General features: G+C 38.4%; 106 protein-coding genes and 2 pseudogenes (1 of these 108 running past the window's edge). 73 read left to right on the top strand and 35 right to left on the bottom strand.

What is annotated here, in order from left to right; all coding sequences use genetic code 11:
* The 8 genes from nirB to RM539_RS08835 all read left to right on the top strand — a co-directional run.
* Window positions 1-2417: the 3' portion of a nitrite reductase large subunit NirB gene (gene nirB / locus RM539_RS08870; protein WP_311503037.1), read on the top strand. The gene continues 94 nt to the left of window position 1, outside the view; the window shows 2417 of its 2511 coding nt (coding positions 95-2511); its start codon lies beyond the left edge, outside the window; the stop codon is at window positions 2415-2417.
* A gap of 22 nt (window positions 2418-2439) precedes the next feature.
* Window positions 2440-2817, top strand: a complete 378-nt coding sequence (gene nirD / locus RM539_RS08865; RefSeq protein WP_311503036.1) for a nitrite reductase small subunit NirD — start codon at window positions 2440-2442, stop codon at window positions 2815-2817.
* A gap of 12 nt (window positions 2818-2829) precedes the next feature.
* Complete coding sequence (locus RM539_RS08860; protein WP_311503035.1) at window positions 2830-3411, top strand: DUF4202 domain-containing protein; 582 nt, start codon at window positions 2830-2832, stop codon at window positions 3409-3411.
* A 10-nt stretch (window positions 3412-3421) separates the two neighbouring features.
* Window positions 3422-5224, top strand: a complete 1803-nt coding sequence (locus RM539_RS08855; RefSeq protein WP_311503034.1) for a sensor histidine kinase — start codon at window positions 3422-3424, stop codon at window positions 5222-5224.
* Window positions 5225-5273: 49 nt separating this feature from the next.
* Window positions 5274-5930, top strand: coding sequence for a response regulator (locus RM539_RS08850; RefSeq protein WP_311503033.1), 657 nt, complete (start codon window positions 5274-5276; stop codon window positions 5928-5930).
* A 177-nt stretch (window positions 5931-6107) separates the two neighbouring features.
* Window positions 6108-7529 carry an MFS transporter gene (locus RM539_RS08845; protein WP_311503032.1) on the top strand — a complete coding sequence of 474 codons (1422 nt, stop codon included), beginning with the start codon at window positions 6108-6110 and terminating at the stop codon, window positions 7527-7529.
* Between the two features lie 126 nt (window positions 7530-7655).
* Window positions 7656-11177, top strand: coding sequence for a molybdopterin-dependent oxidoreductase (locus RM539_RS08840; RefSeq protein ID WP_311503031.1), 3522 nt, complete (start codon window positions 7656-7658; stop codon window positions 11175-11177).
* Window positions 11174-12616 carry a rubredoxin gene (locus RM539_RS08835; protein WP_311503030.1) on the top strand — a complete coding sequence of 481 codons (1443 nt, stop codon included), beginning with the start codon at window positions 11174-11176 and terminating at the stop codon, window positions 12614-12616. The genes RM539_RS08840 and RM539_RS08835 overlap by 4 nt, the downstream gene beginning before the upstream one ends.
* Before the next feature lie 19 nt (window positions 12617-12635).
* Here the strand turns inward: RM539_RS08835 and RM539_RS08830 are convergent, their stop codons facing one another.
* The 7 genes from RM539_RS08830 to cobA all read right to left on the bottom strand — a co-directional run bounded on the left by RM539_RS08830 (window position 12636) and on the right by cobA (window position 18366).
* Window positions 12636-13793 (bottom strand): Lnb N-terminal periplasmic domain-containing protein, encoded by a 1158-nt coding sequence (locus tag RM539_RS08830; RefSeq protein WP_311503029.1) that lies wholly within the window; start codon window positions 13791-13793, stop codon window positions 12636-12638.
* A 121-nt stretch (window positions 13794-13914) separates the two neighbouring features.
* A complete protein-coding gene (gene moaA, locus RM539_RS08825; protein WP_311503028.1) occupies window positions 13915-14922 on the bottom strand; it encodes a GTP 3',8-cyclase MoaA in 1008 nt (335 codons plus the stop codon).
* Window positions 14915-15829 carry a bifunctional molybdenum cofactor biosynthesis protein MoaC/MoaB gene (gene moaCB, locus RM539_RS08820; RefSeq protein ID WP_311503027.1) on the bottom strand — a complete coding sequence of 305 codons (915 nt, stop codon included), beginning with the start codon at window positions 15827-15829 and terminating at the stop codon, window positions 14915-14917. The genes moaA and moaCB overlap by 8 nt, the downstream gene beginning before the upstream one ends.
* Window positions 15830-16270 (bottom strand): molybdenum cofactor biosynthesis protein MoaE, encoded by a 441-nt coding sequence (locus RM539_RS08815; protein WP_311503026.1) that lies wholly within the window; start codon window positions 16268-16270, stop codon window positions 15830-15832.
* Window positions 16242-17345 (bottom strand): ThiF family adenylyltransferase, encoded by a 1104-nt coding sequence (locus RM539_RS08810; RefSeq protein ID WP_311503025.1) that lies wholly within the window; start codon window positions 17343-17345, stop codon window positions 16242-16244. Before RM539_RS08810 ends, RM539_RS08815 begins: the two co-directional genes overlap by 29 nt.
* Window positions 17305-17541: a MoaD/ThiS family protein gene (locus tag RM539_RS08805; RefSeq protein WP_311503024.1), complete on the bottom strand. Its 237-nt coding sequence runs from the start codon at window positions 17539-17541 to the stop codon at window positions 17305-17307. The genes RM539_RS08810 and RM539_RS08805 overlap by 41 nt, the downstream gene beginning before the upstream one ends.
* A 24-nt stretch (window positions 17542-17565) precedes the next feature.
* On the bottom strand, window positions 17566-18366 hold the full coding sequence (cobA, locus tag RM539_RS08800) for a uroporphyrinogen-III C-methyltransferase (RefSeq protein WP_311503023.1): 801 nt from the start codon (window positions 18364-18366) through the stop codon (window positions 17566-17568).
* 225 nt (window positions 18367-18591) lie between these two features.
* On the opposite strand from cobA, the gene RM539_RS08795 reads away from it, so the two are divergent.
* Entirely contained in the window at window positions 18592-19863 is a 1272-nt protein-coding gene (locus tag RM539_RS08795; protein ID WP_311503022.1) for an alginate export family protein, read from the top strand.
* 163 nt (window positions 19864-20026) lie between these two features.
* Here RM539_RS08795 and RM539_RS08790 read toward each other — a convergent pair whose 3' ends face one another.
* Together RM539_RS08790 and RM539_RS08785 are read right to left on the bottom strand one after the other, a co-directional pair.
* Entirely contained in the window at window positions 20027-21064 is a 1038-nt protein-coding gene (locus RM539_RS08790; RefSeq protein WP_311503021.1) for a patatin-like phospholipase family protein, read from the bottom strand.
* Window positions 21065-21267: 203 nt separating this feature from the next.
* Entirely contained in the window at window positions 21268-21837 is a 570-nt protein-coding gene (locus RM539_RS08785) for a hypothetical protein (protein WP_311503020.1), read from the bottom strand.
* A 466-nt stretch (window positions 21838-22303) separates the two neighbouring features.
* Here RM539_RS08785 and RM539_RS08780 point away from each other — a divergent pair, with 466 nt between their 5' ends.
* From RM539_RS08780 to RM539_RS08765, 4 genes are all read left to right on the top strand, one after another.
* Window positions 22304-23074, top strand: coding sequence for a sterol desaturase family protein (locus RM539_RS08780; protein WP_311503019.1), 771 nt, complete (start codon window positions 22304-22306; stop codon window positions 23072-23074).
* Window positions 23075-23581: 507 nt separating this feature from the next.
* The gene (locus tag RM539_RS08775; protein ID WP_311503018.1) at window positions 23582-23740 is read left to right on the top strand and encodes a hypothetical protein; all 159 of its coding nucleotides are present in this window, start codon (window positions 23582-23584) and stop codon (window positions 23738-23740) included.
* Window positions 23741-24066: 326 nt separating this feature from the next.
* Window positions 24067-24426: an SPW repeat domain-containing protein gene (locus RM539_RS08770; protein ID WP_311503017.1), complete on the top strand. Its 360-nt coding sequence runs from the start codon at window positions 24067-24069 to the stop codon at window positions 24424-24426.
* A 113-nt stretch (window positions 24427-24539) separates the two neighbouring features.
* Window positions 24540-25412: a manganese catalase family protein gene (locus tag RM539_RS08765; protein WP_311503016.1), complete on the top strand. Its 873-nt coding sequence runs from the start codon at window positions 24540-24542 to the stop codon at window positions 25410-25412.
* Window positions 25413-25498: 86 nt separating this feature from the next.
* On the opposite strand, the gene RM539_RS08760 is transcribed toward RM539_RS08765, so the two are convergent.
* Window positions 25499-26308 carry an SDR family NAD(P)-dependent oxidoreductase gene (locus RM539_RS08760; protein ID WP_311503015.1) on the bottom strand — a complete coding sequence of 270 codons (810 nt, stop codon included), beginning with the start codon at window positions 26306-26308 and terminating at the stop codon, window positions 25499-25501.
* A gap of 314 nt (window positions 26309-26622) precedes the next feature.
* On the opposite strand from RM539_RS08760, the gene RM539_RS08755 reads away from it, so the two are divergent.
* Window positions 26623-26850 carry a hypothetical protein gene (locus RM539_RS08755; RefSeq protein ID WP_311503014.1) on the top strand — a complete coding sequence of 76 codons (228 nt, stop codon included), beginning with the start codon at window positions 26623-26625 and terminating at the stop codon, window positions 26848-26850.
* Window positions 26851-26950: 100 nt separating this feature from the next.
* On the opposite strand, the gene RM539_RS08750 is transcribed toward RM539_RS08755, so the two are convergent.
* From RM539_RS08750 to RM539_RS08740, 3 genes are all read right to left on the bottom strand, one after another.
* A complete protein-coding gene (locus RM539_RS08750; protein ID WP_311503013.1) occupies window positions 26951-30325 on the bottom strand; it encodes a PAS domain-containing protein in 3375 nt (1124 codons plus the stop codon).
* A gap of 350 nt (window positions 30326-30675) precedes the next feature.
* A complete protein-coding gene (locus tag RM539_RS08745; protein WP_311503012.1) occupies window positions 30676-31653 on the bottom strand; it encodes an NAD-dependent epimerase/dehydratase family protein in 978 nt (325 codons plus the stop codon).
* Complete coding sequence (locus RM539_RS08740) at window positions 31650-32450, bottom strand: SDR family NAD(P)-dependent oxidoreductase (RefSeq protein ID WP_311503011.1); 801 nt, start codon at window positions 32448-32450, stop codon at window positions 31650-31652. Before RM539_RS08740 ends, RM539_RS08745 begins: the two co-directional genes overlap by 4 nt.
* A 404-nt stretch (window positions 32451-32854) precedes the next feature.
* On the opposite strand from RM539_RS08740, the gene serA reads away from it, so the two are divergent.
* Both serA and trhA read left to right on the top strand, forming a co-directional pair.
* Window positions 32855-34747 (top strand): phosphoglycerate dehydrogenase, encoded by a 1893-nt coding sequence (serA, locus tag RM539_RS08735; RefSeq protein WP_311503010.1) that lies wholly within the window; start codon window positions 32855-32857, stop codon window positions 34745-34747.
* Window positions 34748-34852: 105 nt separating this feature from the next.
* Complete coding sequence (gene trhA / locus RM539_RS08730; RefSeq protein ID WP_311503009.1) at window positions 34853-35509, top strand: PAQR family membrane homeostasis protein TrhA; 657 nt, start codon at window positions 34853-34855, stop codon at window positions 35507-35509.
* Window positions 35510-35690: 181 nt separating this feature from the next.
* On the opposite strand, the gene RM539_RS08725 is transcribed toward trhA, so the two are convergent.
* Together RM539_RS08725 and RM539_RS08720 are read right to left on the bottom strand one after the other, a co-directional pair.
* Complete coding sequence (locus RM539_RS08725; protein WP_311503008.1) at window positions 35691-38720, bottom strand: AAA family ATPase; 3030 nt, start codon at window positions 38718-38720, stop codon at window positions 35691-35693.
* Window positions 38721-38722: 2 nt separating this feature from the next.
* The gene (locus tag RM539_RS08720; protein WP_311503007.1) at window positions 38723-39937 is read right to left on the bottom strand and encodes an exonuclease SbcCD subunit D C-terminal domain-containing protein; all 1215 of its coding nucleotides are present in this window, start codon (window positions 39935-39937) and stop codon (window positions 38723-38725) included.
* Between the two features lie 193 nt (window positions 39938-40130).
* Between RM539_RS08720 and RM539_RS08715 the strand changes: the two genes are divergently transcribed.
* From RM539_RS08715 to RM539_RS08635, 17 genes are all read left to right on the top strand, one after another.
* Window positions 40131-40613: a YciE/YciF ferroxidase family protein gene (locus tag RM539_RS08715; RefSeq protein WP_311503006.1), complete on the top strand. Its 483-nt coding sequence runs from the start codon at window positions 40131-40133 to the stop codon at window positions 40611-40613.
* A gap of 730 nt (window positions 40614-41343) precedes the next feature.
* Window positions 41344-41727 (top strand): hypothetical protein, encoded by a 384-nt coding sequence (locus tag RM539_RS08710; protein WP_311503005.1) that lies wholly within the window; start codon window positions 41344-41346, stop codon window positions 41725-41727.
* A gap of 84 nt (window positions 41728-41811) precedes the next feature.
* Complete coding sequence (locus RM539_RS08705) at window positions 41812-43317, top strand: FAD-dependent oxidoreductase (RefSeq protein WP_311503004.1); 1506 nt, start codon at window positions 41812-41814, stop codon at window positions 43315-43317.
* A gap of 7 nt (window positions 43318-43324) precedes the next feature.
* Window positions 43325-44206: an MBL fold metallo-hydrolase gene (locus RM539_RS08700; RefSeq protein WP_311503003.1), complete on the top strand. Its 882-nt coding sequence runs from the start codon at window positions 43325-43327 to the stop codon at window positions 44204-44206.
* A 349-nt stretch (window positions 44207-44555) separates the two neighbouring features.
* Window positions 44556-45263, top strand: a complete 708-nt coding sequence (locus tag RM539_RS08695) for an SDR family oxidoreductase (protein ID WP_311503002.1) — start codon at window positions 44556-44558, stop codon at window positions 45261-45263.
* A 17-nt stretch (window positions 45264-45280) separates the two neighbouring features.
* A complete protein-coding gene (locus tag RM539_RS08690; protein WP_311503001.1) occupies window positions 45281-46393 on the top strand; it encodes an SDR family NAD(P)-dependent oxidoreductase in 1113 nt (370 codons plus the stop codon).
* Window positions 46394-46405: 12 nt separating this feature from the next.
* Window positions 46406-48433, top strand: a complete 2028-nt coding sequence (locus tag RM539_RS08685) for a GDP-mannose 4,6-dehydratase (RefSeq protein ID WP_311503000.1) — start codon at window positions 46406-46408, stop codon at window positions 48431-48433.
* Window positions 48430-49446, top strand: coding sequence for an MDR/zinc-dependent alcohol dehydrogenase-like family protein (locus tag RM539_RS08680; RefSeq protein ID WP_311502999.1), 1017 nt, complete (start codon window positions 48430-48432; stop codon window positions 49444-49446). The genes RM539_RS08685 and RM539_RS08680 overlap by 4 nt, the downstream gene beginning before the upstream one ends.
* Before the next feature lie 33 nt (window positions 49447-49479).
* Window positions 49480-50502, top strand: coding sequence for a Gfo/Idh/MocA family protein (locus RM539_RS08675; RefSeq protein WP_311502998.1), 1023 nt, complete (start codon window positions 49480-49482; stop codon window positions 50500-50502).
* 16 nt (window positions 50503-50518) lie between these two features.
* Complete coding sequence (locus RM539_RS08670; RefSeq protein WP_311502997.1) at window positions 50519-51613, top strand: glycosyltransferase family 4 protein; 1095 nt, start codon at window positions 50519-50521, stop codon at window positions 51611-51613.
* Entirely contained in the window at window positions 51610-52740 is a 1131-nt protein-coding gene (locus tag RM539_RS08665; protein ID WP_311502996.1) for a CgeB family protein, read from the top strand. The genes RM539_RS08670 and RM539_RS08665 overlap by 4 nt, the downstream gene beginning before the upstream one ends.
* Window positions 52727-53833 carry a CgeB family protein gene (locus tag RM539_RS08660; RefSeq protein ID WP_311502995.1) on the top strand — a complete coding sequence of 369 codons (1107 nt, stop codon included), beginning with the start codon at window positions 52727-52729 and terminating at the stop codon, window positions 53831-53833. Before RM539_RS08665 ends, RM539_RS08660 begins: the two co-directional genes overlap by 14 nt.
* Before the next feature lie 19 nt (window positions 53834-53852).
* A complete protein-coding gene (locus RM539_RS08655; protein WP_311502994.1) occupies window positions 53853-54926 on the top strand; it encodes a CgeB family protein in 1074 nt (357 codons plus the stop codon).
* A 12-nt stretch (window positions 54927-54938) separates the two neighbouring features.
* A complete protein-coding gene (locus tag RM539_RS08650; protein ID WP_311502993.1) occupies window positions 54939-55733 on the top strand; it encodes a TIGR04290 family methyltransferase in 795 nt (264 codons plus the stop codon).
* A 16-nt stretch (window positions 55734-55749) separates the two neighbouring features.
* Complete coding sequence (locus tag RM539_RS08645; protein ID WP_311502992.1) at window positions 55750-56034, top strand: hypothetical protein; 285 nt, start codon at window positions 55750-55752, stop codon at window positions 56032-56034.
* Between the two features lie 26 nt (window positions 56035-56060).
* Complete coding sequence (locus tag RM539_RS08640; RefSeq protein ID WP_311502991.1) at window positions 56061-57047, top strand: UDP-glucuronic acid decarboxylase family protein; 987 nt, start codon at window positions 56061-56063, stop codon at window positions 57045-57047.
* Complete coding sequence (locus RM539_RS08635; RefSeq protein WP_311502990.1) at window positions 56992-57459, top strand: hypothetical protein; 468 nt, start codon at window positions 56992-56994, stop codon at window positions 57457-57459. The genes RM539_RS08640 and RM539_RS08635 overlap by 56 nt, the downstream gene beginning before the upstream one ends.
* Window positions 57460-57465: 6 nt before the next feature.
* On the opposite strand, the gene RM539_RS08630 is transcribed toward RM539_RS08635, so the two are convergent.
* On the bottom strand, window positions 57466-58005 hold the full coding sequence (locus tag RM539_RS08630) for a DUF1697 domain-containing protein (RefSeq protein WP_311502989.1): 540 nt from the start codon (window positions 58003-58005) through the stop codon (window positions 57466-57468).
* Between the two features lie 178 nt (window positions 58006-58183).
* Between RM539_RS08630 and RM539_RS08625 the strand changes: the two genes are divergently transcribed.
* A complete protein-coding gene (locus RM539_RS08625; RefSeq protein WP_311502988.1) occupies window positions 58184-58570 on the top strand; it encodes a DUF4383 domain-containing protein in 387 nt (128 codons plus the stop codon).
* Between the two features lies 1 nt (window position 58571).
* On the opposite strand, the gene RM539_RS08620 is transcribed toward RM539_RS08625, so the two are convergent.
* Complete coding sequence (locus RM539_RS08620) at window positions 58572-59762, bottom strand: MFS transporter (protein WP_311502987.1); 1191 nt, start codon at window positions 59760-59762, stop codon at window positions 58572-58574.
* 249 nt (window positions 59763-60011) lie between these two features.
* Between RM539_RS08620 and RM539_RS08615 the strand changes: the two genes are divergently transcribed.
* From RM539_RS08615 to RM539_RS08595, 5 genes are all read left to right on the top strand, one after another.
* Window positions 60012-60413, top strand: a complete 402-nt coding sequence (locus RM539_RS08615) for a Dabb family protein (RefSeq protein ID WP_311502986.1) — start codon at window positions 60012-60014, stop codon at window positions 60411-60413.
* Window positions 60414-60762: 349 nt separating this feature from the next.
* Complete coding sequence (locus RM539_RS08610) at window positions 60763-62064, top strand: cytochrome ubiquinol oxidase subunit I (protein ID WP_311502985.1); 1302 nt, start codon at window positions 60763-60765, stop codon at window positions 62062-62064.
* Window positions 62065-62066: 2 nt separating this feature from the next.
* Window positions 62067-63107 (top strand): cytochrome d ubiquinol oxidase subunit II, encoded by a 1041-nt coding sequence (locus RM539_RS08605; RefSeq protein WP_311502984.1) that lies wholly within the window; start codon window positions 62067-62069, stop codon window positions 63105-63107.
* A 20-nt stretch (window positions 63108-63127) separates the two neighbouring features.
* Complete coding sequence (locus tag RM539_RS08600) at window positions 63128-63916, top strand: MBL fold metallo-hydrolase (protein ID WP_311502983.1); 789 nt, start codon at window positions 63128-63130, stop codon at window positions 63914-63916.
* Entirely contained in the window at window positions 63894-64046 is a 153-nt protein-coding gene (locus tag RM539_RS08595) for a hypothetical protein (protein WP_311502982.1), read from the top strand. The genes RM539_RS08600 and RM539_RS08595 overlap by 23 nt, the downstream gene beginning before the upstream one ends.
* A gap of 8 nt (window positions 64047-64054) precedes the next feature.
* Here RM539_RS08595 and RM539_RS08590 read toward each other — a convergent pair whose 3' ends face one another.
* Window positions 64055-65632 (bottom strand): M1 family metallopeptidase, encoded by a 1578-nt coding sequence (locus RM539_RS08590; RefSeq protein WP_311502981.1) that lies wholly within the window; start codon window positions 65630-65632, stop codon window positions 64055-64057.
* 407 nt (window positions 65633-66039) lie between these two features.
* On the opposite strand from RM539_RS08590, the gene RM539_RS08585 reads away from it, so the two are divergent.
* The 11 genes from RM539_RS08585 to RM539_RS08535 all read left to right on the top strand — a co-directional run bounded on the left by RM539_RS08585 (window position 66040) and on the right by RM539_RS08535 (window position 76665).
* The gene (locus RM539_RS08585) at window positions 66040-66417 is read left to right on the top strand and encodes a hypothetical protein (protein WP_311502980.1); all 378 of its coding nucleotides are present in this window, start codon (window positions 66040-66042) and stop codon (window positions 66415-66417) included.
* 180 nt (window positions 66418-66597) lie between these two features.
* Window positions 66598-67011 (top strand): hypothetical protein, encoded by a 414-nt coding sequence (locus RM539_RS08580; RefSeq protein WP_311502979.1) that lies wholly within the window; start codon window positions 66598-66600, stop codon window positions 67009-67011.
* Between the two features lie 100 nt (window positions 67012-67111).
* Window positions 67112-68011 (top strand): sterol desaturase family protein, encoded by a 900-nt coding sequence (locus tag RM539_RS08575; protein ID WP_311502978.1) that lies wholly within the window; start codon window positions 67112-67114, stop codon window positions 68009-68011.
* Between the two features lie 12 nt (window positions 68012-68023).
* A complete protein-coding gene (locus RM539_RS08570) occupies window positions 68024-69361 on the top strand; it encodes an MBL fold metallo-hydrolase (RefSeq protein ID WP_311502977.1) in 1338 nt (445 codons plus the stop codon).
* 284 nt (window positions 69362-69645) lie between these two features.
* Window positions 69646-70131 (top strand): acyl-CoA carboxylase biotin carboxyl carrier protein subunit, encoded by a 486-nt coding sequence (locus RM539_RS08565; RefSeq protein WP_311502976.1) that lies wholly within the window; start codon window positions 69646-69648, stop codon window positions 70129-70131.
* Window positions 70132-70298: 167 nt separating this feature from the next.
* A complete protein-coding gene (gene accC, locus RM539_RS08560; protein ID WP_311502975.1) occupies window positions 70299-71738 on the top strand; it encodes an acetyl-CoA carboxylase biotin carboxylase subunit in 1440 nt (479 codons plus the stop codon).
* 45 nt (window positions 71739-71783) lie between these two features.
* A complete protein-coding gene (locus RM539_RS08555; protein WP_311502974.1) occupies window positions 71784-73325 on the top strand; it encodes an acyl-CoA carboxylase subunit beta in 1542 nt (513 codons plus the stop codon).
* Between the two features lie 399 nt (window positions 73326-73724).
* On the top strand, window positions 73725-74798 hold the full coding sequence (locus tag RM539_RS08550) for an NAD-dependent epimerase/dehydratase family protein (RefSeq protein WP_311502973.1): 1074 nt from the start codon (window positions 73725-73727) through the stop codon (window positions 74796-74798).
* Window position 74799: 1 nt separating this feature from the next.
* Window positions 74800-75363, top strand: coding sequence for a vitamin K epoxide reductase family protein (locus RM539_RS08545; RefSeq protein WP_311502972.1), 564 nt, complete (start codon window positions 74800-74802; stop codon window positions 75361-75363).
* A 1-nt stretch (window position 75364) separates the two neighbouring features.
* On the top strand, window positions 75365-75727 hold the full coding sequence (locus RM539_RS08540) for an SPW repeat domain-containing protein (RefSeq protein WP_311502971.1): 363 nt from the start codon (window positions 75365-75367) through the stop codon (window positions 75725-75727).
* 32 nt (window positions 75728-75759) lie between these two features.
* Window positions 75760-76665, top strand: a complete 906-nt coding sequence (locus RM539_RS08535; RefSeq protein WP_311502970.1) for an NAD(P)-dependent oxidoreductase — start codon at window positions 75760-75762, stop codon at window positions 76663-76665.
* On the opposite strand, the gene RM539_RS08530 is transcribed toward RM539_RS08535, so the two are convergent.
* A complete protein-coding gene (locus tag RM539_RS08530) occupies window positions 76640-77272 on the bottom strand; it encodes a trimeric intracellular cation channel family protein (RefSeq protein WP_311503156.1) in 633 nt (210 codons plus the stop codon). The genes RM539_RS08535 and RM539_RS08530 overlap by 26 nt on opposite strands.
* A 178-nt stretch (window positions 77273-77450) precedes the next feature.
* Between RM539_RS08530 and trxB the strand changes: the two genes are divergently transcribed.
* Window positions 77451-78446 carry a thioredoxin-disulfide reductase gene (trxB, locus tag RM539_RS08525; protein WP_311502969.1) on the top strand — a complete coding sequence of 332 codons (996 nt, stop codon included), beginning with the start codon at window positions 77451-77453 and terminating at the stop codon, window positions 78444-78446.
* Between the two features lie 150 nt (window positions 78447-78596).
* Here the strand turns inward: trxB and RM539_RS08520 are convergent, their stop codons facing one another.
* Window positions 78597-80090 (bottom strand): GFO_1087 family putative carboxy terminal peptidase, encoded by a 1494-nt coding sequence (locus RM539_RS08520; RefSeq protein ID WP_311502968.1) that lies wholly within the window; start codon window positions 80088-80090, stop codon window positions 78597-78599.
* A 149-nt stretch (window positions 80091-80239) separates the two neighbouring features.
* Between RM539_RS08520 and RM539_RS08515 the strand changes: the two genes are divergently transcribed.
* Window positions 80240-81121, top strand: coding sequence for a sulfotransferase domain-containing protein (locus RM539_RS08515; protein WP_311502967.1), 882 nt, complete (start codon window positions 80240-80242; stop codon window positions 81119-81121).
* 2 nt (window positions 81122-81123) lie between these two features.
* Here RM539_RS08515 and RM539_RS08510 read toward each other — a convergent pair whose 3' ends face one another.
* The gene (locus tag RM539_RS08510; RefSeq protein ID WP_311502966.1) at window positions 81124-81585 is read right to left on the bottom strand and encodes a DinB family protein; all 462 of its coding nucleotides are present in this window, start codon (window positions 81583-81585) and stop codon (window positions 81124-81126) included.
* 232 nt (window positions 81586-81817) lie between these two features.
* Between RM539_RS08510 and RM539_RS08505 the strand changes: the two genes are divergently transcribed.
* The 3 genes from RM539_RS08505 (at window position 81818) to RM539_RS08495 (ending at window position 85114) form a co-directional block, all read left to right on the top strand.
* Window positions 81818-82684 (top strand): hypothetical protein, encoded by an 867-nt coding sequence (locus RM539_RS08505; protein WP_311502965.1) that lies wholly within the window; start codon window positions 81818-81820, stop codon window positions 82682-82684.
* A gap of 224 nt (window positions 82685-82908) precedes the next feature.
* On the top strand, window positions 82909-83247 hold the full coding sequence (locus RM539_RS08500) for a hypothetical protein (protein WP_311502964.1): 339 nt from the start codon (window positions 82909-82911) through the stop codon (window positions 83245-83247).
* Window positions 83248-83536: 289 nt separating this feature from the next.
* Complete coding sequence (locus tag RM539_RS08495; RefSeq protein WP_311502963.1) at window positions 83537-85114, top strand: NADP-dependent glyceraldehyde-3-phosphate dehydrogenase; 1578 nt, start codon at window positions 83537-83539, stop codon at window positions 85112-85114.
* Window positions 85115-85180: 66 nt separating this feature from the next.
* On the opposite strand, the gene RM539_RS08490 is transcribed toward RM539_RS08495, so the two are convergent.
* Window positions 85181-85855, bottom strand: coding sequence for a M15 family metallopeptidase (locus RM539_RS08490; RefSeq protein WP_311502962.1), 675 nt, complete (start codon window positions 85853-85855; stop codon window positions 85181-85183).
* A gap of 296 nt (window positions 85856-86151) precedes the next feature.
* On the opposite strand from RM539_RS08490, the gene RM539_RS08485 reads away from it, so the two are divergent.
* The 3 genes from RM539_RS08485 to RM539_RS08475 all read left to right on the top strand — a co-directional run bounded on the left by RM539_RS08485 (window position 86152) and on the right by RM539_RS08475 (window position 88733).
* Entirely contained in the window at window positions 86152-86706 is a 555-nt protein-coding gene (locus RM539_RS08485; protein WP_311502961.1) for a hypothetical protein, read from the top strand.
* Window positions 86707-86864: 158 nt separating this feature from the next.
* Window positions 86865-87629 (top strand): LytR/AlgR family response regulator transcription factor, encoded by a 765-nt coding sequence (locus RM539_RS08480; RefSeq protein ID WP_311502960.1) that lies wholly within the window; start codon window positions 86865-86867, stop codon window positions 87627-87629.
* Window positions 87630-88733 (top strand): sensor histidine kinase, encoded by a 1104-nt coding sequence (locus tag RM539_RS08475; RefSeq protein ID WP_311502959.1) that lies wholly within the window; start codon window positions 87630-87632, stop codon window positions 88731-88733.
* Window positions 88734-88789: 56 nt separating this feature from the next.
* On the opposite strand, the gene RM539_RS08470 is transcribed toward RM539_RS08475, so the two are convergent.
* Entirely contained in the window at window positions 88790-89872 is a 1083-nt protein-coding gene (locus tag RM539_RS08470; protein WP_311502958.1) for a Gfo/Idh/MocA family protein, read from the bottom strand.
* 255 nt (window positions 89873-90127) lie between these two features.
* Here RM539_RS08470 and RM539_RS08465 point away from each other — a divergent pair, with 255 nt between their 5' ends.
* Together RM539_RS08465 and RM539_RS08460 are read left to right on the top strand one after the other, a co-directional pair.
* The gene (locus RM539_RS08465) at window positions 90128-90985 is read left to right on the top strand and encodes a L,D-transpeptidase (protein WP_311502957.1); all 858 of its coding nucleotides are present in this window, start codon (window positions 90128-90130) and stop codon (window positions 90983-90985) included.
* A 28-nt stretch (window positions 90986-91013) separates the two neighbouring features.
* The gene (locus RM539_RS08460; RefSeq protein ID WP_311502956.1) at window positions 91014-91793 is read left to right on the top strand and encodes a hypothetical protein; all 780 of its coding nucleotides are present in this window, start codon (window positions 91014-91016) and stop codon (window positions 91791-91793) included.
* A 39-nt stretch (window positions 91794-91832) separates the two neighbouring features.
* On the opposite strand, the gene RM539_RS08455 is transcribed toward RM539_RS08460, so the two are convergent.
* Window positions 91833-92642: a Cof-type HAD-IIB family hydrolase gene (locus RM539_RS08455; protein ID WP_311502955.1), complete on the bottom strand. Its 810-nt coding sequence runs from the start codon at window positions 92640-92642 to the stop codon at window positions 91833-91835.
* A 218-nt stretch (window positions 92643-92860) separates the two neighbouring features.
* Here RM539_RS08455 and RM539_RS08450 point away from each other — a divergent pair, with 218 nt between their 5' ends.
* From RM539_RS08450 to RM539_RS08430, 5 genes are all read left to right on the top strand, one after another.
* The gene (locus RM539_RS08450) at window positions 92861-95338 is read left to right on the top strand and encodes a TonB-dependent siderophore receptor (protein WP_311502954.1); all 2478 of its coding nucleotides are present in this window, start codon (window positions 92861-92863) and stop codon (window positions 95336-95338) included.
* 412 nt (window positions 95339-95750) lie between these two features.
* On the top strand, window positions 95751-96992 hold the full coding sequence (locus RM539_RS08445; RefSeq protein WP_311502953.1) for a DUF418 domain-containing protein: 1242 nt from the start codon (window positions 95751-95753) through the stop codon (window positions 96990-96992).
* Window positions 96993-97142: 150 nt separating this feature from the next.
* Window positions 97143-97946, top strand: a complete 804-nt coding sequence (locus RM539_RS08440; protein WP_311502952.1) for a 2Fe-2S iron-sulfur cluster-binding protein — start codon at window positions 97143-97145, stop codon at window positions 97944-97946.
* Window positions 97947-98009: 63 nt separating this feature from the next.
* Complete coding sequence (locus tag RM539_RS08435) at window positions 98010-99002, top strand: FAD binding domain-containing protein (RefSeq protein ID WP_311502951.1); 993 nt, start codon at window positions 98010-98012, stop codon at window positions 99000-99002.
* 27 nt (window positions 99003-99029) lie between these two features.
* A complete protein-coding gene (locus RM539_RS08430) occupies window positions 99030-101207 on the top strand; it encodes a xanthine dehydrogenase family protein molybdopterin-binding subunit (protein WP_311502950.1) in 2178 nt (725 codons plus the stop codon).
* Window positions 101208-101739: 532 nt separating this feature from the next.
* On the opposite strand, the gene RM539_RS08425 is transcribed toward RM539_RS08430, so the two are convergent.
* Complete coding sequence (locus RM539_RS08425) at window positions 101740-102102, bottom strand: hypothetical protein (RefSeq protein WP_311502949.1); 363 nt, start codon at window positions 102100-102102, stop codon at window positions 101740-101742.
* Window positions 102103-102174: 72 nt separating this feature from the next.
* Here RM539_RS08425 and RM539_RS08420 point away from each other — a divergent pair, with 72 nt between their 5' ends.
* Window positions 102175-102600, top strand: coding sequence for a LexA family protein (locus tag RM539_RS08420; protein ID WP_311502948.1), 426 nt, complete (start codon window positions 102175-102177; stop codon window positions 102598-102600).
* A complete protein-coding gene (locus RM539_RS08415; RefSeq protein WP_311502947.1) occupies window positions 102600-103859 on the top strand; it encodes a Y-family DNA polymerase in 1260 nt (419 codons plus the stop codon). The genes RM539_RS08420 and RM539_RS08415 overlap by 1 nt, the downstream gene beginning before the upstream one ends.
* A gap of 71 nt (window positions 103860-103930) precedes the next feature.
* Here the strand turns inward: RM539_RS08415 and RM539_RS08410 are convergent, their stop codons facing one another.
* The 4 genes from RM539_RS08410 to RM539_RS08395 all read right to left on the bottom strand — a co-directional run bounded on the left by RM539_RS08410 (window position 103931) and on the right by RM539_RS08395 (window position 107610).
* Window positions 103931-104614 (bottom strand): 2'-5' RNA ligase family protein, encoded by a 684-nt coding sequence (locus RM539_RS08410; RefSeq protein WP_311502946.1) that lies wholly within the window; start codon window positions 104612-104614, stop codon window positions 103931-103933.
* Window positions 104615-104727: 113 nt separating this feature from the next.
* Window positions 104728-104904 carry a histone H1 gene (locus RM539_RS08405; protein ID WP_311502945.1) on the bottom strand — a complete coding sequence of 59 codons (177 nt, stop codon included), beginning with the start codon at window positions 104902-104904 and terminating at the stop codon, window positions 104728-104730.
* Between the two features lie 87 nt (window positions 104905-104991).
* Window positions 104992-106488 carry a S41 family peptidase gene (locus tag RM539_RS08400; RefSeq protein ID WP_311502944.1) on the bottom strand — a complete coding sequence of 499 codons (1497 nt, stop codon included), beginning with the start codon at window positions 106486-106488 and terminating at the stop codon, window positions 104992-104994.
* Between the two features lie 51 nt (window positions 106489-106539).
* Complete coding sequence (locus tag RM539_RS08395; RefSeq protein WP_311502943.1) at window positions 106540-107610, bottom strand: serine hydrolase domain-containing protein; 1071 nt, start codon at window positions 107608-107610, stop codon at window positions 106540-106542.
* 430 nt (window positions 107611-108040) lie between these two features.
* Between RM539_RS08395 and RM539_RS08390 the strand changes: the two genes are divergently transcribed.
* The 3 genes from RM539_RS08390 (at window position 108041) to RM539_RS08380 (ending at window position 110340) form a co-directional block, all read left to right on the top strand.
* Window positions 108041-108730 carry a hypothetical protein gene (locus RM539_RS08390; RefSeq protein ID WP_311502942.1) on the top strand — a complete coding sequence of 230 codons (690 nt, stop codon included), beginning with the start codon at window positions 108041-108043 and terminating at the stop codon, window positions 108728-108730.
* Window positions 108731-109237: 507 nt separating this feature from the next.
* Entirely contained in the window at window positions 109238-109993 is a 756-nt protein-coding gene (locus RM539_RS08385) for a Fic family protein (RefSeq protein WP_311502941.1), read from the top strand.
* 101 nt (window positions 109994-110094) lie between these two features.
* Entirely contained in the window at window positions 110095-110340 is a 246-nt protein-coding gene (locus RM539_RS08380) for a Fic family protein (protein WP_311502940.1), read from the top strand.
* 4 nt (window positions 110341-110344) lie between these two features.
* On the opposite strand, the gene RM539_RS08375 is transcribed toward RM539_RS08380, so the two are convergent.
* From RM539_RS08375 to RM539_RS20090, 3 genes and pseudogenes are all read right to left on the bottom strand, one after another.
* Complete coding sequence (locus RM539_RS08375) at window positions 110345-111343, bottom strand: HNH endonuclease (RefSeq protein WP_311502939.1); 999 nt, start codon at window positions 111341-111343, stop codon at window positions 110345-110347.
* Window positions 111344-111391: 48 nt separating this feature from the next.
* Window positions 111392-111607 (bottom strand): hypothetical protein, encoded by a 216-nt coding sequence (locus RM539_RS08370; RefSeq protein ID WP_311502938.1) that lies wholly within the window; start codon window positions 111605-111607, stop codon window positions 111392-111394.
* A 12-nt stretch (window positions 111608-111619) separates the two neighbouring features.
* Window positions 111620-111862, bottom strand: a pseudogene (locus tag RM539_RS20090) (DUF1016 N-terminal domain-containing protein); the annotation flags it as partial.
* A 287-nt stretch (window positions 111863-112149) separates the two neighbouring features.
* Between RM539_RS20090 and RM539_RS08365 the strand changes: the two are divergent.
* Window positions 112150-112341 (top strand): annotated as a pseudogene (locus tag RM539_RS08365) (IS110 family transposase); the annotation flags it as partial.
* Window positions 112342-112387: 46 nt separating this feature from the next.
* On the opposite strand, the gene RM539_RS08360 reads toward RM539_RS08365, so the two are convergent.
* Window positions 112388-112885: a hypothetical protein gene (locus RM539_RS08360; RefSeq protein WP_311502937.1), complete on the bottom strand. Its 498-nt coding sequence runs from the start codon at window positions 112883-112885 to the stop codon at window positions 112388-112390.
* Between the two features lie 149 nt (window positions 112886-113034).
* Here RM539_RS08360 and RM539_RS08355 point away from each other — a divergent pair, with 149 nt between their 5' ends.
* A complete protein-coding gene (locus RM539_RS08355) occupies window positions 113035-113301 on the top strand; it encodes a hypothetical protein (RefSeq protein ID WP_311502936.1) in 267 nt (88 codons plus the stop codon).
* Entirely contained in the window at window positions 113253-113732 is a 480-nt protein-coding gene (locus tag RM539_RS08350) for an IS110 family transposase (RefSeq protein ID WP_311502935.1), read from the top strand. Before RM539_RS08355 ends, RM539_RS08350 begins: the two co-directional genes overlap by 49 nt.
* Here the strand turns inward: RM539_RS08350 and RM539_RS08345 are convergent.
* Both RM539_RS08345 and RM539_RS08340 read right to left on the bottom strand, forming a co-directional pair.
* Window positions 113719-114294 carry a hypothetical protein gene (locus tag RM539_RS08345; RefSeq protein ID WP_311502934.1) on the bottom strand — a complete coding sequence of 192 codons (576 nt, stop codon included), beginning with the start codon at window positions 114292-114294 and terminating at the stop codon, window positions 113719-113721. The genes RM539_RS08350 and RM539_RS08345 overlap by 14 nt on opposite strands.
* 206 nt (window positions 114295-114500) lie before the next feature.
* Window positions 114501-115046 (bottom strand): hypothetical protein, encoded by a 546-nt coding sequence (locus RM539_RS08340; protein WP_311502933.1) that lies wholly within the window; start codon window positions 115044-115046, stop codon window positions 114501-114503.
* Between the last annotated feature and the right edge of the window lie 297 nt (window positions 115047-115343).

The following is a 115343-nucleotide window of genomic DNA, read 5'->3' as shown; positions in this document are numbered from 1 at the left end:
TGGTTTTTGGTGAAGAACCACGTTCAGCGTATGACAGGGTGCATCTAAGTGAATATTTTTCCAATCAGTCTCCCGATGAGCTTTTGCTTGCCCCGGTGAACTGGTACGGGGAAAATAATATAGAATTACATACTTCAGAGCTTATCAGTGAAATAAAACCTGCGGAAAAACAGGTGGTAACTTATAAACAGGAGACCTACAATTATGATTATCTTATCCTGGCTACAGGCTCGTATCCTTTTGTTCCGCCCATTAAGGGATCGGACAAATCTGGGGTGTTTGTTTATCGCACAATAGAAGACCTGGATGCGATGAAGGCTTATGCATCCAAAATTAAAGCTGATGGCAAAAAGAAAGCGGCTGTGCTGGGCGGCGGACTTCTGGGCTTGGAAGCTGCCAATGCAGCAAAAGAACTCGGGCTGGAAACCGATGTTGTGGAGTTTGCCCCACGTTTAATGCCAAGGCAGTTGGACCAGGCCGCGAGTAATATGCTTAAGGCGAAAATTAAAGAACTTGGCATAAATGTGCATCTGGAAAAAGCAACTATAGAGATTGCAGGAGAAGAAATTATTGAGAAAATGGAATTTTCTGATGGTACTTCTTTGGAAACAGATATGCTAATAATTTCAGCAGGAATAAGGCCCAGGGATGAGCTTGCCGTAAAAGCAGGCATAAAGACAGGTGAAAAAGGCGGGGTTTGGGTAGATAATAAGATGCAGACTTCAGAAAAGGATATTTATGCCATAGGCGAAGTGGCACTTTATAATAATGGAGTGTACGGGCTTGTGGCTCCCGGCTACGATATGGCCCAGGTGGCGGTGGAGCAAATCACCGGCGGCGACAAAGTGATGGCTGAGGTAATAGATATGTCCACGCAGTTAAAGTTAATAGGTACCGAAGTGGCGAGCTTCGGGGATCCTTTTATAGATAATGAAGAAGTAGCCACCATTGTTTATGAAAACAAACGCTCCGGAATTTATAAACGAATTAATGTAAGTAAGAAAGGTGAAAAATTATTAGGAGGAATACTAATTGGTGATTCTTCAGATTATAACAATCTCTTTCAGATTTTTATTAACGGAATGAAATTACCGGAAAATCCTGAAAACCTTATTATTCCTTCCAAAGATTCAAAAGGTGGTAGTGTTGCCGGCAGCGCTATGGATTTTCCCGATACGGCACAAATTTGCTCCTGCGAAAGCGTAACAAAAGGCGCTATTTGCAGTTCTATTGAAAGTGGCGACTGTGAGAATCTTGGGGATGTAATAAAAGCTACCAAAGCCGCAACGGGTTGTGGAGGTTGTAAGCCTATGGTGGCAGATCTTGTGAAAGGCTCCCTTAAATCTTTGGGGAAAGAAGTAAAGGAAACCTTATGTGCTCACTTCAACTATAGCCGTCAGGAACTTTATGATCTTATAAAAATCAATAAGGTGAAAGACTATAATGAGGCGCTGAATCTCTTCGGAAAAGGGGATGGCTGCGAAATTTGCAAGCCTGCGTTATCTTCAATTTTTGCCAGTATCTACATGGAAACCGCTAATAAACAGGTTGCCATTCAGGATTCTAATGATCGATTTTTGGCAAATATTCAGCGAAACGGAACTTACTCAGTAGTGCCAAGGGTTCCCGGTGGGGAAATTACTCCTGATAAATTAATGGCGCTGGGGGGCGTTGCGAAAAAATATGATTTATATTCTAAAATAACCGGCGGGCAGCGGATTGACCTTTTTGGAGCAGAGTTACATCAGCTTCCGCATATCTGGAGGGAACTTATAGATGCCGGTTTTGAAAGTGGCCATGCTTATGGAAAATCCCTTAGAACCGTAAAAAGTTGTGTGGGTTCCAGCTGGTGCCGTTATGGAATGCATGAAAGTGTGAGCTATGCCATAAGAATTGAAGAAAGATATAAAGGGCTTAGGTCCCCCCACAAAATAAAAGGCGGAGTGTCCGGCTGTATAAGGGAATGTGCTGAAGCCAGAGGTAAGGATTTCGGGATTATTGCCGTGGAAAGCGGCTGGAACCTTTATGTGTGTGGTAATGGTGGGGCTACTCCAAAACATGCCATTCTTCTTGCGGAACAGCTGGATGATGAAACCTGTATTAAATACCTGGACAGGTTCCTCATGTATTATATCAGAACAGCACCGCCGCTTACCAGGACAGCGCCCTGGCTGAAACAACTGGAAGGTGGTATAGATTACCTGAAAGAAGTAGTTGTGGAAGATTCCCTCGGAATAGCAGAAGATCTTGAAGCTGAAATGCAGGAATTGGTAGAGAAATACAAGTGCGAATGGAAAGAAGCAATTGAAGATCCTGAAATGATGAAGCGGTTTAAACATTTTGTGAATTCTGATGAATCTGATGATACACTGGAATTTGTTCCAATGAGGGAACAAAAAATGCCCAAACCCTGGTAGTACTAATTTATAACTCTGAAAAATGCAAAATTTGATATCTCAATATAATTCCGTTTCTGAAGCTGCAGTCAAAAACTGGTTCCTTGCCGGGAAGACCAATGATTTTCCTGAAGATGGGGGCGCGTGTATTAAACATGGCAGCAAACAAATTGCAGTATTCAATTTTACCCGAAGGTCAAAATGGTACGCATGCCAGAATCTTTGTCCGCATAAGCTGGAAATGGTACTTTCCAGGGGCATGATTGGAGAAGAAAAAGATATTCCCAAGATAGCCTGTCCTCTGCATAAAAAAACCTTTTCCCTGGAAGACGGGCATAATCTTAATGGTGATGAGCTGGAAATTGCAGTATATCCCGTTAAAATTGAAGCGGGAAATGTGTATATTGGTTTTTCAGATTAATGCAAAACACCAATGGAGAATAAATTTGAAGAAGCCATCAGGCGAATAGACCAAAAAAATTCTGAAGATCCGCATAACGAAGAAGACGGGGGCAAAACTTATCCAAAAGAACTGCTTTACTCCAAAAGAATGTACAATCAGCTTCTGGAGTTTGATCCGGATGCTTCCGAAGAACTTCAAATCGCCGCCCGTGCCCAGCATATATGCAGGTGGGAAGTACCCAGGAAAGATTATCCTATGGATAGGGTTGGATACTTAAAATGGAGAAACGATCTTAAAAAAATGCATGCCGAAATTACTGCCGGTATTCTTGAAGATGTAGGTTACGATAAGACATTTATTGACCGGGTTACTTTTTTAGTTCAGAAGAAAAAGATCAAAAAAGATGATGGTTCCCAAACGCTGGAAGATGTAATTTGCCTTGTATTTCTTCAGCATTATTTTGAAGATTTCGCAGCGAAGCATGAGGATCAAAAAATTGTGGACATCATTAGAAAAACCTGGGGGAAAATGTCTCCTGAAGGTCATGAGGCTGCATTAAAGCTAAACCTTTCCAATAAAACCTCGTCCCTGGTAAAGCAGGCGCTTTCTTAATTTTTACTACATGCCTGGTAAAGAATTTTCCCTGGATCAAAGGACGTTTAGAAAATTAAGCCGGCTTTACATAATTGCTCTAAGTGCGATTGCCCTTTCTGTAGTGGTGAGCCAGATTTTGATTCATAGATTTCTTGATGATCAGGAAAGTGACTCCACAGTGGTAAATATTGCCGGGCGGCAGCGTATGCTCAGTCAAAAAATAGCCAAGGAAGCTTTGTTGCTTTTTACTACTGATGAAGCTCAGGAAAAGGCAAATATCAGGCAGCGGTTAGCTGAAGCAGTGGAACTCTGGAGTTTTTCCAACAGGGCATTGCGGGAAGGAAATGACAGCCTGGGGCTTCCGGGAGAAAATAGTGACGCTGTTTCTGAAATGTTTAAAAATCTGGATCCTTCTTTTGATAGCATCAGGAATGCTGCCCTTAATATTGTTCAAAATTCCACACTATCTTCAGAAAAACTTAATGCAGAGGTTTCTTCAATCAGGCAGAATGAGGAAATTTTTCTGCGTGGCATGGATCAGCTGGTAAATCAGTATGAACAGGAAGCCGGTGAAAAAGTGGAACGCCTGAGCAACCTGGAATATTTGCTGATGGCAGTGACTTTAATAATTTTGTTAAGCGAACTGATTTTCGTTTTTCTGCCTGCGGCAAGGGCGGTGAAAGGAACTATCCGGCGATTGTTAATTGCCGAAAAGAAGGCGATAAAAATGGCCCGTGATGCAGATGTACTTAGCCAGGCAAAAGAAAAATCGGTAAAGGAATTGAAGGCGCTCAACCAGGCAATGAATCAGACATTGCTTTTTGCAAGGCTTACTTCAGATGGAAATATTATCAATTTCGGAGAGAAATTTTCGAGGCTGTTTGAATTCAGGAAATATAGTAATTTTACAAGATTCCCGGAATTGCTTTCCACAAAGGAAGACGAGAAAAAGGAAATAGAAATATTGCTGGACGAATATGCCAAAAAAGGCTGGCAGGGGGAAGTGAAAGCTACCACCAAAGAAGGGGAGTCGGTATGGCTGGAAATGTCTTTAATCCCATTTAATCCCGAAGACGATAAATGGGAAATTTTGGTAATAGCTTCCAATATCACTACCCGCAAGGAAGCACAATTGGAAATTGAAAGATTAACGCAGAAGAGTTTTGAGGAAAAAATGAATCAGCAAAAACTTGTTTCCAGTAAAATTATTGAAAACCAGGAGAAAGAGCAGAACCGCATAGCTAAAGATATTCACGACGGAATTGGCCAAATGCTTACCGCCCTTAATTTCAACCTGGAAAGTATAGATGTAACCAAAACCGAAAAAGCCGCCCAGAAAATCGAAAACGTAAAGGATCTCACCGGAAAGATAATTAAAGGAGTGCGAACGGCTACTTTCAACCTTATGCCGCCAGAACTTTCAGATTATGGAATTGTACCTGCACTTACCAAACTTACCCAGCAACTTGGCAAATTAACCGGCAAAAATATCTTGTTGTACGATAAAACCGGATTTAACGAACGCCTGGATTCGCTTATTGAAATAAATATTTACCGTATTACCCAGGAAGCCATAAACAACGCCATAAAATACGCCGATTCGACGCACATAATTGTAAGTGTCTCCCACAGTAGCAGTATACTTAGTGTGATTATTGATGACAATGGGAAAGGATTTGATCCACAAAAAGCAAAAGCCGGGAAAAACGAAGCAGGCGGCATGGGCATGACCTTTATGCGGGAAAGGATTAAATACATAAATGGCCGGCTTTTTATTACTTCTGAAATTGGTAAAGGAACAAGGATCACTCTTAATGTTCCTTTGCAATAATCCGTCACTTAAGTAAAAATCCCTATTTTAGTACTTAAATTAAAGAAAAATGAGCAACATACGTATAGTCCTTGCCGATGATCATGTATTGGTAAGGGATGGCATTAAAGCTTTACTGGAAGATGAAGCCGATATAGAAGTAATAGATGAGGCTTCAGACGGCCTGGAAGCCATAGAAGTGCTGAAGAATTCCGATGCTGACTTATTACTGGTAGATATACGTATGCCGGGGATGAATGGGATTGAAGTGGTAAGCAAGATTCGCGAAAATAACTGGCCGGTGAAAACGCTGGTTCTCTCAATGCATGATTCCGAAGAATACGTAGTACAGTCCATACATGCAGGTGCCGATGGTTATTTGCTCAAGGGAGCCAGTAAAGGAGAGTTACTTAAAGCACTACATAAAGTTGCTGAAGGCGGAAAGTATTTTTCAGGGGATATTTCTTCCATACTTATAAGTAATTTTGCCAACGGAGCTGCCGTACCAAAAAAGCAGGAACCTATAGAAGATCCTTTTAATCTTACAAAAAGGGAAAAGCAGATTTTATCCCTTGTCTTGCAGGGAAAAAGCAATAAAGAAATAGGTGAGGAGCTGTCAATTAGTAAAAGAACGGCGGAGGTACACCGTTTTAACCTGATGAAAAAACTGGATGTTAAGAACCTTATAGAACTTACCAACGTAGCCAGGGAATATCAGCTGGCATAAAAAACATCATCTGATTTTCATAATTTTATTCCTGCAGCTAATAATTTTCATATTTGACAAATTAGGAGGAAGAATAGCTTCAAAATTAAGGAGTACGTAAATTTTATATAAATACGTATTTTTATAAATATTACTTAAGTAATTATACTTAATTTAGTTCTTTTAAAATATGATATTATGAAAAATTCAACTTCTGCAAAAGCAACAAAATTTGATCTTCGTAATTTAAAAAGCATTCCTGTTCGTACCTTTTGGATTACGTCTTTGGCCTTTTTCCTATGCTTTTTTGCCTGGTTCGGGGTAGTTCCTTTTATGCCAGATGTAGTAAAGGACCTGGGATTAACACCGGCTCAAAAATGGAATTCGGTAGTACTTGCCGTTACCGGTACTGTATTCGCCCGGCTGCTTATAGGGAAATTATGTGATCGCTACGGTCCACGGCTTTGCTATACCTGGCTTCTTATTCTTGGTGCAATTCCGGTAATTCTAACCGGCTTTGTGCAAACGCCCCTGCAATTCCTTATCTGCAGGTTATTGACAGGGTTTATAGGTGCTTCTTTTGTGATTACCCAGGTACATACTTCTCTTATGTTTTCATCAAATGTGGTGGGAACGGCTAACGCAACTTCCGCAGGCTGGGGAAATCTTGGAGGTGGGGCAAACCGCCTTGGAATGCCAATAATTGCAGCATTGGTTATAGGATTTGGTGCAGCTGAAGCTTCAGCGTGGAGGTATTCCCTTATTATTGCGGGAATTCTTTGTTTTACAATGGGGATGGTCTATTTCTTCTTCACCAAAGATACTCCGGAAGGTAATTTTAAGGAACTCGCCGAAACCGATGATCTTCCAAAAATGAAGAAGGACCAGGTTGGTTTTTTGACAGCATTAAAAGATTACCGCGTATGGATCCTTTTTATGGTCTATGCTGGCTGCTTCGGAATTGAGTTAACCGTATACGGCACTATGGACGATTATCTTCAGAGTACCTTTCAGCTGGAAAGGATAACTGCGGGTAATATTGTACTTTCTTTTGCGCTGATGAACATTTTTGCCCGTACCCTGGGAGGATTTTTTGGAGACAGGTTTGGTAAGCAGAAAGGTCTCCGGGGCAGGGTGGTATTTCTTGCAGCTATCATGGTGGTGCAGGGCGCAATGCTTTCTACCTTCTCTCTAATGACGAGCCTTTATGTAGCCATAGCATTTCTTATCCTGTTTAGTTTAACGGTTCAAATGGCTGAAGGAGCTACTTTTTCGGTGGTACCTTTTATCAATAAAAAAGCTGTTGGCTCTATTTCAGGAATTGTTGGAGCCGGGGGGAACGTTGGTGCTTTTCTGGCTGCAATGCTGCTTAAAGTTAAATCGGCAGCTTCAGAGAAAGTTGCTATCGCGGCAAACCAGGGTCTGGGTGAGGAAGTAATTCGCTCGGCACAGGCAGCAGCCTCGGCACAGGCAGTTTCCGAAGGTTATCTTTTAATAGGAGTAACCGTTGTGGCTACAGGCGTTGTGGCCTTGGCTATACGTTTTTCTGTTAAAGATGAAAAAGTGGCCAAAAAAGAGCTGGAAGGTTCTATGGCAAGTGCTGTACCTGCAAATGCTTAAATAGGAGTTGCTGAAAATCAGTAAAATCAAAAATGAAATGGGTTTTTTTGGAAATTTCATAATAATGAAGTCGGCACTTTTATGCTGTGCCCAAAAAAGCCAAATTTGTAATAAAACATTCGGCATATGCTCGAAAAAGAAGTGAAAAGTACCTGTTCATACTGTGGAGTTGGCTGCGGGGTAGTGGTGAAAAAGGATGCCCGGAACCGGGTAGAAGTGGAAGGGGACAAAGAACATCCTGTTAATAAAGGAATGCTTTGTTCTAAAGGTATGAACCTGGATTATGTAGTTAATGACACTTCAGACAGGATACTTTATCCTGAAATGCGCTGGAGCCGCTCCCATCCCCGCGAACGGGTAAGCTGGGACGATGCAATGGAGCGGGCAGCCGGGGTTTTTAAATCTATTATCAGGAAACATGGCCCAGATAGCGTGGGATTTTATGTTTCCGGGCAATGCCTTACCGAAGAATATTATATCGCCAACAAACTTACCAAAGGCTTTCTTGGAACCAATAATATCGATACCAATTCCAGGCTTTGTATGAGCTCGGCGGTGGTTGGTTATAAAAAAACTTTTGGAGAAGATTCTGTGCCGGGATGTTATGAGGATATTGAACTGGCCGATACTTTCCTTATTGCCGGGGCAAATCCTGCATGGTGCCATCCTATTCTCTTTCGGCGTTTGGAAAAGCATAAAGAAGAAAATCCCGATGTAAAAATTATTGTTGCCGATCCGCGTAAAACCGATTCGGCTAATTTTGCCGATTTACACCTTCAGCTTATCCCCGGAACAGATGTAATTCTTTACAATGCCATTGGCAGGCAGTTGCTGAAAAAAGGGTTTATAGACAAGAATTTTATAAAGAACCATACTGAAGGTTTTAAGGAATATAAAGACAAGGTGTATTCCCTGTCATTAAAGGAAGCTTCCAAAATGTGCGGAGTTCCTTCCGCAGATATTAAAAAAGCGGCGAATATTATAGGCCGCTCCAAAGGTTTTATAAGTATGTGGGCTATGGGGCTTAACCAAAGTGTGGTAGGCTCTGATAAAAATTTCTCTTTATTAAACCTTTCCCTGGTTACCGGGCAGGTAGGCAAACCCGGCTGCGGGCCTTTTTCACTTACGGGTCAGCCTAATGCTATGGGAGGCCGTGAAGTAGGAGGAATGGCCAATTTACTTGCCGTGCATAAAAATCTTGCTAATCCCGAACATCGTAAGGAAGTTGCCCAATTTTGGGGGGTGGATAATATTTCTCCCAAACCCGGCTACACCGCAACAGAAATGTTTGATGCTTTGGAAGAAGGAAAGCTGAAAGCCGTATGGATTGTGTGTACAAATCCAGTGGTGAGTTTGCCAAATGCCAGAAAAGCAGAGAAAGCCCTGAAAAATGCCAAATTTGTGGTAGTGCAGGATATTTCCCATAAATCTGATACGTTGCCTTATGCCGATTTAGTGCTGCCTGCAGCTGGATGGCTGGAAAAAGATGGCACCATGACTAATTCTGAAAGGCGTATATCTTATTTAAATAAAGAAATTCATCCGCCGGGAGAGGCAAAACCCGATGTGGAAATACTTTGTGATTTTGCGAAAAAAATGGGCTTCCGTGGCTTTAATTACGGCAGTACTGCGGAAATTTATGAAGAATATGCCGCCATGACCGCTGGAACGAACATAGACATTTCTTATTTAAACTACGACAGGCTTAAAAACGAGGGTACTTTTCAATGGCCGGTAAAGGAATACCGCCATCCTGGGACACCAAGATTATTTGAGGATAAACAATTTTATACCCCTTCAAAAAAGGCCATTTTCAATGTTTCGCAGAGTATCGAAAATCAGTCCCCCAAACCTACAGGTGAATTTCCGCTGATTTTAACTACTGGCCGGGTGAGGGACCAGTGGCATACAATGACAAGAACCGGGAAAGTTGCCCGGCTTAAAACCCATTATCCCGATCCGGTGCTGGAGATTAATCTGGTGGACGCTTATCTTAAGGGCATTAAAAACGGCGATGTTACTGAAATAAGAAGCCAGAATGGAATGGTGAGAGTAAGGGCAAAAGTTACCGAAAATGTAAGGGAAGGAGTGGTCTTTCTGCCTATGCACTGGGGAAAACAATTAAGTAATGACCTGAACAGGGCAAATAATTTAACTCATACTCTGGTAGATCCTATCTCCAAAGAGCCCGATTTCAAGTTTACTTCAGTAGCAGTTTCAAAATATAAAAAGCAACAGGAAAAAATCATTATTATCGGGGCAGGGGCAGCTGCTTTCAGGTTTATTCAGAATTATAGGGAGCATAACAGCGATGATGAACTTCATGTTTTTTCAAAAGAAATTCATCCTTTTTATAACAGGGTTTTGCTTCCGGATTATATTACAGAAGAATTGAGCTGGGAACAACTTTTAAAGATTAAAGAGAAAGAAGTTAAAAAGCTTCGCATAAGCCTGCATGGCGATAGCTCTGTTATCAAAATAAATTCTGAAGAAAAAACTGTTACAGATTATCATGGTAATATTCATTCCTTTGATAAACTTATTCTGGCTACGGGCAGCCGAGCCTTTGCTCCAAAAGATGCTCAATTGCACCTCCCGGGCAGGTTTACCATGAGAAGTAAGGATGATGCCGACAGATTCAAAACTTACCTGGAAGACACTAAATTACCTGCGTCACAACAGCATGTGGTAATTGTGGGTGGCGGTTTACTGGGGCTGGAATTGGCAGCCGCACTTAAACATAAGAATGTGAAGGTTACCATTGTGCAGCGTTCTTCGCGGTTAATGGAGCGGCAGCTGGACCTCACTTCAAGTAAACTGCTGGCGCAGGACGTGCAGGAGCGGGGAATCCAGATTTATTTTGATAATGAGGTGAGTACCGTTTTTAATGATGAAGAATCGGGAGAATTGAGTATTACCTTAAAAAGTGGTAAAAATCTTTCGGCGCATGCCATTGTATATGCTATAGGCACGCGCCCGAACATAGAAATTGCCAAAGAAAGTGGTATCATGTGCGGGCGTGGGGTTAAAGTAAATCAGCATATGCAGTCTTCTGATCCTGATATTTTTGCTTTGGGTGAAATTGCCGAATTTAAAAATCAGCTCTTCGGAATAACTTCTGCAGCAGAAGAGCAGGCCGCTATTCTTGCCAATTTTATGGCGGGCGATGTTAGCAGTACTTACAAAGGTTCGGTTTTAATGAATATCCTGAAATTTAATGACCTTGACGTGTGCAGTATCGGGGAAATTAATGTTCCTGAAAATGATGAAAGTTATGAGGAAATCATATTTACCGATCTGCGGAAGCGTTACTACAAAAAGTGTATTGTAAAAGACGATTTACTGGTAGGGGCCGTACTGATGGGCGATAAAAATGAATTCGCTGAATTCAAAAATCTTATTGAAAGCAAAATTGAACTGTCCAATAAACGGGAACAATTACTTCGCAGTTCCGGAAATGCCAAACCTGTGGTGGGGAAACTGGTTTGTTCCTGTAGCCAGGTGGGCGCGGGAAATATAGAAGAGGCCATTGCCGGCGGTTGTAATAATTTTACTGAACTCTGCAACCAAACAGGAGCTGGGTTAGGCTGCGGAAGTTGTAAAACCGAAGTGCGTGAAATTTTAAATACTTCAAAAGAACTGGTATGAGAAAAAACCTTCCAAGAATATTGATAAAAGGAGGCGTGCTTTCTCCTGCAGAATTAAAGCAAGTTGCTGATACTGCCGGTAATGCGGGCTTAAAAACCATTTCTTTCGGCTCCCGGCAGGATATCCTATTTCCGGAGGACATAAACGAGAATGAGTTGAGCAGGTTTAAGGATCTGCATATCGTTAAATCGCTGGCAGAGCCTATAGAAAATATTGTTTCCTCTTATGTTTCAACAGATATTTTTCCAACCACCTCGTGGATTACCGGTGACCGTTACCTTTATATCCTCGAACAAATAAGGTACGAGCCTTCCCTGAAGATAAATATTACCGAACCCAGGCAACGGCTTGTACCTCTTTTTACCGGACACCTGAATTTTATTGCTTCAGAACATGAAGACTACTGGTACCTGTATATAAGGTTGCCAAACTGGGATAAAGCAGAAATGTATCCTGCCCTTATTTATAGTTGGGATATTGCGAAAACCGGTGAGGCTATAGAAAATATTCTTCAGGAGGAACCGCAAAATGTGGAAATGATTTTTGATCTGGTGAGTGATGCGGTAGAGGCCGATAATCGCACGGTTGATAAACCGCTACAGGTGCCATTCTATCCTTTTCCTTATTATGAAGGGATGAATCGCACGGTTACCGGCAAATATTGGCTGGGGCTTTACTGGAGAAATAATAAGTACGACCTGGAATTCCTTAAAGCTGTATGTGATCTTTGTGCCGAATCTAAAATTGGACGAATTTGTATCACTCCGTGGAAATCTTTTATCGTAAAAGGAATTCCTGCAGAATCCAAACTGCAGTGGGAAAAGTTGCTTGGTAAATTCGGGATCAATGTAAGGCATTCTATGCTGGAACTTAACTGGCATCTACCTGTAGGTAATGAAGAGGCCCTGAAACTTAAAAAATACCTGGTGGCCAATTTTGATCAGAATGACATAAGTACTTACGGCTTAACCTTTGGGATTGCCAATTACACCCGCCGCGTTTATTATTTTACTTCTGTGGTAATAGAAAAAAATCCCACTCCCGGTCACCTTGGCAAATTTGAAATAAGGGATACCTATAATCTGCTTTACGCCAAAAATTTTGATCCTAACACCAAAGAGTATATCACTCATGTCCAGGATGTGGACCAGGTGGAATTACCATCTTTATTGATGGAACTAAGCCAAATGTACTTTGACCAACTGGGTAATAAAAAGGAAGAGGATTCACCTGAAGGCAGCCGTAAGGAAGTGGAAGAAACTAGGGTTTACCAATGCCGTGAATGCCTTACGGTATATGATGAGAAATACGGCGATGAAACTCAGGGAATTCCCCCCGGAGTTGCCTTTAAAGATTTAGCTGAAGAGTATACCTGTGCTGTTTGTGAAGCCCCAAAATCATATTTTATCAGCAAAACTTTTACCAGGCAGGTGGACTGATATTGTTTAATTTGAAAGCTTAACTTGAAGGGGATGGGATTAGAAAATTAATAATCATTTTATATGGTAGTTTATGGAGGTTGCTAAAGCCAATTCTATTTAATTGCTTAAAGTTTATTATGCCTAATATAATTAATATCGGTATAACAGCAATATCAAATGATTGCACATTGAAAATCCAGATAAATATTGTACTAATTAACGTTATAAAGAGTGCAGAAGCTAAAATTATATGAGATCTGTTTTTTATCACTAGTGGAATATAAATTAGATAAAGGGGGTTGCACCAAATAACATTCAAATTATTTTTTACCTCTGGATGCTCCGAAAAAAGCCACATTAAGGATAATACCAATCCAATACCACCTGTTAATAAACAGATTATCAATTCAACAGGCTTGGGAGACCACAATAGAAATATTAATAATAAAAGGGAGAAAATGAGTAGTGGGGAAAACCAATTTACAAGATCGTTCTTTTTATTATTTTCGATGGAATTTAACACCTGTTCCGATTTAACTAGTGGCTTTCCATTTATATAAGAATTGGCAATTTCCTCTTTTAGATAAAAAGGCAGGAACATGCGTTGATAATTATCTGACTTTTTATCTAATGATTTTCCTAGCATTAGGTTGGTTCCAAACCTGAGCCACAAATTCCTTTTGAGATGGGAATTAATTAATTCTCTGTTTGATTCTTCTATTTCTTGATTAGAAAAATTTGTGCCTGCTTCACTAAGTAAATCACGAATCTCAGTAGAACAGTTTTTTTCCAAAAAAGAATATAAATAGTACCGGTTTTCTGGTTGGTAGAGATAATTTAGATTTGTTATGATTTTGCTTTTCTCTTCTTTAGTAAGATTTAGCTTTTGTTCTAAAACCAGTCTGTTCTCATTTGTGTATAGCTGGATAAAATTCGCTGTATTTTGAATTCCCAGATAATAAGATAATTTTCCTTTTACAAATTTTAAGGTGAAATTGGGAGTATCAAAATCAAACATCCCAAAATTATAAACGTAGTCTATGGACCTTTCTTTGTTAGTAATTCTAATTGCTGAATGTCCAAAAACGGAGTACACTTTATCACCAGGTGAACAGGTAAGAATACTAATTTCAGGAAGACACTGGGAATAGCCTAACTGACTGAGTGAAAATATGAAGACTAGAATTATTTTCAATGCTCTTAATTGTCTATAAAAAGTACAGACAATATATGCATATTCTTCTCAGTATCTTCAGTTTGTTTTCAGAGAAATTTATGTGCAATGTCGCCAATAGTTTTTTCCTGATTCTTGCACTTTACCCCCCAATCGTAATCATACTCCTGTTTTTGCTATGTCTATCAGGATCATTTAGTTTTTCGAAGTCATCCATACCCGCCCGAACGGCTTTCTTTTTAAACAAGGAATTGGAGATTAATTCCTCCAGGTTTTGTCCTTCCCGAAGTGCGCCTAACAAATCTGTTTCGTGGTTTGAAAAAAGACAATTTTTAATCTTGCCGTTTGCGGTAAGTCTTATACGATTACAGCCGTCACAAAAAGGATTACTAACCGAACTTATAATGCCAAACCGGCCTTCAAAACCTTCAATCTTATAATTTCTGGAAGTAAAATTTTGTTCGTCCTCCAATTTTTGCAGGTATTTTTTTCCGAAGAAATTTTCCACCTGCTCCAGGATTTCCTTTTCGGTTACCAGTTTTTTTCTGTTCCAGCGATTACCGTCAAAAGGCATAAATTCGATGAATCGTACAGTGATCGGCAGGTTCTTGGTGAACATCACAAAATCCACAATTTCATCTTTGTTGAAATCCTGCATCAAAACCGCGTTGATTTTTACATTAAAACCTTCTTTTATGAGCAGCTGAATATTATCATAGGCTTTTTTGAACTGGTCCCGGCGGGTAATCATCTTAAACTTTTCCGGTAAAAGAGTATCCAGGCTTACGTTTATATCATTAAGGTCGTATTTTTTAAAATCTTCAATAAACCTATCGGTAAGTACCGCGTTGGTGGTAATGGAAAGCCTTACCGGTAGGGTAGCCAAATTTTTAAGAATTTCAGAAAAATCTTTTCTTACCAGAGGTTCTCCGCCGGTAAGCCGAATTTTATCTACTCCCTGGGCCACAAAAGTTTTGGCGATTTCAAAAATTTCCTCCGCCGTCATTAGCTGACTTCTCGGCGTAAGCGGAACTCCATCGGCAGGCATGCAATAGGAACATCTTAAATTGCATTTTTCAATAAGTGAAATGCGCAGGTAATTATGTTCCCGCCCAAATGAATCCTGTAATATCTTCGTCGTCTTAGTCATTATCATCGTGTTTTGCTCCCCTTAAAATTTTAAAAACATGCAGTAAATGGGGAAATACAGCATCCATAGATTCGCTGGCTCCGTTTGTTGATCCAGGAAGCGCCAGCACCAGCGTATTGCCTATAGTTCCGGCTACACTGCGGGAGAGCATGGCGTAAGGCATTCTTTCCTGCCCATAACTTCTAATTGCCTCTTCAATTCCCGGAATTCTCCTTTCCAGAATAGGTTCCAGGGCTTCCGGGGTTACATCCCGAAAGGATAATCCTGTTCCTCCCGTAAAGATTACAAGGTTACAACTTTCAGCATATTCCAAAGCTTTGTTCCTTATAATTTCCACTTCATCCGGAATTATTTCATAGGAATGTATAGCTACTTCGCTTTTCTTCAGCTTTTCAATAATTGCCTTTCCCGCACGGTCTTCTTTTTTTCCTTCAGAAATAGAATCGGAACAAACAATAACACTGGCTTTTAAATTTTTACTTTGATTGCCAAAACTGCTTTTTCCGCCTTTTTTCTCCACCAGCCGGATATTCTGAATTTCAATTTTCTTGTCAATCGGTTTCAGCATATCATACATGGTGAGAGCCACAACCGAGGCGCCGTGCATGGCTTCCACTTCAACTCCCGTTTTATAAACCGTTTTCACCGTAAAAATAATCCTGATTTTTAAATCTTCAATTTCATAGTTGACCGAAGTAAATTCCACAGGCAAAGGATGACAATCGGGAATGGTATTGTGAGTGTTTTTCACAGCAAAAAGGCCGGCGGTTTTTGCCATTTCCAGCACATCGCCCTTAGGTACGGTCTTATTTTTAATGGCATCGATGGTTTCCTGTTTGCTTACCTGTACAAAAGCTTCGGCAACTGCAGTGCGCAGGGTCTTTATTTTATGAGTAATATCTACCATTTAATGCGTGTTAACCTTCCATTGGTGCTCTTCATTTTCGAAGATTTCCTTACCAAATATCGGCACTTCTTCCTTCACCAGATTCACAAGTTCTTCTGTGGCAGCATAAACCTGTTTTCGCCTTTTTGAAGAGACAAACACGAAAAAGCAAATTTCCCCCGCGGTAATATTGCCCAGGCTGTGGTAAATATGCATGCAGGTAAGATCATACTTTTTGAAAGCTTTTTCCCTTATTTCTTCCAGTTTTTTCTCTGCCATTTCCCGGTAAGTGGTATATTCTATGGCAGTAACTTTTTTGCCTTCCACTTCATCTGCGCGAACCTGGCCCAGGAAAATATTATGTGCGCCAATATTGGTTTTAGTTTGATGTTTGGCGATAGATTCCGCGATAAATGCTGCGGAAATGGCTCCATCAATAAATACGTTCTTCTTTTTCTTCATTCTCTAATTTTTTGCCGAAGGATTTTACTCCTCCTTTTATGCTTTTCAGGTTGTTGAAGCCATTATTTTTCAGGATTTCCAGTGCCTTTAAACTCCTAATCCCGCTCTGGCAGAAAAGCCTTATCTCGTCATTTTTATTAAGCCGATGCGTATTTTCTTCTAATATTGAAAGCGGAATCTTCACCAAATCTGGTAATTCCAGCCGTGGTTCTTCATGAGCTTCCCTTACATCCAAAAGGATATTTTTTCCTGAAATCGCTTCCTCAAAAGTAGTTTCCAGGGGAGTTGCAGAAAAATGCTTTTGCTGAAAAAATTCCGCATCAATCTTTATATTTCCATTCTTTTTAAACTGAAAACTGTGCTGACTGTTATTCAGCGTATCGTAAATAAGAAGTTTTCCTGAAAGTACTTCGCCCGCACTTAAAATCATTTTCATTACTTCATTCGCCTGAAGCATTCCAATAAAGCCAACTGCTGTTCCCAGAACTCCCGCTTCTTCACAATTCTGCACATTTTGGTTTTCATTATCAAAAAGGCAACGATAGGTAGGGCCGCCTTTATAGTTAAAAACGGAAACCTGCCCCTGGAATTTATATACCGAAGCATAAACAAAAGCTTTCCCGGCCAGCACACAGGCATCGTTAATAAGATATCTTACCGCCACGGCATCTGTTGCATCTACAACCAGGTCATAATTTTTTATAATGTTCAGGGCATTTTCAGGATTCAGGAATTCTTCATAAACCTGAATGTTTACTTCTGAATTTGATTTGCCTATTCTTGTGGCGGCTTCTTTTACTTTATAATTTCCTACAGCTTTTTCGGAATAAAGCACCTGCCTGGGAAGGTTGCTCTCTTCAACTTTGTCCCCGTCAATAATCCCGATTGTTCCAATTCCGCCGGAAGCAAGATAGGGGAGTACAGCACAACCAAGGCCGCCTGCGCCCACTACCAGTACTTTGGCATCTTTTAATTTTTGCTGTCCTGTAAGTCCTATTTCTTTCAGGTTTGTTTGTCTGGAATATCTTTCCATATTAACCTCCTGCAAATGGCGGTAAAATCGCCAGTTCATCATCGGACTTTAATTGAACCCCTTCAGTAGAATTGATAATTTCCTGATTTAAGGCAAGCTTTACCGGGATTTCCCTGAGATCATATTTAAGGTGAAGCTCTTTCAGCACATCATCCAGGCTGGAGCTTTTAAGGTCGAGGTTTTCTGAAGATTTGTTGGTCGCTTCAGCAACAGCGCCAAAATATTTTATTGAAATCATTCTTTTTCTTTTTCAGTTTTTAATTTACGCAGAAATCGCGGCAATATCCAAGTTCTGATAAATAAATTCATCTTCAAAGAGCGCAGGCAATTTTTCCGTTACTGTGTTAACAACTTCACCAATAACAATAATTGCCGGCGAAGACAAGCCTTCCTGCTTCACTTTTTCTGTGATATTGGAGATATTTCCTATAAGGCTGCGCTGATTTTCCCTTGTGCCATTCTGGACCACGGCCACTGCAGTATGCTCTTTTCCATTTCTGCGGAAAACTTCAGCTATTTCAGCAAGTTTTCCCATTCCCATTAAAATAACAACTGTAGCTTTGGATTTTGCGGCAAGCACTACATCTTCAGATAACTGATGATTTGAGGTAGTTCCTGTGATAACCCAAAAACTTTCAGCAATTTTTCGATGAGTAACCGGAATGCCTAAACTGGCAGGAACCGAAAGGGCAGAGGATATACCAGGAATTACTTCCGAAGAAATGCCGGCTTCAGCTAAATGATTCATTTCTTCCCTGCCACGGCCAAAAACAAAGGGATCACCGCCTTTTAGCCTTACCACGTTTCCATAACGATGGGCATAGGCAACTAAAAGATCATTTATTTGTTCCTGCATATAGGAATGGCAGCCTTTGCGCTTTCCTACAAATAATTTTACCGCATGTGGCGCATGTTCAAGGATTTCCTCATTCACCAGCGCATCATAAAGAACGGCTTTGGCATTTTGAAGGGCTTTTACCGCTTTTAAAGTAAGTAGTTCGGGATCGCCGGGGCCTGCTCCAATAAGTATTACTTTCGGATTTATTTTTTCTGAACTTTTCATAGTGCTGTTTTAATTGGTTTAAGTAAAGCTTCCTGATCCTTATTGATTTCGCTAATCATCAAGACTGGGAACATTTTTATCGCCATCCTCTTCCATGTGGTACAGATATTTTCCTGCTTTATCAAAGATAAAATAATAATACGTAATCAAGCAATAAAACTAAGTAATTATACTTAATTGATGATTTTATTTCTATTTTTGAAGTTGTAAAACAATTCTATAAAGATGAAAAACAACTACTACCTCCTCCTTCTCCTTTTCTGCAGTAGCGTCTATTCCCAAACATTCTCCATAGATGCTGATTTACGTCCCCGTTTTGAGTACCGGCATGGCTATGGCAGTTTGTTTCCTGAGGATGCCGACCCGGCAGCTTTTGTCACCCAGCGTTCAAGGCTTAATTTTGCTTATGCCGCGGAAAACTTAAAGGTTCTTGTTAGTGTGCAGGATGTTAGTACGTGGGGAGATACCCGGCAGATCCTGGATTATGATGGCAACGATTCTTTTTCTTTGTTCCAGGCCTGGGCAGAGCTGCAATTGGGCAAAAACTGGTATACAAAATTGGGCCGGCAGGTAATTTCTTATGATGATCAGCGGATTTTTGGTGGGCTGGATTGGGCAATGCAGGGGCGTTTTCACGATGCGGCACTACTTAAGTATCGTGGCAAAAACCTTCAGCTGGATTTCGGGTTTGCGTATAATCAGGAAGATCAATGGCAGCTGGGAACTCTTTATACGGTTACAGGTTTTTTCAGCTATAAAACCATGCAGTATGTACACTTCAGAAAAAACTGGCAAAATTCGACTTTAAGTTTATTGTTCCTGAATAACGGATTTCAACAATTTTTGGATGATGATAATGTATTGGCAGATGGGGTTTACAACCGGCAGACGGCAGGAACATATTTTGAGTTTCCGCTAAGCGATCTGAAATTTTCAGGATCAGCTTATTATCAATTTGGCAAGGCCATGCCTTCTCAGGATTTAAGTGCTTATCAAGTTGCTTTGGATGCTTCTTATAAACCGGGAAAGATACTTTATAGTCTGGGGCTGGAAATATTAAGTGGGACAGACCAAAACAGTACAGGAGAAAATAATTCTTTTTTTCCGCTGTACGGTACCAATCATAAATTTAACGGGTTTATGGATTATTTCTACGTGGGGAATCACGCGAATGATGTAGGCTTAAATGACTACCACGGGAAAATTGTCTTTAAAACAGGTAGTAAATCATCTTTACTTCTGAAAGGACATTACTTTAGTTCAAATGCTGGCCTGCTTAACAATGCCGACAAGTATTTGGGAACTGAAGTCGATGCGGTTTACGGGCAGGATATACTAAAAGATGTGCAAATGAATATTGGTTATTCCCATATGTTTGCTTCTGAAGGTATGAGTTTGATCAAGGCGGGCAGGACTCACGATAATGTAAATAACTGGGCCTGGATACAGCTGATCATCAATCCGAAAATTCTTCAGTATAAGTTTTCAAAAGATTAATTACTGAAGATAAATTTGAAAATAAAGCTATTACCTTCAACATCATCAATGTAAAATGAGCTTCAAATTTGCCATTTTTATGTCTGAAAATTAAGAATTTTCCGCTTTTGATTTCCGAAGAAGAAATTATCCAAATTTAAGGTATACCAATATTTTATTATTCTTAGTGATTGCTGATTAATTTTTGCACAATTTCATCCAGCTGCTCCTTGTGTTTTTCAACCGCTGCTAAGCCGTCTTCATGTAATACCTTCAGGTTTCCTGGTTTGGCGTTGTCCATGGCACTATCTGCATGTATTAATTGTGGCTGAATCCGGTAATAATCTTCGCAATCTTCAACAGCAAGGGTATCATATATCTTCTTTAACTGGTAATCTACGGTTTCGGAATTCCCGGTCATCATAATATCAATTAGCGGATTGATCCATTTTAAAACCCCGGCATCTTTATAATCTTCATAAGGATAAGGTTGCTTTACCGATCCCGTTCCAACAGAAACAATAAGCATATCTTTTGCGGATGGTTTATTTGGTTTTTCAGGATTATCCAATACTTTAGAAAATTGAATGTTCCGGGCTTCGGCATATGCACAAAGGGTGGGGTTATTGGCAAATACGCCCCCATCCACAAGAGCATGCGGAGTACCATAAAGGGATTTTATCCTAACCGGTTCAAAAAAAGTTGGAGCTGCTGAAGTTGCCCTTGCCACATCCTTTAGCTGGTAATTGTATATATCGCTCTCGGCATCCAGACTGGTAAAAAAATGTGCCTTTCTGTTTCTTATATCGTAGCTGGAAATAAGGCAGGGCTTCAGCACATCATTTAAAGTTTTTTTACCAAAATATTCTTCCAGGGCTTCTTCCAGATTATTTGCTTCATATTTTTCATCACAGATACCGCCCATGCTTTCAATTTTTTGTCTCAGGTCTATATCAAAGATTTCACCTCCTAACTTGAGATAAAGATCCAGGGCATCTTTAGCGCTGAATTTATACTTTTTATCTTCGCCGGGACAAAGGTAGATAAGGGATAAAATTCCGCCGGTACTTGTTCCGGAGAGAAAATCAAAATATTCCCCTATATGAGCCGTGGCATTACCTGTTTTATGCCGAATTTGTTCCTCGAGATAAGTAACTATGGTGCCGGGAAGAATACCTCTAATCCCGCCCCCGTCAATGGAGAGTATACGGATTTTTTTCATTGGTTGTGGATTTTTCAGGATGTTACTAAACTTAGGTTGGTGTATCTTCTTACCCACCTAAATATACTAAACACACACAACTTTTTTACAAGTAAAACCGACCGACATTTTTCTACTGAAATTATCCTGAAATTTGGCACTTAAGGCCCTGGCATCTTTTGAGAAAAAATAAAAGCAAAAAGCTTCAGGAAAAAATCGGAAAATTAGTCATTTGCAGAAAACAGTTTGTCCTTTTCCATAGCTTCTATCAGGCGGGTATTAAATTTTCTAATACTACTTTTTACTTTTCTCGGGTTTTTTAATTCCAGTGAACATTCCCAGATGAGTTTTTTGCCCGTACTGTTCAGAACAAAGACTTCAGTATCAGAATGGTAAATCTTATTTCTGTCGCTGGCTTCTTCAGAGGGAGCAGGAGCTTCATTTACTCCTGAATCTTCTTTGAATTCATCTTTTTTATTCCATAGATTGCCCAGGAACTGGAAAAAATCAGGTTTGGTTTCCACATCCTCTATTTTGCTGATGAGAACTGTATTATAGCCTTCTTCGAGAAGTTTTTCTCTCTGCTCTGCCAGTTTTTCTTCAGCTTTCCTGGAGTTAGGGAAAGAATAATTAAGAGAGTCAGACGCCGGTATGGCATGTATTCCTCTTTTAAGGAGTGCTCCTTTTAGCTGGTTTTCGAAATAATTTGCGGCTGAAGGATTACTAGTAACGCCTATAATTACAACATCTTCTATAATCCTTTCACCGGGATCTCCCGGTTTTTGTGTGTTCACTATTTTAGCCGAATTACAGCCAGCGAGAAAGAAGGGTAGGAGTAGGAGAAAAAGCCTTTTCATGTATTCTTTCTGCTAAAGATAACCATATACTCATGCTAAAGCAACTGTTTAAGAGGAGTTTATTATAATGTATAATACTTCGGGTATTCCGCGGAAAAAAAAGCAGATTTCCTTTATAAGAAAAATCCGGCTTTATCCAATATTAAACTTTAGGGAGAGATTAATGTACAGATGAGGTATCTACTTTTCCTGCTTTAATGGCATTTTTGATTTTAAAACCAGAAAATACAGGTAAGGAAATGTTCGCCTGCCCTAAGAGCAGTTGGTTGATTTCCGGAGTATCCGCTTCAGTAGTTTCTCCTTCTAAAGGCTATTACTTTTTCTTTATGAAGAAGTGAAATTATTGCTAAAGGATTGAGTAGTTAGTCTGAAGTTTGTAATTTGAGGCTGAAAAAAGATTGCTATGCTTTTAGACGTTAATAAACCGGAGCTTTTTTTGGTTAGTGTCCTTATATTTTTTGCCGCTGTACTGCTTAGGTATTTATTTGCGGCAGGTTTGTTTTATTATTATTACCACGTAAAGCATTTTGCTAAATATGAGCGCCTTAGTAAAAGGAAGCTAAGAAAGGGCCAGTTAAAAAAAGAAATTTACTGGAGTGTGTGGTCATCAGCTATTTTTGCATTCACCGGGGCATTGCTTTACTGGCTTTGGCAAAACGGCCATACCGCTGTATACATGGATATTTTCACTTATGGAATCTGGTATCTCCCGGTAAGCCTGGGGATTATTCTTTTTTTGCATGAGACTTATTATTATTGGGTACATAGGTGGATGCATCATCCAAAAATTTTTCGTGTGGTGCACAAGGTACATCATGACAGTTTTACTCCAACACCCTGGACTGCTTTTTCCTTTCATCCCTGGGAATCTGTTTTGGAAGCGATTGTTCTTCCATTAATTCTTCTGATTGTTCCTGTACATATTTATGTGTTGGGCTTTTACCTTTTGGTGATGACGCTTAGCAGTGTGATCAATCACCTGGATATTGAGATTTATCCGAAGCGGTTTCAGCAAAGTATAATTGGGCAACAGTTTATTGGTGCCACACATCACCATTATCATCACAGCGAATTTAAAACTAACTACGGCCTTTACTTTACCTTCTGGGATAGGTGGATGAATACGGAAAGTTCCAATATGGAAAAGGCAGTTAATAGTAGTACTTCCAAATAGCCAATGCTTCTGCATTAAAACCGCAAAATTGCCATTTTCGCACCTAATTTAAACATTTGCTAAGCTCTTTTAGACGGCTGCAGTTACTTACATTTTTGATTACTTGAATAGATAATCTATGGTGGATTCTTTATCTGAAAGATTTAAATGTAGTAAAATGAAATCTGTGGAGAGCACAATAGGAATTTTGACAAAAGGTTATCCTCATTTTCTGAAAAATTTAAAAAGGAAAATACAAATATTCTTAAGATCCATCTTCTGTTTAGAAAAACCCAGTATTGAAAGGGGAAGAGGCAGCGAAAGTATTCTATAATCAGGAAAAATTCAGTAGAAAAGGAGCCACTCCTGTTAGGTTCCAGAAGACGCTCTTTGGTCGTGGGGGAGTGCAGAGATTAGACGGTAAGGAACATGTAGAAAGAAAAAGCTTTTCTTGCAGGCCATAACAAGGGATTCTCTTGAAGCAGTAGAGAAAAAGTTTGCAGTGCTGTGGAGACAAAAAATTTCCGCATGGCGAAAACAGGAGAATGGACAATATACATAACTAAAGCAGCAATTAATTTGATGGTAAATAAGATGGATTACGCTGTGCCCGAGCAGGATCTAAAAATAAGTATGTCCAGGATTCCTGCTATTCCCAGGAGTAGGTTCAGGATTAAACTGCATTAGAAATCTTTTCTTTCCAAATTAGCTAAATAAAAGTTGAATATCATTAAAAAACATCATAGTTTTTACATATGTAATTAAAGATTAATATAACTTTTGATTATGAGTTGCTTAACATAAAGAGCGGCTATTGTTCCTTAATTTCACTTTATCATAATTTTAAAGCTATGCCAAAGTTTTAATATTTAAAAGCAGAAGTTCCTGATTAACTCTGGAACTTCAAAGGTGTAGAAGTAGGAAAGTAATTGATCCCCATCCAGGTTTATTTTGCGCCGTTTCTTTCGCGTCTTCTACATTTAAAACTAATACTAACCAAAAAACTTAAAAAAATGATCAGCACAAAACTTCACGGTTATCTGGATTACCTTATGGGTATATTTTTAATAGTATCACCCTGGATTTTCAACTTTCCGCAAGGAATGGCTACAACTTTGCCAATTGTACTGGGAGCTGGAACAATTCTGTACAGTCTACTTACAGCTTATGAGTTAGGTGCTTTCGGCCTTATTCCGGTACCGGTACATCTAATAATTGATGTATTGGCAGGGGTTCTTTTAATTGCTTCACCATGGATATTTGGATTTTCAGATCAGGTCTACCTTCCTTTTGTAGTTCTTGGAGCTATAGAAGTACTTACGGGACTTATGACCTCAAAAAAGCCTCTTACACCTGATCTGCAGAGAGGATAGGAAAAATATTAATAAGCCTTTAAAAACTTTTATTCTTAATAGATAAAGGCTTTCCGGCCATGGGGCCATTACCACTTAAAATTTTATTTATTAACCATTTAAATTAATCAATTATGTTTTATCACGATGGAAAATTACAGTACGATGTAAAAGTCGATAAACCTAATCCGCAATTCGCTAAAATGCTTCAGCAGGCAATAGGAGGAATAGAAGGAGAAATGAAGGTATGCATGCAATATATGTTTCAGGCCTGGGGAGCACGTGGACCTGAGAAATACCGTGATATGCTTCTGGAAACCGGAACCGAGGAAATGGCTCATATAGAATTATTAGCCACTGCGGTTGCACTTAACCTTGAAGGAGCTCCTAATGATGTAAAGGATGATATTGCAGGCAAAGATCCTTTTATGGAACAAATTATGGGAGGAGCAATGCCAAGGCACCTTCTTTCCAGTGGTATGTCTGCAATGGCGGTTGATAGTAACGGAGTACCATTTAACGGCTCCTGGGTTGTTGGAACAGGAAATCTTGCCGCAGATATGTATGCCAATGTGATGGCAGAATCTGCCGGTAGAGTACTTGCTACCCGATTATGGAATTCTACTGAAGATAAAGGAATGAAGGATATGTTATCTTTCCTTATAGCCAGGGATACCATGCACCAAAATCAATGGCTTGCAGTATTGGAAGAACTTGGAGGAACTGAAGGAGTACATCCTATTCCAAACAGTTTCCCTCAGGAGAAAGAAAATCAGAATTTCAACTACAATTTCCTTTCCACTCATATAAAAGGAGATTCCAAAGCACACGGCAGGTGGAGTGAAGGAAGATCTGTAGATGGGAAAGGAGAGTTTACTTTTGAAAAAGCGACACCTCAGGGACGCAAACCAGATTTAGGTGGAGCTCATCCTTCAGGATTTGCTCAGAAAGAACAAATGAAGGAAAACGACTCCTTTATTAAATCGGCCTTTGACAAAATGAAATAGTAAATCTTGAATTAAAATTTTCAAAATTAAGCCCGGTTTTTATACCGGGCTTTCCTGTTTTTAAATTTAGATAATTGAGAAAGATACTATTCCTCATGTTTTTCATAAAACTGTTTTTGCATCCTGGACTGGAGGCTTTTTGGAATTGCACGCCTTATAAAAGTTGTCACCTTATTGGAAGCGCCGGGAATATAAATCCTCTCACCATCCATTAAAGCCTTGTAACCTCCTTTGGCCACTTCTTCAGGAGTTTGCATTAATTTGTCTTTATGTGCTACAACCTCTGTATTTTCCATATCTCCCCTTGAAAAGAAATTAGTATCTGTGGGGCCGGGGCAAAGGCAGGTAATACTAACTTTGCTGCCCATATCTTTAAGTTCTGTCGCCAGGGCTTCAGAAAAAGAAACCACATAAGCCTTTGTAGCATGATAAACTGCCATCAGTGGTCCCGGCTGAAACCCTGCAATAGAACCCAGCTGCATAATTTTCCCTTCATCCCTTTTTACCATTTCCTTTAAATAAAGTTTAGTTAACTGGGTGAGGGCAAGAATGTTGAGGTGAATAATCTCCTGATCTTTTTCAAAAGGAATGTCTGCAAAGTTTCCCCGTTGCCCCACTCCGGCATCATTAACCAGTACATTTACAGTACGGTTTATTTTCTGAGTTTCGTCAAACACTTCCTGTCCGGCACCATCATGAGCCAGATCTTTTATAATGGTAAAAACTTCAACTCCATGTTGGTTTTGAATTTCAGAAGTTACATTTTCAAGTTCTTCTTTGTTTCTTGCCACTGCAATAATATCATATCCATTTTTTCCGAACTCATGCGCAAGTGCTTTTCCTATACCACTGGTAGCCCCGGTAATGAGTACAGTTTTCTTAGTTTCATCTGCCATCTTTATTATTTTTTACGGTTAATAAACAGTACCAATAATTTATAACTTTTTCTTCTATTCGATTTAAAGAATCATAAAAGAATAATGAATTCCGTTTTATAGTGAAATTTTATTAATGTTGCTTTCTGAAAATCAGATATTTGTATCAATTGTTAAATTAATTTTAGAAGGAACTTGTTATATTGCTCTGGCAAATTCAGAATATGAACTGTAATGAACTTTTTCTGAAAGTCATGTAATTATCAAAAATATTTTACAAAAATTTTTTGTTTTAAAAAATAGTTTACATTCGTAGGATTTTAATAATGATAAAAATGAAAAAAACAATTTTTAGTGCTTTAGCGCTTATTCTTATGCTTTCTATGGTTTCATGTCGTGAAACTGCTACAGAAAATGAAGAAATTCCTACAGAGGATACTATGGAGCAGGAAGAAGGATTCCAGGAAGAAACTTCTGAAGAATTTATAGAAGAAGATTCTGTAGACACTATTCAGAATGGATCCGGAGAAGTTCAGGAAGAAGTAGAAGATACTGAAATTTAATATTTACGGCATTTATAATTAATAGGTCCTGCCAAAAGCAGGACTTTTTGCTTTTAACATCATGATGTCTTCAGAATAATTAGAAAGAAATATCTTTTGATCATATTAGAAATTCGGCTTTCGCAATTACCTGTTTTATAATTGCATCCAGGTCTTTTGCCGATATTTCGAGGTATTTTAAAAACTCCTCTCTTTCTTCTTTACTATCAATTTCCGGCAGGAGATTAACGAGGCTAAGAATCCGGCTTAAAGGAGCTCTTACCTCGTGAGACTGTATCCATGTAATTTCCTTAAGGAGCTTATTTTGTTGCTGAATTTCATCTATCATTAATTTTGAACGGGTAACATCCCTGGCAGCTCCAACAAGTCTTACTGCTTTTTTATCATTATCTCTTACTATATAAGCTTTGTCTGAAACATATGCTATTTCGCCATTGGCCTTGTAGAAACGGTAATGCATACTCCATTTCTTTTTGGTTTTACTTTTAGAGGTTTTAGTGATCGAATCAACTACTTTTGAACGATCTTCAGGATGAATATTTTTAAACCAGAATTCCTGTGATGATGTGACGGAAGAGTTCTTATAGCCAAATATTTTATAGAAACTTTTATTTCTGATTACTTTATTGGTAGATAGGTCCCAGTCCCATATCATTTCCTGGGTAGCTTTTAGTGCCTTCTTATAGCGTTCATTACTAATTTTTACCTGAAGCTCTTTTTCTTTCTCCTCAGTAATATCCTGAATAATTCCTTCAAGCCGTAAAGGCACACCATTGCCATCTGTTACTAATTTTATACGTTGAAGTACCCATTTAACAGCCCCTTTTGAAGTTAATATACGGTGTTCGAACTTTTTGAACTTGTCAAAAGGTAATTCGCCATCCAAAAGGTGCCGGTCTTCAGGGTGAAAAGCATTTCTAAGGTTTTCCATGGTAGGAATAAAGTCTACTGGAGAACGTTCAAAAATTTTATACGCAGCTTTAGACCATTCTGAAATATCCTTATCTTGATCCAGTTCCCTCTTCCAATGTCCCATTCGGCCAATTTTCTGAGCATATTCAAATTTTTCAGTCTTTTCCCGTAGTTTTAGTGCTGCATGTTTGGAGTGGGTTATATCTTTTCCCACGGCATAAACCAGCTTTTCTTCCTGCAGTGTGGAGGTTGTCCAGGATATCCAAACTGCTTTTCCATCTTTACGGAGATATCTTGCTTCAAAATTAAGATGATTTCCTCCCTCTTTAAGAGTAGCAATTTCCTGCTTCACTTTTTGAAGATCTTCCGGATGTAGAAAGTCCAGAAACGTTTTTTGCATGGCATCTTCAGCAGTATATCCAAGGATATCTTCCACGGCCGGATTAATTCTTAAAATATCACCCTTTAAGCTGGCAATACATAATATTTCCCTGGATAGATTAAAGAAATTAAAAAGTTCTTCTTCTTTTTTCTTATGTGAAATTGTGAATGCAATTTCATTACTTATGGCTTTCAGGACTTCCATATGCCTTTGACTATAAGTATCTTCAGATCTGGAGAAGAAGCAGATAACTCCAACTACTTCTCCTGAAGAGAAAAGAGGAACCCCGCATGCGGCAGAGAAGCCGTGATTTTTTTGCAGTATCTGGTCCAATTCTTCTTTTTTCCAGAAAAGTAATTCTTCTTCAATCTTTTTCCCATAAATCCCATCATTCATCTGAAGAATTTCCAAATCTTCTAACTTCTTAAAAACTGCTCCACAGAATTCTTTAGGAATGATTTGAGCAGATTTATGAATTTCATCTTTATGTCTGGAAGTAAGCCAAAGTTCCGCAAAACCTGCACCATTATAAGTACATAAGCGCTGCATCATTTGGGAGAAGCCGTTGTCAAGCGTCTCGCAATCTTGCAAATCTGCTTTTATTCCGGTTAAAAGAGAACTTTGTTCCTGCCTGTTCTGCTCTTCGGTAATATCCTGCAGAGCCCCTACCAGTCTTAGAGCTCTGCCATTTTTGTCTCTAATAATGAATGCCCGGTTAGAAACAGAGGCTACAGAGCCATCTGCCCTCATGTACCTGTATTTTTCTTTCCATACCTGTGAATTTTTATCATTAATGGTTGTCATCAGCGATTCAAAAACTGCATATGTATCTTTAGTGTATATTTTTGAAAGGTTATGAGCATCTGTAAGGTTAAAGCAAAATGTATTTTCTTTATATCCGAAAATTTTATTATAACCCTCTCCCCAATATATCTTATTCTTTAAAAGATCCAGATCCCAAAGTGCATCATTGGTGGCTTTTTTAGCCAAACGATAACGCTCATTGGTTTTTTCCAGCTCTTCTTTTTGTAAATATTCTGTTGTAATATCACGGGAATTAACCACAATTCCTTTTACTGCAGGATCCTCGCTTAAATTAGTGGCAATAGTTTTAAACCATCTCCAATTGCCTTGGGCATCCCTGAATCTATATGGAAGCGGGTGTATCTGCTTTGTTTTTTTTAGTTTTTCAAACTCTGTAAACAGGCGGGATTTATCTTCAGGATGAAGAAAATCAAAAGCATTTTTTCCAATTAATTCAGAGGTGGGTATTCCAAGAATCCTACCTGCGCTTTCACTTGAAAAGATAAAATTTGCCTCTTCGTCCAATACCGATATAAGGTCGGAAGCTTCCTGTACAAGTGCTTCGAACCTCTTGTTATGCTCCTCCAGTTTTTTTTGCTGATTTACCTTTTCAGTAACATCCATAATAACGCCATCAAAATATAAAAGCTCACCATTAGTTGAATAAACTCCGGTACCCTGTTCTTCTACCCAAACAAGTTTTCCCTTGGCATTTTGAATACGGTAATTTAAAGTGAAAAAGTTTTTTTCTTTTATTTCATTGAGAGCTTTATAGGTGCTTTGGATATCGTCGGGATGAATTATACTAGCATAAGTTCTTCGCCTGTTTTCAAGGAAATCTGAAGCCGGATATCCAGTAAGATCCTCCACTTTATCGTTCAGGAATTTCATGGTCCATTGCTTATCTACCTTACAACGATATGTAACTCCCGGAATATTCTTTACAAGATTGTGCAGATAATTCTGTGCTTTTGCTTCTTTATTCTTTTCCTGCATATTTCTGGTAACATCTTCTATAGTCAACAGTATAGCCGAAGTATCTGAAATTGCCTGTATCTCGATTTGATAATAATGACTGGTAAGAATTCCTTTTGAATTCCTGACATTCGCCGGGCAGGAAATTTTTGTGGAACTTTCTGAATTAATTGTTTGATGACATGAATTGAAAATCAGGTCACGATTTTGCTGAAAACAAGGTAATTTATCCGCCAGGTCTTTAGAGAATAAATTTTTGCCAGTTGCCTGGGTTTTATCTAAACTGAAGAGCGAGGAAAATTTCTTATTAAAGAGATTTATAAAAACACTATCATCTCTAAAGTCAAGAATAACCGATGCTACAGGAAATAGCTCGAATACATTTCTCAATTTTTGTTTCATTCGCCCAACTTCAGTTACAATTCTCTTGAGAACTCCTGCAAAAAGTAGTTTCTTGTTTAAGAGATTTTTAACAAAGAAACAAAAATTTTAGTTTTATCTGTATTTTATCCTGCTTTTAGTAGCTCTTGTGGAGATGATTTTTGTCTGATATAAATCTACGGGATCTTTTATCTTGAAGCAATTCAAATATTTATAAACATAACATATTGTAAATAAGTGGTTTATTTATTATTATTACATACTTAAAAGCTGAAGAAATGGTTTAAATAAAGTTCTGTAATATGGATAATTTACTTACATTTTATTATTAATCGCAGGAAATTTCTTCTTTACAATAAAAAATTTAAGTATCAAATCATATTGTTATTCCTAAACCATTTTATGGCGTCATCTACGGCATTTTCTATAGGCTGATATTTTAAGCCCAATTCCCGTTGGGATTTATCGCCGGAATAATAATTGGAAACACAAAGGATTTTCATATTAACAGATGATAGAGATGTTTTTATCTTTAAAAGTCTCAGAATATCCCCTGCATGACCCGTAAGCAAGAGTAAGTTCTTTGGGATTTTCAGCATCAGCATTTTTTTCTTGTTGCCCCGTCTTTTTAGTAATGTAAAGAAATCTTTATAACTCATATTGCTGTTGGCCAGAAGGTAAGCCTCTCCCGGTCTGCCGTTCTCCAGGGCGGAAAGAATTCCTTTGGCAGCATCGCGTACATCTACAAAATTCTTTCCACCGGGTGGAAAAAAAACCACTCTTTTATTCAATCCCATTAAAATAATCTGGCCTGAACTCGGTTTGGAGTCATACGGGCCCAGCATAAAAGTAGGATTAACCCTGATTATATCTATTTTTTCAGAATAGGACAGCAGCTTTTCTTCCGCTTCTGTTTTGCTCTTTGGATAAAAGGCATCGGTAAAGGGAGGTTTCGGAGGATTTTCTTCAGTACCCGGGTTATTGATATCTCCGTAGCCCATAGTATTGGCAGAACTCACGTAAATAAATTTTTGGACGTTTAGCTTTACGGCTGCTTTAACCATGTTCACGGTACCAGTAACATTGACTTTGTGATAAACGTTGTACTCAAGAATATTCTGGGCAGTAAGAGCGGCAATATGTACCACGGCATTACAATCCACCATGGCTTTTTCTACTGCCGTAAAATCGAGAATATCAGCTTCAACCAGTTCGAGGTTGGGATGAGATTTCAGCAGAAATTTTTTCTTATCCCGTATAAGTCCTTTTACGAAATATCCTTTTTTTAAAAAAAGATCAATGGTATTTGTTGCCAGAAGACCGTTTGCGCCGGTAATTAAAACTTTCATCGTTCAGCTACTTCTTTTTTAGCAGATTTGCTTAAAATGGCTGATTTTATGGAAACAGGTAATACATGCAGCAGGAACCATCCCAGCCGATGCGCCCAGTTTAGCTTTATCACTTTTTTCCTCCTGAACATTTGATCCAAAGATATTCTGGCGATCTCACCGGGAGGTATAAGAAGTACTCTGGCACCCAGTCCCTGTTTGTCAATCCTGGAGGAAACATCGCCGTTGGTCTTTATGGGGCCTGGGTTAAGGACACTAAATGAGATAGGATCTTCAGCAAATTCATTTTGCAGGCTTCGCGTAAAACTATAAACATATGCTTTGGAGGCCGGATAGACGGTTTTGTAGGCAATAGGACTAAGGGCAGCCATACTGGACACGTTAAGCACATATGATTTTTTTCTCTCAAGAAGATTTGGCAGGAGCTGGTGAGTAATTATAGAGGTCGCCTTCACGTTTAAATCCAGCATTCGTTCAATGTAACCGGTATCAGCATCTAAAAAATGCTTATTCCCTCCAAACCCAACATTATTAATGAGGATGGAAATTTTGAAATTATTATTTATCCAGGAAGTGAATTCAAGTACATTTTCTTTTTTGGTAAGATCTGTTTCCCTGTAATGCGCCTCACAACCCAGGTCTTTTATTTCATTTGCCAGGTTTGGAAGCCCTTCTCCAGGCAAACTGGTAAGTATTATGTTCACATTTCTTCTTGCCAGCTCAAGGGCAAACGCTTTTCCAAGTCCCTGGCTGGACCCTGTAACCACAGCAAAAACCGCTTTGTTGTTATGCTTCATTAGTTTTAGTAGTTGTCTGGTTGAGATTAATGAAAACAGCAACCTAATTAAAATTAAAGAATGCTTTATTGTTATTCCTTAAATATTCTATAAACAAATCTGGATAAACTCCATTTCTGAATATCAAAATAGCCATTATTAGATGCTTTATCTAAAAGTTGGCAAAAATAGCACCTTATTCTTGAGGTATAATAATATTCGTAGTAACAAATTTAATTTGATTCTTATGTTTTCCACAATTAAGAGGGCGTCATTAGTATCTTAAATAGGTAATTTTAATTAAATAGCTGCTTATATTAATGAAAATATAAAAGCTTCTGATATAATTTTTTCATGCCTTTAAAAATGACTTAAAAATCTTAGTTTTGATTCTGAATTGAAAACTCTGAAGACACTATTTCTGCATGAAAGCCAAGACCAATTACGTAATAGATTTTGACAGTACATTTACACAGGTAGAAGCCCTGGATGTGCTGGGAGAAATTTCTCTGGAAAATGATAAAAATAAAGATCAGCTTTTAAAGGATCTAAAATCCCTGACCGATCGTGGTATGGGAGGAGGATTGGCTTTCAGAGATTCCCTCAAGCAACGCCTTGACTTGCTGAAAGCAGAAAAGAGTCATCTAGAACCTCTTATTGAAAAGCTAAAAGGAAAGGTTTCTTCCTCTTTTGTTCGAAATGAAGAGTTTTTTAAAGAAAACCGCGATCATATATTTATCATCAGTAATGGTTTTAAAGAATTTATTGTTCCCATTGTTTCTGAATATGGCATAAAGCCTGAAAATGTGTTTGCAAATACTTTTATTTTTGATGATGCCGGTAAGGTAACAGGTTTTGATACCAATAATGTTTTGTCTTCCAATAACGGGAAAGTTGAACAATTAAAATCCCTTGAGTTAAAAGGTGATGTTTTTGTTATTGGTGACGGCTATACAGATTATGAAATTAAAGCAGCAGGCCTTGCCAATAAATTCTATGCTTTTACTGAAAATGTAGAAAGAGACAATGTGCTTCAAAAGGCCGATCATATCACTCCCAGTTTAGACGAATTTTTATACCTCCATAAAATGAATAAAGCTATTTCTTATCCCAAAAACAGGATTAAAGTATTACTTCTTGAAAATGTGCATGAAGATGCCGTGGCCATTATGAAAAATGAAGGTTACAATGTTTCAACCTATGCAGGGGGAATGGATGAGGATGAACTGGCAGAAAAAATAAAAGACGTTTCCGTTCTTGGAATCCGCTCTAAAACCCAGCTTACCAAAAAGGTACTGGATAATGCGCAGCGACTTATTGCGGTGGGTGCTTTTTGCATAGGTACCAACCAAATAGATTTAGATGAATGTCTTAAGAAAGGAGTGGCTGTTTTTAATGCACCTTACAGTAACACTCGTTCTGTAGTAGAACTGGCCATTGGCGAGATTATCCTGCTTATGCGTAACCTGCCGGACCGAATTGCCGAAATGCACAAGGGAAAATGGAATAAATCTGCCAGTGGTAGTTTTGAAATACGCGGGAAGAAACTGGGTATTGTTGGTTATGGTAATATTGGCGCACAACTTTCAGTAGTAGCCGAGGCAATTGGTTTTGATGTTTATTATTATGATCTGGTTGAAAAACTGGCACTGGGGAATGCCACTAAGTGCAGTAGCCTTCAGGAACTTTTAGAAACAGTAGATATTGTAACGCTTCATGTAGACGGAAGGAAAGAGAATAAAAAGATTATTGGAGAGGAACAATTTCAGCAAATGAAAGAGGGTTCTTACTTTCTAAATTTAAGCAGGGGCCAGGTGGTTGATGTAGAGGCGCTTAGCAGGCATATTTCTTCCGGAAAAATAAAAGGAGCCGGTGTAGATGTTTACCCGAAGGAGCCAAAGACAAATGATGATTCCTTCGAGTCTGAACTTTGCGGTTTGCCAAATGTAATTTTAACTCCGCACATAGGAGGAAGCACACAGGAAGCACAGGAAAATATAGGAAATTTTGTTCCGGGAAAAATAATAGAATACATAAATACCGGGGGAACTACAAATTCTGTAAATTTCCCTAACCTGCAATTGCCAACATTAGAGAATGCACACAGGTTAATTCATATTCACCATAATAAGCCGGGGATTATTGCTCATATCAACAGAATCCTGGCTGATAATAATATCAATATAGTAGGGCAGCATCTTAAAACCAATGAAACAATTGGTTATGTGATCACCGATATTGATAAGGCATATGATGCTGAAGTGATTAAGGAATTAAAAAGTATTCAGGGCACAATTAAATTCCGTGTACTGTACTAAGTAGCGGCCGCATGAATTCTAATATTCGCTGAATCAAACTTGTGTTAAAAATTTGATTTGAGAACGTCTTTTTGTATTCTTTTATGAGATTTAAAAGAAGAAAGAATGGCCGAATTAAATCCACAAAATTCATATCCGCCCTTTGAGGAAAAACTGAACATTATTTCCCACGGCTTAGGCTTTGCAATGAGTATTCTGGGGCTGGTACTGTTAATCCTCAGGGCAAATGATTATGGGGAAACAGTGCACCTGGTGAGCATCTTAATTTTTGGAGCCAGTATGGTATTGCTATATGCGGCTTCTACATTTTATCACAGTGCACGAGGAAAAAAACTTAGGTACAGATTAAATATTTTAGACCATTCCTCTATTTATATTCTTATTGCCGGCACTTATACACCTTTTGCGTTGGTAACGCTGAACGGCACTGCCGGTTGGATTATTTTTGGAGTGGTTTGGGGAATGGCATTTCTGGGGGTAATTCTTAAACTTTTTTTTACCGGCAGGTACCAGACTTTTTCCACTATAATGTATGTGCTAATGGGTTGGGTAATTGTTTTTGCCGTAAAGCCCCTGGTGGAAAATCTTAGTGTTAATGGACTAATATGGCTCTTTGCCGGTGGAATTTCCTATACTATAGGTGCAGTATTATTTAGCCTGAACAGGCTAAAATTTAATCATGCCATCTTTCATATTTTCGTCCTGTTTGGTACATTTTGCCATTTTCTTTCTATTTATTATTACGTCCTACCTTCAGAATAAATTTAAATAAAACTTATCGAGGTCAATGCTAGCTTCATATTGCATTGTTGTTAATCCTATGGAAGTCAGTTGAGCCTAGTCTAATTTATCTTACTCTTTCTCCCAACTTTCTCCTCTATACTGGTTTTACGCATAAAATATTTAGACAATCACAGAACATCAATTAATATCAGGCTTCGAATCACCCCCTAACTTCCAGGCTGCTATATCCCTGCCCGTTTCTTTTTAGCTGAATTTGTGTGGCAATTCGCTCCTTCAGAGAATCCACATGGCTTATAATGCCGATGGTTTTAGAGGATTCAGCCTGTAATTTTTCCAGTGTATCCAGGGTTTGGTCAAGAGTTTCAGGATCCAGAGTGCCAAAGCCTTCATCAATAAAAAGGCTGTTGATTTCAACATTTCTGGAAGCAAGATCAGAGAGTGCCAGGGCCATACTCAGGCTCAGGATAAAAGTCTCGCCGCCGGAAAGCGTTTTAACCGATCTTCTTTGTCCGCCCATGTGTTCGTCTACGGCCACCAGTCCGTCATCTTCCTCTTCAGCCGGCTTATCTATACTATAACGGTCACTAAGATCTTTAAGCCGGATATTTGCCAGGTGGAGGAGTTGCGTAAGACTGAGGTCCTGCGCAAAATCATTAAAGTTTTTACCCCGGGAATCGCCAATAAGCTCATTTAACAGCCGCCATCTTCTGGTTTTTTTCTCTTTTTCTGCAATTTGGCTGTTCAGCTGACTTAGACGCGCGAGGTTATCATCATGATTTTTGAGCAGCCTGTGGATTTCCTTACATTCTTCGCTTATATTTTTGAATTTTTCCTTTTGTGCCTCCAGATCTTCCTGCAGGATATATTTTTCTTTTTCCACATCCAGTTGTTTGGCTGTTTCAAGCTGCGAATGGAGCAATTTTAAAGTAGTTGCGGTATTATCTATCTGTTTCCGGATAGTTTCCCTCTCACTGCGCAAAGCATTACATTCTGCATCCGGCATTAGAGCGGCAAAGGCTTCAGCAATATTTTTAAATCCCTGTTTGGCAATTTTGGAGGAGAGATCATCTTGCAGCTTTTCTTTTGATGCTTCTTTCTCTTCTGAAATTTTTCTTATTTCTTTTGCCCGCTCTTTAATGTTTTTCTGCGCGGCACAAAGGTTTATCCAGCTGTTCTGCAGTTGCTGGCAATCTCTCTGAATATTATTTCCTGTATAAAGCAGCGATAATGCCTCTTTTAGTTCTTTCCCATCGTTCAGTATTTCCTGAAGGCTTTTTAGCAGGGGAAGACCGGCGGCTATAGCTTGCAGCTGTTTTTGATTTTGTATAAAATCTTCTAAAGTCTGCAATTGATGCTCAATGGAATTACTGACTTTTTCCCAGCCGGCAATATGGTCTGCCTGTTGAAATTCAGCATATTTTTTTGAGAATTCTGCCTCTTGCTCATCTGCAGCCTTTTGAAGTCGAAGGGAATGTTCATACAATTCTTTTAGTCGCCCGGTAACATTTTTAAGGTTAAGGCTGGAAATTTGCAAATTTTGGTTCCATTCCTGGAGCAGTGTTTCAGTCTTTGTTATTTCCTGGTCTTGTGCAGGGTCTTTTTCTGGCAGCCCTTCGGCAAAAGGATGATGTAAGGCACCACAAAGTGGACAGGCTTCTCCTTCTTTTAAATTGTGGCGGTGCTCTTCCAGACTGGCGCGCAACATCTGGTTTTCTTTTTTCAGATTGAGGTTTTCCAGCTTATTTTTATGTACAGTCACCTGTTGCCCTGCATTCTTTATCTCTTCCGGTAAGCTTTCCAGCTGTGGCTGCAGTTTATCTTTTTCAATTTCTAGTTTATTCTTTTCTTCTGAAGTTTTTTCAATGCTGAAAAAATCCCGGGTGGCTTCCCGGGCCAGTTTTAATTTTTGCTGAAGTTGTTCCTTTTGAACTTGTGGATGATCCAGGTCTAAACCTGATAAAGCCTCTCGCAGATCTGCTGATTTTTGTAATGTTTTATGTTGAAGATCTTTTAACTGAATTTCATTCTCCGGCAGCTTACGTTCATTTAATTCAAATGGCAATTCTTTTACTTCTGGAAGAAGTTCTGTTTTTCTGAAATTATATTCATTAAGCTTGCTTTTCCTTTTTTCCTGTATTCCAAGAATTTTATCTCTGAAATCCTGAAGTTTTTCCTCAAGGTTTTGAGTATTTACATCAGCATGTATTAAGGCGGAAACTTTATTTTGCAGCTTTTCAATACCGGCGGAATTTTCAGATGCTCTCTTTTTATTGTTGCTGAATTCTTTTTCAAGGTTCTCCAGTTCGTTCTTCAGTAAATTCCACGACCTTAGTTCATCTGAAAAATCCTGCACTTTTTCATGCTGTTTTAAAGGAAAACCATGTTCTTTTTCAAAGGTTTTCAACTTTTGATCTGCATTATATTTTTGTTTTTCCAGCCGCAGAATTTCCTGTTGTTGTTTTTCTATATTTTCTTTTAGTTCCAGTGCTTTTCGCAAATGCTCAATTTGCTTTTCAAAGTTTTCACAAGCCAAAGTTTTTTGATTATAAAGAAGCGCTTGCTCCTTTAGCATTTCCTCTTCCAGCAGGTTTTGCCGAATGATTTTTATTTCATTCTGCTGTGCTTCAATATCCCGGTTGACTTCTTTATTTTTTTCAAAGGCCCTTATTCCTAGCTGTCTGTAAATCCCGGTACCGGTGATTTTTTCCAGTAGTTCACCACGCTCATCCTTTTTTGCTCTTAAAAACTGGGCGAATTCTCCCTGCGCCAGCAATACCGATTTGATAAACTGGTCATAATTCAACCCTATAAGCGCTTCATTTTTTGAGGGAACATCAGATTTTTTTAAATCAATAACCGAGTTGGATGCTACATCATAAATTTCCATCTCATAATCCCTCAGATTATTGTTGCGGTTGGTGGAAATACTCCATTGGGAGGCAAAGATCCCGGATTTACTTTTATAGGTTACCCGTGCAAAGGCTTCTTTTTGATTACGGGTAAGAATAGCTCCTTTGGAAATTATTTCACCTTTACTGATTTTTCCCAATCGCGGCACCTGATTAAATAGCGCAAGTGAAATTACATCAAGAATGGTGCTTTTGCCGCTACCAGTGGGGCCTGTGATAGCAAAAAGGGAACTGCCGGTAAATGGAGCCGCTGTAAAATCTATAAGATGTTTTCCCTTTAAGGAATTGATATTTTGAAATTCTATCTTTAAAATCTTCATTCTTATGCGTTTTCACTTTGCTCAACTTCCTGCAGGAGTTCATCAAATGCTGCCATCAGGTCAGTTTGAGTTTTAGTATCGTATTGCTGCTTTTCTATTAGTTGTGAAAAAATTTCTTTGGGAGTAAGGTCTTCCAACTGCCGGGAACTTTTATACAATTCGGTTGTACCTTTGGTATGCTGCAGGAAAGTAGCGCGATGTTTTACGATTTCATATCCTGGTTTTTGAAAACCCGAAATCAGCTCATCCAGTTCGTAAATTTTCTGGGCATTATATACTTCCTCCTGCAATTCAACTTCAATTAAGGAATCCAGTTCATAATGGTCTTCCAGATTGCCCAATTTTATCTTTAACTCTTCAATGTTTCCGCTAATTTTCAGGAGTTTTCTAAAAACCGGAACAGGAATACTTTCCGGTGTCCAGCCATTTTCAGAATTAAGAACAAGTACTCGCTTTTCATCTTTGCGTTCACTAAAGGAAAGCCGGATAGGAGAACCGCTGTAGTAAGCAGGTACCTGGGCTGTTACTTTTTGGGGTTTATGAATATGGCCCAGTGCAATATAATTAAAGTATTCTCCAAACTGGCGGGCATTAAAGGCAGCCTGATTCCCAATCTGGATATCCCTTTCGCTTTCTGAAGTTTCCGAGCCAGCAGCGAAAAGGTGCCCCATGGCAATAACGGGAACTCCGGGGTATTTATTTTTGCAAATTCCGGCCGCTTGCTCAAAGGTGCTTTGAATGCCTTTACGGATTGCCTGCATCCGGTCTTCATAAGTAAATCCTTCCGAAGCACTTCTAAGGTCAGAATCACGCAAATAGGGGATAGCGGCTATTATAAGTTCAATTTTTCCATTTTTCGAAACAGGGATGATACAATCTTCTTTATTTTCTGGAAGCCCGCCAATTACATGCATTTTTAGTTCTTTCAGGATCTCTTTTGGTGCATCGAGCATGGCCGGGGAGTCGTGGTTACCTCCTGTAAGGATAATTTCACAATCCAGCTTTCGAAGCTGCATTAAGGCTTTATAATATTGTTTACGGGCTTCTGATGAGGGGTTGGCCAAATCAAAAACGTCTCCCGAAATAATTAAAAGATCAATAGATTTTTGAGCAATACATTTACAGAGCCAATTTATAAAAAGATCAAAATCTGCATATAAATCATGTTTATGCAATTTTTTGCCGATGTGCCAGTCGGCAGTATGAAGAATTTTCATTTTTTCCGCTTGGGTTTATAAAAGTGTAATTGAAATGGAAAGATATTATTTATATGTGGTTCTATAAAAAAGAGCGTCTGGAAAAGCAGTTCATAATTTAATATAAATGCAACAAAGCTTTATGCTCTATTTAACTGAAATCGAAGTAATTCATAATTAGCTTTATACTACAATCAATAAATAATTACAAGTTATGAAGAATCTAAAAGATTTATTTGAACACCAGTTAAAAGACCTATACAGTGCAGAGTCACAGTTACTTGAAGCGCTGCCGAAAATGGCGAAAAATGCAAGCGACAGTGAATTGAAAAAAGCATTTGAAAGCCATCTTGAAGAAACTAAAAAGCAGAAGAAAAGGCTTGAAGAGGTTTGTGATGAATTAGGTATCAAACCTACCGGCGAAAAATGTAAGGCGATGGAAGGTCTTATTAAAGAAGCTGAATCCTTTTTGAAAGAAGATGCTGAAGATGATGTACGGGACGCAGGATTAATTGCAGATGCGCAAAGAGTTGAACATTATGAAATTTCTGGTTATGGTACCGTTATTAGATATGCCAAGGAATTAGGACATGATGGCCTTGCGAAGAAGCTCCATGAAACTCTGGAGGAAGAATATGGTGCAGATGAAAAACTGAATAAACTGGCAGAAAGCAGATTGAACCGGGAGGCGAAGTAAATCTGCAAATAATTGTCCGGAAAGAGGTCTTTGGCAGCAAGAAAATGCTGGTATAAAAAGACTGTTTCCGGACAGTTTTTTATAGAAGAGAGAATGTTAATTAATTAGGAAGTGTTTAAATTATGCAAGTGGCGTAATTTTCATCCTGATTTGCATTTTTTTGAAACGATATGTTAAAAATTAGAGGGGAACTTAATTTTCCAGGTATCCAGCGACAAATTACAATGGGAATTTTACAAAGAGGAAAAAAATTAGGTGTGAAATTAATGAAATTTTCATTTTTTGCACCGTCTCACTGGGGATAACGTTAGGATCTGCATCTTTTAAGATAGTGAAGATGAAACTAAATTAACATTTAATTAACTATATATTTTATTTTTTAACACAATTAGGTAGGATGTGTTTTTTTAGTGGATAATCGGAATATAAGATTTCATAAGCTTTTTATAGCATCGCCCGGAACTTTATCTTTTTAGTAATATAATTTCCAATAAGATATTGTGGTTAAAAAAGTTAAAATACTAAACATTTGGCTTCTTTGAGGGTAAATTTCAATATTGAATTATTCCAATAACAGGAGTATTAACCACCGAAGAAATTTAAAGCCATGGAATGTTATGAAAAGACCATTAGGATTTTGGTTAAGTTGAGATCCAGAAGCCTGGCACATCAAAAAGATTATCAACACATAGCGTATCACACTAAAAAGCTGATGACAAAATCTTTCTTTTTGAAGCTTTCAAAATATAAGAAAGATTGTGCAGCAGAATTCAAAAAGGAAATCGAAAGGCTGCAGAATGAATTAAGACTGGATGAAGGAGTTATGCTCGATGAAAATTTAATGGAAAAATGTACCCCGTTGTTTCATGTCTCACGGTATGAAAAGCATGGGCTCTTTAAGGAATGCTACAGGAGGGAAAAGAGAAGTTTTCAGTTTTACAATTGTGCATTATCCCAGGTTAATGGCGGAAGTACACGTGAATTGTTACTTTCTCACAAGCACAGGATTTATTTGTGTTTAAGGGAATTAAAGTGCATGGGAATAAGGATATATGAAGTAGAAGATGAAGCCAATGAGGTTTCATTTAATGTTGAAAATGAGGTAGAATCTTAATCCCATTAAAAAAGATTGTCAAAGGCCTGTTCTAAATATAACAGGCTTTTGGCTTTTATAATTTTAACTAAAAATATAATTTAAATGGTTCAAGGGTCTTTATGGAATTCGTATTCAAATAAAAATGTTTCTTATCCCGCACTTAAGGGTGATATTGCCGTGGATGTAGCAATAATAGGTGGTGGAATTACCGGTATAACGAGCGCCCAGTTGCTTGTGGAAAGGGGTTATAAGGTTGCTGTTCTTGAAGCAAAAAGTATAGGAAAAGGTACCACTGGGCATAGTACAGGTAATCTGTATGTAATTATTGATGAATTGCTAAGTAAGTTAAAGTCCAAATATGATGGAAAGGTGGTGGAAAGAGTTATTTCCTCCCGTTTGGAAGCTTTTAAAAAAATTGAACAGAATGTAAAAAACTTTCAAATTGATTGTGATTATAAGAAGCAACCATTATTTCTGTTTGAAGATGCCAACACTTTTAAAATTCTGGAAGAAAAAAAAGTAGCCAAAGAAATTGATCTTGCCTTTTTTGAACTTTCAGAAGCCTTTCCTTTTATACACGATGATGGAATGAGGCTTGATGATCAGGCACAGTTTAATCCTTTACTATACATCCAGGGCCTGGCAGGGGCACTTGATGGTGAAAATTGTCAGATTTATGAAGAGACCTGTGTAAGGGCAGTCGAAGAAGAAGAAAATCGAATCCTGTTACATACGCCGGAGGCTATAGTTTCTGCTAAACATGCTATCCATGCCACTCATACGCCAAAAGGGCTGGAAATTCAGTATCATACCACACTAGGGCCTTACAGGGAATATGGTGTTGCGGCCAGATTGAAATCCAATGAATATCCCGAAGGTATCTTCTGGGGATATTACGATAACAAAAAATATTCGATACGATCTTATTCCCGTGGGAACGATAATTTTCTTTTGGCAGTTGGAAGTCCTCATAAAGTAGGGCAGGCCAAAGACAATCAGGCGCATGTGGAAGACCTTAAAAATTTTGTGGAAAGTAGATTTAATGTAGCCGAATTTACCCATGTATGGGGTGGGCAAAATTATAAACCTGCCGATTTACTACCATACATAGGACGGAAAAAAACAAATTCCCGCGAATTAGTTGCCACCGGTTTCTCTACAGACGGCCTGGTTTATGGTACTTTGGCTGCAATAATTTTGGCAGATAAGGTGGAGGATAAATTTAATCCTTATGAGGATCTATACGAAGCTTCACGCCATAATCCGGCAAAGGCTGCAGGTAAATTTATAAAGGAAAATGCGAATGTAGCCGGAGAATTATTTAAAGATCTTACTTTTAAAGGAGATGATAAAGACCTGGTAGAAATCCTACCTGGTGAGGCAGCTGTAATAGTCCGTGATGGTAAAAAGCTCGCTTTATATAAAGAAAATGACGGTAAATTAAGTATTCTTTCAGCCTTATGCACTCATATGGCCTGTGAAGTGCATTGGAATAATGTAGAAAAAAGCTGGGACTGTCCCTGTCATGGGAGTAGGTTTGATACTTCAGGCGAAGTAATAGAAGGCCCGGCGTTTAATGCCTTGAAAAAAATAGAAATTAATAAATAATAAGATTATGGAGGAGAGGATGAAGCAAAGCGATGATAGTAAGTTTATCCCTATGACTTCTTTTAGAAGTGGAAAAGGAAATGAAATTCAGAATGATGTCTATTACTATACTAATCAGATTGTAAATATCGTCATGATTGGCAAAAATGGTGAAGATGACTGGATATTAATAGATGCTGGAATGCCGAAATCGGGAAAGGAGATAGTAGAAGTTGCTGAAAAACGGTTTGGCAAAGATACCAGGCCTAAGGCAATTATTCTTACTCATGGGCATTTTGATCATGTAGGCAGCCTGGTTTATTTAATTGATAAGTGGAATGTGCCTGTTTATGCCCACCCGCTGGAATTTGGTTATCTCACGGGAGAGAAAAGATATCCTGAGCCAGATTCTTCAGTAGAGGGCGGATTATTGGCTAAAATTTCATCGGTTTATCCGCATGAATCTATAAATGTAAATTCGGCACTCAGGGAATTACCGGAAGATGGTACGGTTCCCCACTTACCGGAATGGAAATGGATCCATGTTCCCGGACATGCACCAGGACAGGTCGCATTCTTCCGTGAAGAGGATAAAACTTTAATAGCGGCAGATGCTTTTGTAACGGTAAAACAGGATTCTTTTTATAAAGTACTTGTTCAGAAAAAAGAAGTAAATGGTCCACCAGTTTACCTTACTACTAACTGGGAGCGTGCCGGAGAATCTGTTGATAAATTGCAAAAGCTCCACCCAAGAGTTGCTGTAACAGGTCATGGAGAAGCTATAAGTGGTGAGGAACTGGATTGGGGTCTCAGGAATTTAAGGATGAATTTTAAAGAGGTTGCTGTACCTGCTCATGGAAAATTTGTACGAAATGAAAATAAAAAGTGTTTTTTTAGAGGTACACAATAATTAAAATGCATTTCATTTAACTTTTTATTAAGGGTTTAAAATAATATAAACAGCAGCAATCACAATGGAACCAGGGGGTTCTGCTATTTTCATCTTCTATTGGACCTATTTATATTAAGAAATCTTTAAAAAGGGTTTAGTAGTATTTATTACTGTTCTACCTTAAATTTGGTTGTTAAAGAAGATCAATTGTTCCGGAGCACGAGGAATTTCTGGTGTTAAGCAGTTTCTTTCGGTTCGGGGGATTTTAGATTTTAAGGTAATGGAAAAGCAAATCATGTATTTCCAGATATTCCCCTTGCCTGAAATCTTTAGTCATAGCAGCTCTTAATTATATTAAAAAAATTTGATGCAGACAGGGAATTCATTGAAAAACATCTTTATAACCGGTGGGGCCAGCGGAATTGGTTATTCTATTGCCAGAAAATTTTCTTCAGAAAATTATAAGGTAGGTATAGCCGATATAGTGCAACCGGAGCATGAGGAAAAAGATATTTTTTTCAGCAGGGCAGATGTCACTAATCCGGTTGATATAGATCGCTTATATAAGGAAGTGGTTGAATCTATAGGTCATCCTGAAGTATTGGTGCTTAATGCCGGAAGAGGAATACAGGAGAAATTAACCGAAGGCGACCCCGAAAAATGGCAGCAGGTAATCAATTTAAACCTTATGGGTAACCTTAGGTGTATTAGAGCTTTTGTTCCGGATATGATGAAGAAAAAACGGGGACATGTGATTTTTATATCTTCGGTTTCTGCCAATCAACCACATCCTGCTGGTGGAATTTACGCCGCTTCAAAAACTGCGCTGGAAGTTATTGCGAAAACGCTCCGGCTGGAGACGCTTCCTCACGTAAAAGTAACTGTAGTAAGTCCTGGAATAACCGATACAAAGTTTTTTGAAAATCAAATTTCTGGATTCACCACAGTGGAAAATCTGGAAATGGGAGCCATAGGCCCGGAAGAAATTGCTGATGATGTTTTTTATGCGGTAAGCAGAAAAAATGGAAGATGCATCAATAAAATAGTAACACGACCACTAAAACAAAATTTCTAATTAACCAATTTTAATAAATGAGTAAAAAGATTTTAATAACCGGAGGAGCAGGATTTATAGGCTCACACCTTGCAGATGAACTTTTAGATCAGGGTTACGAGGTGAGAGTGCTGGATAATCTTTCTGAACAGGTGCATGGCAAAGACAGGAAAAAACCATCTTATCTAAATCCGCAGGTAGAGCTTGTAATTGGTGATGTTAGGGATAAAGAAGCTGTTGAAAAGGCTCTTGAAGGGGTGGATGCTGTTTTTCATCTGGCCGCTATGGTGGGAGTGGGACAGAGCATGTATCAAATTAGGGATTATACTGCTGTGAACAATCTGGGTACGGCTACTCTTCTGGAAGCACTAATCAATAAGCCTGTTGAGAAACTTGTAGTGGCATCAAGTATGAGTATTTATGGAGAAGGGCTTTATAAGGATGAGGATGGAAATCATGAAATGGAATGTGAGCGTGATATAAATGATCTTAAAAATGACAGGTGGGAAATGTATAAGAATGGGAAAGAACTTAATCCTGTTCCAACACCTGAAGGGAAAAAGCCAAATCTAGCTTCGGTTTATGCACTTTCCAAATATGATCAGGAGAGGTTAAGTCTTATTTCGGGAAAAGCTTATAATATTCCCACTACGGCGCTCCGTTTTTTCAACGTTTATGGCACCAGGCAGGCATTATCTAATCCCTATACCGGTGTTCTGGCAATTTTTGCTTCCCGTCTTCTGAATAATAATTCACCCATGATATTTGAAGATGGAAAACAAAAAAGGGATTTTATACATGTTAAAGATGTGGCAAGAGCTTGCCGGCTTGCAATGGAAACTCCTGGGGCAACCGGAGAAGTTCTGAATATTGGTAGTGGCAATCAATATACCATTACACATATTGCCGATAAACTTGCGGCAGTTATGGGCAAAGAAATTTCCCCTGAAATTACCGGTAAATACCGCATTGGAGATATTCGCCACTGTTTTGCTGATACCAGTAAGACAAAACAAATTTTAGGTTTTGAACCTGAAATTCAATTTGAAGAAGGACTTTTTGAACTGGCCGAATGGCTTAAAGATCAAATTGCCACCGATAATGTGAGCAAGGCGAGCAATGAACTTTCTTCAAGAGGATTAACTGTATAAAACCAACCCGCTATGCAAAAGAAAAATGATACTCATACCCCTGTCTTAGGAATTCTTGAATGGTTCAGGCCGGGAGAATATCAGGAAGTAGAGAATACCATAGAAGATCTCAAAAGGCTTAATATTTCACATTTACGCACCGGGGTTTCATGGGCAGATTGGTATGTTGAAGGAACTGAAGAGTGGTATGACTGGTTGTTCGAAACACTTAGCAAGCATGTGGAAATTCTGCCATGTTTTCTTTATACCCCGCCTTCTATAGGTGAAGCACCAAAAACTTCTTCCCCGCCAAAATATCTTAAGTCTTATGCTGATTTTATTGATCTCATGATCAATAAATACGGGCAATACTTTGAATGGGTTGAACTTTGGAATGAGCCAAATAACAAGGTGGAATATGATTATACTATGGATTTCTCCTGGCATAAATTCACCAAGATGATGGATATGGCTGCTTACTGGGCAAAGGAGAAAGGTAAAAAAACGCTCCTTGGCGGCATGAGTCCAATAGATCCAAACTGGCTGCAGATGATTGCTGAAAGAGGAACCCTGGAAAATATTGATGCTGTCGGAATTCACGGTTTTCCCCACGTTTTTGATCAGCAGTGGAGCGGTTGGGAAGAAAATATCCGGCAGGTAAAAAAAGTTCTTACCCGTTTTGATCTGGAAAAAGAATTATGGATTTCAGAAGTTGGCTTCTCTACCTGGCAGGATGATGAAGTAAAACAATACGAAGAATTTAAAAAGGTGTTGAACACTACGGCAGACAGGGTGTATTGGTACAGCCTGAATGATCTGCATCCAAAAAACCCTACCGTGGGAGGATTTCATCTGGATGAGAGGGAATATTATTTTGGTTTAAAAAAGATTGATGGCACCAAAAAACTACTTTATAAACTGCTGGAAAAACACGGGCTGGAAAATATAGATCAACATCCATATATCAATAAGCAATACAGGGTGGAAAGTGATGAAAATTACAGTCTTATTACCGGGGGAGCGGGTTTTGTTGGAACTAACCTGGCGAAACGTCTTCTAAGCGAAGGGAAAAAAGTGATGATTTTTGATAGTCTTTTCAGGGATGGTGTTGAGCAAAACCTGCAATGGCTTCAAAAAGAATATGGTAACAAGCTTATTATTCAAATTGCTGATATAAAAGAAAAGTGGGTGCTTGAACAAAGTGTAAAGTATGCCAGCGAGGTATATCATTTTTCTTCACAAGTGGCAGTCACCACTTCTCTTACCAATCCTGTGCTGGATTTCCAGGTAAACCTTGAGGGTACATTTAATCTGCTGGAAGCCATCAGGAAATCACCGCATCAGCCACCGCTCCTTTTCACCTCTACTAATAAGGTTTATGGAAATTTGAATGATCTTGATATGGTTCCTAATGAAACCCGCTATTATCCTTCAGATAAAGAAATTGAAAAAAATGGGGTAAGTGAAAGCAGGTCCCTGGATTTCCATAGTCCTTATGGCTGTTCTAAAGGAGGAGCAGATCAGTACATTCTGGATTACTCCCGTTCTTATGGGCTGAAAACTTCAGTTTTCAGGATGAGTTGTATATATGGTCCGCATCAGTTTGGAACTGAGGACCAGGGTTGGGTGGCACATTTTCTTATAAGTGCTCTTGAAGATAATCCAATTGTTATATATGGAAATGGAAAACAAGTGAGGGATATCCTTTTTGTGGAGGATCTGGTAGATGCATTTGTACTTGCCCGAAAAAATATTAATAAAATTTCAGGAGAAGTTTTTAATATAGGCGGTGGCGTTTCAAATACGGTCAGCCTTATTGAAATTCTTGAAATTATCAAAGAAAAAACAGGTAAGGAAATGGAAATTTCCTTTGAAGACTGGAGAACCGGAGACCAGTATTATTACGTTTCAGATACATCAAAATTTCAGGAAGCCACTGGTTGGTCTCCCAGGCATTCTGTAGACCAGGGGATCGAAGAATTGTTGAAGTGGCTTTGCCAAACGAGGGATATTAAGCTTGAAGACAAATCCCAATCATCAGAAAAAGCAGTGGCAATATGAGAATAAGCAGAACGGTACAGGAAATACCGGATACACCGCAGAAAAATGAATCCTATAAAGCGGTGGTTATTGAGAAACCAGGAATAGCCGTAATTAAAGAAACTGAATTGCCTGAACCCGGCAAAGACCAGGTGAGGATTAAATTGGAAGGAAGTGGTGTTTGTGCATCCAATATTCCCGTGTGGGAAGGGAGGGACTGGTTTGAATACCCTGTGGAAAAAGGAAACCCCGGGCATGAAGGTTGGGGTGTGATTGATGCTGTGGGCAGCGGAGTTAAAGGCTTTAAAGTAGGAGAGCGGGTAACCGGCCTTACATATAATGCGTATGCCACCCATGATATAGGTGAGCCGGAAAACCTGGTAAAATTGCCAGATTTTCTGGATGATAAACCTTTTCCTGGAGAGCCTCTAGGATGTGCAGTGAACATTTTTTCCAGAAGCGAAATTCAAAAAGGCCAGACTGTAGCTATTGTAGGTTGTGGCTTTTTAGGATTATTACTTATTCAGCTGGCGAAATCACGTGGAGCAAAAGTAATTGCCATTTCCAGAAGAGAATTTTCCCTGGATGCAGCCAGATCTGCCGGGGCAGATGAAATAATTGAAATGGATGATCATTTTAAAATTATTGAAAAAGTAAAAGAATTAACTAATGGCAGGTTTTGTGAACGTGTTGTGGAAGCAACAGGAAAAGAGTGGCCTTTAAATCTCTCCATTGAACTTACCGGGGAGCGTGGAAAATTAATAGTTGCCGGTTTCCATCAGGACGGAATGCGCAGCGTTAATGTACAAATGCTTAACTGGCGGGGAATTGATATGATAAGTGCCCACGAGAGAGATTCGCAAAAATATATTGATGGAATTAAAAAAGCGATTTTAGCAATTCAAAAGAATGAAATGAATCCTTTTCCTTTTTTCACCCATACGTTTCAACCCGGTGAGATGGAAGAAGCATACCGACACCTTACAGAAAGGCCGGATGGGTTTATAAAAGCCCTTTACCTTAACGATCGCTAAATTTAAATAACTAACCAACCAACCTTAAGTTAAATGATACCAGCCGAACCCATCACAGAACAAAATAAATCACTCGCTCTAGGATTTATTGGAGTGGGCTGGATTGGCCGTAACAGAATGGAAGTTCTGTTACGAGACACCAACAGCAAAGCCCTTATGATTGCGGAACCCTCAGAAGAAAATATTAAAGAGGCCGCCAAAAGTGCAAAAACAGCAAAATTAGCGTCTTCTTCTTCAGAAATTTTCAGGAATAAACATCTTGATGGGGTTATAATTGCAACTCCAAGCGCGATGCATGCTGAACAGGCTATTGAGGCGCTTACATCAGGGAAATCGGTTTTCTGCCAAAAACCTTTAGGACGTACCGCAGCTGAAGTACAAAGCGTGGTAAAAGCTGCCGAAGAAGCCGATAAATTACTGGCCGTGGATCTTTCTTACCGATATACAAAAGCTTTTCAGGCCGTTTACAATCTTATTAAAAGTAGGGAAATTGGTGATATTTATGCTGCAGATCTTGTTTTTCATAATGCCTATGGCCCTGACAAGGAATGGTTTTATGACATTCAAAAATCGGGTGGAGGTTGTGTGATGGATTTAGGAATTCACCTTATGGACCTGGCACTTTGGACACTTGACTTCCCGGAAATAACAGAAGTAAAAAGTCATCTTTACCATCAGGGACAAAAACTCACTTCCTTTAATGAACATGTGGAAGATTTTGCCAGTGTGTCTATGACTTCAGAAAAAGATACACATATAAACCTGGAATGCTCCTGGAATATTAGTGCAGGGCAGGATGCGGTAATTGAAGCCCGCTTCTACGGTACCAGGGGAGGGGCAGCCTTCAAAAATGTAAATGGCTCTTTCTACGATTTTACTGCTGAAAAATACATAGGAACTTATTCGGAAACTCTTGTCACTCCTCCCGATGACTGGAGCGGACGGGCAGGTGTGGTATGGGCAGAAGCTCTGGCTACTGGAAAAGGCTTCGACCGCGAATCTGCAGAAGAATTTATAAAAACAACAAAAATATTAGACCGTATATATGGGAGATAAGAATATGAAGATACTTATGACCACAGACACCGTTGGAGGAGTATGGACATATACAGTAGAATTATGCCGTGCATTAATTAAGCACGATATTGAAGTACATCTTGCAGCAATGGGATCATGGCCTTCTGAAGCACAGGAAAAAGAAGCTTTCCATTTGCCAAATGTTGTTCTTTATAAGAGCGATTATAAGCTGGAATGGATGCAGGATCCATGGGAGGACGTTCAAAAAGCACATAAATGGATTACCTCCATTTATCAAACAGTACATCCCGATTTGGTACACTTCAATAATTATGCACATATTGATAATTTCTGGTCCTGCCCTATAGTAACTGTTTTTCATTCTTGTGTACAAACCTGGTGGCAGGCTGTAAAAGGTACCGGCGCACCAGCTTCGTGGAATCGTTATACAGGAATTGTGAAAAATTCACTTAATACTTCAGATGTAGTGGTAAGTCCTACCGAATCACTTCTTAAAAAAGCGGTAGATACTCATAATATTTCCTGCCGAACCGAAGTGATCCACAATGGCAGGGAGATAAATTTTTCAAAAGAAATAGAAAAAGAGAACTTTATTCTCTGTATGGGCAGGATATGGGATGAGGCAAAAAACTTAAAATCTCTTTCCGGAATTGCTAAAAACCTGCCATGGCCGGTTTATATTGCGGGAAACAATACAGATCCAAATACAGGGGTTAAAGTAGAAATCGAAAATGTACATTTTCTCGGATCATTATCGCCGAATGAGGCAAAGGATTTGATGGCTCGTGCTGCAATTTTTGCCAGTCCCACCAAATATGAACCTTTTGGACTGGCCATTCTTGAGGCAGCAAAAGCAGGATGTGCTCTTGCTTTAAGTAATATTGATACACTAGTTGAACTTTGGGATGCAACAGCCACGTTTTTTGATCCTGAAAATCCGCGGGAGACAGAGAACAAAATCTTGGCTCTTATAGAAGATAAAAATTACAGGGAGCAGCTATCAGCCAAATCTAAAGAGAGATCTAAGAGATATTCTCTTCAGAAAATGGGAGAAGAGTATGCTGCGCTTTATAAAAGGTTAATTGTTAGCCGGAAAACTGATTTAAACCAATTAAGCTCAAGCTTATGAAATTTGTAATGTTTTACCATTCCCTTTATTCTGACTGGAACCATGGGAATGCTCATTTTTTAAGAGGTATTGTAAAAGAATTGATTAAAAGGGGGCATGAGGTGGATGTATATGAGCCCGAAGGTGGATGGAGTTTGAATAACCTTATCAAAGACCATGGAGCTGAAAAGCTGGATGAGTTCCGCAAATATTATCCAACCCTTAATCCCCAGTTTTATAATCCTGAAAAAAAGCTGAATTATGAAAATATTTTAGGAACGGCAGATGTAGTGATTGTTCATGAGTGGAACGATCCTGAACTGGTTGCTGAAGTAGGCAGAAAAAAAGAGCAATATGGTTATAAATTACTTTTTCATGATACCCATCACCGTGCGGTTTCAGAAGAAGAAAGCATGGCAAAATACGATTTTAGCAATTACGACGGCGCTCTTGTTTTTGGGGAGATCATAAAAAAAATATACACAGAAAAAAATTGGGTCAAAAAGGCCTGGACCTGGCATGAAGCTGCCGACGCTGAGCTTTTTAAACCAGATCGTAATGAAGATAAAGAAGGAGACCTGGTTTGGATTGGTAACTGGGGAGATGATGAGCGTACCGGGGAATTGATGGAATTCCTAATTAAACCTGTTAAGGAGCTTGGAATAAAAGCTAAGGTTTACGGCGTGCGTTATCCTGAAAAAGCTATTAAAGCATTGGAAGATGCCAATATAGAATATGGCGGATGGTTACCTAATTATAAAGTTCCTGAAGTTTTTTCAAAATACAAGCTAACTGTACATGTACCCCGGCGGCCATATGTTGAAATGCTTCCCGGCATTCCAACTATACGTCCTTTTGAGGCACTTTCCTGTGGTATTCCGCTTATAACATCTCCATGGGAAGATTCCGAAGGCTTATTTACACCTGGCGAAGATTATCTAATTGCCAAAGACGGTAATGATATGGGATATAAAATAGCTGAGGTTATGAAAAGTGCACAACTGGCGCAAAGTCTTTCTGAAAACGGGCGCAATACAATTTTGAGTAAACATACCTGCGCACACAGAGTGGATGAGCTCGAGAAAATAATTGATGAAATAGAGTCTCCAATGGCCGAAAAAATGAAATTAAAAAATGGCAAAGGATAAATTGAACATAGCATTCTTTGGTTCCAGTATAGTTTCTGCTTACTGGAACGGGGCGGCAACTTACTATCGCGGAATTGTAAAGGCCCTGCACAAGATGGGGCATGAAGTTACTTTTTATGAGCCCGATATTCTGGAACGTCAGGAACACAGGGATATAGATGATCCTGAGTGGTGTCATGTTATAGTGTATCAGGAGGACAAACTAAGCTTAAGGGGGCTGCTGCGAAAGGCCCAGGAAGAATCTGATGTTATTATAAAAGCAAGTGGGGTTGGAGCTTTTGACGAATTTCTGGAAGAAGAAGTTGCAAAAATGAAAAGTAGGGATAATCTCATAATATTTTGGGATGTGGACGCTCCTGCAACTTTGGACCGTATAGAGAAGGATGAAAATGATCCTTTCCGAAAGCTCATTCCGCAGTACGATTTTATACTAACATACGGTGGTGGGCAGCCTGTTATAGACGCTTATAATAATAACGGTGCTCAAAAATGTATTCCTGTTTACAATGCACTTGATACCGATACTCATTATCCCGTAGATGCTGAAAAAAGATTTGAAGGAACACTGGCATTTCTCGGCAATAGGTTGCCGGACCGGGAAGCACGGGTCGAAGAATTTTTTCTAAATCCTGCAGGAGATCTTCCGGATCATAAATTTTTGCTGGGTGGCAGTGGTTGGGGAGATAAACCAATGCCGGATAATGTGGATTATGTAGGGCATGTTTATACAAAAGATCATAACGCATTTAATTGTACGCCCATGGCCGTTTTAAATATTAGTCGGGATAGTATGGCCAGGTATGGCTTCTCACCGGCTACCAGGGTATTTGAAGCTGCCGGTGCCGGTGCATGTATTATTACCGATTACTGGAAAGGTATAGCTACTTTTTTTGAACCAGGTGAAGAAATAATCGTGGTGAAAAGCGGGGAAGAAGTGAAGAATGTATTATCTGAATTAACATTAGAAGAAGCAGAGAAAATAGGAAAAGCTGCCTATAAAAAGGTGCTGGAGAAGCACACCTATGAACACAGGGCAGAACTTCTGGAATCGGTAATTTCCAGAAAACTGCATAATCAATCTGAAGATGTGTAGAACTTTTAAAAGCTGAGCAATGAAATTTGTAATAATAGGATTATCTGTAACTTCTTCCTGGGGCAATGGGCACGCCACTACATACCGTGGTTTGTTAAAAGAACTTTCTGCCCTGGGGCATGATATTCTTTTCCTGGAAAAGGATGTGCCTTATTACGCCGGAAACCGCGATATGCCCACACCAGATTTTTGCAGGCTGGGACTGTATAAAACCAATGAAGAACTTAAGGAAGAATATAGAAATGATGTGGCGAATGCAGATGTGGTTATTGTTGGATCTTATGTGCAGCAGGGAGTAGAAGTAGGTAACTGGGCTGTGAAAACAGCCAAAGGTGTTACTGCTTTTTATGATATTGATACTCCCGTAACTCTTGCCAAACTGGAGCGAAAGGATTATGAATATATAGATCCCGAATTAATTGCAAAGTACGATATGTACTTATCTTTTTCCGGAGGTTCTATTCTGGATCATCTGGAGAAGAATTACAACTCGCCTAATGCACGTGCTCTGTATTGCTCGGTAGACCCCGATCTTTATTATCCTGAAATCCTGGAAAATAAATGGCAGATGGGGTATCTTGGAACGTATAGCACAGATCGCCAGCCCACTGTAAGCGAACTACTGAATAAAACTGCGGCCGAATTTCCGGAGAAAAAATTTATAGTTGCAGGGCCACAATATCCTGAAGATTATAAATGGTCTTCAAATGTGGAGCGTATAGATCATTTACCGCCCGCACAGCATAGAGGTTTCTACAATTCCCAGCGGTACACGCTTAATGTAACCCGGGAGGATATGATAAAAGCCGGTTATTCACCCAGCGTGCGTTTATTTGAAGCTGCTGCGTGCGGAGTTCCTATAATTTCTGATTTCTGGAATGGGATTGACAGTATTTTTGAAATCAATAAGGAAATTCTTATTGCAGGAAGTACGGCAGATGTAAAAGATTATTTTAATTCTATAGATGAAGATGAAAGAAAACAAATTGGAGAGAACGCACGGCAAAAGGTATTAAAATATCATACTGCTAAAGCCCGGGCTAAAGAACTCGAAACTTATGTGCAGGAAATACTTGAAGTTTCAAAAATATAAACCAAAAGAAAAATGTCAACTGAAGCAGAAATAAAAGAACTGGAACCATGGTTTCATAATATTCATCTTCCGGATGGAAATCAAACCGCTACCAATCATTTCTTGGGAGATTTTCCTGCCTTTAAATGGAAAAATATTAAAGACTCTGTCCCGCAGGATTTAACCGGTTGGAAGGTGCTCGATATTGGCTGTAATGCGGGTTTTTATTCTATAGAACTAGCAAAAAGAGGTGCTGAAGTTACCGGTATAGACCTTGATGAGCATTACCTGAAACAGGCAAGATGGACCGCAAAACAGTTTGGGTTGGATGATAAAATAACCTTTAAGCAAATGCAGGTGTATGATTTTGCACATTCTGAAGAGCAGTTTGACCTGGTTTGGTTTATGGGGGTGTTTTACCATTTAAGATATCCAATGCTGGCCATGGATATCCTCTCTCAGAAAACCACAAAAATGATGGTTTTTCAAACCCTGTCCCTTCCGGGAAAAGAAGAAATGGGAGTGCCCGAAGATGTGGAATTTCATAAACGGGAAACTATGAAGGAAGCCGCGTGGCCAAAAATGGCATTTATTGAAAATAAACTGGCGGGAGATCCCACTAATTGGTGGGCGCCAAATCATCAGGGAATAATTTCAATGCTTAGAAGTTGCGGTTTTAAGGTAACCGGTATGCCTGAAGATGAAACATATATTGCACAGAAAGATGAAGAGCTTAAATCCAGTCTGGAAACGTGGAATTATTCAGAATTTCTTTCCGCAGTAGGAAAAGACTGGAAGAATGAAGTAAATAAGAAAACGAAAAAATAATTTAAAAAGAAGAATTATGGCAACTCAAGATTCAAAAACAACAACAGATCACGAAACTATCAAAAAATGGGTAGAAGAGCGTGATGGAAAACCAGCTTTGGTAAAAGGAACCACAGATAACGGAAAAGGTGGCGGCTTGCTGCGAATAAATTTTCCCGGATATGCTGAAGAAAACCTGGAAGATATTGAATGGGATAAATTTTTCAGCATCTTTGATGAAAACGATCTTCAATTTCTTTATCAGGAAAAATTAAAGGATGGCAATGAAAGCCGATTCTTTAAGTTTATTGGGAAAGATTAAATTTCAACAGGATCTAAAATTTTATAATGGCAAGAGTGCTAATTACAGGAGCGGCAGGTTTCCTGGGTTCACATTTATGTGACCGTTTTATTAATGAGGGTAACGAGGTTATTGGAATGGATAATCTAATAACCGGAGACTTGAAGAATATTGAACATTTGTTCGAGCTTCCAAACTTTGAATTTTATAATCATGATGTTACAAAATTTGTCCATGTACCCGGTCCCCTGGATTACATCCTGCATTTTGCTTCTCCAGCCAGTCCTATAGATTATTTGAAAATTCCAATCCAAACGCTTAAGGTTGGAGCAATGGGAACCCATAATCTATTGGGGCTTGCCAAAGAAAAGAAGGCGAGGATTTTAATAGCTTCTACTTCTGAGGTTTATGGAGATCCGCTTGTACACCCTCAAACCGAGGAATATTTTGGAAATGTTAATACCCTTGGTCCAAGAGGGGTTTACGATGAAGCCAAACGTTTTATGGAATCTATAACCATGGCTTATCATCGTTTTCATGCCCTGGAAACCCGAATTGTCCGTATATTTAATACTTATGGCCCCCGAATGCGCCTGAATGACGGACGGGTAATTCCTGCATTTATTGGTCAGGCCCTTAGAGGAGAAGATCTTACCATTTTTGGTGAAGGTACCCAAACCCGTTCTTTCTGCTATGTGGATGACCAGATAGATGGAATTTATAAATTGTTGATGAGCGATTATGTTTATCCTGTAAATATTGGAAATCCTAAGGAGATAACCATCAATCAGCTTGCCCATGAAATTCTGGAATTAACGGGTAGTGACCAAAGGGTAATCAACAAACCTCTTCCGGCAGATGATCCTTTACAGAGAAAACCTGATATTTCAAAGGCTGCTGAGATTTTAGACTGGTATCCTTTGGTTTCGAGGGAGGAAGGTTTCGCAAAGACTTTCGAATATTTTAAAAATATTCCGAATGAAGAACTCTTTAAAAGGGAGCACAAAGACTTCAAAAAATATAATAGGATCTAAAAGCGGCAGGATAATTTTAATTATTCTGCTGGCTTTATGCTGCTACCCTGTTTATAGTTTCCTTCAGCTACAAAGTATAGAGGGAAAGGCTTTTGACGCAACTGTTTTTAATAATTTGCTTAGCATTTGGATAACCTGGATAATAATAATTTGCTTTGCAGTTTATTGGAAGTGGAGCAGGCAGCACAATTCCTTGTTCTACCTAACTTATGGCTATTTGCTTTTAATTTTTGGAGCTCTGATGTTCATGGTGCAGCAGGTTTCCGGTGGAACGTCCCATACTTACTTTGCTGTGGGAGGCTATCCGGATCTAATTTTTCTTGTAATTGAACATTTTCTTGGAACTGTGGCGCTAACAGGATTTTTGCAAATTCTGGTATGGTGGTTTACCCGCAGGTGGCACAGGAGATGAAAATTTTTATTCCTCTTCAGCGAATTCGAGGAGTTTTAGAACTGTTTTCCAGTTTCTGGTGGTGGCGGGAACCTTCAGCTTATTTTCAAAGAATTTATTCGTGAGCTTGGAATCACTGTATTTTCCGGTACAGTAAACAAAAACATTTTTATCTACTACTTCAAATGCATCAGGCTCATAACTGGCATTTTTCGCCTTCTGGATATTTTCAGGGTCAGGAGTTTTCTTTAAAAAGCTTAGGTGCAGCCTTTCTGCGGTAACTTCATCTTTGAAGAATGGATTTTCAGAAACACTTTTTTTTATTTCTTCAGCATTCCGAATAATTACGGGAACTTCAAAGCCATAGGTGCTTAAAATGAATTTCTCAAGCCGATCAGCAAGAATTAAATCATTTTCTTTTTTTCTGTTGAAAATGATATTTCCGCTCTGGATATATGTTTGAATATTTTGACACCCAATATTCTGCAGTTTTTCCCGTAAATCTGCCATGGGAATTTTTCGTTTTCCACCTACATTTATCCCTCTTAAAATTGCGAAATATTTCATGAAACTCATTTTGCTGAAGATAACTAATTTTCAGAAACAGAATTTATGCAATAAGATTTTCCGACGGCCCGGCCTAGGGTTCCCTGCTTCTACAGAATTTGTACTAACCAAATTTTTATCTGTACCGTAATAACCTTAACTTTTAAGTTCCCCCACGAGAATAAAATCAAATTATATTATGAGCAGAGAGGTAAGAGTAAGTAATTTTTATGCAATTTTAATAGGTGGATTTCTGGTAATTCAGGGGAGCTGGGGGCTAATTGATCCGCCGCCTTTTGAAATTTTTAGTACAAATATCGCGCATGCTGTTATTCATATAGTTTTAGGCATTGTGGGATTGTGGATGGGAATTAAAGGAAATTCCTATAAATTTAATCTATTTCTGGGTATTCTCCTGCTTGCTGTAGGTGTTTTATGGTTTATTCCCGGAATACAGGATCTTCTTATAAATTTGCTCAATATTAACCGGGCAGTCGCTTATCTAAATATTTCCATTGGGGTGGTTTCTCTCTTTACCGCTTTTGCCCTTGGAAGTTCCAGGACTACTGCAAACCGGGAAATCTGACTTACGAAATTTGGTCATTTTTGCTCTTCTTAAATAAAGCCAGCAATCCCAGGATAGGGCCCAGGGCAAGCATGAGAAACAGGTATTCCGAAGAAATAATCCCAGAAAAATAACTCAGCAATTGAATACTTACAATTGTAATGGCAAAACCTATACAATTTACTATAGTAAGAGCCGTACCACGGTTTTCTGCCGGGGCATTGCCTGCCACTAAAGACGAAAATAATGGCGAATCTGCCACTACTGTAAGCCCCCAGATAATTAAAAAGATGATAAGCATATTTGCTGAATCCTGTATTAATAGTAATGGAGAGAGTAGACAGCAGCAGCCCGAGATAAATAGTGCGGTGGCTGCGGTTTTTTTGGAGCTGAATTTAGCTGAAATGTATCCACCCGCTATGCAGGCCAATCCGCCGGATCCTATAATTAAAAATGATAGCAATGGAATATTAAAATTTATACCGGGATGTAATGCAGCATAGCTTTGCAGTATAAATGGAACAAAAGCCCAGAAGGCATAAAGTTCCCACATGTGTCCAAAATAGCCGAAAGCTGCAGCCCTAAATTTTATATTCCGGAAAATAACAGGTACAGCCGAAAAATCTTTTTTTAATCCTGCTTTCCGGTAGGGCCCGTCCGGGATAAACAGTAAGATTAAAATGCCTCCTGTAAGAGCCAGGGTAGAAGTACCAAAAATTACCAGTTTCCAGGGTAGCGCTGCAATGGTGGCAAACATTTTTAGCAAATGAGGAAAGGCTGTACCCAGAACTAAAGCTCCAACCAGGTAACCTAAAGATTTTCCGAGACCTTTCTCGTAGTAATCGGCAGCTATCTTCATTCCTACAGGGTAAATTCCCGCCAGTGCAAAGCCGGTAAGGAAACGCAGGAGCAGCAGACTTTCCACACTATTATACTGAGACATTATGCCGGCATTAACAAGAGCGCCCAGTATGGCACAGGTGAAAAAAACTTTTGATGGCGAAAACCTGTCGGCAACATTAAAAATTGCAAAAAGAAGAGTACCGCTTATAAATCCTAATTGCACGGCAGAAGTTAAATCTCCAAGTGTAGAAGGCGCTGCATTGAAATTCCGCAGCAAATCTGGCATTACCGCATTTCCTGCAAACCACAGCGAAGTACAGCAGAATTGAGAAAAAACAATGACGGGTAATATATACTTTGCGGTTGGCATGGCGAAAATTACAATAATACGAAGAAAAGGAAGATTATGGAGTAAAGATATAAAAGCGGCAGGACGGGAAATGGAAGGGGTACATCCCTTATTTTCATTAAATTTATTGAAGCAAGTTATAAAATATTATTTCGGATCATATATTCCGGTTTGAAAATGGTCCATAATTTAAAAATCAGACTCACAAACCTTTTTCCTTTTTCCTGGCTAAAATTATTTGTATTTTTCATCTTCATAAAAATCTTCAGGATGAAAAAACTTTTAAAGCCATTGTTCATTTTAATATTCGTGAGCGCAACACAAATCAGCTTTGGGCAGGAACAGAAAGCCGAATTTGATAAAAATTTTAGTCATGTAGTATATTTTTGGCTCAAAAATCCTGATAATGCTGAAGACCGGCAGGCATTTGAAACTTCTCTGCAGAAATTCCTGGATAATAGCCAATATGCAAATACAAAGTTTATTGGTGTTCCGGCAGAAACCCCCAGAGAGGTGGTAGATAACTCTTATACTTATTCTCTTATACTTACTTTTCCTTCAAAAGAAATTCAGAATAAATACCAGGAAGAGCCGGCGCATCTTACCTTTATCGAAGAATCTTCAGATTTATGGGAAAGGGTGCAGGTTTATGACTCGGTAGGGCTAAAATAATTTGCAGTAATGGCAGATTCATAAATTGGTAATGTTTTCGGGAATTTTTCCTGCGGGAGGCCCGTGTAAAAACATCATTTTCTAAATCTTCACCTTGTAAAATACTTCTGGAAACTTCCTTTTTCCAGAGAAGATAAAGTACTAATTTTTCAATTTCGCATCTCTTTTATTTAGCTGTAGTTTTACTTTTTACCTGAGAAATTTATTTGCCAGAACCTGAATAATTCCCTAAGAAATCCTCATGCCACCCTTGAATTTTTATCTAAATTTATGGAGAATTTAGAAGCTTCGTTTTTTAAAGCCAAAGCATTTATTTTCAAATTATTACACACATGTTTTAATCTTTTACATGGAGAATTTAGATTATGCCCGCCTGCAGATGGCCTTCACTTTAGGATTTCATATCATTTTTGCCTGTATCGGTATGGTTATGCCATTTTTTATGGTAGTGGCCCATCGAAAATGGTTAAAAACCAGAAACCCTCTTTATTTAAAATTAACCAAAGCCTGGCTTAAAGGCGTAGCCATATTTTTTGTTACCGGTGCCGTTTCCGGTACAGCACTTTCGTTTGAACTTGGAATGCTCTGGCCGGAATTTATGAAACACGCCGGTCCTGTTATAGGAATGCCGTTTTCTTTAGAAGGAGCGGCATTTTTTGTAGAAGCCATTGCTTTAGGATTTTACCTTTACGGCTGGGATAAACTTCCGGAGAAATTCCACTGGTTTACGGGGATAATAATTGGCGTTTCAGGTGTGGCTTCAGGAATCCTGGTGGTTTCTGCCAATGGCTGGATGAATGCTCCCTCAGGCTTTGATTATGTAAATGGTGAATTTGTAAATGTAGACCCCGTACAGGCACTGCTTAATCCCGCGTGGTTTACCCAGGCGTTGCACATGACACTGGCAGCTTTTGTGGCTACAAGTTTTGCCGTAGCGGGAATTCATGCTTTTCAGATTTTACGCGGCAACAATCGCAAGCTTCACAAACAGGCGTTTAAAATTGCGGCCTTTTTTGGTGGAATAGCTGCTATTTTGCAACCTTTAAGTGGCGACCTTTCAGCCAAAGATGTAGCCGAAAGGCAGCCTACAAAACTTGCCGCTATGGAGGCGCATTATGAAACTGAAAAAGGCGCTCCTTTATATATCGGCGGTATTGTTGACGAGGAAAAAAGAGAAGTCAGTCATAAAATCGAAATACCCAATGCACTTTCTTTCCTCGCTTTTGGTGATTTTGATGCCGAAGTAAAAGGCTTGAACGATTTTCCCGATGATGTACTTCCGCCGGTTGCTATTGTACACTACGCTTTTCAGACTATGGTGGGAATAGGTACTTTGCTTATGCTATCCGGGCTTTTTTACTTTATCAGCCTTAAGAAAAAATCCTGGATGGAAAGTCGGAAATACTGGTGGTTTTTTATGTTGCTGGCCCCATTGGGATTCATCGCTCTTGAAGCCGGGTGGGTAGTGACCGAGGTAGGCCGGCAGCCGTGGATTATTTACGGAATTATGCGAACTGAAGAAGCGGTTACCCCAATGCCCGGAATGAAATTTAGTTTTTACATGTACCTGATGGTGTACATCACCCTGGCTTTTACGGTTACATGGCTTATGAAAAGACAAATTAAAGTTCTAAATGCCGATACGGAATAATTATGTTATACGTAGTTTTATTTTTTACGCTGTTTTCCTTCTTTCTTTACGTGCTTTTAGGTGGTGCCGATTTTGGTGCCGGCATTGTAGAGCTTTTTTCTTCCAGGGAAAATAAAAAGATTAACCGGGACACCATTTATAAAGTAATGGGTCCTGTATGGGAAGCCAATCATATCTGGCTAATTATCCTTATTGTGATCCTCTGGATTGCTTTTCCGGTTTACTTCAATATCATAATCATTCATTTGCACATTCCACTCACCCTGGTGCTGTTGGGAATAACCATGCGCGGTGTTGCCTTTATCTTCCGCCACTATGATGCAATAAAGGACAAATCCCAGACTTTATACAATGGGATGTTTCGTATTTCCAGCCTTATCACACCCATTTTTCTGGGAATGTCTTTCTCTGCATTAATAGGCGGAGAAATTATCCTGATCGATGATTATTCCCAACGTTCCTTTTTGGAAATTTTTATAAATCCATGGACAAATATTTTTTCTCTGTTGGTTGGTCTTTTTTATGCTGCTTTATGTGCTTTTCTGGCTTCTACTCTGCTAATTGGGGAAAGTGAAGGGAAGATTAGAAAAATGTACAGCCGTAAGTCACGTATTTTTACCATAACACTGGTGGTAATTGGTTTTATTCTCATAGCCTATGGTTATCTGGCCGATGTTGCTTTTATTGAAGATTTTATCACTAATCCTGTTTCAATAGTTGCTGTAGTGCTTTCCGGTATCTTACTCATTCCATTGTGGCGTTCTATAAATAAGCAAAACAGGATAGGAAGCCGCTATCTGGCAGGCCTGCAGGTAATCTTCATTTTATCTGCCGCATTGTATGCCCATTATCCGTACATTATTATTACTGCAGGGGAAGAGGTGAGCATACTTGAAGGTGTGGCTCCGGATTCAGTAATTTCTACTTTGGGAATCTCACTCATTGTTGGTGGATTTATTATCTTACCAGGGCTTTTTCATCTTATGAAATCTTTTAAAATGATTAAAGTTTTGGAAAAAGATTCTGAAGAGGTGAAGGACTAATTTTTCAAACTACAGAGACATTGGCAGGAATAGCGGATTTCAAAAGATCAATAGGCATTAAGCCTGAAGGGGAGCGGCTTGAGAGAATTAAGAAATCCTTCAACTACAAAGACGGAAAATTTCAGAATATTCAGCCAACCGAGGTTAGTCCGAAGGATGCTTCAACTTTTGATGTTTTAAAGGAATTTATTACCAGGCCAAAATCTGTTCGACCTTCCGCAGAATTACCAAATATTAAGACAGATCTTAAAAATCTTAGTTCAGATAAACCCGTAATTGTATGGTTTGGCCATTCCTCTTATTTTATCGGTTTTAAAGGTTTTAGAATTCTTGTGGATCCTGTTTTTAGCGGTAATGCTTCTCCCGTTAGTTTCTTCGGAAAATCATTTCCGGGAGCCGATAAATATGAAATTGAGGATTTTCCTGAGATCGATTTACTTATACAAACACACGATCATTACGATCACCTGGATTATCCCAGCATCCTAAAGCTGAAGAATAAAGTAAAAAAGGTAGTTACTTCGCTTGGAGTGGGCGCACATCTTGAATATTGGGGAATAGCACCTGAAATGATAACCGAACTTAACTGGTGGGAAGATCATCAAGTAAATCAAAATCTGAAGTTAACAGCAACTCCGGCAAGGCATTTCTCCGGCCGTGGCTTTACCCGTTTTCAAACCTTATGGTCTTCCTTTGTTATAGAGTTTGAAAATTATAAATTTTTCGTGGGTGCAGATTCCGGTTACAGCGATCAGTTTAAGGAAATAGGGGAGAAATTCGGACCTTTTGATCTTGCTTTTATGGAATGAGCCTGTAAAGCGCTTTAGCACTGCGGCAGAGAAAACCGGTCAGCAATATGTTTCACCTAAAATAGGAGAGGCATATACTTTGGGAGAAAATTTTAAACAGGAAGATTGGTGGAATTTTGAGAATAAATAATCCTTCTGTTATTTTGCAATTTCTTCGTACAAAAGGTTAACATTTGGGTCCAGCTTGATTTCCTCAGGCTTTTTCGAATTTTTAAAGCTGAAATTTTCCTTTTTTTGATCTATGCTGAAATTTTTAATTTCCGAAGAACCATCGGCATAAATCAGTTGAATTTCCATGGGAAAACTGAAGTTGTTCTTTTGTTGCTGAACCACATTGAAGCTTACTTTTCCGTTTTTGTAATTCCAGTCAATTCTTAAAACCGGGTGGCCGTATTGCCTTAGCCATTGATCAAAAAAAACATCCAGTTCTTCTCCTGAAACTTCTTCAAAAACTTCTTTTAAATTTTCAGAAGTAGCATTGTTAAGTTTATACCGGTCGTAATATTTCCTGATGGCCTCCCAAAAAAATTCATCTCCAACTTTTTGGCGCAACATATGCAAAACCCATGCGCCTTTCTGGTAAGAATTTGGATTTAGCAGCTGCATAAGGTTGGTTTGCGAAGTGTCTATAACCGGAGTTTTGGCCTGCCGGCTAAAGTTTATCACTTTCGATTTTTCTTCCAGTAACTTTTCATCCAGTTTTTCCGCTCCGTATTTCGCTTCCGCATAAAGATCAGTAAAATAGGTGGCAAAGCCTTCACTTAACCATAGTTGCGGCCAATCGGTTTCAGAAGCAGAATCCCCGAACCACTGGTGCGCAATTTCGTGTGCTATAAGAAACTCGGCACTGCGGTCTCCCTTAACCGAATTTTCCGAATAAAAAATGTTGCTGGCATTTTCCATTCCGCCGTAACGCGTAGTAGATTGAACATTAGCAAGCTTTTTATACGGAAAAGGTCCTATGTTTTCAATAAAGTATTCCAGTATTTCCTTAGCTTGTTCATAATCATAAAAACCGGCTTCTTTGTTTTCGGGGTAGACCCAGCTTGAAACGGGGATATTGTGGATTTCTTCCAGGTGCTCCACGGCAAATTCCGCCGCACCTATAACCATAACTTTCGTAGGCAAGGGTACTGTACTACTATAATGATAATAGGTTTTATCATCTGGAAGATTGGTGCTTTCCTTCAAAATTCCATTTGCCACCACCTGGTAATGGGATGGCGCGGTGACTTTAAAGTCTACAAAAGCCTTGTCTGAAGGATGATCTATAGTAGGAAGCCAGTGATGGGCACGGTTAGGCCAGTTATCTCCAAAAAAAGTGCGGTCGCCATACTTATTTTGGCCAATTATCAAGCCGTCTTGTGGTACGCCGTGATAATAAAACACTATTTCTCCCGAATCTTTCACTGCTGAAATTTTCAACTTTTCAGCATCCTGAGTAAAGCGAAGATTTTGATTCCCGCTTAAGATGCTGTCTACTTTCATTCCTTTCCCGGAAGCATCGGGACTTACCAGGTCCAGAATTAGATTTTCTGCATTGTTCTTCAGGAGATAATCAATTTCAGCCCGGCCGTAAATACTGTCATTTTCATCATTTAGTTGAAGTGAAAAATCATACTTTTTTATATCAACATCAGGATTCTGGGCGAAGCTGCTGAAAGAAAAAATGCCTGTGAGTATAACTACAAATAAAACAGAAATGCTGTTCTTCATTTAAAGAATTTTAAAGCCCTAAAAGTACAGCTTTTAAAGTAGCCTGAAAATTGTTCTATTCATTAAGTGGAAGAAAGGAAATAATGGGTAAGTATTCAGATTGAGGTCATGCTGATCTGGTTTCAGCATCTAGCAGATTTTAGATATCAATAATTTTATGGTGATCGGGTTCAGGTGGCGATAGTTTTATTATTACAGAATTTTCAATCCAATTTAAAAGGTGGCAAATAGGATCTAATAAGTAATTTCCTATACTGGCAGTATTGTTGATAGTGATCTTTACGGTTAGAATCAAGTACGGGTTTAATTGTATATTTATGCTTCCGGGCACTTTTTAAATAATTGTTGTTCAAAAAGCAAAGGTTCAGAATTTAATTTTACATGGATCAACATAAAATCAAAAATGAATGAAAAACAGAAATTTTATATTTGGCGTTAAAGATTTCATCTTGAAATGCAGCTTTATTCTCCTAGTGCTTACCCTAACCTCTATACAATCCTGCACATCTGTGCAATATGGTTTAGATGCACAGAAAACAAGCAAATTTTCCACATTTGATGATTTAGGTGTTTCTAAAGAAGAATTTATAAAGCAATATGGGCCTCCTACAAACAAAGGCTTGTATCAGGAAACCCCAGCTGAAAAAATAGAAAAACTATATTATACGGAAAAGATTAAGAGCTTTTTAGTTACAACTGAGTTTGTTTTTGAGAATAATATCTTAAAACAAATGGAAAGAGTTGAAACAAAGAATAATCTCCAGATAAAGGATAGAATACAATAACCTAAAAAACTTCAAAATAATAGGGAATGAGGAGTAAGTTAAAAGTTAGATGAGGTGAGGTAGTGAGAATTAATCTTAAAAGGTCAGGACGAATTTGTTTCTTTATAATTTCGTGACCAGTTTTCGAAAGCAAATAATACATTAGCATTAAGACAATTTCTGGGAGATAGTTTTATAGATATGGCAAAACTTATAGTAAAAAGAAATTCTGAATGGGCGAATAAAATGCGCTCCATGGAGCTTCTTTTAGACGGAAAGTTATTGGACAGTATTGAAGATCGTGAGATAAAAGAATTTGTTGTTTCAACAGGAAAGCATTCCCTGCAGGCAAAGCTGGATTGGTGCGGAAGCCGTAAACTTGACTTTGAACTTGGAGAAAACGATATAAAACTTGTGGAACTTACCGGGTTCGTTTTTTCCAAATGGTTGTTGCCGCTTGCTTTGGTCAATGCTATATTCCTTTTTTATCTGGATGCGGTGTACGATGTAAATTCCTTGTTTTTAGCATTTCTGATGTTTTTCTTCTTTGGTTATCACCTGTTTTTTCTCACTTTTGGCCGCAACCATTATTTGCAGCTCATAGAATTTAGCTAAACCTGCTATTCTTCTTCTTCAAAGTGTTCCTCTGATTCTGGTAAAACTTACTGCCCGAAATCAGCGAAATCCATATTTTTGTCTTAGAAACTGATCCGAGTTGGAGAAATATTTAAAAATAATAGCAGATTCCTTTACCGGATATTTTAATTATCTGGTGCAGGAAATTACCAATCCTTCCTGGACAAATTATTTTTACTGGCTTATTGGCCTTTCCATTTTGGCCTGGGCACTGGAAATCATTATTCCGTGGCGAAAGGACCAAAATATTTTTAGAAAAGGCTTTTGGCTGGATACCTTCTACATTTTCTTTAATTTTTTCATATTTTCGCTGGTGGGTTACAATGCACTTTCCAATGTGGGCGTGGAGTTATTTAATGATTTTCTGGGGCTTTTCGGGATAGAAAACATCATAGCTTTTCATGTGCAGAATTTTGCGGTTTGGGCGCAATTACTCCTCATGTTTATAATAGCAGATTTTATCCAGTGGAATGTTCACCGGCAGTTGCACCGGCAGCCGTGGTTATGGGAGTTTCATAAATTGCATCATAGTGTAAAGGAAATGGGATTTGCGGCACAGTTCAGGTTTCATTTTATGGAAACCATTATTTATAAAACCTTGCAGTATATTCCGCTGGCCATGATTGGTTTTGGGATACAGGAATTTTTTGTGGTGCATATGTTCAGCGTTTTTATCGGGCATTTGAACCACGCAAATCTGGCCTGGAACTATGGCATCTTCGGCTATATTTTCAATAATCCTAAAATGCACATCTGGCATCATTCCCGGGATTTGCCACAAGACCGGCCTTACGGTATGAACTACGGACTTTCCTTAAGCATCTGGGATTATCTTTTCGGCACGGCCTATATTCCGCAGAACGGAAAAAATATTAAACTTGGTTTTGAAGGTGATGAAGATTTTCCGGAAGATTTCAGGAGCCAGGTTACTTTTCCTTTCAGAAAAAATAATAACCACCAAGAAAAATCAGATCACTAAAATTACACGAAAATGAACATAAAGCAATTTAAAGACGATCCGCTGGCGCATTATTCTTACGCCATTGTGAGCGATGGAAAAATGGCCTTAGTGGATCCGGCAAGGAATCCCATGCCTTATTATCGATATGCAGAAGAACAGAAGGTAAAAATTGTAGCCGTTTTTGAAACGCATCCTCACGCAGATTTTATAAGTAGTCACCTGCAAATACATCAGCAAACTGGTGCCCATATTTATGTAAGCGAAATGGTGGATGCCGGTTATAAACACAAATCTTTTGATGAAGGAGACAGCTTTAAAATGGGCAGTATCACCTTTAAAGCCATAAACACGCCGGGACATTCTCCTGATAGCATCACTGTTGTGGCTGAAAATGATGATAAAATGGCTCTCTTTACAGGTGATACGCTTTTTATTAAAGATGTAGGCAGACCTGATTTACGTGAAGATTCCGGAAATAAAAAGGCGAAACGAATAGACCTTGCCAAAAAAATGTACCATAGCATTCAGGAGAAATTTAAAAATTTTCCAGATGAAGCTTTGATTTATCCTGCTCATGGCGCAGGTTCTTTATGCGGAAAAAATATGAGCAGCGACTCCTCCGGTACTTTAGGAAATGAGCGCCAGGGAAACTGGGCTTTTAACGAGCAGACAGAAGAAGAGTTTGTAGAAGAAATACTGAAAGATCAGCCGTTTATTCCTAATTATTTTGGATATAATGTTGATATCAATAATTCCGGGGCTGAAAATGTGCAGAAAACCATGGCTGTTGCTAATTTCCACCTTATGGTAACCGAAGTGGAAAAAGATATTTTAGTAATAGATACACGTGATGAAAAACTCTTTAAAAATGGCCATTTGCCTAACAGTTTTAATATTATGGCACGTTCAGAAAAGGACAAATTTGAAACCTGGCTGGGTGCAATTGTTAAACCAAAAGAAGCATTTTATCTGGTTTTAGAAAGCGTGGAGAAGTTTGATGAGGTTTTGGAAAGAGTTGCAAAAATCGGCTATGAAAATCAGTTAAAGGGAATTGTAACTCTTTCTGCTGAAGTTTCCGAAAAGAATGATAAGTTCAACCTGAAAGATTTCAGAAAAAATAAAAGCAGTTATACCATTGTAGACATCAGGAATAACAGCGAGTTGGAGGATGGGAAAATTTTTGAAGAGGCTTTTACCGTGCCGCTAAATGAACTAAGAGATGAAGCGCACCAAATTCCTTCTCATAAACCTATAGTAGTACACTGTGCCGGCGGCTATCGTTCTGCAGCCGGAAGCAGCATTCTGGCAAATAAATTTGAACATACAAAAATATATGACCTTGGTGAGGATATTAAAGAATTCAGCTAAGAATTTTCAATCCATATAAATATTATCACTACCTAAAAGCTGCGAGTGCTTCTATAAAAAAATTGTTGCACTCGCGGCTTTTAATTTCTCATTGAGGGTTTTAAGTCCGCAGGGCCTGCCTCGAAATTTTAAAATTGCTTCCTAGTCCATACCTCGTGAGTTTGCCCCGATGTTTTTGATTTTAGCAGCAGAACATTCTAAAAACTTAGAAACCTTCAATTAAAGTTTGAACTTTTTCTATATTTACGAAATAAGCTTTCAAAATTCTGTTTTAATTAAGAAATATGGAAAAAATATATAAGATCAAGGTCAATACTTCCTATGATTTTGAATTTACCAGGGAGGAAATTGAAACCCTAGATCAGCAACAGGTTTCGGCATCGGGATTTCATGTTTTAAAAGACAATCGCTCTTTTAAAGCCAAAATTTTAAATTCGGATTTTAACCGCAAAAAGTATAGTGTAAAAATTAATTCAAACATTTATGAAGTAGATATAGCCAATGAGCTGGATTTGCTAATTGAAGCTATGGGCTTGTCTTTAGGTTCTGCCCAACTGATGAATGATATAAAAGCACCTATGCCCGGGTTGATTTTGGATGTTAATGTACAGGAAGGAGATGAAGTGCAGGAAGGAGATACCCTTTTGGTACTGGAAGCCATGAAAATGGAAAATACCCTTACTGCTCCCGGGGTTGGAGTTATAAAATCTGTTCATGTAAAAAAGGGACAGGGCGTGGAGAAAAATCAGTTATTGATAGAACTGGAATAGATAAGACAAGAGTGAAAAGGTTGTAAAGGCATAAGGTTAGAAGTTTATAATTTAGTAAAAGCCTTTATGCCTGGATCTTCAACCTCAAGATTTATTTCAGGAATTATAAGAAGCAGTAAACCATAAACAGTAGCCGGACGAACTATTTCAAAAACAGATAATTACAGATGGAAAAAATATTAGTAGCCAATCGGGGAGAAATCGCTTTGCGCATTATGAAAACTGTGCAAAAAATGGGAATTAAAACCGTGGCTGTCTTTTCTAAAGTCGATAGAAATTCTCCACATGTAAAATTTGCCGATGAGGCCGTTTGCATTGGAGAAGCGCCTTCTAACGAGTCTTATCTAATGGGAGAGAAAATTATTAAAGTAGCCAAAGATTTAAAGGTGGACGGGATCCATCCCGGCTACGGGTTTTTAAGTGAGAATGCTGCTTTTGCCGAAAAGGTGGAAAAAAATGGTCTGGTTTGGATTGGTCCTGGTTCTAAGGCTATTAATATTATGGGGAGTAAACTGGCCGCGAAAGATGCGGTAAAAAAATATTATATTCCCATGGTTCCTGGCATAGATGAAGCCATTACAGATGTTGAAAAAGCAAAAAAAATTGCCCGGGATATTGGCTTTCCTGTTTTAATCAAAGCTTCCGCCGGAGGTGGAGGAAAAGGAATGCGCGTTGTTGAGAAAGAAAAAGACCTGTCAGAACAAATGCAGCGTGCGATAAGTGAAGCCGAATCTGCGTTTGGAGACGGCTCGGTTTTTATCGAAAAATATGTGGGCTCGCCAAGGCATATTGAAATCCAGGTATTGTCAGATACCCATGGCAATTTTCTTCATCTTTTTGAGCGGGAATGCAGCATCCAGCGGCGCCACCAAAAAGTGGTGGAAGAAGCCCCTTCAGTAATTCTTGATGAAAAGCTTCGAAAACAAATGGGAGAGGCGGCCGTTAAAGTTGCCAAAGCCTGTGACTATGTTGGGGCCGGAACCGTGGAATTCCTGATGGATGAAAAAAAGAACTTTTACTTTCTTGAAATGAATACCCGTTTGCAGGTGGAACACCCGGTTACGGAGCTAATTACCGGTATAGACCTTGTAGAGCAGCAAATAAAAGTGGCACGGGATGAAAAACTTCAGTTTTCACAGGAAGATTTGAAGATTGAAGGGCACGCGGTAGAGTTAAGGGTTTACGCTGAAGATCCTATGGAAGATTTTATGCCGAGTGTTGGAAAGCTGGAAAGATATCGTGGCCCCCGGGGCAAAAATATTCGTCTTGATGATGGTTTCGAAGAAGGTATGGAAGTGCCAATCTATTATGATCCTATGCTGGCAAAACTTGTTACTTATGGGAAAAGCAGGGAAGAGGCTATTCAATTAATGATAAAGGCTATTGATGATTATGAAATTAAAGGAGTAATGACCACACTGCCTTTTGGAAAGTTTGTTTTTGAGCATGAAGCCTTCAGAAGTGGAAATTTTGACACCCATTTTGTGAAGAAATATTATTCCGCAGAAAAGATGGAGGATAAGATAGCAGAAGAAGCAAAATTGGCAGGTATAATTGCTTTAAAACAATATTTGAAAGATCAGAAATTAGTCCGCTTACCAGAATAAATTCGAGATTCACATTTAGAATTAAAAATCCAGAAGTTGTAGAAAATGAGCAAAAACATAGAAAAATTAAAAGATAAAGTTGCACAGGCCCATTTAGGAGGAGGTGAAAAAAGAATTGCCAAACAGCACGATAAAAAGAAATTAACTGCAAGAGAACGAGTAGATTATCTTTTAGATGAAGGTTCTTTTGAGGAAATTGGAATTCTGGTAACCCATCGCACCACAGATTTCGGGATGGACAAACAACAATATTATGGGGACGGCGTAGTGACCGGTTACGGAACAATAAATGGCCGATTGATATACGTTTTTGCGCAGGATTTTACTGTTTTTGGCGGAGCTTTGTCTGAAACCCATGCGGAGAAAATCTGTAAAGTTATGGATCATGCCATGAAGGTTGGCGCACCCATTGTTGGCTTGAACGATTCCGGTGGAGCAAGGATTCAGGAAGGCGTAAAATCTTTAGGTGGTTATGCAGATATTTTCTACCGAAATGTGCAGGCATCGGGCGTAATTCCGCAAATTTCTGCTATCATGGGTCCTTGCGCCGGCGGAGCGGTTTATTCTCCTGCAATGACAGATTTTACACTGATGGTTCAGGATACCAGCTATATGTTTGTTACCGGCCCAAATGTTGTAAAAACGGTGACCAATGAAGAAGTGACTTCAGAAGAACTTGGTGGGGCCAGTACACATTCCACAAAATCGGGCGTTACGCATATTACATCTCCCAATGATATTACCTGTCTGGAAGATATCAAAACTCTCATGAGCTATCTTCCGCAGAACAATAAAGACACTCCCGAAAATTTGCCTTATGAATTAGGGGATGAAATACGGGAAAACCTGGATACATTGGTACCAGATAATTCTAATAAACCTTATGATATGCATGAGGTGATAAAAGGAATTATTGATGAAGATTCTTTTTTTGAAATACATAAAAATTACGCCGATAATATTATTGTAGGATTTGCGCGGCTTGGCGGTAGAAGTATAGGAATTGTGGCTAACCAGCCGATGAGCCTGGCAGGCGTTCTGGACGTAGACAGCTCTAAAAAAGCGGCACGTTTTGTTCGTTTTTGTGACTGTTTCAATATTCCGTTGCTGGTATTAGTGGATGTTCCCGGATTTCTACCGGGAACCGATCAGGAATGGAACGGGATAATTCTTCATGGCGCAAAATTGCTTTATGCCCTTAGTGAGGCAACTGTGCCGCGGGTAACGGTAATCACCAGGAAAGCTTACGGCGGGGCTTATGATGTGATGAACAGTAAGCATATTGGAGCCGATCTTAATTACGCCTGGCCAACTGCGGAAATTGCCGTAATGGGAGCCAAGGGAGCGAGTGAAATTATATTCAGAAAAGAAATTAAAGAGGCTGAAGATCCTGAAGTGAAACTTTCAGAAAAAGAAGCAGAATATGCCGAAAAATTTGCTAATCCGTTTAAGGCAGCACAACGTGGCTTTATTGATGAGGTAATAATGCCCCGGGATACCCGGCGAAAATTGCTAAAGGCGTTTGCTATGTTGGAAAAAAAGCAAATTCTGCGAATAGACCGTAAACATGGCAATATTCCGTTATAGGTTTGGTACTTACTGAAAATTAATTTGAAAAAGGCAGTCCAAATTTTTTAAAATACGTCATTCTTAATTTATTTAAGAAACTCATCCGGTTACCTCGTTATTTTTCAGGTGATCCTAAAATAGTTCGGGCTGACGAGAACACTTTTCGTCAGCCTCTTTTCTTTCAGCATCTCCTATACCTGGAATATCCATAATTTTTCACAAAAACCCTGAATCGGGTTTAGGTTGACGATACAATTATGATATACTTCGGAGAGGGAAATTTGAAATCCAATGCGTAATTTTTCCGGTGGCTGTTTCTCCTTATAATTTTGTTAAAAATTATCGTATTTCGGGAGCTTCATAAACATTTTACTAATTTCAGGTAAACTATAAATCAGCCAAAAAAACAATCAATTTATGGATAAAATTATAGATCACCCTGAAAAAGGGGCACGTATCGAAGATAAAGAAGTTGTTCTTATTACCGGTAGCAGTGGACTTATAGGTTATCCTTTAATAGAAAGACTGGCGAAAAACTATCGTGTTATAGGCCTGGATAGAGTTGGCCCTCCTTATCCGCCGCTTAAGGCTGAATGTGTGAATTTTGATATTACAGATGAACATGCCATAGATGCTGCCATGGAGCGCATAAGGTATGGTTACGGGAACAAAATAGCTTCAGTGATTCATCTTGCAGCTTTTTATAGTTTCAATACAAAAGATAGTCCTGCCTATGATAAAATTAATGTAGAGGGAACCAGAAAATTCCTAAGACAACTACAGGATTTTGAAGTGGGCCAGTTTATTTATTCCAGTTCAGATCTTATTTACAAACCTACTAAGCACGGCAGGAAAATAAATGAAGACTGTCCTGTGGAAGCAAACTGGGGTTACCCGGAATCAAAAATCCAGACAGAGGATCTTATTAAAAATGAAAACGGTGATATTCCAACAGTATTTCTTCGGGTTGGAGGCGCTTATAATGAAATGGGACATTCCATTCCCGTTACACAACAAATAAAAAGGATCTACGAAAAAGATTTTATTAGTCATTTTTATTCCGGAGACATGAACAGCGGAGATGTTTTTGTACATCTCGAAGATGTTCTTGATGCCCTGGAAAAAACGGTGGAACGCAGAGATAAAATTCCCAATGAAATGGCAATTAATATTGGGGAACCAACAAGTCCAACTTACAAGCAATTGCAGGATAAAATAGGGAAACTGCTTCACGGCGAAAAATGGGAAACTTATGAAATGCCCAAACCTGTGGCAAAAGCTGGTGCCTGGGCGCGGGATCTGGTGGGAGATCCTTTTATAAAGCCATGGATGATAGATCGTACAGAAGATCATTATGAACTGGATATCACCAGGGCTAAAGAAGTTTTAGGTTGGGAGCCTAAACACCGGCTTCTGGATACCTTGCCGGAGATCGTAAAAAACCTGAAAAAGGATCCTGATAATTGGTTTAAGAAAAATAATCTTGAGTAGTATGGCTTCAAAAACTGATCAAATCCCGCCAGGATGGGATTATAATCCGGCTACCTGGGGACAAAGACTTCCCATAGTAATACTCGCAATAATAGGTGTGTTTGTTGCAGGATATCTCTCACTTTACCAGCTTAATATTATTGATACAGTATGGGAGCCGTTTTTTGGAAATGGAAGTAAAGAAATACTCAATTCAAAAATTTCGAATGTATTGCCTATTCCCGACGCGGCTTTAGGAGCTATAGGTTACCTTGTAGATGCTGTTACAGGGGTAATTGGCGGCACACATCGTTGGAAAAAGATGCCGTGGATAGTTATTGTTTTTGGACTGGCAGTAGGTCCGTTAGGGTTTGTAAGTGTAATGCTGGTGGTATTTCAACCGGTATTATTTTCAGCCTGGTGTACACTTTGCCTGTGTTCTGCAGTAATTTCGATAGCAATGATTGGCCCGGCTATGGATGAAATGCTGGCCAGCCTTCAATATATGCAGCGGGTAAAAAGATCGGGCGCTTCTACCTGGAAAGCCTTTTGGGGTGTGAAATCTGAAATTGAAAAAGTAAATTAAGATGTGGGCACAAGTAATAAATACTATTTTAGGAATATGGCTTATGGCCGCTCCGGGTTTTATTGGCAATACCGCTGCTCATGCCGATAATGGGCATATTGCCGGGCCTGTAATTGTAACCTTTGCGGTTGTTTCCTGGTGGGAAGCTACGCGAAACGTAAGGAAATGGAATTTACCAATAGGAGCATGGTTGCTGCTTGCTCCATGGATATTAGGCTATACCGATACCTGGGCGATTGTTAGTGATATGGGAACAGGAATATTGGTTATTATTTTTTCTTCAATACAGGGAAAAATTGAAAGCAGGTTTGGCGGAGGTTGGAGATCATTATGGAAGGATAATCCCGCTCATATGCAGCAATAAATTTCAGTATTATTATCTTCGGAAAAAAATATATGCGGCAATTCAACAAAATTGTTTCTGTAGATCATACCAAACTACAGGATTGGGCTTTACAGGAATTAGAAAAATACAGTAAAACTGAAGTTGAAGTTTATAAAGATTATCCATCCTCCCAAGATGAAATTATAGGACGTATCGGGAATGCTGAAGCGGTCCTGGTTTCATGGCGTACTCACCTGGACAGGGAAATTATTAGCAACTGTCCAAATTTGAAATATATCGGTATGTGCTGCAGTCTTTATGATGATGAGTCGGCTAACGTGGCGGTAAACTTCGCCCGGGATAAAGGAATAGAGGTTACGGGAATAAGAGATTATGGTGATCCGGGGGTAATTGAATTCATTGTTTCAGACCTGGTGAGACTGCTCCATGGTTTTGGTGAAAATCAGTGGCGGGAAATGCCGATGGAACTTACCAACCGAAAAATTGGAATTATCGGCCTGGGAGTTACCGGACGATTACTGGCAAAATGCCTGCTGCCATTTGGAGCAGATCTGTATTATTTTAGCCGAAGCCGGAAAAAAGAATGGGAGGCGAAAAATGTTAAATACCTGCCTTTAAATGAACTGTTGGAAACCTCAGAAATAGTCAGTATTCATCTTCCGAAGAATATTGAAATTTTGGGAAAAGAAGAATTTGCTGCTTTGGGTTCAGGAAAAATCCTGATTAATACTTCTCTTGGCCTTCCTTTTAATGAAGCTGCTTTTCAGGACTGGATAAAGGATACTTCAAATTTTGCCATTTTTGATGGGGACGGGAAAAATGCCCTGGACGGAAGGGTATTAAAACATACTAATATTATTTCCGCAGAAAAAAGCGCAGGCTGGTCTGCTGAAACTGAAACCCGTTTATCAGAAAAGGTTATAGAAAACCTTAAAAATTACCTTTCCCGGAATTAAGGTGGAAAGATGGGAGGGAGATCTTATATTTTACCACTAGCAGCCGGATAATAATTACGGTTAAAGAGGTTACTATATATATAACATCTGTATTCACCCCAAAATTGTAAAGGAGAACAAAAGCGGAGGCACCTATAAGGCAGGCAGTGGCGTAGATTTCTTTTCTGAAGATAACAGGAATTTCATTACAGAGAATATCACGAATCACACCACCAAAAGTACCCGTCATTGCACCTAGTGCTACAGAGATTATTGGATCAAGTTCATTTCTTATTCCGGTTTCCACTCCCGTAATGGTAAAAACACCAAGACCAATGGTATCAAAAAGAAAAAGCGACCTTCTTAAATAATAAATTTTATTTCTGAAGATAATAGCCAGAATGGTAAAAATCCCGATAAGATAGATATAAAGTGTGTTTTCCATCCAGATAACCGGTGTATTCCCAATAAGAACGTCCCGAAGTGTACCGCCGCCAATAGCCGTGACAAAGGCAATTATAAAGACTCCGAAAAGATCCAGTTTCCGGTCCATTGCAGTAAGTGCTCCTGAAATGGCAAAGGCCATTGTTCCCAGGATATCCAGTACATTGAATAAGCTAAGCTCCATTGCAGGCAAAGTTACTTTTTTATAGAGCAAACGGTAAATTAAGTTTTTACTTTTTAAAACCGGTTTACTTCTGTTCTATTTAATGCGTTACAACTATTGGCGAATAATGAATCTTAATTAGTTTAGGCTATAGGTTTGGACTAAAGTTAGTATTTTTACAATCCAAAATTTATTTGATATGAGCGACAACATTGAAAGAATAAAATGTCTTATTATCGGCTCCGGACCGGCAGGATATACTGCAGCTATTTACGCATCCCGGGCCGATATGAAGCCGGTGATGTATACCGGAATGGAACCGGGGGGGCAGTTAACTACCACTACTGAAGTTGATAATTTTCCCGGCTATCCTGATGGGATTGATGGTCCTCAAATGATGGTGGACCTTCAGAAACAGGCAGAGCGTTTTGGAACCAAAGTGAGAATAGGAATGGTTACTGAAGTGGAATTCAGCAAAAAAGCAGGGGGTATTCATAAAGCTTGTATTGATAATTCTAATTGGATAGAGGCAGAAACCATAATTATTTCTACCGGGGCTACGGCTAAATATCTTGGGTTGCCAAGTGAGCAGAAATTAAGAGGAGGCGGAGTTTCGGCTTGTGCAGTATGTGACGGCTTCTTTTATAAAGGTCAGGATGTGGCCATTGTTGGAGGTGGCGACACTGCTGCAGAAGAGGCTACCTATCTTGCCAATATTTGCAAAAAAGTGACCATGTTGGTACGTAAGGATTATATGAAAGCTTCCAAGGCTATGCAACACAGAGTGGAGACTACCGAAAATATTGATTTAAGGTATAATACCGAAGTTGACGAGATTTTGGGGGACCAGGTGGTGGAAGGCCTTAGAATGATTAATAACCAAACCGGAGAGAAAGAGGAAATAGATATTACCGGATTTTTTGTGGCTATAGGCCATAAACCTAATACCGAAATTTTTAAGGATTGGCTTGATATGGATGAAACCGGTTATATTATTACAAACAGCAAAACCACAAAAACCAATATTCCCGGTGTGTTTGCTTCAGGAGATGTTCAGGATAAAGTTTACCGGCAGGCAATTACGGCAGCAGGTACCGGCTGTATGGCAGCTTTGGATGCAGAACGTTATCTTGCTGAAATTGAAGCGGAAGATGATATTGAAAATGCACAGACTAAGAAGGAAGCAGTTCAGTAACTAAAGGTTACATACCTTATCAACTGTGAAAATCTTAAAACTTATTAAGGTTGAAAATATTCATTATAAGGCTATATTAGTAGTCAAAAAAAGCCCGAAAATCCGGGCTTTTCTTATATCTGTGTATTATTTTTTCTAATCTATCTCCTTCTAATCTTTCCTGGGATTAGCCGGTAGTTTATCTATATACATTCTTTGAAAGTTAGGTTTATTCATCCCGCTTTCTCCAACAGGAATAAATCTTTGAGCTGCTTTTACAGAAGCTTCACTTCTTTTTTCCTGTGGTTGCCCCAGTAGATGATTAATAGCGGCTTTTAGAAGTGGTTCTGAAGTTTCCCCTAAAACTCCTAAATTGTTTATACTTTCCGGTAATTCCACATCTGGTAATAATCCATCAATGTAATCAGATTTTCCATCTGCGTTCGCCGATTTAAAAACAAGGGGTTGAATTGCATATGTGTGATTTTCATTGGCATCCTTACGGGCATAATCCGGGCTGTCATACAAGGTTACTGAAGCCTGAAACTTTCCGGTGGTAATTTCACCAATTTGTACCACGTTAATGTATGGTTCAAGTCCATTTATAACAAGTTCGCTTGCAGATGCCGTACTGGGACTGGTAATAACATAAACTTTGGAAAGGTTTAAGCTATTAATGGATTCTCCTGTTCTTATCTTAGAATCAAACCTGTTAATAAGGTTCTCGGCATTTTGAGCTTCCAGATATTCCTGATACCTGGGATTCCATTGTTCTTTCATAAAAATTTCTCCCTCATACTGTCCTGTAATCATACTGGCTAAATCCACAGCCGATTCTACAGATCCACCACCATTATAGCGAAAATCAAGGATAAGATTGGTTATACCCTCAGCTTTAAATTTACCAAATTCAGCATTAAGCTCGTCATCAAAATCGGCAATAAAGCTGTTGTACATGAGGTAGCCAATTTTCTCACCTTCAAGATTCAGGGTTTTCGCCAGGTAAACCGGATTTTCGGTATATTGTTTTTTTGTTAGAGTTGCTGTCCTGTCCGACATTACTATGCTTCCTCCTTCAATTTTACCAATATTTATGGTAAAGGAATCGGTTTCAAGTAAATCTTCAAAATTATCCAATGTCATTTTTTCTCCATTTACTTCTGTAAAAACCGTGCCTCTCTCAAGTCCTTCTTCTGCCGCAGGTGTATCAGGTAAAACATACCGCAGAAAAGCAAAGATATTGTTGGTACCACTAATCCTGCCCAGGCCATATTCCATACCGGCTGTGCTGCTGCTAATTCCGTCGAAACTTTCTTCAAGAGCTACATAATCATCAGTGATAAAACTGAAACGGTCCTGAGAAGAAATTAAACTCTGAAACAAAACTTCAGGAGATTCAAAACCACGTAGGAAATCAGCCTCTTCGGCATCCGTTGCAAAATATCCATCAACCAGTTGCGGCACATCGGTTTGATAAAGATAAATATCATTCATACCGGAATATATAAACTCCTGTATTTCAATATCTGCTGCTTCTACAGGATTTTCAGTTGCAGCTTCCTTTTCATTTTCTGCCACGCTATTATTAAGAATTTCATCATCCTTTTCACAGGAGATGAAAAAAATAGCAATAGCAGAAAAATATATAATTTTCTTCAATGTCATAATTAGTTCTGTTCTTTGATTTAGGTGCAAAAGATGTAAACTTTTGTATTAGAGGTATATAATGTTTCACTAACTATGCCATACTATTTAGATGAGAAAATAATTCCTTTTGCTGTATATCATTTTATTACTTTTATTTAAAAATGTTTATGCATACGCTACAGATTGGCTATCCTAAATCGGGAAATTTCTGGCTTTATCAAATCCTTCACCGAATTTTTAAATATGGAAATGAAGGTTCTTCAAGCTTTATTGAAAAGCATCCTATCCAGGCCATGGCTAAAACCTGGGATCTTAATTATCCTGAACAATCTGTTATAGATATGATAGATATTAAAGATTTGCAGGTTAGTTACCGTATTAGCAGTATCTTTAAAATGCCCATAGAAGATTTTTCGCAATATCTGAATAATACTAATCATGTCTGGACGCATTCCCCTGTTTGTAAAAGAAGCGGCGATATCCTGAACTTACTAGGTAAGAAGGTATATATTGTAAGGGATCCGCGGGATGTAGTTATTTCAGCTTCCAAATACTTTTGTTCAGATTATATGCTTAAATATTTTCCGCAGGAAATAAAGGATCCGGAAATATATCTGGAACAGAATCTTGAGAGGCTTATGACTGAATGGGTGTGGCATGTTTGGGATTATTTAAGGCTAAGTGAAAAATATAATATTCATATATGCTATTTTGAAGGCTTCCGAAGAAATTTTCAGGAAGAGCTATCCCTGCTTTTGAATTACCTGGAGATTTATCTCAACCGGGAAGAAAGGGAAAAACTGGAGCAGGCGGTGAGTTTCAAAAACCTGAAAAAGAAAAATCCCAGGCATCTCAGGAAAGGAACTTCCGGGTACTGGAAAGAACATTTATCAGAAAATCAAAAAATAACAGTCGGTAAAATTGCAGGGCCTTTAATTAATTTTCTGAATTATTCAGATTTAGATAATGATCAATTTCCCAGAAACTTCCATAATACAGATTTTAAAAATTTAAAGGAAGAAATAATTGCCTCACAACAATTACTCTAGAATTACCACACCCCAAGCTGCCGGCCTATGGTTTTTAACTGCCCTATATGATAGCCGGTGTGGTGCAGAATGGTCATGGCGGCCCACGAAATTGTTTCTCCGTTTGCCTGGACTTTGAAAATAGGTGTTTCAGGATTATTAACAATTTCTATTACTTTTTCAAGTTCCCTGTTGTACTCATCTATAGCATTGTCCCATTCTTCTCTGGTTTCAGGTTGATAATTATCCGGCCAGTGGGCATCAGGCCATACATCTTGGTTGTTTTGGGGATCTTGCATAAATTTGAGGAGAGATTGTTGCCTGGCCCTGATGTGGCCGAGTAAAATCCATGCTGAAAAATGAAGACCGTCTAATATTACTCCGCATTTATCGTAGGAAAATTCACGAAGCAAAATAACATTTGGAGCAAAGCCTCCTTTAAGTAATCCTGTTAATTGTTGCCGGAGTAAAAGCTCTTCATCCATATAATATAAATTGAGTGTTCACGGGTTATAGTTGATTTTTGTGAGAACAAATTATTAAATCTACGGCAACACAAGTCCCGGATTTTATTAAAATTAACAATTCTTTTCAGTACCCATTTTTACATTTATGGAGGAGCAGGATTTCTTTTTTGAAATTATCCTTTTTTGTTCACTTATTATTTTTAGTTTGAGACTTGAAACAGATAATTCATTATATAAAAAAGATATAGGAATGAAAAAAGGAAGTCCGGAAGTGGAAATGATTGTCAGGGAAAAGACTAATCAAAATGCAGAATTTCGCATTATTGGGCTTTCCCGTAGCGGGAATCATGCAATTATCAACTGGATAATAAATCAGCTAAACGGGAAGTATTGCTTTTTAAATTGTACCGAGCCAAAATATAATCCTTTTCTAACCGCCAGGCCTTTAACTGAGGAAGGTGAGGTTTATCAGACTAATATTGAAAATTTCGATCTGGAGAAGGAGCGGCAGGGAAACTTCACATCAAAAGATTATTTGCTTTATAACCATGAAGATTGTTTCCTGGGGCCTTTAGAAAAAACTAACAAATCTCAGCATAAAATCTGGGTGGGAAACTCACTTCACCAGCGGAATATTATCATCTTAAGAGATCCTTTTAATTTGTTTGCCAGCAGGATTAAATCCGGTCTTCTTAGAGGGCACTATCCCGGTCATGGAGGGAAACCAATTTCGATTCTTACCCTTCAGCGAATTTATAAGCAACATGCACGGGAATTTTTAAATGGGAAATATCTAAAAAATAAAGTCCTTATTAATTATAATTCCTGGACTTCCAGCTCTCAATATCGCAGGCAAATTGCTCAGGATCTTGAAATATCTTTTTCCGATGAAGGCTTTAATGAGGTTACTGAAGTGGCAGGCGGAAGTTCCTTTGATGGAACAAGTTTTTCCGGGAAAGCGCAAAAGATGAATCTTCATGATCGCTGGAAAAAATTTGCTGAGGATAAGGAATACTGGGCTATGTTTGATTCTGAAATGATAGAACTTACCAAAAAAATATTTGGTAATATTCCTCCTGTAGCTTTTGCTGAACGTTATTTAAATTCTTCAAATTAAATATCTGTGGTCCTCATAAAAGCTGGTAAGGCGCTTATTGAAAATTAGGTGAGGAATTAAGTATCACGAAGTATTCTTATTTAAAGAAATTCAACTGTATAGGATGTCGAAAAAAAGATATACTATGTAGGAAATATAAAAACAGGTATTTTAGATAAAGAACTAAATTTGTCTATAAACTGTAAGTGTGTTAAATTTATAAGGAAAGCAATTTTCTTAAGATTATGGAGATTTCTAAAGATGCTTATTTTATAAACCTTTTAAAAGATGGTATTGGATATACTGAAGTTATCCGGAACTCATCTAAAGAGTACTGGGATAAATTGATAAAGAATAACCTGGTTAAAATAGATGCTTTAGGTAAGGTTTATCTTACTGATAAAGGAAAGGTGGCGCGGCTAATGGGAATTGAAGAATATCTAAGGGCTGAAAAGCTGGAGAAGGAAATGACCGAATACAGCCTTAAAAAATTGAAATTTCAGAATAAATTGCTTAGCGCAGCACTTCTATGTCTTTTCCTTATGTTATTGTATATAATTTTTGAAAATAATTTTAGTTTCTGATTCTTAACTATTGAGCTGGTAACTACTTCCACATACCTCCAAACCAATCTCCTGAGAATTATACTAGCTGGCAGAATTTAAATAATCTTGTAACCCGCCAAATTTTGGATAAACTACCTAATCCATTATTAGATTATTAAATGCATGGTTGCTTTTAAAACATTGTTCAAAATGGAACAAAAAAGTTATTCATGTGCTATTTCAAATATATTTTTGTTAAAATGCTTACAATTGCTTCTATTGCGATTTATTTAGCAACTTTATTTAATTTTAACCATTCAATATAATTATGAGTAATCCAACTGCCTTTGAAATTAAGGAACTGCTGCACCAGGATACCTATTTGGGAAACGGGGAGCTTAAGAAATGGCACGGCAAAAAAGATGAGGTATTTTCTACAATTTCCTCTGGTGAAACATATAGCAAGACCTTATTGGGAACAGTGCCCCACATGGATAAAACCACCGCTTTGGAAGTGCTGGATCATGCTTGTGATGCTTACGATAAGGGTAAAGGGACCTGGCCAACTTCTAAAGTTTCCTACAGGATTGAATGTATGGAGAATTTTGTCTCCCAAATGAAGCAGGAAAGAGAAAAGGTGGTAAAATACCTGATGTGGGAAATTGGAAAATCCCTTCCGGATTCCCAAAAGGAATTTGACAGGACTGTGGAATATATCTATGATACCATTGAGGATTACAAGCAGCTGGACAGGGATAGTGCCAAGTTCTCAAAACGAGACAATGTTAATGCACACATCCGCCGGGGTCCGCTGGGAGTTGTTTTGTGTTTAGGGCCTTACAATTATCCTTTAAATGAAACATTTGCGCTTTTAATTCCCGCCCTTATCATGGGGAATACAGTAATTTTTAAACCGGCAAAGCATGGGGTATTACTGTTATCGCCATTGCTAAAGGCGTTCCAGTCAAGTTTTCCTAATGGAGTTGTAAATATAATCTACGGTAGGGGAAGGGAAGTAGCGGCCCCTATTATGGCTACCGGTAGAGTAGACGTACTGGCTTTAATAGGCAATAGTAAATCTGCCATTGCCCTGCAGGATCAACATCCTTTTAAAAACAGGCTGAGACTGGTGCTGGGGCTGGAAGCTAAAAATCCTGCCATTATTTTGCCTGATGCCGACCTGGACCTGGCAATTCAGGAATGTATTTCGGGTACGCTTTCATTTAATGGACAGCGATGTACTGCTCTTAAAATAATTCATGTTCATGAGGATATAAAAGAAGAATTCAATAGCCGCTTTGCTAAAAAGGTAGATGAATTAAAATTTGGGAATCCCTGGGAAGAAAAAGTACAGCTTACACCGCTTCCGGAACCTGATAAACCTCGGTATATACAGGAGCTTATCAGCGATGCCAAAGACAAGGGGGCGAAAATTCTGAATGAGAAAGGTGGCAAGGTTTCAGAAAATTATATTTACCCGGCTGTGCTTTATCCGGTTACTACGGAAATGAGGGTTTATAAAGAAGAGCAATTTGGCCCGGTAATACCTGTGAAGCCTTTTAATTCTATTGAAGATTTATTAAATGAAATAGCAGATTCAAATTACGGCCAGCAGGTGAGCCTCTTTGGAAAAGATATTCAGCAACTTGCGCCGCTAATTGATACTTTGGTCAACCTTGTATGTAGAGTAAACCTGAACAGTTCCTGCCAGAGAGGACCCGATGTTTTTCCGTTTACCGGAAGAAAAGATTCAGCCGTAGGAACTTTAAGCGTGCACGATGCCCTACGTTCTTTCTCTATAAGGACTTTTGTGGCTTCCAAAGACAATCCTTATAATAATAAGATACTTCAGGAATTGCTGTCCAGTGATAAATCTAATTTTGTTAGTACCGATTATATTCTTTAGATAAATTAAAATAGAAGAGGCCTGCTGTTTAATAATGGCAGGTCTTAAATCTTAAAAACTGGAAATTTATTCTACCGGAAAATCAAAATAAGTATCCGGATAAGGTTCGTTTCTTAGAGTGTAATGCCACCACTCTTCAGAATAAGGTCTAAAACCATATTTGTTCATAACATTTTTTAGTAACTCACGATTTGCCTGCTGCTTCTTACTAGGTTTATTGCTGTTGTGGTGAGAAATACTTCCGAAGAAATCATAAGGACTACCCATATCCAGTTCTTCCCCTGTATCAGCATCCACAATAGTAAGGTCTACTGTGCTGCCACGGGAATGCCCCGAACGGGAAGCAATATAGCCCTTTTGAAAAAGTTTCGATTTTTTAACCTCGGGATAATATACATTTTTTGCAACAGTGTCTTCTTCATTTTTTGCCCACTCCACAAAATTATTAACTGCCGATTGTGGCCTGTATGCATCAAATATTTTAAGGCAATAGCCTTCGTTTAATAGTTCCTCCTGTACTTTGCATAATGCCTTTGCGGCAGCTTTAGTGAGAATAGCCACAGGGGCATTGTAAGATTGCACAGTCCTGCCTGTAAAATTATGTTTGCCGGCATACCTAATCTCCTGCATTATACCTGGAACAGCCTTTTCTACATAAACAAAATTTTCAGGTAAGACAGCATATTGGGCGTAGCTGCCGGAAAAACAGCTAATAATTACGATGAATATAATGGCTTTCATAAAAAAGTTTGACACTAAATTAAACAATTATTTTGCTTTGTCTAACCTGTAGAAAAGCAATGTTGCCTTTAGAGCCAGATGCTATGAAATACCAGCAGATTGATATGGGTTACTTCCTGTTATTGTTCAAAACGAGGTAGAACTGGTTTTGCAATTTATATCTTAAAACCAGTTGCCTGTTACTTCTTTTGGGGCAATGGCATCATTAACATAATTTACCAGGGATGTTTGCCATAGATTAGCATCATTAATCATCAATCAATAAATAGAACAAATTAATTCTAAAACAAACAATCATGAAAAATTTAATCTTATTCCTGACCCTGCTCACGTTCTGTGCTCTCGCCAATGCTCAAAAAATTAACCAATTAGAAGAAGCTAAAGTAGGCTTTGCCCCTTTGGATGCAAAGATACTAAGAGAAGGTAATACTTCCTCATTTAAAGTAGTGGAAGCATACGCAGGCGAATTTGTTAAAAATCCAATTTCCTTTATGAACAAAAATTTTAATATTCAGAATTTTATTTCAGAAGGTAATTACGATCAAAATGATACCTATGAAGTCACTTTTAGATGTGCCAAAGGATCTCTTTTTGCAAATTTTGATGGGGAAGGAAACCTGCAAAGGACTTTTCAGAAGTTTAAAAATGTACCATTGCCCATAGAAATCTCCCGTGCGGTTTTAAGAGATTATAAAGGCTGGACAATTACCAAAAACAAAGTGGTGGCACGAGGAAAAGGCAATTATTTAGATAAATCTACTTACCGCCTTAAGCTCGAAAAAGAAAATGAGAAACAGAAGATTAAACTGGACGGTAAAACAGAAGGAATTGCAGGTTTTGTGAGCAATTAAATTTCTGTTATAAGTATTGTTCAATTTGAATTAGCCTGCTACCGGAATATTTCCGGTAGCTTTTTTAAGTATAGATTTGAAATTATACAAGCTTGATATTCAATAAAAATGCTTAAAATTAACATGGGATTGCACACCATAAATATAGCATTAAATATATGAAAGCACTTGTTGTGGACGATGAAGAACTGGCCAGGAGGAGAATAATCAATTTACTGGAAGATATTGCCGAAATTGAGTTAATAGGCCAATGCACTAACGGGCAGAAGGCTATTTCAGAAATTAATTCCAAGAAGCCCGATCTTCTTTTTCTCGATATTAACATGAAGGATATGAATGGCTTTGACGTCTTGCAAAAGGTGGAAATTAACCCCAAGCCTATGGTGATTTTTGTTACAGCCTACGATAAATATGCCCTGAAGGCTTTTGATGTGGAAGCTTTTGACTTTCTGCTGAAGCCATTTAAAGATCAGCGGTTTTTTAAAACCATAGAAAAAGTTCTCAAAACAACCCAAAAAGAGGTTGAAGCCCATTTTGAAAAGCGAATGATGGAGTTGTTCCATGTTTATTCCAAATCTTCTTCCAATCTAAAATGTGCAAGTAAAATAGCTGTAAAACAGGGTAATAAAACCGCCCTTATTGATCCGGGAAAAATTTTGTATATCCTGGCATCGGGTTATTATGCTGAAATCTATACAGCGGGCAAAAAGTATATTTTACGGGAATCGCTGAATGCTTTGGCTGAAAGCCTGGACAAGAATATTTTTGTTCGCATTCACCGGTCCAGCATAATTAACATAGAATACGTACAGGAGATAGTGCATTCAGAATTTTCAGAAATTGATGCCCGCATGAGTGACGACAAATTACTGCGGGTAAGCAAATCTCATAAAGACAAATTTTTGGAAAAAATAGGTATATAAATGAAGCTCACCTGGTTTAGTAAGAAGTTCCTGGACTGGAACCTTGTTTTAATTTTGGCCGGTTTTTATTTGTTGTTCGATTTTGTGCTTATTGCGAAGGTGGCATATATGCAATATGTGATGCTTCCCGCGAGGCCGTTTTCATGGGCATCTTTCCTGTTTCACAATATCCTGCTGGATTATGTAATTGTGGTAAGCTATATGACTATTATTGCCAGTAGTACTAAACGTTTTTTGTATAAAAAATATTCATGGGCTAAAATTATAACTTTTCACACTATTCTTTCATTTCTTATTGGAATGGTAATTCGCCTGGTACTTGATTTTTATTCGATTATTACCAGCCAACAAGGTTTTGCAGATTATAACTTCAGTGAAAGTGTGTATGCATTTATGTATGTAATAGACCTAAATTTTTTAATTTATTTTGCCATGGTTTCCATTATCTACACCTATTATTACCTTAAGCAGGTAAAGGAAGCTGAAAAACGGCATATAAAACTGGAAAATCAACTGGTAACTACAAGAATGAAAATGCTCTCTTCCCAGTTGCAACCACATTTTCTATTTAACACCTTAAATTCCATTGCAGTTTTGACAGATGTTGATGCCGGGAAGGCGAAAGACACTATTGCCGATCTTAGCGATTTTTTGCGGGAAATCCTGTATAAAAGCGACAGCAATTGCATTAGCTTAGATGAAGAACTGCGTATCCTAAAATATTACCTGAATATTCTTAATGTACGTTTTTCAGACCACCTCACTATAAACCGTGAGATCGAAGAATCGCTTCGTTACAAGAAGATACCCGCTTTGTTGCTGCAGCCTTTAATAGAGAATTCCATAAAGCACGGCTATTCCTATAACCATACAGATTTGGTCATTAATATTTCTGTTTTTAGCCGTGATAAGAAATTTGTGCTAAGAATAACAAATAATGGAGAATCTATTACTGAAACCCATGCGGAACTGATGAAGAAAGGTGTAGGTTTGCGCAATATTGATGACCGTTTAAAGAACCTTTACGGGAAAGACTATTTCTTTGAAATACGGAATATGCAACCGCAGCGGGGTGTGGAAACTCTTATAGAAATTCCTCTTTGATCTTTCTGCGGAAAATTAGCGGAATAATTTTATTACGTATTAATAAGCCAGAGATACTAAAGGCTTAACCTTTGTCCTCCTTTACTTGCAGATTCAAATATTTTTTCCACAATAAGAATATCCTTTAAACCTTCCTCTCCGGGAACCAGCACAGGTTGATTATTTATAATAGCAAGGGCATCATCATCCATTTGTACCGCCTGCTGATTTTTACCAAATGGTTCTAAAACAGTGCCATCACTCGCCTTACCCTTTACACCAGAATATGCCTGGAAGGGTTCCAGGTAGTAGCTGCCTTTAGCGCAGTTAATATCCAGTATATTCATGCTTTCTCCAAAACTGGTACGGCAGTTAGCTATAATTCCTTCCGAAAATTCAAGGGTGAAAATAGTGGTTTCATCTACTTCATCAAACATCTCCGGCCGTTTTGTAGAATGGGTGGCACTAACTGCAACAGGCTCCATTCCGGTGGAGTACCTGGCCCCGTTTAATGAGTACACTCCCATATCATACATGGCACCGCCACCCATCTCCTGCTCCAGCCTCCAGGGGCTTATGTTTGTACCGTAAAATCCTGCATTAGCTTTTAATTCTTCAATTGCTCCAAAAGATTTGGTCTTTGCCCATTTCATGATGGTTTTGGTATTTGCCTCATGTTGCATCCTGTAGCCAATGGAAAGTTTTACATCATTTTCCCTGCAGGCATCAATAATAGAGCGACATTCTTCTGCCGTTTTGGCCATAGGTTTTTCACACCATACATGTTTACCGGCATTTGCCGCTTTTATGGCATATTCGGCATGCAGGCTGTTTGGTAGCACCACGTAAACAACATCAATATCATTATTATTGGCGATGCTGTCCATATTCTCGTAATTGTAAACGTTAGCATCTTTAATCCCGTATTGTTTTTGCCACTTCGGAATTTTCTCCGGGCTTCCGGTTACGATTCCTTTAAGCTCGCAATAATCTGTTTTTTGCAATGCGGGCGCAAGAAGATTTGTACTGTAGTAGCCTAATCCTACAAGGGCTACTCCAAGTTTTTTTGAAGGTTTAGCGGAAAGTATGCCCGGGAAGGGAAGGGTAGAAGCAGCCAGAAACAGGCCTGATTTCTTTATAAATGTACGTCGATTATCCATGGCGGTTTTTTAAGGTTCAATAAGTTAAAAATTAAACTTAAACCGGAAGAAGAAAAATAATTATAGTTAAACCAACAAACTCTTAACGCTTTATTAGTAGTATCAGTAGGGGAGGAAGCTTAATTTTGTATTTATATTAATAAAAACTCATTTATTTTGTCCCCTTTAAAAATTTTTAAATATTTTGGTAGATCCACAGTGTTTCTGATAATTCTGTTCTTTGCCTTTTCTTCATGTTCAAATGACGTGGAAAAGATGAAGCAACCAGTGAAGGAAACTACTTTTACAGACACCATTCAACAACTTCAGAAGCAGGAAGAACCGGAAAAAGATTCCAGGCTGGCCATTAATTATATCATAGATTCTCTTAGCACACGGGAAGCATTGGACAGTTTAAAAACCCGATATTCCGAAGAAGAAAAGCAGATTGTATATGCGATTAATCGAATTGAAGATTACAGGGTAAGTCCCGGAATTCCTTTGGTAATTCCTGATACCATCACAACAGATTTGCTTCTTTACAGCCCATTTCCTGAAAAATTACCCGTTCTGGATTCCATTCCTAAAGCTGTATTGGTGGCACAACGAATTCAGGGTATTGCCCTTTATGAATCGGGAAAATTAATTAGGTGGGGACCTGTGAGTTCAGGTAAAAAGTCCACACCTACTCCAAACGGCCTTCACTATGGAAATTATAAAGCCAAACGCAAGGTGAGTTCCGTAAATAAGGACTGGATCCTGCCATATTATTTCAATTTTCTCAATGTTGAAGGGGTAGGGGTTCATCAATACAATTTACCGGGATTTCCTGCCAGCCATGCCTGTGTGCGGCTAAAAATGGAAGATGCTAAATTTATTTACGACTGGGCAGAAATGTGGCGGCTGGAAGACGATCAGGTTAAGCGTAATGGTACTCCATTTATGGTATTTGGAGATTATAACTTTGATGCTCCCGCCCCCTGGCTTGCTCTTTCAGATGATTTTAAGGCAGATGATTTGACTTTGGAAGAATTAGATACCTTAAAAAATTACGTGAAGTTGTACAGGGAAGATCCAAGAAATTTTGACCAAAAAGAGATTCAGGATATAGCTGATTCAGAAAAGACTTCTTAAATTGGAATATATTCATTTGTAGAATTTTATGAAAATACCAGCGCTAAACTTACGACTCACCTTTTTAGTTGTTTTTGTATTCACTTTCATCCTGAACGCGCAGGAGTCTGCTCAGGAAACCTCGATTACTGTAAGAGCAAAGGCAAAAGATGCAAAATTTATTGGTACCTCCATGGGAGGTGCCAGGATTATTATTAAAGATGCGGCAACAGGAGAAATACTAGCTAAGGGAATTACCAGTGGCAGTACAGGGAATACTGAAAAGATCATGAAGCAGCCAAGGGAACGTCGGCAAAGTATTACAGATACAGGCACGGCCGGCTTCACTGCACAACTTAGTATTAAAAAGCCGGTATTTGTAACAGTTGAAGCCTATGGACCTCTAAACAGTGCAGGAGCAGGTGTAATGTCTTCAACTCAGCTATGGCTTCTCCCCGGTAAAGATATCACAGGAGATGGGCTGGTACTTGAAATTCCTGGATTTGCGGTAGATATATTATCACCACAAACTCATGAAACCGTTGCGGGAGAGGGAATTATAGAAATAAAAGCAAATATAGTCCTCATGTGTGGCTGCCCTGTTACTGATAATGGTTTGTGGGATGCAAATCAATATGAATTAAAAGCTGTTATTAGTAATGATGAGGATAAAATAGTGAAGGAAATTCCTTTAAAAACGGGTGCCAAATCCAGTACTTTTTTAGCCGAAATAGAGCTTGAAAAAGGTGTATATGAAATCATGGTTTATGCTTTTGATCCTGCTACAGGCAATACAGGGCTGGATAAAACTCATATAATTGTAAAATAACATTTTGAATTAATTAATTCAAAAAATTCAGAGGTTAATTTATGCCTCCTTTAATTCCCCATTTAATAACCCCAGTTCTTCTATTGTTTTAAGCACACCGTTTTCATTATTGTCATGGCTTGTAATGTACCTGCTGGCATTAATTATTTCAGGATGTGCATTTTTCATGGCATAACTATACCTGGCATTCTTCATCATTTCAAGATCATTTAGATAATCTCCGAATACGAGTGTTTCTTCAGGGGAAATATTTAGTTCTTTCTGCACGCCTTCAATGGCATTACCTTTATTTGCTGTAAAAGAAGTAATATCAAGAAAAATCCTTGCGGCAACGGCCACTTTATAATCATTCTGAAATTTTTCGTAATGTGGCAGCGTGTGCTCTTCAACACCTTTAAAATCACATACAGTGACTTTTAAAAAAGTATCTTCCACATCTTTAAGGTTATCTACTTTTTTAAGACGTTTATAATATTGCTGAATTTCTTTTATAAAACCTTCGTCGTCACATTCAACATAAGCAGATTCTTTTCCGCATAAAACTAATTGAGCACCCTCAGTTTCTCTACCAATGTCAATAAATTTCATAGCGCCCTCTCTATCCAGCGGATTTACATATAGTTCCTTTCCCTTATGGACTACATGTGTGCCATTTTCAGCAAAAAAAAGCATTCGGTCCTTAATTTTTTCAAATTTTGATTCCAGGTTATAAAACTGGCGCCCGCTGGCAACAGAGAACATAATTCCTTTTTCAGTTAGAGCTTCTTCCATTTTCCAGAAATCCTGGTGCAACTCATGCCTATCATTGAGAAGTGTCCCATCCATGTCGGTAACAATCAATTTTATCATATACTTCAAAATTTTAAAGATGCAAAGATATTGGAATGAAGCTCTCTTAATGTTAATTCCAGATCAATTTTATATGTGGTACCATAACCTATATTAATTCTTTCTCTGGAATGAAGGGATTATTATTTATAATAATTTTAAATAAGCTTTTTTTTCTGATACAGGCTTTTTACATTTGCTGCTGTTATTTAAAACAAGTCTAAATTAATACTACTACTATGAATCAAAAATACTTTCTGCTAGGCCTTCTGCTGGCAGTAGTACAATTAGGTTATACCCAAACCGGAGGTAGTCTTCGGGGAAAAATAATCAACAATAACGGAGCTCCGGTTTCCAGTGCCAATATAGATATAGAAGGTACCACCATTGGAACTGAGTCAGATTCTGAAGGAGAATTTTCACTGCGTTCCATACCCACGGGAAATTACACCCTTAGAATTTCTTACGTAGGTTATCAAACCAAAGAAATAGCTGTTTCAGTACAGGGTAATCAAACCACTACAATTCCAAATATTATTTTGAATAGCAAACAAGAGCAGTTGGGAGAGGTAGTGCTTCGTGCTAATGGCAACATGAATGACTTTTCGCGTACAAAAAGTGATTATGTGTCCAAAATACCTCTAAAGGATATTGAGAATCCCCAGGTTTATAACACTATCACCACAGAGCTTTTAAAAGAACAGGTAGTAACCGATTTTGGTGATGCTCTTAAAAATGCCCCCGGGATTACCCAATTATGGGAATCTACCGGTAGGGGTGGAGACGGTGCTGGATATTTTTCAATCAGAGGTTTTGCAGTACAGCCAACTTTGGTAAATGGATTGCCCGGTTTAACAAATGCCAGTCCTGACCCTGCAAATATTGAACGAATTGAGGTGGTAAAAGGCCCTTCAGGAACTCTATATGGCAGTAGTCTTATTTCTTATGGCGGTCTTATAAATATTGTAACTAAAAAGCCATACAATTATTTCGGAGGAGATATTTCTTACACAATGGGAAGTTATGGTTTAAACAGGATCACTGCAGATGTGAATACACCCCTGGATGAAGCAGGAGATGTGGCTTTACGGGTAAATACCGCCTATCACTGGGAAAACAGCTTTCAGGATGCAGGTTTTCAAGAATCATTTTTTGTGGCTCCTGCCCTTAGTTATAAAGTAAACGATCGGCTTTCGTTTTACCTGAATACTGAGTTTTACAATAGTGAAAGTACTAATCCTCTTATGCTGTTTCTGGATCGAGGTTCTCCACTTACTGTGACCAATATGGAAGAATTAGCTTATAATCCTGACCTTTCTTATACCAGTAACGATTTAACTGTAGAAAATCCTAATTTCAGCCTGCAGGGCCAGATGTTTTATGACCTTTCCGATAACTGGACTTCCCAAACGGTCGTCTCCAGAAGTTCCGCGAAAACTGACGGTTATTACTCTTACCTTTACGAAATAACCAATTCTCTAAAGGAGCAGGATGAAATCCCCGGGGAAGTTACGAACCTTGATGAGGGAGTGGTGTTTAATCGATATATTAATGATCAGAATTCCACTACTTTAACTACCGATATTCAGCAGAATTTTATAGGTGATTTTGAAATCGCCGGTTTGCGAAACAGGATGTTGATAGGGCTTGATTATTTTAACAGGCAAACCATTAATAACAGTTCCGGATATATTACAAACGGGAGAGTGTACATTGGTAATGCAGATAATCAAAATGTAAACGAGAGCGTCTTCGGAATTTATACACCAGGTAATTATATTACTGATAATGATAATGGAATACTTTCTAAAGCAGCTACAGACGATTTACTGGCAGGTGCTGCCAGAAATAATGCCTCTACAGAAGAGAATATCTACAGTGCCTATATTTCAGATGTTATAAACTTTACCCCTCAGCTATCAGCTATGGCGAGTTTAAGAATAGATCGTTTTGAAAGTGAAGATAACAGCCAGACTGCTTTGTCACCAAAATTCGGAGTTGTTTATCAGCCATTGATGGATAAAATTTCAATTTTTGCCAATTATATGGATGGATTCAGTAATGTAGCCCCAGACGAGGAAGGAAATCCTGAGGAAGGTTTAACCACAACAGTTACGTTTGATCCAGAACATGCCAGACAGTTTGAGGTAGGTACCAAATTTAATCTTTTGGAGAACAGGCTTACCGCCAGCTTGAGTTATTATGATATTCAGGTTTCCAATATTGTAATGGAAGACGCATCAAGGCCATTTTATTTTGTGCAGGATGGAGAACTTTACAGTCGGGGTTTTGAAGCAAGCATTATTGCTACTCCACTGGAAGGCTTGAATCTTATAGCAGGTTATAGTCATAATGAAAGCGAATTAACAGAATCTGACCAGACAGCCCTCTTAAACAGAAGACCGGAATCTGCGGGCCCTGAAAATCTGGCTAATCTATGGGCAAGCTACAGGTTCTCTGCAGGTAATCTTCAAGGCTTCGGATTTGGTTTTGGAGGGAATTATGCAAGTGAAAATATGATTTTTAACAGACAACTGGGGGTTTTTACCCTGCCTTCCTATACTGTCTTTAATGCTTCTGTTTTCTACAATGTTGAAAAATTTGCCATTACTCTTAAACTGAATAATTTAAGCGATGAAGAGTATTATAATGGATGGTCTACGATTAATCCTCAAACTCCACGGAATTTTGTAGCTAATCTTACTTATAAGTTTTAGATGTTGAGTTAGTTGACTATGCCGTCCGGAATATATTACAGATATTTTCGGGCGGTTTTTTGTTTCTGAATTTGAAGAACAAAAATGATAAGCCCTGCAGCTTTTATGTTACGGGGCTTTTTTGTGGAAAATAAGGCTTGATTTTATGAATATCCGGAAACCGCAATATAATGGTTAAAACCTTCTCCTGTTCAAAAATTCTTAGTACTAAAAGTTCTCAACTGGTGCTTGATGTAGGTTTCTGATGTTATGAATAAATACGGACATTCAAATAGATTTTTTCAAAGTTTTAAATAATAAATCTTTGCTTAGAAAATCCCCCTTCTGGCTATCTTGGAAAAATTATTTTGATTTTGCTCATGATGGAGGGATATAAATTTTACAAAATTTATCTTTGAGTGACTAAAATGCTATGGGAGAGAGCACCATTACAAGTACCAAAAATCGTATTGACACCATTGATGTGTTAAGAGGATTTGCCCTGGCCGGAATTCTGTACGCTCATATGATTATATGGTACACAGGCGCATCATTGCCTCAGGAAGTATATTTTAAATATGGCAGTACAGCCGATGGGATAGCATTCGGTATTTTTGGAGCTCTTGTACTCGGGAAATTCTTTTCTGTGTTTTCTTTTTTATTTGGGTTAGGTTTTTATCTTCAATTTGGCAAAAACAATTTTGGAAAGGGAAATTTAAGGACTTATATCTGGCGTTTATTCCTGCTTTTTCTAATTGGTGTGTTGCACCATACAGTTTGGCGGGGGGACATATTGGCCATATATGCCGTTTTAGGAATAGGATTAATATTTTCCCGCCTTTTACCTCTAAAACTCATTCCTGTACTTGCTTTATTATTAATTTTAAACCTTCCCGTACATATATATGAGTTTTTCAAAGTAGGACTACCGGATGCGGCAGTTAACTTACCTATGGCAGAGGAGGCAAAAAAATACTATTCTCTGGTTAAAAATGAAGGTTTTACTACAGTTTTAAAGGAGAATTGGAGCTCCTGGCCGGCTAAAATTAAATATCAGCTGGAAAGCGGGAGATTGTTGATGACCTTCGGATTTTTTCTTCTGGGTTTTTATGCCGGGCAGATTAAATTATTCACTTCCATAGAGGAGAATGTTCAGAAATTCAAAAGATGGAATAAAATTATGGAAATAGCTATCCTTTTTTTGCTGGTAACGGGATTGCTGATGCTGCTAAATAATTATGTTACTCTTCCCAGAATTGAGGTAGTACCGGAATTGAAATGGCTGGCGGGGTTCCTCTATAGCATTTACAATGTTTGCGTTACTATCTTTTATATCACCGGAATTACTCTCCTGTTCAGAGTAAAATCTTTTTACCCAATACTCAAACCATTAGCGGCAATGGGTAGGATGGCATTGACAAATTACCTGCTACAAACCGTTTTTGGCCTGATGCTATTTTACAATTTTGGGATGGGCCTATTCGATAAAACTTCTCCCGCTCTAAATATATTGATGGCTATTGCCATTTTTTACTTACAACTGAAATTCAGCCAGTACTGGTTAAAATATTTTACACAGGGGCCGGTGGAGTGGTTGTGGAAATCACTCACTTATCTAGAGTTTTCTTCCATAAGGCGAAAGAGAGAATCATACTCTGTCTCAAAAGGATACTAAAACTGCTTAAGATGGTTCTTTCAGCCTAAATCTTAATAGCAAAAAGCAAAATTCAGGTATTCTGTAAATTAATTGAAACGTTACAATATTTATAAAATATAGCTAAGTGATTAAAAATATGTTCTATCTTGAAATCCAACAATAGAGCTTATGGATGAAATGGAAAAATGGAAAGACAAAACAGAATCTGATAAATTAACCGAAGATGAAGAAAAAATCTTTGATCAGCTTGGTTTTAAAAAAGGGACTTCCCGCAGAAAATTTTTAAAACAAATTTCTGCGGCCAGTTTAAGTATGATGGCTTCTTCTTATTTTACTTCAGAATTATTTGCAAGTACAGCCAAAGATCTTCCTGATGACCCGGCGGTTTTTCTTAATGAAGTAAAAGTAAATTTGCGGGTAAATGATATGCTGAAACCGCTAACACTGGATTCCCGTACCACCTTACTCGATGCACTACGGGAACGCTTAGCACTTACCGGGTCTAAAAAAGGTTGTGACCACGGACAGTGCGGTGCCTGTACGGTAATGATTGATGGTAAGCGAAAGCTTTCCTGTCTTACATTAGCGGCAACCTGTGAAGATAAAGAAATTACCACTGTTGAAGGCTTAGCAGAAGATGGTGAACTTCACCCAATGCAGCAGGCTTTTCTAAAACACGATGGCTTCCAATGTGGATATTGTACTTCAGGGCAAATCTGTTCTTCGGTAGCGCTTCTTGAAGAAGCTGAAAATGGGGAAGCCAGTTATGTAACGGAAAATTTCAAAAATATTGAAACCAATATAAAACTTTCCGAAGAAGAAATCAGAGAAAGAATGTCCGGAAATATTTGCCGTTGCGGAGCCTATAATAACATTGTTCAGGCTTTTAAAGAAGTACATTCGGGTGATGACGAGATGCCTACCTGGGTGTTCGCCACACAGGAGCAAATGGAAAAGGCGAAGAATTCTTAAGAATAATTTCATAAATCCCACACAACTACAAGGGTTGAAATTCAGGATATAAAACTAAAAACTATGAGACCATTCACTTACACAGGTGCAAAAAATACAGAAGAAGCGCTGCGGGCGGCAAATTCTAATACAAATGCCCATTATTTAGGGGGAGGCACAAATTTAATAGATTTGATGAAGGAGGATGTGGAGCGTCCCGATGAGCTTATTGATGTTGCCGGTCTGGACTACAAAAAAGTTACCCCGAATGAAAATGGCGGTTTAACCTTGGGTGGAATGCTGAATAATTCTGAAACTGCCAATCACCGTGAAGTCCGTACAAAATACCCTTTGTTGTCCATGGCAATGCTTTCTGCCGCCACAGCGCAACTTCGAAATATGGCTACCAACGGTGGAAACCTTTTACAGCGTACACGTTGTCCTTATTTCTATGAAACCTCCATGCCCTGTAATAAAAGAGAACCAGGTACAGGATGCGGAGCTTTAAAAGGTATGAATGCCTTACATGCTGTTTTTGGGTGGAGTGATAAGTGTGTTGCCGTACACCCTTCAGATATGTGTGTGGCATTGGCGGCAATTGGGGCAAAAGTAGAAGTTCAAAAACAAGATGGCTCATCCAGAATGATTGAATTCAACGATTTCCACCGTTTACCGGGAGACGATCCTGAAAATGACACCAATCTTATGCCGGGAGAATTAATCACTGCTATCCACTTATCAGAATCCACATTTTCAGATCATTATTATTATTTAAAGATCCGGGAGCGCGCCAGTTATGCTTTCGCTTTGGTTTCGGTCGCAGCTGGTTTACAAATCAAAGGTGGGGTTATTACAAAAGCGGGACTCGCAATGGGCGGGATAGCACATAAGCCCTGGAAATTAATCGATGCTGAAAATTATCTTTCCGGAAAGATTCCCAACCAGGCAAATTTTGAAGCTGCAGCCGAGCTTACTATGAATGAAGCAAAACCTTTGGAAGACAATAAATATAAGGTGGAAATGGGTAAAAAAGCTATAGTAAGGGCACTTACCCAGGCTTACGAAAGAAAAGCATAAGCCAATTAAAAAAATCAAAAAATTATTATGAATAAATTTAAAGCATCTGGAGTAGGAGAAGCTATTAACAGGATAGATGGCCGGTTAAAAGTTACGGGAATGGCAAAATATGCTTCTGAATTTCCTGTTGAAAATAAGCTATATGCACAGGGAATTAATAGTACAATAGCTAAGGGTGAAATTATTTCTGTAGATACTGCGGAAGCAGAAAAATTAGATGGGGTACTGGCGGTAATTACGTATAAAAATGCTGAAAAGCTAAATACTTTTGATGAAGAAATGCCGCAACTCTCTACAACAACTATTGCTCCTGTTTTGCAAAGTCCAAAAGTTAATTACTATGGAGAATTTGTGGGGGTGGTTGTGGCTGAAACTTTTGAGCAGGCACAGTATGCAGCCAGATTGGTGAAATTTGAATATAAACAGGATTCAAATCCGGCCATAGATTTTGATGAATCAAGATCAAAAGCCTATAAACCCAATGAGAATTCTGATTATTTCCGTGGAGATATGGCAGCCGGAATGGCAGAGGCTGATGAAACACTGGACGCAATTTATAATACTCCTATAGAACATCATCATCCTATGGAATTGCACGCCATTATTGCCTCCTGGGAAAATGGAAAAGTAACTGCCTATGCAAGCCAGCAAATGGTTGAACACTCAACGATAGCAATATCTGATACATTTCAAATTCCAAAGAAAGATGTTAGGGTAATTGCCGCTTATGTAGGTGGGGGATTTGGTTCTAAATTAAACACAGAGCGTCATGCAATTATGGCGGTTATGGCTTCAAAAATGCTGGGACGTCCTGTTCAGTTTACCGTCACCAGGCACCAAATGTTTACCAATACCGGTATGAGGCAATTTAATGAACAGCGAATGCAGATTGGGGCAAAAAGTGATGGTACACTCACTGCTATGTCTCATGAAACTTTATCTCATACTTCTACATATCAGGAGTACCAGGAACCTTGCGGGATGATGACAAAAATGCTTTATGATGTTCCCAATAGTGAAATAAAGTACAGGTTAATACCAATGAATTTTCAAACCCCTTTTGCTATGAGGGCTCCGGGAGAAGCAACCGGAAGTTTTGCATTGGAATCTGCAATGGATGAAATGGCCTGGAAATTAAAAATGGATCCTGTTGAATTTAGAATAAAAAATGACACACAAATAGATTTAAGTGAGAATAAACCATTTTCATCCCGGCTCTTAAAAGAATGCCTGCGCATTGGTGCGGATAAATTTGGTTGGGAAAACCGAAATATGAAACCCCGAACCAAACAGGAAGGTAACTGGCTTATAGGCTATGGTGTAAGTGCTGCTTCACGAAGGGCACCTTACAGGGAAACATCTTCAAAGGTAATACTGGAGCTGGATGGTAATAAAGTTTATGCCACCATCCAGATGGATGCAACAGATATTGGGACAGGGAGTTATACTATTATTGCCCAAACTGCTGCAGAATACCTGGGGATTCCAGTAGAGCAGGTGACGGTGGAACTGGGAGATTCATTGTTTCCGCTTACACCAGGCTCGGGAGGTTCCTGGGGAGCAGCCTCTTACTGTAATGGTGCGCGTGCCGCCTGCCTGAACGCTATTTCGAAATTGAAACAAAATAGAAATATAGGTAAAGATGAGGATATAGCAGTAGCCGAACTTTTGAAGACAAATAATCTGGACAAATTTGAAGCTGAAGGTACCGCAACGCCATCAGAGGAATTTAAAAAGCATTCAGTTTTCTCTTTCGGAGCTAATTTTTCTGAAGTGTGGGTAGATAAAGATACAGGGATGTACCGAATTAAAAGGATGGTTAATGTAGGTTCTGCAGGGAAAATTGTAAATCCTAAAACTGCCTACGGTCAAATTATCGGTGGGTTAACTATGGGAGCAGGAATGGTATTGGCGGAGCAGACTAAAGTGGAGCCAAACTTTGGTAATTTTATTACTCGTTCCCTTGCCGATTATCATGTGCCGGTAAATCTGGATATGGCTAACATTGATGTGGTTTTCTTACCGGAAGAAGATAAAATCGCTAACGCTATGGGCATCAAGGGTATTGGTGAACTTGGTATCACAAGCGTTGCCGCTTCAATTGCAAATGCCATCTTTAATGCGACAGGAAAGCGAATGCGGGATTTGCCCATTACTCCTGAAAAATTAATTAAAGCCCCATTAGAGGCCGGATTGGTGTCATAACCTATACAATATAATTACTAGGACAGCATTTAATCTTGCTGTATTTTTAAAAAGCAAAAGCCCCGCAAACACTAATGTTTCGGGGCTTTTTAGCGGAGAAAGAGGAACTATCCAAAAATCACGAAATCCCTTTATTCCTGCACCTTTCAGAGATCCTGTTTTTAGTGTAACCGAATTTGATACCTTTAACTAAATTTTAACGATAATTCTAGTCTTTTGTTATCCATCCTCTGCTTCTTTATTGTTTAATATTCTATAATTCCTGCTTTAATTTTTTGCTAAAACCGTTGTAGATGAAAATTTCATAAGGTTATAAATATTGTAGTTTGAGTTAAACTTTAAATTAATAATATGTTTATGTACCTGGAATCTTTTCTGCACCCAAAGCTTATAAAAATTCATCTTCCAGTTTGCTGTTGGCGTACTCTTCCTTTTTTGTTTAGAAGAGCTTGTTTGGATTTTCTAATGCTTGTCATAACTGGAATTAATTACATTACAAGGAAAATAGCAGGGGACATGAATCGCAAAAAAGTTATCTTATGATTCCATTCATATTCTCATCCCACATTATCATTTTATCTTTTGAGGGTTCTATTTCCCGTAGCATACGCTTGGTTTGCAAAGGGTCTACACTATAAGTGAGCAGACAGTGTTCTATCCTCTTTAATATAAGTTCCTGCCACTGCATGTAATCCCCTGTATGAAAACCATATTGCTGATACTGATGTCCCTGCCAGCATGTTATAAATACCCAAACCTTCATGTAAATATAATCGCTGCCTTTTTTACTACGTTTAGCAGAAAAGAGGTAATCACAGGAAACGCCTAGGTGTGCATCTTCTACAGTCTGTTGTGGAGCCTCACTTCTAATATTTCTTATATCTAAAAGTCCCATAAAATACATTTTAAACAAAATTAGGATAAATTCCATTTGCTAGGAAATAATCCTAAAGCTATTTTTGCTTTCATGATAAGCGTGGATATATTTAAAGCAGATGAGGGTAAGGAGTACAAATTGCCGATTGTTGATGCAGGAATTTCGGCAGGTTTTCCTTCCCCGGCGGACGATCATTTGGAGCATTCCATTGATCTTAACAGGGAATTTATTAAAAACAAAGATGCCACCTTCTTTGGGAGGGTAAAGGGAGATTCTATGAAAAATGCCGGGATCCATGATGGCGATCTACTAATAATAGATAAAAGCATAGAACCTATAAACGGAAAAATAGCGGTGTGTTTTATTGATGGGGAATTTATAGTAAAGCGGTTGAAAATTGAGAAGGATGTGATTTGGCTTATGGCGGAAAATGAAAATTACAAGCCTATAAAAGTTACCGGGGATAATGACTTTATTATTTGGGGAATTGTCACCAGTGTTGTAAAAAATATGTAATGTTTGCCTTGGTAGATTGTAATAATTTCTATGCTTCCTGTGAAAGGGTTTTTAACCCAATGATTAAAGATAAAGCCGTTGTGGTGCTGTCTAATAATGATGGCTGCGTTATCGCCAGGTCAAATGAAGCTAAAGCTCTTGATATTCCTATGGGAGCTCCTGCTTTTTTATATGAAAAGATATTTAAGAATAGAAATGTACAGGTATTTTCCTCTAATTATGCCCTTTATGGGGATATGAGTTCCAGGGTGATGAATATTCTATCTGGGTTTACTCCGGAAATTGAAATCTATTCTATAGATGAATCTTTTCTAAAGTTTGAAGGCTTCAGGTTTTTTGACCTGAGACAACTTGGACTGAATATGGTTGAAAAAGTAAAGCGGGGAACAGGTATTCCAATTAGTGTGGGTATAGCACCTACAAAATCATTAGCTAAAATTGCAAATAAAATTGCTAAGAAATTCAGTAATAGGACAGGTGGAGTGTATATCCTGGATTCCGCAGAAAAAATTGATAAGGCACTGGCATGTACAAGAATAGAAGATGTATGGGGAATCGGATGGCAGCATGCTAAAAAGCTTCAGGGGATTAAGGTCTATAATGCCCTACAGTTTACAAAGCTCCCTCACGAATACGTGCGAAAGGAAATGACACAGGTGGGGTTAAGGTTAAAAAGAGATCTTTCCGGTGAAAATATTTTGGATCTGGAAGAGCCGGTCATCAAAAAGAATATTGCCGTAACACGGGCATTTGAAAAAATGTATTCCGAATACCATGAACTAAGAGAGCGGGTAAGTACCTACTGTGCCAGGGGAGCCTATAAACTCAGAAAGCAACAATCCTGCTGTAGTATGATCTATGTTTTCCTGCACACCAATCCTCATCGGCAGGACTTAAAGCAATATAGGTGTAATATAGCCGTGAAGTTGGCTTCTCCTGCAAACTCAACAATTGAAATTACCAAAGCTGCTTTATCTGGCCTGGCCAAAATTTTCAGGCAGGGCTATGAATACAAAAAAGCGGGAATCATACTTATGGGATTAATCCCGGAAAGCCAGCGCCAGTTATCGCTGTTTTCTACAGTAAATTCAAAACATGAACAACTGATGAAAACCATCGATCACCTAAATAGAAATTTGTCAGATAAGGTGAAATTTGCAGGGCAGGATCTTGGCCGTACCTGGAAAGCAAGGCAGGAAAAACTCTCTCCGAGATATACCACAAGGCTTGAAGAAATCTTATTAGTTCATGCAAAATAGATATTTTTATCTAACAAAGCCTTTAACTTATTTGGTACATTTTAAAAGAATTTCCAGATAGAGGATTGTCCTTACTTCAATATAAATTTTTTCAGCAATTTTGTATTTTCTTCTCTTTGATACCAGTCATTATAAACCAATTCCAGTTCCTGCACTTCAAAAGATCCAAAGTCATGTTTCCTGTAGTTTTGTAGTACCTTTAAAAAATTATCTTTTTCATTTAACTTATGGCGAAACCTTACTACGGTAGAATGTGCGGTTTGAATGGAATATCTCTTATCGATTGTCTGTTCCAGATCTGAACTTTTAAAATTTATTCTGAGATTATTTCTAAGAGAATTTAGCGTTTCTTGCTCTGGAAAACCCTGAATCATCACTCCAGAAGCAGCAGCCGTAATCCCTTTAAAACTAATTTTAAATTTTCCTATACCTTGAAGACTTCTTTTTACAAGATGCACATATTCCGGTACCGAAATTTTTTCTATACTAAAACCATCATAACATGAAATTATTGACATTACAGTAATATGTATGTCTGAATTGGGATAATAATACTGGGAAGGATTTATTTCTTTCAAGTCCGAAAGAAGATTTTGGATATTATATGTAGTTTCTTTCGGTGGGCGAAGAAGTAATGTAATGCCAAATCTCTTATCCAATGGAGAATCAATTAAATGATCTTGTTTGTATTGATCACTTTCAATTTGTGAAACTGCCATCCTATAAAGCGTAGTATAATGTTCAGAAAAATTCATGAGTTGAACTGGGAATGGTTATTTCTTTCTGACCAAACTGGAATAGGCTTCAGAAAATGGCCTCCTGAAGCCTGGTTCAAAATAAAAACCTCCTAAAAAAGGAGAGCGATTTTTTACTTTTTTGATTCTGCGATAGAGACTTTGCGAAACTCTTTCAACAGCTTTTCCAGCTCTAAAGAAGATTTTCTTGCCCTGGTTCCGGCGCTTTTGTTGCCACTTTCCGATTGCGCGTTGGCATCGGTTTGGAAGGATTGGTAAGTAGACTGAAGGTTTTCAATAAGTTCTTTCATGATAGTAAATTTAAGATTAGAGTAGCTAAAATAGCAGAATATTATCTCGATGCCTCAATTTTCCGCTTTTTCTGGAAATAAATAGCTTTATTTTTGGTTCAATATCAGGATTCTTACTTTTTCAAGTTGAGAGTCAGATTTCCACAGTACCTGATCTATATCTCTTTCAATTTTTATGTCGGGTTCTGTCCCAAATCCGTCAAAGATTTTTCCGTCTTTTTGAAAAGAAACCATCGTACTTATTTTTCCCCGTAATTGTGAATTTGGTAATTCAAACCGCTCGCTATTCCCACTGGAACCATCGGTTGTAACCCCTACAATATGGACATTTGGAACTCCTTTAAAAGCAGCAACAAAAACTGATGCCGCACTAAAAGTTTTTTCATTGGCTAAAATGTAAACAGGTTTGTCATAGTAAAAGTCTGGTTCGGTTAATTTCTTCCCATTAAATAAACCGAAATAGTATTCACTGTATTTACTATCATCTAAAACATACCTTGGTTTAAAGGTCTTCAAAAATGCCGTAATTCTTTTTTGCTCGATAGGATTCAATTCTGAAAAGGCATACAAAAACCTGGTATTCAAACCTTCTTTATAATCTTTTGGTAATGGAATTGGGCCCCTTTGTTTGGTAGCGTTTATTACATATACCGAATCCGGATGCACTAAATACTTTGCAAATTCATACATTAAATCCCGGGTGCCGCCACCGTTGCTTCTTAGGTCGATAATTAAAGCTCTGCTCTTATCTTTAATAGATTTCATAACAGTATTGACCTTTTCAAAAAGTTGAGGTGCTTCCTCTTCATCGGGCAGGGCCGGAAGTTTGATGTAAGCAATATTATCTTCTATTCTAAAAAGTGGTTTTATAATTTCCGGATTATTGTAATCTTCATCTTTTACAAGAATATAATTTCTACCGAATTCTTCATCCCAGGGCCGAAACCTGACTGCTTTTTCAACCGGTGAAACGATGATCGTGGTATCGTTTTGAAATGTGGCATCCGTAAGTCTTAGTTTAATTTCTTCAGGCAGGGTTTTACCCAGTAGTTTATAGTTTTTTTGAATATCACGAATATCCCGGACCGCCCTGGTAAAATAGGTTTCTTCTGGAGCCATTAAATCTTCAGGCCGTATTTTTTTTAGAAAATCTTCGATAGGCATTCCGTCAATTTTTTTGAGATACGGGAATTTTGGATGAAGTATTCTTAGCGCCATGTTTGTATTTAAATCTAAAACAACCACCTTTTGATGTAAGGGTGCATACATAAATGGTAAAAAGAGCGAATCTATACTGAAGCCTTTGATGTAAGAATGTCTGTCGCCAATTTTTCCTATGCTTTTGGTAAGGAACAATCCGAAATTTTCAAGTGGGACGGAGTCATGTATGGTTTGCAGATAATTTTCAAAATCCTTTTGGAAATCATAATCGTTTAGGTACACGTATGAAGCGTTTTCATTTAGGATTGTGGTCAGGAATTCCAGATCCTGCTCCACCTGCGTCTTGCTTAAATTCCTTTTTTGTGCTTTGGAAGTAGTTAACAGCAGGCTAAAAAGTAGAAATAGGAGAAGTTTCGTTTTCATGAACGGGTTATTTTATAGAATTAGGAAAAACAGGCAAAGTCTTAATTGGAATTACCCTTTTTCGAACAACGCTAAAATCTCATCAGATATATCATAGACATTCCGGTGTTTTTGATTGGTAAGAATGATGATACTAAGGTCGTCCTGCTTAAACCTTCTAATCACGCACTCGTAACTGGCGCTGGAGCCGTGATGGGAGTGTTCCACTACCTGCCCATTTTTCCAATCACATCGTCCCAGTGGAGCCTGGATATTAGTACCCTCTTTTGCTTCCTGCGAGAGTATTTCTACCGAATTCTTACTTACAATATGAAAGGAATCCAGGTGATGAAACCATTGATACATATCTTCTGTAGTAGCACTGAATAAAATCAGGGGCATGGAAATTTTATAACTGTCAGCTTCGTAATTTTCATTGAAGGGAATGGCCATCAAAGTTTTATCCTTATAAGGGTACTGTTCGCTAATTTTAGAGTTTTCCAATCCATAAGGATCAAACAGGTTTAGACGAGCATACTTTTGGAAATCCTGACCGCTGATATGTTCTACTATTTTAGTCAGTAATATCGGGCTGTAATTGGAATAAAGATAGTCGCTCCCGGGAGAGAAATCGAGCTGTTTTATCTTTTGTAAATCGCTCATGATCATAGCATCGGTTACCGTTTCCCCTTTACTGAAGTGGCCGCCCCAATCGATTTTTGGAAGTCCGCCGGAATACTGTAGTAAATTAAGAATAGATATAGTGTGTGCCCAATTGGGAAGCCCGGGTAAATATGTACTTAATTTATCCTGCAGCTTGAGTCTCCCGCTTTCCTTTAGCTGCATAATAGCAACTGCAGGAAACTCTTTGTAAACGGATCCGATGTTAAACCGGTAGTCTCTGGTTAGTTTTTTTGTTTTATTGGCATCGGCAAACCCAAAAGAATTTTGATAAAGTTCTTTCCCGTCTTTTAGCACCAGCACATTTCCGTTGAGTTTGCCGTTAAGGGATTTTGAGGTAAGGATGGAATCTATTTGCCGGGATATCTTTCCGGAATCATTCCCTGTTTGCCCTTGGGATTTTAGGAAAGGAAAGAAGATTAAAATTGATAAAATGATCGAGGTTGATAATGAATACTTCATAAGATGATTGATGTAATGATGTATTTATAGGACGGCTTTAAGGGAAAATGTTACAGGTTTAATTTGTGGAAATATTTTTTCAGTTATGATTTGATCGTTTTTGGAATTATTCAGTCTTGGTATTAGGAGCTGATTAAAAACCTAATCCGGTCATAAAATAGTCCTTTATTCGCTATTTGCCCGTTCCAACAGTAATGATGAAAAAGATTTTACACCAATTTTTATACAATTTTCATCAACTCCAAAATTTGGTGCGTGGTTCATGGCGATTATTCCTTTTTCCCGATTTGAACCGCGAATTATTTAATTGTGGAGGCTTAGTTCTCTATGCGCGATAAGAAAAGATTAAGGATATACTTTTTAACATTACCGCAAGCAACCTTTTGCCGTGTCCCTAATCTGTAGTAGATAACTTATAAAAATAAATGGGATGAATAAAAATATTTATCTTTTGCTAATGATTTTATTATTCTCAGGCTGTTCAGATGGCGATACAGGCAATGATCCGCTACAGAAGTCCTTTAACTTTAATACAGGAGTGGAGGAATGGCAGGCCGACTTTGCAGATTATCCGGAAGGTGAAGAAAGCTTTTATGAATTGGAATATGCGTATGCTGCACTTCCGTCCCCGTTGGATCAGGATGATCATGCTATCAAACAGTCGGGAAATAACCATAGTGATGATCTGTTTATGTTTATAAAAAGGAAAATCACAGGGCTAAAGCCCAATTCCAATTATGATATCACTTTCACCCTGGAATTTGCAACCAATGCCCCTGATAATTCTTTTGGCGTCGGTGGCTCACCCGGAAGCAGCGTTTATATTAAAGCAGGTGCAAGCCAGGTGGAACCGGTGAAAGAACTGGATGATAATGGGATTTACCGGATGAATATAGACAAGGGAAACCAGGCTGAGGAAGGAGAGGATATGATTAATCTTGGAGATTTCTCGAATGGTCTGGAGGAAGATGTATATGCTTTAAAGACCTTAAGCAACCAGGATCCATTTGTAATGAAATCTGATGAGAATGGGGAGATTTGGGTAATTGTGGGTACAGATTCCGGTTTTGAGGCTGCTACTACTATTTATTACAATAATATTTTAATTAGGTTTGACTAAACCGGAATCGATTTATGGGCTGGCTACGGCAAAAAATAGCTTATTTTTAAAACTATACGGGATCTTGACCACCGGGAAATTTAAAACTTAATCCTACTTTTTACCCTAAAAAAACTTCTTTCCTGTAACAGGTAAGGGATTCGATAGAAGGATGCCATTCTTTTTTGCAAGGTAACAGGATAGGCTGGTTATCAAATTGGTGTAAAGTAAATTCGGAATCTTTATCGTTGACTAAAGCCGAAACTTTTACTTTATAATTTGCTGTTATGCTTATTAGCTCGCGGTCAAAGGCGCGATAGAGAATTGAGGAAAGAGCGATGTCATTTTCAATGGTATAATTGAAAGGGTAAATGTGCCGGCATCAACCATTTCTTGTGCTTCTTTACCACTCATTGTAAGGTGTCTTCGATAAAAACGCTCGTAATTTCATATAAATGAGCCGATTTATAAATCTATTCGGTTCATTTTTTTACTATATTTGAGCCGATTAATATTTCTATTCGGCTCATGAAATATAACTGGCAACAAAAAGATTGGCCTGAATTTAAATATTCTACGGTTGAAGTGGAGAAAGATCTCTATGCTTTTTCTGAAAGAGCCGGCAGGCTCAACGGAGCAATGGAGGTTTTGCCGGAAGAACTTCAATTTGAATCTATCGTCGATTTATTAGTGGCAGAGGCTCTGAAGACTTCAGAGATCGAAGGAGAATACTTAAGTAGAAAGGATGTCATGTCTTCCATCCGCAATAATCTCGGGCTAAATAGTAAACGGGAAGCCGTGAAAGATCAAAGAGCTCAAGGCGTTTCTCAAATGATGGTTGATGCACAAAAACATTTTCAAAAGCCATTATCAGAAAGAGTGTTGTTTAATTGGCATGCGATGTTAATGAAAGGAAGTTCAGCTGTAAATATGGCTGCCTGGAGAGATCACAATGAACCTATGCAGGTAATCTCCGGGGCGATGGGAAGAGAAATAGTGAATTACGAAGCTCCGCCTTCTTCAACCGTACCTATTGAAATGAAAAATTTTATTAATTGGTTTAATAATACTGCGCCGGGTTCGAATGAAGAAATAAAACAACCTGTAATTCGTGCTGCGGTGGCACATCTTTATTTTGAGAGCATCCACCCTTTCGAAGACGGTAACGGCAGGATTGGTCGCGCTATTTCAAAGAAAGCCCTTTCCCAATACCTTCAACGACCTGTTTTGCTAAGTCTTTCCAAGGCGATTGAAGCCAAAAAAAAAATTATTATGAAGCTTTAAAAAAAGCACAGCGGTCCAACGAGATAACCCCATGGATTAATTATTTCGTAAAAACAACCCTGGAAGCTCAGGAGGATGCCGGGCAGCTTATCAATTTTTCAGTGAAGAAGGCAAAATTTTTTGATAAATTCCAGGATAAGCTAAATGAGCGACAGCTCAAAACAGTAAAGAGAATGCTTGCAGAAGGCTATAAAGGATTTGAAGGCGGTATGAATGCCGGTAAATACATTTCTCTTAACAGAACCTCTAAATCTACTGCTACCCGTGATCTTCAGGACTTATTTGATAAAGGTGCTTTTATTAAGAAGGGTGGGGGAAGAAGTACCAGTTATCTGCTGAATTTATAAACTTTCACCCCAAAAACACTTCCTCCCGGTGCCAGATTAAAGACTCTATTGATGGCTGCCATTCTTCTTTTTCCGGCAGGAGGATAGGTTCGTCTTCAAACTGTTTCAAGGTGAACTCCGAATCTTTATCGTGGACTAAAGCCGAAACTTTAACTTTATAATCTGCCGTTATGCTTATTAGCCCGCGGTCAAATGCCCGGTGCAGGTTAGGAGAGAGGGCAATGCCGTTTCTCACGGTATCGTCATTGGAAAGGCTGAAGGGGTGAATATGGCAGGCATCGATCATCTGGATATTTGGCGTGGCCATAATGCGCATTCCCGAGATACAGCAACGATGGTCGTAAATCCTGGGGATACTGCGCTTAAATAGACCGCCGCGTATAAACAGTTCTTCCTGGTACCGGCTTTCGTCTAATTGGGATTTTAAAAGAAGTAATCGTTCCCGGTATTCTTCACCCGATGAATGGGTGATCTGGTATTCCAGCTCCGACTCTTCGGCAGAATCACGGTTATCCCTGTAATTGGTTTTGGTAGTATAAAAATACTGTTGTAGTAATTGTGCTTCAAGGTATTCGCGGGTTTGCGGCTGTTGCAGCAGCAGGAATAATCTCGGGTCAATCTGGGCAAATGCCACGGTTTCCTGTAAATTTTTAAAACTGCGTATGCTGCCGGAACGGGTGATGCCAATTTCCATTCCCGGTTTCGCCACCAGCTGCCAGAAAGGTTCGGAACGCATATGGAAAAAAGGGAGGGCGAAATTCTCTGTATGGCCGGTATCTACAACCTGATTCCAGGTTTCCCTAAAATTCAACAGTAGTTCAGGAGTTATAAAGAGGCGGTTATCCGTAATCTGGTTTTTTCGTATTCCCCGTATGACTGCTAAAAGCATTACCGGCTTATGCGGGGCTTTTCCTAAATGTTTGCTTACCCCACGCTTTAATTTTTTAAAGAAGTGGGAGTATTTATCCAAAATTTCCGGGGGAACAATGGGTTCTTTATTCATAAATTTAAATCCTGAACCACGTGAGCATGGCTAAGAATAAAACAGGTTTTATTCTTTCTCCCAATCAGCTACTATTTTTTTTGCCTCTGCTATGCTATAAATTTTACCTGCCGCTATATCTTCTTCCCCTTCGGCAATCATTTGGTTTAACCGTCTTTGTTGTTCCATGTATTGCCGTGCGGTCTTATGCAGGGCGTTTAATAACTTTTTATCACCAATTTCTATGTATTTATGCAATTCCTCCCGTAACTCCAGTGCTCCCATAACTATAAAAATTTAGATTATAAAGGTACAAATTTGTTGTTTAGGTTTACAATCTGAATTTAAACGGGACGCTGTCCCGGAAATGCTATTTTGCAAATAGTGTTTGCGGTTTTCCTGTGAATCGCCAGGCAGGGTCAGACCTTTTGAAAAAATGAGATAAAATCGTCTCATTTGTTTCAGGTTGGTCTGAGAAAATCCCATACCGAACTCCTTTGTCAGTACTTCTGAAAGTCCATTTAAGAGATGTTTTCGGTAAGCAGCTCTTTCTTAATTATTTTGTTCTTCCTCAAAAATCATTTTGCCTATTTTAAATTAGGTAAGAACCATGGTTTGGTTTACAGACCGTACTACTTTTTGCCGGGCACTTTGTAATAAATCTACTACTTGAGAAAAAAATCTTTTTGTTTCAGGTTTACGGGTACTAGCTTCAAATCTATAAATAATTTTGCTTTAATGTATTAGCGTCTTATGAGTTGAGTCTCCTAAATGGGTGCTAAATTCAAGCTTTTAAAGTGGCACTGTTTTACCGAAACAGCTGGTGGATATTCATGTGCAGTTTCACAGCCTGTAAACACAACAAAGCCTGCAAAGAGATCTATGAACGAATAATAACCAAGGGAAAGAGCAAGAAACTGGCATTGATTGCAGTCTGTAATAAACTTCTTAAACAAGCTTTTGCGATCACGAAATCAGGCCTGCCTTATGATGAAAATTTTGTATCAAAAATGGAATAGTTTACTTGGAACTTAGCTCAGTTCTTTGTTGTGAGCTGGCTTATAGTTAGATTTTTCCTTCGAAAGTTTTTTCCTGGCTATAAATTGTTATTCCAAATAATTTCCATTCTAAAATTCCACTTGCAATGAAATCATTTTTTTCTTTTTCATTCTTGTCTGTTGTATTAACAGATTCAATTTTCCAATCATAACCGCTTACTAAACCTGTAAGATAACTTGTTGCTCTTATAGGAACTAAAACCTCATTTTTATTTGAATAGACAACCGATAAATTGATATTCATCGTCATATTTTCTTCTAAAATAATTGTCTCCGATTGAGTACTATTTTCTAGGTTGTAATTGTCATCAATAATAATACTATCTAATTTTTCAGAATCATTAGCTGAAACTATATGAAATACACCTAAAATCAATATAGCAATTGAAAGATTTTTAAATTTACCTTCAAATATCTTTTTTCCCTGAAATAGCAACCCAACAAATAAGTATAAGAAGAATAAGAGAATTGTAATATTTAATATTGACCAGAATAATTGTATCATAATTTTTTCATTTAAGCTTGCTCACAACGGTTTGCGGTTCTCGCAAGTTGCGGGAGTAGGCCCTATGTTTGTATAAGGATAAAAGTGTAAGTTTCAGATGGTTATTGTAATATAGTAATATCTAGTTACTTACTTTAAATCCAAAACCTATGCAGACACAAAGTACACAATTCGACTTCACCGGCCAAAATATTTATGTTGGTATCGACACCCACCTTAAGAGCTGGAATGTAACGGTAATGATGGATCCATATTACCAGAAAACCTTTTCCCAAAATGCTAATGCCCAGACCCTCTTGAACCACCTAGAGGAGAATTACCTGGCGGGAGTTACTTCAGTGCCTATGAGGCTGGTTTTGCCGGTTTTATGCCTCATTATCGGTTACTGGAACTGGGTATTCAATCCATTGTGGTGAATCCTGCAGATGTTCCCACTACTGGAAAAGAGAAGGTTCAGAAAAATGATTCGAGGGATAGTAAAAAGATCGCCCGTTCTCTAAAGAATGGTGAGCTGACTCCAATTTACATTCCTTCTTTAGAAACTTTGGCAGACAGAAGCCTTGTTCGGTTGAGAAAAACCATTGCGCGAGACCTTGCAAGAACCAAGACCCAAATCAAATCTTTTCTTCATTTCAACGGTATCGATATTCCGGAAGACTTAAGCAAAGAGAAATGGACTAGAAAGTTCGTCAAATGGCTTGCCGAAGTGGAGATTGGTTTCTTCCGGGAAACTCTGGAGGGTCATTTAGCAAAGTACTATTATTTTCATGGGCTTAAGCTTGATGTCAACCGAAAGGTTAAGGCACTTTCTTATGCGTTGTTGGCAACTGGCTTTATTTCCTTTTAATTCTATAAATTTCATTTTGTACTGTTTTTTCTGTACTAATGATATCTTGCATCATTAATTTTAAAAGTTGCTTTTTATCAATTCCAGTTTCTTTTGTATTTGAGTAAATGAACTTCATTAAATTTTCAATCTTCGTATTCAATATTTCTTTCTGTTCTTCAATATTGGCCAGAGCAGATACTTTATTGTATGACATCAATTCAATTTTCGTATTAGAAATAGCTTTCCAAGAATTTATTTTGATTTTAGGCATATGAATTCCCTTAGCTTTTTTCACAGCAATTAATATTGAAATTTTGCTATTCTTTTCATAAAAATCAAGAGTGTCAATAAGGGATTTTTGAATCTCTATATTGTCAATTATATCTTCATTGGTTTCATTTAATTCTTTATCAATTGAAGAAGAAATCTGGTTTATATAGTTTGTGTTTTTTCGATTTTCATTCCAATTATTTATATAAAGAGCTATTAAAATTCCGATTGTTACTGGAATAATTTCTTTGATAAAATATTTGGCATAATTTGAGAATTTATATTTGATTGATTTTTTTCGGTCAGTCATATTTTCTTTTGAATGATAATCGCAATTATGTTTCGTAAATTTCTATCCTTATTAGGATATAATTTTTCAGCTTGTTGCCAACGGCAGTCTGTCCCAAAACTACCTGATTATGTTTTAAAAATAGTTGAAATTTTTTCGACAATACCCGTTATTTGCGATGAACCGATTGTTGGCACAAGTTGATTTCTTAAAAATACCTGATTCAATCAATTTTCTATTATTAAAGAATCTTTATATGTTTCAGTTCCACTATTATAATATGTTTGATATTTAATTTTAGAGCTAGATGAAATTTCATTTAATTTATTTGCACCAAATAATGCAGTTAAAATGATCTTATCTCCCTCTATTTTAGAATCAATATATCCAATGTTGGATCCTCCTTCGTTCTCAATTTTCCAAATGTTTGTCTGTGTATATTTAAGAATCTCACCTTCCTTTTCTTTTTTTTTCTCAGATTTCCAATTAGATACAGCGAGAGAAAGGTCATAATTTCCATCATTATTATTATCAAAATAAACTCCCCACTCATACTCCCTAGCATTGACTTTTAATCCATTACTATTAAATCTAAGTTGTGTTGGCAATTGTTTAAGGCTCAATTCACATACTATTGAGGAATCATTAATTGTAGTTTGCCCATTAACAATTTTCATATATTCAGGTAATGCAGCATTGGTTTTTATATTATATTGATTTTTACAAGCACTAAATAAAAGCACTGTTAACGTAATAAATAGTCCTTTTTTCATATCTAAATTTTTTAATTAATGTATGGCTAAATTTTTTAAAATATCCAATCTATATATCTCATTTAGTATATAAATGTATTTATCCTTTCTCAAATTAACCTCCAAGTATTGCCTCAGCAAATCTAAAACTGTTGTTATCTTTTATTCAATCCAACCATAAACCATTGTAATCAATTTGTGCCAACGGCCGCGGTTATCGCCAGTTGGCGGAGTAAGGGACGCGGATTTGTCGGCTTAGAATTGGTTTGTTTGTCAAGGTAAATATTTTCTTTATAACGCTACCGCTTATTGGCGATT

This window comes from Autumnicola musiva, from assembly GCF_031846585.1.
Classification (GTDB): Bacteria; Bacteroidota; Bacteroidia; order Flavobacteriales; family Flavobacteriaceae; genus Autumnicola; species Autumnicola musiva.
The sequence above is the reverse complement of the archived record's forward strand: the minus strand, read 5'-3'. Positions and strand labels throughout refer to the sequence as shown.

Coding starts and splice junctions, on each gene's coding strand:
- RM539_RS08585 (WP_311502980.1), top strand. CDS start 66,040: ATGAAAAACAGAAATTTTATATTTGGCGTTAAAGATTTCATCTTGAAA.
- RM539_RS08540 (WP_311502971.1), top strand. CDS start 75,365: ATGTGGGCACAAGTAATAAATACTATTTTAGGAATATGGCTTATGGCC.
- RM539_RS08395 (WP_311502943.1), bottom strand. CDS start 107,610: ATGAAGTATTCATTATCAACCTCGATCATTTTATCAATTTTAATCTTC.
- RM539_RS08625 (WP_311502988.1), top strand. CDS start 58,184: ATGAGCAGAGAGGTAAGAGTAAGTAATTTTTATGCAATTTTAATAGGT.
- RM539_RS08620 (WP_311502987.1), bottom strand. CDS start 59,762: ATGCCAACCGCAAAGTATATATTACCCGTCATTGTTTTTTCTCAATTC.
- RM539_RS08390 (WP_311502942.1), top strand. CDS start 108,041: ATGAATAAAAATATTTATCTTTTGCTAATGATTTTATTATTCTCAGGC.
- RM539_RS08495 (WP_311502963.1), top strand. CDS start 83,537: ATGAGTAATCCAACTGCCTTTGAAATTAAGGAACTGCTGCACCAGGAT.
- RM539_RS08755 (WP_311503014.1), top strand. CDS start 26,623: ATGAAAAAAACAATTTTTAGTGCTTTAGCGCTTATTCTTATGCTTTCT.
- RM539_RS08510 (WP_311502966.1), bottom strand. CDS start 81,585: ATGGATGAAGAGCTTTTACTCCGGCAACAATTAACAGGATTACTTAAA.
- RM539_RS08795 (WP_311503022.1), top strand. CDS start 18,592: ATGAAAAACAACTACTACCTCCTCCTTCTCCTTTTCTGCAGTAGCGTC.
- RM539_RS08690 (WP_311503001.1), top strand. CDS start 45,281: ATGAGTAAAAAGATTTTAATAACCGGAGGAGCAGGATTTATAGGCTCA.
- RM539_RS08370 (WP_311502938.1), bottom strand. CDS start 111,607: ATGGGAGCACTGGAGTTACGGGAGGAATTGCATAAATACATAGAAATT.
- RM539_RS08545 (WP_311502972.1), top strand. CDS start 74,800: ATGGCTTCAAAAACTGATCAAATCCCGCCAGGATGGGATTATAATCCG.
- RM539_RS08430 (WP_311502950.1), top strand. CDS start 99,030: ATGAATAAATTTAAAGCATCTGGAGTAGGAGAAGCTATTAACAGGATA.
- RM539_RS08555 (WP_311502974.1), top strand. CDS start 71,784: ATGAGCAAAAACATAGAAAAATTAAAAGATAAAGTTGCACAGGCCCAT.
- RM539_RS08410 (WP_311502946.1), bottom strand. CDS start 104,614: ATGAATTTTTCTGAACATTATACTACGCTTTATAGGATGGCAGTTTCA.
- RM539_RS08725 (WP_311503008.1), bottom strand. CDS start 38,720: ATGAAGATTTTAAAGATAGAATTTCAAAATATCAATTCCTTAAAGGGA.
- RM539_RS08635 (WP_311502990.1), top strand. CDS start 56,992: ATGAAGAACTCTTTAAAAGGGAGCACAAAGACTTCAAAAAATATAATA.
- RM539_RS08530 (WP_311503156.1), bottom strand. CDS start 77,272: ATGGAGCTTAGCTTATTCAATGTACTGGATATCCTGGGAACAATGGCC.
- RM539_RS08815 (WP_311503026.1), bottom strand. CDS start 16,270: ATGAAGAAAAAGAAGAACGTATTTATTGATGGAGCCATTTCCGCAGCA.
- RM539_RS08350 (WP_311502935.1), top strand. CDS start 113,253: ATGCCTCATTATCGGTTACTGGAACTGGGTATTCAATCCATTGTGGTG.
- RM539_RS08685 (WP_311503000.1), top strand. CDS start 46,406: ATGCAAAAGAAAAATGATACTCATACCCCTGTCTTAGGAATTCTTGAA.
- RM539_RS08645 (WP_311502992.1), top strand. CDS start 55,750: ATGGCAACTCAAGATTCAAAAACAACAACAGATCACGAAACTATCAAA.
- nirD (WP_311503036.1), top strand. CDS start 2,440: ATGCAAAATTTGATATCTCAATATAATTCCGTTTCTGAAGCTGCAGTC.
- RM539_RS08765 (WP_311503016.1), top strand. CDS start 24,540: ATGTTTTATCACGATGGAAAATTACAGTACGATGTAAAAGTCGATAAA.
- RM539_RS08835 (WP_311503030.1), top strand. CDS start 11,174: ATGAGAAAAAACCTTCCAAGAATATTGATAAAAGGAGGCGTGCTTTCT.
- RM539_RS08435 (WP_311502951.1), top strand. CDS start 98,010: ATGAGACCATTCACTTACACAGGTGCAAAAAATACAGAAGAAGCGCTG.
- RM539_RS08405 (WP_311502945.1), bottom strand. CDS start 104,904: ATGAAAGAACTTATTGAAAACCTTCAGTCTACTTACCAATCCTTCCAA.
- RM539_RS08565 (WP_311502976.1), top strand. CDS start 69,646: ATGGAAAAAATATATAAGATCAAGGTCAATACTTCCTATGATTTTGAA.
- RM539_RS08340 (WP_311502933.1), bottom strand. CDS start 115,046: ATGAAAAAAGGACTATTTATTACGTTAACAGTGCTTTTATTTAGTGCT.
- RM539_RS08535 (WP_311502970.1), top strand. CDS start 75,760: ATGCGGCAATTCAACAAAATTGTTTCTGTAGATCATACCAAACTACAG.
- RM539_RS08400 (WP_311502944.1), bottom strand. CDS start 106,488: ATGAAAACGAAACTTCTCCTATTTCTACTTTTTAGCCTGCTGTTAACT.
- RM539_RS08440 (WP_311502952.1), top strand. CDS start 97,143: ATGGATGAAATGGAAAAATGGAAAGACAAAACAGAATCTGATAAATTA.
- RM539_RS08355 (WP_311502936.1), top strand. CDS start 113,035: ATGCAGACACAAAGTACACAATTCGACTTCACCGGCCAAAATATTTAT.
- RM539_RS08345 (WP_311502934.1), bottom strand. CDS start 114,294: ATGACTGACCGAAAAAAATCAATCAAATATAAATTCTCAAATTATGCC.
- RM539_RS08455 (WP_311502955.1), bottom strand. CDS start 92,642: ATGATAAAATTGATTGTTACCGACATGGATGGGACACTTCTCAATGAT.
- RM539_RS08465 (WP_311502957.1), top strand. CDS start 90,128: ATGAAGCAACCAGTGAAGGAAACTACTTTTACAGACACCATTCAACAA.
- RM539_RS08590 (WP_311502981.1), bottom strand. CDS start 65,632: ATGAAGAACAGCATTTCTGTTTTATTTGTAGTTATACTCACAGGCATT.
- RM539_RS08860 (WP_311503035.1), top strand. CDS start 2,830: ATGGAGAATAAATTTGAAGAAGCCATCAGGCGAATAGACCAAAAAAAT.
- RM539_RS08810 (WP_311503025.1), bottom strand. CDS start 17,345: ATGATGAACTGGCGATTTTACCGCCATTTGCAGGAGGTTAATATGGAA.
- RM539_RS08770 (WP_311503017.1), top strand. CDS start 24,067: ATGATCAGCACAAAACTTCACGGTTATCTGGATTACCTTATGGGTATA.
- RM539_RS08450 (WP_311502954.1), top strand. CDS start 92,861: ATGAATCAAAAATACTTTCTGCTAGGCCTTCTGCTGGCAGTAGTACAA.
- RM539_RS08425 (WP_311502949.1), bottom strand. CDS start 102,102: ATGGGACTTTTAGATATAAGAAATATTAGAAGTGAGGCTCCACAACAG.
- RM539_RS08360 (WP_311502937.1), bottom strand. CDS start 112,885: ATGATACAATTATTCTGGTCAATATTAAATATTACAATTCTCTTATTC.
- RM539_RS08460 (WP_311502956.1), top strand. CDS start 91,014: ATGAAAATACCAGCGCTAAACTTACGACTCACCTTTTTAGTTGTTTTT.
- RM539_RS08605 (WP_311502984.1), top strand. CDS start 62,067: ATGTTATACGTAGTTTTATTTTTTACGCTGTTTTCCTTCTTTCTTTAC.
- RM539_RS08695 (WP_311503002.1), top strand. CDS start 44,556: ATGCAGACAGGGAATTCATTGAAAAACATCTTTATAACCGGTGGGGCC.
- RM539_RS08480 (WP_311502960.1), top strand. CDS start 86,865: ATGAAAGCACTTGTTGTGGACGATGAAGAACTGGCCAGGAGGAGAATA.
- moaA (WP_311503028.1), bottom strand. CDS start 14,922: ATGACTAAGACGACGAAGATATTACAGGATTCATTTGGGCGGGAACAT.
- RM539_RS08855 (WP_311503034.1), top strand. CDS start 3,422: ATGCCTGGTAAAGAATTTTCCCTGGATCAAAGGACGTTTAGAAAATTA.
- RM539_RS08650 (WP_311502993.1), top strand. CDS start 54,939: ATGTCAACTGAAGCAGAAATAAAAGAACTGGAACCATGGTTTCATAAT.
- RM539_RS08760 (WP_311503015.1), bottom strand. CDS start 26,308: ATGGCAGATGAAACTAAGAAAACTGTACTCATTACCGGGGCTACCAGT.
- trxB (WP_311502969.1), top strand. CDS start 77,451: ATGAGCGACAACATTGAAAGAATAAAATGTCTTATTATCGGCTCCGGA.
- RM539_RS08420 (WP_311502948.1), top strand. CDS start 102,175: ATGATAAGCGTGGATATATTTAAAGCAGATGAGGGTAAGGAGTACAAA.
- RM539_RS08470 (WP_311502958.1), bottom strand. CDS start 89,872: ATGGATAATCGACGTACATTTATAAAGAAATCAGGCCTGTTTCTGGCT.
- RM539_RS08680 (WP_311502999.1), top strand. CDS start 48,430: ATGAGAATAAGCAGAACGGTACAGGAAATACCGGATACACCGCAGAAA.
- RM539_RS08675 (WP_311502998.1), top strand. CDS start 49,480: ATGATACCAGCCGAACCCATCACAGAACAAAATAAATCACTCGCTCTA.
- RM539_RS08415 (WP_311502947.1), top strand. CDS start 102,600: ATGTTTGCCTTGGTAGATTGTAATAATTTCTATGCTTCCTGTGAAAGG.
- RM539_RS08375 (WP_311502939.1), bottom strand. CDS start 111,343: ATGAATAAAGAACCCATTGTTCCCCCGGAAATTTTGGATAAATACTCC.
- RM539_RS08790 (WP_311503021.1), bottom strand. CDS start 21,064: ATGAAAAAAATCCGTATACTCTCCATTGACGGGGGCGGGATTAGAGGT.
- RM539_RS08660 (WP_311502995.1), top strand. CDS start 52,727: ATGGCAAAGGATAAATTGAACATAGCATTCTTTGGTTCCAGTATAGTT.
- RM539_RS08640 (WP_311502991.1), top strand. CDS start 56,061: ATGGCAAGAGTGCTAATTACAGGAGCGGCAGGTTTCCTGGGTTCACAT.
- RM539_RS08780 (WP_311503019.1), top strand. CDS start 22,304: ATGCTTTTAGACGTTAATAAACCGGAGCTTTTTTTGGTTAGTGTCCTT.
- RM539_RS08775 (WP_311503018.1), top strand. CDS start 23,582: ATGGCGAAAACAGGAGAATGGACAATATACATAACTAAAGCAGCAATT.
- RM539_RS08505 (WP_311502965.1), top strand. CDS start 81,818: ATGAAAAAAGGAAGTCCGGAAGTGGAAATGATTGTCAGGGAAAAGACT.
- RM539_RS08485 (WP_311502961.1), top strand. CDS start 86,152: ATGAAAAATTTAATCTTATTCCTGACCCTGCTCACGTTCTGTGCTCTC.
- RM539_RS08615 (WP_311502986.1), top strand. CDS start 60,012: ATGAAAAAACTTTTAAAGCCATTGTTCATTTTAATATTCGTGAGCGCA.
- RM539_RS08490 (WP_311502962.1), bottom strand. CDS start 85,855: ATGAAAGCCATTATATTCATCGTAATTATTAGCTGTTTTTCCGGCAGC.
- cobA (WP_311503023.1), bottom strand. CDS start 18,366: ATGAAAAGTTCAGAAAAAATAAATCCGAAAGTAATACTTATTGGAGCA.
- RM539_RS08750 (WP_311503013.1), bottom strand. CDS start 30,325: ATGAAACAAAAATTGAGAAATGTATTCGAGCTATTTCCTGTAGCATCG.
- accC (WP_311502975.1), top strand. CDS start 70,299: ATGGAAAAAATATTAGTAGCCAATCGGGGAGAAATCGCTTTGCGCATT.
- RM539_RS08740 (WP_311503011.1), bottom strand. CDS start 32,450: ATGAAGCATAACAACAAAGCGGTTTTTGCTGTGGTTACAGGGTCCAGC.
- RM539_RS08515 (WP_311502967.1), top strand. CDS start 80,240: ATGCATACGCTACAGATTGGCTATCCTAAATCGGGAAATTTCTGGCTT.
- serA (WP_311503010.1), top strand. CDS start 32,855: ATGAAAGCCAAGACCAATTACGTAATAGATTTTGACAGTACATTTACA.
- trhA (WP_311503009.1), top strand. CDS start 34,853: ATGGCCGAATTAAATCCACAAAATTCATATCCGCCCTTTGAGGAAAAA.
- RM539_RS08840 (WP_311503031.1), top strand. CDS start 7,656: ATGCTCGAAAAAGAAGTGAAAAGTACCTGTTCATACTGTGGAGTTGGC.
- RM539_RS08550 (WP_311502973.1), top strand. CDS start 73,725: ATGGATAAAATTATAGATCACCCTGAAAAAGGGGCACGTATCGAAGAT.
- RM539_RS08520 (WP_311502968.1), bottom strand. CDS start 80,090: ATGACATTGAAGAAAATTATATATTTTTCTGCTATTGCTATTTTTTTC.
- RM539_RS08715 (WP_311503006.1), top strand. CDS start 40,131: ATGAAGAATCTAAAAGATTTATTTGAACACCAGTTAAAAGACCTATAC.
- RM539_RS08745 (WP_311503012.1), bottom strand. CDS start 31,653: ATGAAAGTTTTAATTACCGGCGCAAACGGTCTTCTGGCAACAAATACC.
- RM539_RS08610 (WP_311502985.1), top strand. CDS start 60,763: ATGGAGAATTTAGATTATGCCCGCCTGCAGATGGCCTTCACTTTAGGA.
- RM539_RS08475 (WP_311502959.1), top strand. CDS start 87,630: ATGAAGCTCACCTGGTTTAGTAAGAAGTTCCTGGACTGGAACCTTGTT.
- RM539_RS08720 (WP_311503007.1), bottom strand. CDS start 39,937: ATGAAAATTCTTCATACTGCCGACTGGCACATCGGCAAAAAATTGCAT.
- RM539_RS08655 (WP_311502994.1), top strand. CDS start 53,853: ATGAAATTTGTAATAATAGGATTATCTGTAACTTCTTCCTGGGGCAAT.
- RM539_RS08630 (WP_311502989.1), bottom strand. CDS start 58,005: ATGAAATATTTCGCAATTTTAAGAGGGATAAATGTAGGTGGAAAACGA.
- moaCB (WP_311503027.1), bottom strand. CDS start 15,829: ATGGTAGATATTACTCATAAAATAAAGACCCTGCGCACTGCAGTTGCC.
- RM539_RS08705 (WP_311503004.1), top strand. CDS start 41,812: ATGGTTCAAGGGTCTTTATGGAATTCGTATTCAAATAAAAATGTTTCT.
- RM539_RS08670 (WP_311502997.1), top strand. CDS start 50,519: ATGACCACAGACACCGTTGGAGGAGTATGGACATATACAGTAGAATTA.
- RM539_RS08445 (WP_311502953.1), top strand. CDS start 95,751: ATGGGAGAGAGCACCATTACAAGTACCAAAAATCGTATTGACACCATT.
- RM539_RS08850 (WP_311503033.1), top strand. CDS start 5,274: ATGAGCAACATACGTATAGTCCTTGCCGATGATCATGTATTGGTAAGG.
- RM539_RS08385 (WP_311502941.1), top strand. CDS start 109,238: ATGAAATATAACTGGCAACAAAAAGATTGGCCTGAATTTAAATATTCT.
- RM539_RS08700 (WP_311503003.1), top strand. CDS start 43,325: ATGGAGGAGAGGATGAAGCAAAGCGATGATAGTAAGTTTATCCCTATG.
- RM539_RS08570 (WP_311502977.1), top strand. CDS start 68,024: ATGAACATAAAGCAATTTAAAGACGATCCGCTGGCGCATTATTCTTAC.
- RM539_RS08500 (WP_311502964.1), top strand. CDS start 82,909: ATGGAGATTTCTAAAGATGCTTATTTTATAAACCTTTTAAAAGATGGT.
- RM539_RS08580 (WP_311502979.1), top strand. CDS start 66,598: ATGGCAAAACTTATAGTAAAAAGAAATTCTGAATGGGCGAATAAAATG.
- RM539_RS08805 (WP_311503024.1), bottom strand. CDS start 17,541: ATGATTTCAATAAAATATTTTGGCGCTGTTGCTGAAGCGACCAACAAA.
- RM539_RS08845 (WP_311503032.1), top strand. CDS start 6,108: ATGAAAAATTCAACTTCTGCAAAAGCAACAAAATTTGATCTTCGTAAT.
- RM539_RS08665 (WP_311502996.1), top strand. CDS start 51,610: ATGAAATTTGTAATGTTTTACCATTCCCTTTATTCTGACTGGAACCAT.